Source organism: Quadrisphaera sp. RL12-1S (assembly GCF_014270065.1).
Taxonomy (GTDB): Bacteria; Actinomycetota; Actinomycetes; order Actinomycetales; family Quadrisphaeraceae; genus Quadrisphaera.
In genome coordinates, this window is record NZ_JACNME010000012.1 from 1 (window position 1) to 113,693 (window position 113,693).

Here is a 113,693-nt window from a genome sequence, read left to right on the forward strand (position 1 = left end):
AGGTCCGCCACGTAGTGCAGCGAGAAGCCGAGGTGGGTGGCCAGCGCCGCCGCGCGGCCCTGCGACAGCGGCCCGCCGGTGTGGCCGACCGCGCGCAGCAGCTCCGCGGCGCGCTCCTCCAGGACCGGCTCGTGGTTGTCGCGGGCGCGCATCTGCGCGCGCAGCTCGGCGTTGGCGCGCCGCGCCTCCTCCGGCGTGGCGGAGCGCTCGGCGTGCAGGCGCAGCACCTCCTCCTGCAGCCCCACCAGCAGCTCCAGGACGTCGGTGGGCAGCCCGCGGCCCACCCGCACCTCGGGCAACCCGAGCCCGGCGAAGACGGCGCCGCGCTGGTAGCGCTCCAGGGTGATCTCCAGGGCGTCCCGGTGCGACGGCGGGGCCTCCTGCAGCAGCTCCGCCAGCGGGCAGCCCAGCGCCGCGGCCACCGCCTGCAGCAGCGCCAGCTTGGGCTCGCGCCGGCCGTTCTCCAGCACCGACACCTGGCTGGGCGCGCGCCCCACGGCGGTGGCCAGCTCCTCCAGCGTCATGCCGCGGGCGGTGCGCAGGTGCCGCACCCGGCGCCCCACGGTGAGGGCGTCCAGGCCGGTGGGCGGTGCGGCGGGACGGGCGGTGGGGCGGGCGGCCGGGCTAGAGGTCGGGCTGGAGGTGGCGTCGGCGCTCACCGGCGCAGCGTGACAGACGAGCCCGGGTTCGCGGAAGCAGAAGAAGGGCGGAAGTTCTCGCGAGAAGACCCTGGCGACGACGAGAAGCGGGCCCGCAGAGTCCTCTCACGACGACGAACCGTCGTCCTGCTGGCGGGTGACCAACCTCCCACCAACCTCCCGACCGGCGCTGCGCCCGACCGTGCAGCACCGGACGGGCCCCCCTTTCACCGCCACCGCCGAGGAGACCGCCATGACCACGCTGGCCGAGCGCCCGAGCACCACCACCGACCCCACGAGCCACCGCACGAGCACGCCGCTGCCGGGGGACCAGACCGAGACCGCCGAGCAGATCGCCGCCCGCTGGGCCAGCGACCCCCGCTGGGCCGGCATCACGCGCACCCACACCGCCGAGGACGTCGTGGCGCTGCGCAGCTCGGTCGCGGTGGACCACACCCTCGCCCGCCGCGGCGCCGAGCGCCTCTGGCGCCAGCTGCACACCCGCGAGTGGGTGCCGGCGCTGGGGGCGCTGACCGGCAACCAGGCCGTCCAGCAGGTCCGCGCCGGCCTGGAGGCCATCTACCTGTCGGGCTGGCAGGTCGCCGCGGACGCCAACACCTCCGGGCACACCTACCCCGACCAGTCGCTCTACCCCGTCGACTCCGTCCCCACCGTGGTCCGGCGGATCAACAACGCCCTGCTGCGCGCCGACCAGATCGACAGGCTCGAGAACGGCGGGGTCGCCACCCGCGACTGGCTCGCCCCGGTCGTCGCCGACGCCGAGGCCGGCTTCGGCGGTCCGCTCAACGCCTACGAGCTCATGACCGCGATGATCGAGGCCGGCGCGGCCGGCGTGCACTGGGAGGACCAGCTCTCCAGCGCCAAGAAGTGCGGGCACCTGGGCGGCAAGGTCCTCGTCCCCACCTCCCAGCACCTGCGCACCCTGGCGGCCGCGCGCCTGGCCGCCGACGTCGCCGGCACCGACACGGTGATCATCGCCCGCACCGACTCCCTCGCCGCCGACCTCATCACCAGCGACGTCGACGAGCGCGACCGGCCCTTCCTCACCGGCGAGCGCACCGCCGAGGGCTTCTTCCGCACCCGGCCCGGGGAGGAGACCACCGTCGTGCGCGGGCTCGCCTACGCCGAGGTCGCCGACCTGCTGTGGGTGGAGACGTCCGTGCCCGACCTGGACCTGGCGCGTCGGTTCGCCGAGGCCGTCCACGCCCGCTTCCCCGGCAAGCTGCTGGCGTACAACTGCTCGCCGTCGTTCAACTGGAAGCGCCACCTCGACGACGCCACCATCGCCCGGTTCCAGCGCGAGCTGGCGGCCATGGGCTACGCCTTCCAGTTCATCACCCTGGCCGGCTTCCACGCCCTCAACCACTCCATGTACCAGCTGGCCCGCGGGTACTCCGAGCGCGCGATGAGCGCCTACGTGGAGCTGCAGGAGGCCGAGTTCGCCGCCGAGGCGGACGGCTACACCGCCACCCGCCACCAGCGCGAGGTCGGCACGGGGTACTTCGACAGGGTCTCCACCGCCGTCGACCCCGCCAGCACCACCCTCGCCCTGCACGGCTCCACCGAGTCCGAGCAGTTCGGCGAGCAGCTCGAGGGAGGTGCTCACTGATGAGCGCGCAGACCGCCCAGCAGCCCCTGACCAGCGACTTCGGCGCGCGGACCGGGTTCGCGCCGATGCGCCGCTGGGACTCCCCCCTCGTCGTCGTCCCCGACAGCCGTCAGGACGACGACGCCCGCGGCCAGCGGCGGCCGCTGCTGCCGCGCCACGGCGTCCAGGTGCTCGGCACCATGACCGAGCGCGCCGAGGAGGTGCTCACCGACGAGGCGCTGGCCCTGCTCGGTGAGCTGCACCGCAGGTTCGCGGGGCGCCGGCACGAGCTGCTGCAGGCGCGGGTGGAGCGGCAGAAGCGCATCGACGGCGGGTTCACGCCGGGCTTCCTGCCCCAGACCGAGCAGGTCCGGCGAGACCGGTCCTGGCGGGTCGCCGGTCCCGGTCCGGGCCTGGAGGACCGCCGGGTGGAGATCACCGGGCCGTGCGAGCCGAAGATGGCCGTCAACGCCCTCAACTCCGGGGCGCGGGTGTGGCTGGCCGACCTGGAGGACGCCGCCTCCCCCACCTGGGAGAACGTCATCACCTCCCAGCTGGTGCTGCGCGACGCCGTCCGCGGCCAGCTCCGGCACACCGCTCCCGACGGGCGCCTCTACGAGGTGCTGCCCGTGGCCGAGGGCGGGGTCGCCGGGCCCGGGCACCGCGCTGTCGACACCACCATCGTCATGAGGCCGCGCGGGTGGCACCTGGTGGAGAAGCACCTGCGCATCGCCGACCCGCGCGACCCGTCGGGCCAGGGCTGCCCGGCCTCGGCGTCGCTGGTGGACTGGGCGCTGTTCGCCACCGGGTGCGCGCGCGAGCTGGTCGCTGCCGGCAAGGGCCCGTACGCCTACCTGCCCAAGCTGCAGAGCCACCTGGAGGCGCGGCTGTGGGACGAGGTGTTCACCGCCACCGAGGAGCACCTCGGCCTGGCCCACGGGACCGTGCGCGCCACCGTGCTGGTGGAGACGGTCCACGCCGCCTTCGAGATGGAGGAGATCCTCTACGAGCTGCGCGACCACTGCGCGGGGCTCAACGCCGGCCGGTGGGACTACATCTTCTCGGCCATCAAGACCTTCTCCGAGCGCGGCCCGCGCTGGGTGCTGCCGGACCGCGCCGACATCACCATGACCGTGCCGCCGATGGCCACCTACGCCCAGCTGCTGGTCCAGACGTGCCAGCGGCGCGGGGCGCAGGCGATCGGCGGGATGAGCGCCTTCATCCCGCAGCGGTCGGACCCGGGGGCGACCGCGCGGGCGCTGGAGAAGGTCCGCAGCGACAAGGAGCGCGAGGCGGCGATGGGCTTCGACGGCTCGTGGGTGGCCCACCCCGGCCTGGTCGCGGTGGCGCAGGCCGCCTTCGACGCCGAGCGCTCCCCCGCCGCCGGCGAGCGGCCCGCCGCGCCCGAGCCGCTCCCGTCGGACCCCACCACCGCCGCTCGGCTGCTCGACCTGGCGTCGGTGCCGGGGCGGATCACCTCCGACGGGCTGCGCACCAACGTCTCCGCGGCGGTGCGCTACGTCGCGGCGTGGCTCGGGGGGACCGGCGCCGTCGCCATCGACGGGCTCATGGAGGACGCCGCCACGGCGGAGATCTCCCGGGCCCAGGTGTGGCAGTGGGTCCGGTGGGGCGCGGTGACCGCCGACGACGGCCGGCCGATCACCCGCGAGCGCGTGGAGGCGGTGCTGGAGGACGTCGTGGAGTGGCTGCCGCGGCGTCCGGGAGACCACGTGGACGAGGCCGCGGAGGTGTTCCGCGCGGTGGCCCTCGGGGACCGGCTGCCGCCGTTCCTCACCACCGTCGCCTACGTGGAGCACCTCGTGGAGCCCCGCGGCTGAGCAGCCGGACTCCTCGGCTGGGGCCCGCCCCGCTCAGGGCGCTCCGGCGCCGGAGCGGGGCGGGCCGTCGGCGTCGGGCTCGAGGACGAGGTCGGCCTCGAGGTCGAGGAAGCGCCCGACGAGGACGGTCGGCGCCGCGATCCCCAGCGGTCGCCGGTCGAGGCGGCCGCGCACGCGCACCCGGACCCCGTGCGGGACCGCCGCCGGTGGTGGCTGGAGCGTGGCGGTCAGCTCGACGGGGGCGCTGGCCCCGCGGGCGAGGACGACGGCGTGGGCGTGGACGTGTCCTGTGCTGACGTCGTCCTGCCCGTCGTCCTGCCCGGTGGACGAGGCGATGGCGGCAGTGGTGGTGGTGCGGACCTCCACCACGGGGTGCGCGCCCGTGCTGAGGAACCGGGGCCTGCCCAGCTCCCGGTCCCGGCGCTCGTTGCCGGTGCTGACCGCCGTCGCGTCCACGCGCACGACGGCGCGCACCACCGCGCCGCCGTCGTCGACGGTGACGGTGCCGCCGAGCACCGGCATGGTCCCCTCCACCGCGGTGACGAGCTTGTCGCGCACGCGGAACCCCGCCCGGCTCGCCCCGGGCACCAGCCGCCACCGGCCGGGGCCTGGCAGGTGCGGCAGGTGGGGCACGGGGCCGGGGCCGCGCAGGGGCGAGGGTGCGCTCACCGGGACACCTCGACGAGGGCGTCGGCGAACCGGCCCCTGACCTCGACGCGGTCGTACCGGAGGACGCGGTCGGGCCCCGGCAGCAGGGCCGGGTCCTCCCCGGGCAGCAGCTCGGAGCCGGTGGCCAGCGCGGCCAGGGCGTCCAGCGCCGCCGCGTCGCGCGCGATCACCACGAGGCACTCACCGCCGTCCGGCGCCACGCAGCGCAGACCTCCGAGGAGGCCGTCGCGCAGCTCGGGGTGCGCCTCCACGAGCGGCGTGATGCGCTCGCGGGAGGCGCGCTGGGAGGCCTCGACGTGGCGCTGGCTGCGCGGCCCGTCGAACTGCACGAGCTGGACGACCAGCGGCACGACCGCCGACCCCACCTCGGCCCCGGCCCCGGCCCCGGTCACCGCGAGCCCCGGACGCTCGCGACCGGCGGGACGTCCCAGTCGTCGTCGCGGGTGCGCAGCACGGACCAGGCCGCCACGGCGCAGGCCAGCGTCGTGCCGCCCCAGCCCACGAAGTCGAGGGCCCGGCTGGGCACCACCACCGCCGCCACGAAGTGCAGCGGCTGGCTGAGCACCAGCAGCCACGCCGCCCACCGGGGCACCGCGCGGGCACGCAGCAGCGCGACGCCCAGCAGCACCGTGCCCACGATGTGGCCGACCACCCACAGCAGGCCGGTGGTCATCGACAGCGCCGAGCCGTCCACGGCGGTCCCGAGGGCCAGGAGCGCGTCCCGCGGGACGCCCGCGTCCGCCCCGGCGAGCACCAGCTGCTCGCTGTTGCCCGCGGCGCCCCAGCAGGCGTAGGCGGTGAACGCCAGCGCCGCCCCGGCGGCCGCCAGCCGCGGCGAGCCGCGCCGGGCGAGGCGGTGCAGCGCCAGCACCCCCAGCAGCAGCGCCGGCGAGGCCACCGCTCCCGCCCACTGCATCGCGGACATCCAGGCGCGGTCGCCGAGGATCCCGTCCACGATCTGCGCCGGGGTGTCGGTGGTCCAGTACGGCAGCCCCATCCGGCCCGCCGTGATGACCGCCGGGCCCACCGGCAGCAGCAGGGCGGCGGTCCAGCGGGCCGCGCGGCGCAGGTCGTGCGGTGGAGCGGCCAGCGAGAGAGCCCCGGTCCCGGCCCCGGTCACGACGGGAGGGGAGGCGGACGACGGGCTGGTGAAGGACGGATGGCGGGTGGTGCTCACGGCTCCTCCTCGGGTGCCCCGGCGGCCGGTGCCGCCCGGTGCTCCCACGCTCCGCCCGGCGGGCACCGCGCCGGCAGGGGCGCAGCCCGGGACGCACCCGGGACGGTCTCCCGGGTCCGCGCGGGGACCGTGCCCGCCAGGCCCTGGCGCGGCACGCCGACCGCGTCCACCATCGGCGCGTGGAGGATCCCCGCCCGGTGCGACGGCGCTGGTCCGCGGGCCTGGTGCTCGTGGTGGCCAGCACCGCCGCCGCGCTGCTCGGTCCCCCGGTGGGGCTGGCCGCCGGGGTCACCTGGCCCGAGCTGGTCGAGGGCTTCGCCGTCACCGACAGCGCCGCCGCGCTGAGCCTCACGGCCGCCGCCGCCCCCGTGGTCCTCGCGCGCCCGGGCCACGCCGTCGGCCGGCTCCTGCTCGCCTCGGGGGCCTGCTACGCCGCCGCGGCCCTGGTCATCCCCGCCACCGCGGCGCTCGCGGCGGCCGGCGCCCCGCGCGGGGTGGTGTCCGCGTCGGCCCTGGCCGGGGAGCTGGTGTGGACGCCCGCCGTCGCCGTCCTCATCCCCCTGCTCCTGCTCGTCTTCCCCACCGGGACCCTGGCGCACCGCGCCTGGCGACCGGTGGCGGTGCTCCTCGTGGTGAGCGGGCCGCTGTTCGCGTGGTCGGTGCTGGACCCGGTGGGGTTCACCCTGCGCGGCGAGCAGCTGGGACCGCCCGCCTGGGTGTCCGCGGCACCGGGCTGGGTGCAGCCCGTCAGCGGCCTGCGCGGCACGGGCCTGCTGCTGGCCTCGGTGGCCCTGCTCGCGTGGCGGTGGGTGCGAGGGGACGACGTGGTCCGCCGCCAGCTGCTGTGGGTGCTCGTCGCGACGGCCGTGACGACGGTCGCGGTGCTCCTGCCCACCGACGGGGTCGACCCGCTGCGCATCGCGGCCGTGCTGCCGCTGGTCCCGGGCGCGGTAGCGGTGGCGGTGGTGCGCCACCAGCTGCTCGACATCCGCCTGGTGGTGGCGCGCGCCCTCGCCTACGGCGTGCTGGCGGGGCTGGCCGCCGGGGTGTTCGCGGCGGCCGTGGTGCTGGTGGTGCTCCTGGCCGGGACCGTCAGCGGCAGCACGACGACGGTGGCCGCGGCGGCCGCCGTCACGGCCGCCGTGGTGGCGCCCCTGCACGCGGCGGTGGTCGGCCGGGTGGAGCGGGCCCTGTACGGCCAGCGGCGAGACCCGGTGGCGGTGCTCGAGTCGCTCGCGCCGCACCTGAGCGCCGGGCGGGCGGGGCTGGACGGCGCTGTCGCCTCGCTCGCGGAGGTGCTGCGGCTGCCGCGCGCGGTGCTGGTGGACGGGGCGGATCGCGTGGTCGCCTCCTCGGGGTGGAGCGCCGGGCACGTCGACGGGCACGTCGAGCAGGACGTCGACGGGGACGTCGACGGGGACGTCGACGGGGAGCGCCTCGCGCTGCCGGGCGGGGCGCTGGTGGTGAGCCCGCGGCGGGGGCAGGCGGCGCTGTCCCGCGCCGACCGGCGGGCCGTGGCGGCCATCTCCGCGCCGCTGGCGGTGGCGCTGCGGGCCACCGAGCTGACCGAGCAGCTGCAGCGGGCCCGCCTGGAGGCGCTGGCCGCGCGCGCCGACGAGCGCGAGCGCATCCGCCAGGACCTGCACGACGGCCTGGGGCCGGCGCTGGCCGGCATCGCCTTCTCGGCCGCGGCGGTCCAGCACCTGCTGCCGGCCACCTCCTCGCGCCCGTGCGACGGGGCGGACGACGGGGTGGCCGCGGCAGCGGCCGTGGCCGGGTCCATCGCGCAGGACGTGGCGGCCGCCTCCCGGGAGGTCCGCCGGATCGTGGACGGGCTGCAGCCGGCGGGGCTGGAGGGGCGGACGCTGGTGGAGGCGCTGCGCGCCGAGGCCGAGCGGGTGGGGCGGGTGCCGCGGACGGCGGCGGACGGCGCCCAGCAGCCCCTGCTGGTGGACCTCGACCTCCCGGGCGGCCCCGGCGGTGGCCCCCCGCTGCCGGAGGACGTGGAGGTGGCGCTGTACCGGACCGCGGTGGAGGCGCTGCACAACGCCGCCCGGCACGGGCGCGCCGAGCGGGCCCTGGTGAGGCTGCGGGTGGGCGAGCGCGCGGAGCTGGAGGTGCTCGACAGCACCGCCGGGTGCCACGACCCGGTGCCGTGGGAGGCCGGGACCGGTCTGCGCGGCATCGCGCGCCGCACCGCTGAGCTCGGAGGCACGTGGTGGGCCGGGCCGACCCCGCAGGGCGGGCGCGTCGTCGTCGACGTCCCCCTCCCGCCCCCGGTGGTGACGGGATGACGGGCGGGGTGGCGGGCGGGGTGGCGGGCTGGAGCGCTGGGCGGCTGTCGGTGCTCGTGGTGGACGACCACCCCGTGGTGCGCCGGGGGCTGGTGGCGCTGCTGGGCGCCGTGGACGAGCTGGTCGTGGCGGGCGAGGCCGCCACGGCGCAGGAGGCGGTGGACCTGGCCCGGCGGCTGGCTCCGGAGCTGGTGGTGCTCGACCTCGAGCTGCCCGGGCGCAGCGGCCTGGCGGCCGCCGCGGAGCTGCGGGCGCTGCCGCAGCCCCCGGGTGTGCTGGTGCTGACGATGCACGACGACGTCGACAGCTGCGAGGCGGCGCTGCGGGCCGGGGCCCGCGGGTACCTGCTCAAGGACGGGCCCGTCGAGGAGCTGCTGGCCGCCGTCCGCACGGTGGCCGCGGGAGGTGTGGTGGTCACCGGGTCCCTGCGGGACGTGGACCCGCGCCTGCTGACCGGCTCGCACCCCTGCGCCCCGTTCCCGCAGCTGACGCCGCGCGAGCGCGACGTGCTCCGCTGCGCCGCCCGCGGGATGGGCGGGGCCAGCACCGCGGCCGAGCTGGGGCTGGCGCCCAAGACGGTGGCCAACCACCTGTCGTCGGTGCTGGTCAAGCTGGGCGTGGCCACCCGCGAGGAGGCCGCGGCGCGGGCGCGGCGGGCCGGGCTGGCCGAGGACCCCGTCGGCCGGACCGGTCCCGGCGCCGGCGCGCGGTAGGGCAGGAGGTCCCCGCCGCCCGGGACCCGAGGACCTGCCCCTCCCCCGGTCACCTCACCACGCTGCTGACGTGTCGTCGCACCAGCTCGAGCACCCCCGGGACGACGTGCCGGAGGGGCGTCCGGACGCGCCCGTCCCGCCAGCGGCGGCGGCGCGGGTGCCGCAGCAGGCGGGACCGCCGGACGGCGAGGTGGGGCCGGCGTGGACGCGCGCGCGGGGGGTCGGGGTCGGCTGGGACGGGTCGCCGTCGTCGGCGGAGGCCGTGCGCTGGGCCGCGGCCGAGGCCGCCGCGCGCTCGTGCCCGTTGACCGTGCTGCACGCCGCCGGTGCCTACGCCGTGTGGCTGGACCCCACCGCCCACCCCGACCTCCCGGCGCTGGTGCGCGAGATGAGCTCGAGCGGGGCGCAGGCCGCGCTGGACGCGCTGGAGGAGCTGCGCGCCGTGGCGGCGCCGGGGGCCACCGCCGTGGAGGTCGGCCGCACCACCGGCCTGCTCGGACCGCAGGACCTGCTGCTCGAGTGCTCCGAGGAGCTGGACGCGCTGGTGCTCGGCAACCGCGGGCGCGCTCGGCTGACGGCCGCGCTGCTCGGGTCCGTCTCGTTCTCCGTGGCAGCGCGCTCGGCCTGCCCGGTGGTAGTGGTCCGCGACGGCGACGTCCCGCGCCCCGGCCCGGGCGTCCCCGTGGTGGTCGGCTACGACGCGTCGGGGCCCGCGCTGGCGGCGGCCCGGTTCGCCGCCGCGCAGGCGGCGCGCGCGGGCGCCGAGCTGGAGGTGGTCCCGGTGCTGCAGCCCGGTGACGGGCGCGGCGGGGAGCTGCGGGAGAGCGCCGCCGCGCTGGTCTGGCGGCTGCGCGCCGAGCACCCGGGGCTGAGCGCGTCCGTGCTGGCGCAGCGCGGGGCACCCGACCGGGTGCTGCTGGCCGCGGGCGAGGCGGCCGGGCTGGTGGTGGTCGGGTCCCGGGGACGCACCCGGACGGGCGCCCTGGTGCTGGGGTCCACCAGCACCGCGGTGGTGCACGGGTCGCGGACGCCGGTGGCCGTGGTCCGCGGGACCCGCGAGGGCTGATCGGGCCTGCTCAGCAGCCCCGGGCGAGCTCGGCGCGGCGGGCGCTGGCGAGCTCCAGGACCACCTGGTCGCTGAGGCGGCGGCGGGTGGTGTCCAGCCACGCGGACGCGAAGTCCTCCCCGTCAGCGCCAGCACCCGCGCTGCCACCGAGGGCGCGCAGGGCGGCGGCAGCGGCCTCGGCCACGGCGACCACCAGGGCGGGGGCCAGCGCTCCGGCGTACTCGGCCACCAGCAGCTGCACGCGCTCTCCCAGCGGGAGGGGCAGCGGCAGGGGCAGCGGCACGGGCGGGGCCTGCGACGGGGCCTGCGACGGGGCGTCCGCCACCGGTGCGGGAACGGTCTGGCACAGCTCCACGCGATGCGCCTCCTCACGGCCGCGACGACACTCCGCATCACAGCGGGTGACGACCCGTCACCGAAAGGGACCTTCGGCCCCCTCCTGCAGTCCCCCGGAGGCGCGGGAGCCCACGCAGCGACGAGCCCGGGACGTCAGACCCTGGTAGCAGGGGCTGCGGCCGCGCACGCTCGCGGCACCGGCCTCGCGCAGCACGGAGGTGGTCGAGGTGGCCCGGCGACCGAGCGGCAGCGGACGCGTGGCGCGCACCCGCCGGCTCCTCCTGCCGGGGCGCTCGCCCCTGGCCCGCACCTGCGACAGGCTCGAGGGGGCGCTGGTGCTGGTGCTGGTGGCCCTCGGGGTGTCAGCGCTGCCCGCCGCCGTCCCGGCGCACGCGGTCTGCGCCCACCAGCTCGAGCTGGCGGAGCAGGCGGCGGCGCAGGGCCGGCGGCAGGTCGAGGCGCAGGTGCTCGACGGTCCCCTCCTGCCCGCGGCGGAGCCGGGCGGCAGCGGTCCCGGGGTCTCCGCGGACCAGAGCGTGCGGGTGTCCTGGACCGGGCTGGACGGTCGGCCCCGCACCGGCCTGGTCCCGGTGGACGTCACCTCCCGCCCGGGGGCGCGCGTGCTGGTCTGGGCCGACGACGCGGGCACCGCCCGGCCGGTGACCAGTGCTCGCGAGCGCGCCGTGGCCTCCTGGGGCCAGGTGGCGCTCCTGGTGGCCACCTGGTGGTGCTGCCTCGTCACCGCCCGCCTGGTGGTGGGGGCGGCCGTCGACTGCTGGCGGGCCCGGTGGTGGTCCCGGCAGTGGGCCCTCACCGGTCCCCGGTGGACCTCCCGGGCCTGACCGGGCAGTGGCTCCGGACCCGGTCGGGCCGGGTGGGGCCTGGTCGGACCCGCCGACCAGCCGCCCGCCCCTGCCGTCCACCGCCTCCCGCGGGGTACGGTCACGGCCAGCAAGAGACCCGGAGGTGCCGCGTGACCACCGCAGCGCAGGACTGGCTGTCGGCGCGAGTGAGCAGCACCCGTGACATCGGGCTGCGCGGCGTGCTGCAGGAGCTGGTGGAGCACCTCTCCCTGGCCACCTCGGAGGCGGTGACGCTGCGCCGCCTGTCCGCGGACCGCCAGAGGCTCGTGCCGGTGGCCTGGTTCCACCCCGACCCGAGCGCCCGCGGCGCCATCGGGGAGATCATGAGCCACACCGCCGAGCTGTCCGACGCCGGCCTGTGGCGCCCCGTGGTGGAGGAGCGCCGGCCGGCCCGCTGGCACCTGCCGCCCGGCAGCGCCCCCGCGCTGGCCTCCGAGGAGCAGGCCCGGTGGCTGCAGCGGTACCCGCTGCGCGCCGTCATGGGCGCCCCCGTGGTCGGCGGCGAGGACCTGCTCGGCGGGGTCGCGCTGCTGCGCTTCGGCCGGGACGCGCCCTTCACCGACGACGACGAGGGCATGCTCGTCTACTTCGCCGAGCGCGTCGCGGACGTGCTGGTGCTCCTGGACGTCCCCTGAGCGGATGACGCCGACGGGACCTTCGACCCGTCTGCCGGCGCCCTCGGCGCCACACGATCACCTCGTGGACGACACCGGCGACGGCGCCGCGCCGCGCGTGACGGCGCTGCTGGAGGCCGCCCGCGCCCTCGGGGCCGCTGCGTCCGAGGGGGACGTGCTCGCGGCTGTCGCGCTCGAGGGGGCGCGGGCGATGGGCGCCACCGCCGCCGCGCTGTGCCTGCCCGACCCCGAGCGGCGCGTGGTCCGCACCCTGGTCGCCACCACGCGCGAGGCCGCACGCGGTGCCGCTGGGGACCGCGCCGTGCGCGTGGACGTCACCGACCTGCCCGAGCAGCACCCCCTGCCCGTGGTGAGGGCCGCGCTCACCGGCGAGGCGTGGTTCCTCCCCGACCGCGCCGCGGCCCTGGACGCGCTCCCGCAGGCCCGCGAGCTGTACGAGACCTCGAGCACCGAGGCCTCGGTGGTGCTCCCCCTGCTCGTGGGCGACCGCTGCGCCGGCGCCCTGGGGCTGGCCTTCGACGAGCCCCGCGACTGGCTCCGGGCCGATCGCGAGCTCGTGGAGGCCCTCGCGGCGCTCACCGGTCAGGCGCTGGACCGGCTCGCCGCGCTCGAGGCCGAGCGCGCCGCCGTGGCGGAGCTGCACCGGGTGGCCGACGCCCTGCGGGACAGCCTGGCCCCCTCGCTGTCGACCACCGCCCTGCCGGGCCTGGACGTGGTGGCGGTGAGCCTGCCCGCCGCCCAGGACGTCCGCCTGGGCGGCGACTGGGCCGACGCCCTCACCGACGACGACGCGGTGGTGCTGGCGGTCGGTGACGTGGTCGGCCACGACGGCGTGACCGCGGTGGCCGTCGCCCAGGCGCGGGGCGGCCTGCGCGGGGCGCTGCGCGCCCTCGGCAGCACCTCCCCGGCGGCGCTGCTCGCGGCGCTGGACGAGGTGCTCAGCGAGCCCGACACCGCGGTCATGGCGACGGCGGTGGTGTGCCGGGCGTCCCGCGGGCCCGGCCCCGCCGGGACGTGGCAGCTGAGGTGCGCCAGCGCCGGGCACCTGCCCCCGCTGCTGAGGCACCCCGACGGCCGGGTGGAGGCGGTGGGACCGGTCGGTGACCTGCTGCTCGGGCTGGCCGACGGTTCGGCGGGGATCACGGACGTGCGACGCGCCGAGCACGTGCTCGAGGCGCTGCCCGGGTCGGTGCTCCTGGTCTTCTCCGACGGGGTGGTCGAGCGGCGCGGGGAGGGCCTGGCCGACCGCCACGCGGCCCTGGCCGAGCTGCTCGCCGGCTGCGACACCTCCTCGGCGGGGGCCGTCTGCGACGCCGTGCTGGAGGCGGTGGGCGCGGGCGCCGAGGACGACGTCACGGTGCTCGTGGCCGTGCTCGGCTGACAGCGGACGGCCCGGCGAGAGGCTCGGCGGACGGCTCAGCGGACGACGGCCACCGGGCAGGGCGCGCTCGTGAGGAGCTCCAGCGCCGTCAGCCCGAGGCGGCCGCCGCGGCCGTCCCGGGCGTCGGTGCCGCGCGCCCCGAGCACGAGCAGCCCGGCGCCCCGGGCTGGGTCGAGCAGCACCTCGGCGGCGGCGCCGCGGGCGGCGCGCCGCTCCAGGACGAGCGCCGGCGCCACCTCGCGCACCGCCGCGGTGGCGGCGCGCAGGCGGGCCATCGCCTCCAGCTCCGCCGGCTCGACGCCGTCCCCGCCGGCCACGCCGTCCTCGCCGTCCCCGCCGGCCACGCCGTCCTCGCCGCCCGGGCTCGCGGTGCGGTGCCAGGCCGTGGTGCGCACGGGGCCGCCCGGTGCGCAGCCCCAGGCGGCCACGAGCACCAGGCGCGCGCCGGAGGCCGCGGCCTCGGCGGCCGCGAAGCGCGCCGCGCGCTCGCTGCTGGCCGAGCCGTCGAGCCCCACCACCACCGGGTGGTCCGGACCGGGCACGTGCGCCGCGCCGCGCACCAGGACCACGGGGCTCGTGGCGGCGTCGACCACCGAGAACGCGACGCGTCCCAGCCGGGTGGGCCCGCCGCGCGCCACCACCACCGACTCGGCGCTGGCGGACGCGCCGAGCAGCGCCGCGGCCGCGTCCCCCAGCACGCTCACCGGCGTCGCGTCGGCACCCGCAGCACCGGCGAGCGCCGCGCCCTCGGCGGCCACGCCCTCGGCGGTCCGCCAGGCCTCCTCCACCGCCGCGCCGACCTCGAGGGCCTCCTGCGCCGTGGAGGTGCCGTCCAGCGCGACGTCCACCCCGCCGTCCACCGCGCCGTCCACCCCGCCGTCGTCGTCCTCCTGGTGCACCGCGCGCAGGTCGTCGACGGCGCTCAGCACCACCAGCGGCGTGCCGGAGCGGCGGGCGCGCTGGGCCGCCCACTGCAGCGCCACGCTGGCCGCGGAGGAGCCGTCGTACCCGATGACGCTGCGGCCGTCGGCCCGTCCGGGCGGCACCTCGCGCACGGGGCGGGGCAGCTGTGCGGTCACCGCACCCAGGCTCGTCGCACCCCGCCCGCCACGACAGGGACGGAGGTCCCGCCCCGCGCGTCCCCCGCGGGGTGTGACCTCCGGCCCTGGTCGGCGCGGAGCCGCCCCGGAGAGCCTGGTGCAGCCGTCGGCGGCAGGGGCCGCCGGCCGGGGGGACGGTCGCGGAGGTGGCGGATGAGGGTCAGCGAGGTCGTGGAGCGCGACGCGGTGGCGCTGCGGTCCAGCGACGACGTCAGGACGGCGGCGGCGCTGCTGGTGGCCCACCACCGGTCGGCGGTGCCGGTGGTCGACGGCGACCGCCGCGTGGTGGGGTCGGTCTGCGACGCCGACCTCCTGCGCGCCGCACGGGCCCTCCTCGGCGGCGGCCCCGGCGGCCCCGGGGAACCGGACGGCCCGGGCGCCCCGCGGACCGTGGCCGAGGTCATGGCAGCCCCGGTGCCGGTCCACCTCGACGACGACGTCGAGCTCGCGCTGTCGCTGCTGCGCCTGCGCGACGTCCGGTGCCTGGCCGTGGTCGACCAGAGCGGGCTGGTGGGCGTGGTGACGCGGGAGCGGCTGCTCGCCGTGCTCACCGGTCACGACCCGACCGTCCGGCGCGGGGTGCTGGACGCGCTGGTGGCCCTGGTGGGACCCGCACCGCAGGAGCGCTGGGACGTGCGGGTGGACGCCGGGGTGGTCCACCTGGAGGCGCGGCCGGGGGTGCCGGTGGGCGGCGAGGACCGGGAGCTGGCCGCGGTGCTGGCGCGCACCGTGCCGGGGGTGGTGGACGTGGTCCACGGCCGGGGTGCCGGGCCGGCGGGGCGGCCGGGGAGCGAGGACGGGACCGGCGGCGCCGGCGGTCCCGCGGTCGGGTGCGACCCGTGACCGCCCTGGCCCACCACCGCGGGACCGCGCAGGACGGCCGCCGGCTGGTGCCGCTCGACGAGGCGGAGTGCTGGGACCTGCTGCGCGGGCAGCGCGTGGGCCGGCTCGTCTACACCGAGGCGGTGCTGCCGGCCGTCGTGCCCGTCGCCTTCACCGTGGTGGGGGGTGACGTGGTGGTCGCCGCGACGCCCGGGGACAAGGTCACCGCGGCGGTGCGCGGGGCGGTGGTGGCCTTCGAGGTGGACCAGGCGGACCGGGAGGCCCGCACCGGGTGGTCCGTGACCGCCGTCGGCCCCGCGCGGGTGCTGGCCGACCCGCACCTGGCGGCGCGGCTGCGCGCCGACGGCCTGGTGCCGTGGGCGCCCTCGCCGCTGGCGACGTACCTCGCGGTGGCGGTGCAGGTGGTCAGCGGGCGCGCGCTCGTGCGCGGCTGACCGCCCCCGTCGCCGCCGGCCGGCTCACCGAGCCCGGCGGACGCCCCCGGAGCCGCGCAGCTCGGAGGCGAGCACGGCCGCCTGCGTGCGGCGCTCCAGCCCCAGCTTGGCCAGCAGGTGCGAGACGTAGTTCTTCACCGTCTTCTCGGCGATGTAGAGCCGCTCGCCGATCTGGCGGTTGGTGAGGCCCTCCCCGATGAGCACCAGCACCTCCCGCTCCCGCTCGGACAGCTCCGCCAGCGGCCCGCTGGGCTCGGCACCGCGGCGCATCCGCTCCATCACCACCGACGCCGCGCGCGGGTCCAGCAGCGACCCGCCGGCGGCCACCGTGCGCACCGCCGCCACGAGGTCCTGCCCGAGCACCTGCTTGAGCAGGTACCCGGACGCCCCCGCCATGATCGAGTCCAGCAGGGCCTCGTCGTCGCTGTAGCTGGTGAGCATGAGCACGCGCAGGTCCGGCATCCGCGAGCGCAGCTCGCGGCACACGGCGACGCCGTCCCCGTCGGGCAGGCGCACGTCCAGCACGGCGACGTCGGGGCGCAGCGCGGGCGCCCGGGCGAGGGCCTCGGCGGCGGTGCTGGCCTCGCCCACCACCGCCAGCGCGGGGTCGGTGCTGAGCACGTCGGCCACGCCGCGGCGCACCACCTCGTGGTCGTCGAGGAGGAACACCCGCACCACGGCGGAGGCGGCCGGCGCCCCGGACGGGGAGCTGTCGGCTGCGGGGGGCGCGGGGGTCGCGGCGTCGCTCACTCGGTCGACGCTACGGGGAGGGTCCCGGGGGTGACAGGGACGGAGGTCCCGGCCGGCGTCCTCCGCGCGGAGGACCGCCGCACCGCGGCGGCGGGACCCCCGCCCCTGGCGCGGCACCGGGACGGAGGGCCCTGGACCGGGTGGCGGCGAGCGCGGCAGGGTGGGCGCCGTGGAAGCCCGGCTGCGCCGCCTGCTCGACGCGGTGGTGACCATCAACGACCTCGACCTCGACGCCGTCCTCCACGGCCTGGTGCAGGCCGCGACCGAGCTGGTGGGGGCGCGGTACGGCGCGCTGGGGGTGATCTCCGCGGACGGGCGCGGGCTCGACAGGTTCGTGCACACCGGGATGGACCCCGCCGTCGCCGCGTCGCTGGGCCACCTCCCCGAGGGGCGCGGCGTGCTGGGCCGCCTCATCGCCGACCCCCGGCCGCTGCGCGTCGACGACCTCACCGCGGACCCGCAGGCCGTCGGCTTCCCGCCCGGGCACCCGCCCATGCGCAGCTTCCTCGGCGTGCCCGTGGTGGTGCGGGGCGAGGTCTTCGGCAACCTCTACCTCACCGAGAAGGACCCCGGCCGCGACGACGGCCGGTTCACCCCCGAGGACTCCGAGGTCGCGCAGGCCCTGGCCGCGGTCGCCGGCACCGCCATCGCGAACGCGTCCCTGCACGCCGACGCCCAGCGGCTGGCGGTGCTGGAGGACCGCGACCGCATCGCCCACGACCTGCACGACCACGTCATCCAGCGCCTGTTCGCGGCGGGGCTGTCGCTGCAGGCGCTCACCGCCCGGCTGCAGGACACTGACCAGGCCGAGGTCCGCACCCGGCTGGCGGGGGTGGTGTCCCAGCTCGACGAGGTGGTGCGCGACGTGCGCACCACCATCTTCGGCCTGCACGTGAGCCCCGGTGCCGGCGGGCTGCGCCGCCAGCTGCTCGACCTGGTCGAGGAGATGGCGGGGCGCGCGACCACCACGGTGCGCACCACCGGCGCGGTCGACGCGCTCGTGAGCGGCGTGCTGGCCACCGACGTCGTCGCCGTGGTCCGGGAGGGCCTCAGCAACGCCGTCCGCCACGGGCTCGCCTCCCACCTGGTGGTGACGGTGGACGCCACCGCCACCGACGCGGCCACCGGGGCGGACGCCGTGGCGGTCCAGGTCGACGACGACGGCGCCGGCATCGAGGCCGACTCCGCGCGGTCGGGCCTGGCGGGCCTGCAGCAGCGGGCCACCCGCCGCGGCGGCACCTTCGACGTGCGCCGACGGGCCGAGGGCGGCACCCGGCTGCTGTGGACCGCCCCGCTGCAGGTCAGCCCCGCCTGAAGCGCGCCCGAGGAGCGTGCGGCGGTGACCGTGGCCGCCGCGGCGCCGGCGTCCGTCGTCGTCCTCGTCGTCAGGTCGCCGTTCCCCGACGTCATGCCCAGCTCGATCGGCCCCGCCGGCACGCTCACGCTGCGCAACGCCTCCTCCTCGCACGACACGCTGGTGGTGAGTGATGACGTGGGTGGCCGTGGCGCTCGTGCCGGTGGTGCTCGCCTCCCAGGCGTGGTCGCTGTGGGTGTTCCGCCGCCAGATCTCCGCCGAGCACGTGACGGTGTTCCGGTGCCGGCGCGGCGGCTCGACGGGAGCGCTGCTCCCGGCTGGGCAGGCAGCGGGCAGCCAGCGGGGGCCCGGTCGGGTGCGTGGGGGGCCGCGCACCCGACCAAGCCCCCGTCCGTCCAGCGTCGCCTGTCTCGCGACGACGGCCAGGGGCCCGAGGTCCCCGGGGGTCGGGACCAAGGTCCCCTCCCGCGTGCGGCCCGGGCCGCCGAGACCCCTGACGAGGGCCTGCGCGGGCCCAGCCGCCACAGGACCCCAGGAGACGCCGCCGTGACCCACCGGACCCACCGGACCCACCGCCTCGCCGACCTGCGCATCGCCGCGAAGCTGCACCTGGGCTTCGGGCTGGTCTGCCTGCTGCTCCTCGCCGTCGCCGGCACGGCCGCCTTCCACCTCGGCCAGCTCCAGGGCGGCCTGGAGGAGCTCGCGACCAGCGGCATGCCGTCGGTGCGGACCTCGGCGGCGGCCGAGGCTGCCTTCCTGCGGGTCCGCCTCGACCTGGTGGGCGTGGCCGTGAGCGCCGACGACGCCGGGGCCTCCGCGGCCGCGCAGCAGCTCACAGCGGACGAGACCGCCCTGGACGCGGCCTGGGCCGCCTACCTCGCCACCTCCCCCAGCACCACCGCGGCGCAGCGCGGCGCGGTCACCGACGCGCTGGCCGCCTACCGGGCCACGGTCCCGCCGCTGCTGGCGCTCGCCCAGGCGCACGACACCGCCGGCTTCGACGCGCTGCGCGTGACCAGCGGCGTGCCGGCCGCGGCGGCCCTGACCAAGGCCCTGGAGACCGTCACGGCGGCCGAGGTGTCCGCCGCTGACGCCATGGTGGCCCGGGACCGCGCCTCCTACCGGCAGGCGCTGCTGGTGCTGGCGGCGTCCTCGGTGGCCGCGGCGGTGCTGGCCGGGGTCGTGGCGTGGCTGGTCGCGCGGTCGGTGAGCCGTCCGCTGGCCCGCGTGGTGACCGTGGTGGACGGCCTCGCGCAGGGACGGCTGGACCAGCGGGTGGGCCTGGACCAGCGCGACGAGGTGGGCCGGCTCGCGGCGTCCACCGACGCCTCGATCGGCGCCCTGCGCGAGGTCCTGCTGGCCATCCGGGGCGAGTCCCACGCGCTGGGCGCCTCCGCGAGCACCCTGTCCGGCGTCGCCGCGGCGCTGCAGACCGGCGCGGAGGGCTCCAGCGCGCAGGCGCAGCTGGTCTCGTCGGCGTCGGAGGAGGTCAGCACCTCCATCGCCACCGTCGCCGCCGCCGGGGAGCAGATGACCGCCGCCATCACCCAGATCGCCACGGCCACCACCGACGCCTCCGCCATGGCCACCGCGGCCGTGGCGGCGGCGGGCTCGGCCGGCACCGCCATCGAGCGGCTGGGGGTCTCCTCCCGCGAGATCGGCGACGTCGTCAGGCTCATCACCACCATCGCCGAGCAGACCAACCTGCTGGCCCTCAACGCCACCATCGAGGCCGCCCGCGCCGGAGAGCTCGGCAAGGGCTTCGCCGTCGTCGCCGGGGAGGTCAAGGAGCTCGCCCGCCAGACCGCGCAGGCCACCGACGACATCACCGCCAAGGTGAACGCGACCCAGAGCGACACCGCTGCGGCCGCCGCGGCGGTCACCCAGATCGGCGAGGTCATCGCCCGCATCGACGAGGTGCAGTCGACCATCGCCGCCGCGGTGGAGGAGCAGTCCGCCACCACCAGCGAGATGGTCCGCAACATCACCGAGATCTCCACCGGGTCCGCGCAGATCTCGGAGAACATCGCGGGCATCGCCACGGGCACCGAGGAGAACCGCGCCGGCGCGGGCACCACCGCCACCGCCGCGGCGTCCCTGGACAGCGCGGCGGCGCGGCTGCGGCAGCTGACCGGCCGCTTCACCCTGTGACGGCGGTGGGCGCGGTGCGCCCCTGGGGGGCGGCTGGGACGCGCCTGCTGACCGCCTGGGCGGTGGGCCGTCGTCATCCGCACGTCACCGAGGGCTCCTAGCGTCGGTCCACGGCAGCGCTGCCACCCCGCCGTCACCTCCGCCACCTGTCGAGGAGCCCGCTGTGCACCCCCTGCTCGCCGCCTCAGCACCCGCCGCCACCACGGGTGCACCGCACCTCAGCTGGACCGAGGCCGCGGTGGTCGGGGTGCTGCAGGGCGTCTCGGAGCTGTTCCCCGTCTCCAGCCTCGGCCACGCGGTGCTGGTCCCGGCGCTGGTGGGGGGCAGCTGGGCACGCGACCTGGACGTCTCCGCCCCGGGCTCGCCCTACCTGGCGTTCATCGTGGGCCTCCACGTGGCGACCGCCGCCGCGCTGGTGCTCTTCTACCGGCGCGACTGGGCCCGCATCGTCACCGGCCTGTTCTCCTCCGTGCGCCACCGGCGGATCACGGGTCCCGACGCGCGCCTGGGCTGGCTGCTGGTCGCCGCCACCGTCCCCGTCGGCCTGGTGGGGCTGGTGCTGGAGCACCCGCTGCGCACGGTGCTGGCCCGGCCGGTCCCCACCGCGGTGTTCCTCGTGCTCAACGGGCTCGTGCTGCTCCTCGTGGAGCGCGGCCGCCGGCGCCAGGCGACCCCCGTCACGGTCGCGTCGTCCGGCTCGCCGGCCGCACGCCACCGCGCCCCCACCGCCGTCATCCCGGCCGTCTCGACGACGGCGAGCGCGCCGGCCGGGGCGTCGTCGTCCTCGGAGGTGGCCACGGACCGGCGCCTGGCCTCGCTGCCCCTGCGCACCGCGGTGCTCGTCGGGTCGGCGCAGATCGCGGCGCTGGCCCCGGGCATCAGCCGGTCCGGCACCACCATGGTCGCCGGGCTGCGCGCGGGCCTGACCCACCAGGACGCCGCCCGCTTCTCCTTCCTCCTGGCCACCCCGGTCATCGCCGCGGCCGGGCTGCTGAAGCTGCCGGAGCTGTTCGGCCCGCTGGGGGACGGCATCCGCGGGCAGGTGCTCCTCGGCAGCGTGCTGGCCGGCGTGAGCTCCTACGTGGCGGTGCGCTTCCTGGACCGCTGGTTCGCCCACGGCTCGCTGCGCCCCTACGCGCTGTACTGCGTGCTGGCGGGCCTGGTCAGCCTCGGCCTGCTCGTCTGAGCGCGCAGCCGACGCCCCCCACCGCGCCGCACACGCACCCGCACGTGCCGGTGCCGGTGCGGGTGCGGGTGCGGGTGCCTCGACCTTGGCGTTCCGTGGGTCGCCGGGCCTGTCGAGACCCACGGAACGCCAAGATCGGCACCCCGTCACCTCCGCGGTCACGAAGGCGACGAGGCTGCCGTCCGCGATCGTCGTCGACATCGACCAGCAACGACCCGAGCGCGAGGTCGAGGCGAGGGATCGGCGGACGGGGTCGCGCCGAGGATGGACGCAGGGGGGTGCCGGAGCGTGACCGCTGACCAGCTGGGGCGCCTGCTGCTGGGCGTGGCGGCGCTGCTCGCCGTGGCGCTGGTGGTGCTGCGCGCCGCGGGCGTCACCGTGGGGCCCCGGGGCACCGCACCGCTGACGGCGGTGCTGCGCGGCGGGCTGCAGCTGGCCGCCGTCGGCCTGGTGCTGCGGGGCGTGCTCGACCACGTGCCCGCCCTGGCCGCGGCCGTGCTCGCGGTGATGCTGGCCACCGCGGTGTGGACCGCCTCGCGCCGCCTCGCCCCCCTGCAGGGGCTGCGCGCCGCGCGGCGCGCCGTGGCGGTGGCGTGTGCGGCCGGGGCCGTCGTCGTCCTCGGGGTGGTCTTCTCCCTCGGGGTGCTGCCGTTCTCGGCGCGCTACGTCGTCGCGCTCGGGGGCACCGTGCTGGGCGGCACCATGACCTCGGCCACCCTGGCCGGGCGCCACCTGCTGGCCGGGCTGCTGGCCCGCCGCGAGGAGGTGGAGGGGTGGCTGGCCCTCGGCGCGCCACCGCGGCGGGCGGTGCTCGACGTGGCCCGCGCGGCGGTGCGCGAGTCGCTCGTGCCGGTGCTGGACCAGACCCGCACCACCGGGCTGGTGACGCTGCCGGGCGCGTTCATCGGCGCGCTGCTCGGCGGGGCCAGCCCGGTGCAGGCGGCCAGGTTCCAGCTCATCGTGCTGGCCGGGCTCATCTGCGCCGGCAGCGTGGTGGCCGTGCTGGTCACCACGCTGCTCGGGGCTCCGAAGGTGCTGCCCGCACCTGCCGAGCAGCGCTGAGGGTCAGGACCGGCCGGCTTCCCGGCGGGCCTTCACCAGCTCCACCGCCACGGGGACGAGCGAGACCACCACGACCACCGCGATGATCGGCAGCAGGTAGGCGTCGATGCCGGGGATGCGCGTGCCCAGCACGTACCCGGCCAGCGTCACGCCCAGGCTCCACACGAGCCCACCGACCACCTGCCACAGCGCGAAGCGCCCCGCGGGCACCCCGACCGTGCCGGCGAGCGGGTTCATGAGCGTGCGGACCACGGGGATGAAGCGGGCCAGCACCACCGCGCGGCCGTGGCCGTAGCGGTCCAGCACCGCCTGCGCGCGGCGCACCCCGGCCTGCAGCTTGGGCCGGTCGGGACGGTCCAGCAGCGCCGGGCCCACCCGGCGGCCGATGAGGTACCCGACCTGCGCCCCGAGCAGGGCGCCGGCCGCGCCCGCGACCAGCACCTGGGCCAGCGGCAGGTGCGCGGCGCTCGTGGCCGACGTCGCCGCCAGCAGACCGGCGGTGAACAGCAGCGAGTCGCCGGGCAGGAAGAAGCCGATGAGCAGGCCCGTCTCGGCGAAGAGGATGACGAACAGCCCCACCGCCCCGAACGAGGAGAGCAGGTGCTGCGGGTCGAGCAGGCTCACGCCGCGCCCTCCCCCGCCGTGACGCGCTCACCGCGCTGGACGTCACCGCGCTGGAGGTCGGCGCGCTGGACGTCGGCTCGCGTGACGGCGAGGACCCCCACGAGCACGGCGATCGCCACCAGCGCCGCGAGCGTCACCGGACCGTCCCCCAGCCCCACGCCGCCGCCGACCTGGGCGGGCTTGCCGAGCCAGTCGGCGAACGAGGCCCCGAACGGCCGGGTGAGCACGTACGCGCTCCAGAACGCCGCCACCGGGCTCAGGCCGAGGCGCCACGCGGCCAGCGGCACCAGCATCGCCGCGCCGAACAGCAGCCCGGACGGCAGGAAGCCCCAGCCCAGCGCCAGGCCGGTGAGGTCGCCGGCGGCGGTGCCGAGGGCGAAGGTGGCCAGCACCGTGGCCCAGTAGAAGAGCTCGCGGCGGGTGGAGTCGACGTGGTGGATCGACAGCGTGCCCTCCACCCTCCACCAGGCGGTGAACAGGACGGCGACGACCACGGCCCACACGACCGTGGTCACCGCGTACGGCAGGTCCGTGACCACGTGGGTGATGTCCGCGGTCATGGTGCCGAACACCGCGACGGCGCTCACGGCCGTCCAGTAGCGCACAGCGGAGTACTCCCTCGCGCGCAGCTGCCAGGCCAGCGCCCCGACCAGCGAACCCACGCCCACCAGGGCGCCGAGCACCAGGCTGGTCTCGCCGAGGTAGTCCGAGGCGGCCTCCCCCATGCCCGTGGTGAGCACCTTGACCAGCCAGAACACGGCCGTGATCTCGGGCACCTTGGCGGCGCGGGCGGCGGTCCAGCCAGGGGTCCAGCCGCGCAGGCGGCCCGCCGGACGTCCGCTGCGCGCTGCGCGCGCGGACGTGGCGGTCGGGGGCGTGGTCATGCGAGGTCTCCTGGGGTCGGGTGACGGCGAGCGGTCGGGCGTCCGTCGGTCTGGGCTGCGGGCAGGGCTGTGGGACGGGCGGGGGCCGAGCAGCGGACAGCCAGCAGCGGCCTCACGCTCCGGTGAGCATCGAGCAGACGACGCCCAGGAGCAGCGCCAGGACGACGGCGGCCTGCAGCTGGGCGGTGCGGCGCCGGTAGCGGCGCACGTCCGCCGCCGTCCACGACCTCCCGCCGCAGGGGGACAGAGCGCAGGGGGACAGAGCGCTGCTGGAGCTCTGGGAGCCGTCGGGGCCGCTGGCCGGCGGGGCAGCGGGGCCTCGTGGAGCTGTCGCTGAGGCGGCAGACGCGGAACCAGTGCCGTGGTGGTGGACGCGGGCCGGCGAAGGCGGGTTCCGGGTGCCCCTCCGGTCGCAGGTGCTCCCCGCGGCGACTGAGGCCGCTCGCGGGTGGTCCGGCCGTCCCGTGCGTCCGTCGGGCTCGTCGCTGCGACGGGTGGTCGCGGGGTGTCCCGCTCCCAGGGGCCTGGTGGTCGCCATGGCGACAGCATGTGCTGATCAGCCTTTACACCGCCTGTACGGCGCGCCGGGAGATCGCGGTGCGCGTCAGACCCCTGGCAGCGCCCCGGTCCGACAGCCCTCAGCGACGCCGGCCTCGCGTCCGAGGTCGTCCGTGGGCGGAGCCGACCAGGAGGACGCCGACCACGACGACCACGACGACCACCAGGGAGGAGAACACCGCCGTGCCCACCGCGCCGGCCCAGTCGCCGACCACCTCCCACTGCTCGGGAACGGCGTACCCCAGCCCGACGAGGGCAGCGTTCCAGCTGAGGCTCCCGGCGGCGGTGCAGGCGCTGAAGACCACCGGTGGCATGCGGCGCGCTCCCGCCGAGACGGACGTCAGAGCCCCCGATCCCGGGACGAACCGGCTGAGGAAGACCGCCCAGGCCCCCCATCGCTCGAACCAGCCCGCGGCGCGCTCGGCACCGTCACGACCGACCTTCGGGATCCGCACCAGGAGGTCGAGCGCGCGACGCCGGCCCAGGGCCGCCCCCAGGCCGTAGAAGACCCACGCCCCTGCCACGCACCCCAGGGTGGAGGCCAGGAGGACCCCTGCCAACGACAGCTGGCCCTGCTGCACCAGGGACCCGGACAGCGGCAGCACGGTGTCCCGGGTCAGCGGAGGGGCGACGGTCTCCAGGAGCACCAGCGCTCCGACACCCGGCTCACCCAGAGCGCCGACGAGGTCGCCGGAGCCCCCGATGAGGTCCGTCACCGGCCGACCGACCTGGTGGGAGGCCGCGCTGGCGCTGGCGCCGCGCCGGAGACCCATCGGTGCGGTGGGGCCTGCGCAGCCTCCGGGCCCGCCGTCAGGTCCACGACCGAGGAGCCCGGTGCGGGCGCGGAGGCCCGGCGGAGGGTGGACGCCTGGAGGGTCGCGACGAGAAGGACCAGGCCGAGCAGCACCGCGCTGGTCCGGGCGGTCCCCAGCCCCAGGCCACCGGCACCGGGGGCCCGGCTGAGCCCGTCGGCCACGGCCGCCCCCAGGGGCCGGATGAGCACGAGGGCCACCCAGGCGCACACCACCGCGTCGACGGCAAGCCCGATGCGGGTGGTGGCCACGGCGGCGATGACGACGACGACCAGCAGCGCCGTCGACCACTCCCCCAGTCCGACGCCCTCGTGCAGCAGGTCGCTCCCGGCGGTGCCCAGTGCGGAGGCCAGCAGCACCACCGAGCACCAGAGCAGGCCTCGCGGCACGTCGGGCAATGTCCGGGGCGACCAAGTGCGGACCCCCGCCACCCAGGTCGCGAAGGCCACGACCAGGGCGACGGCGAGCGCCGGGGCGACCGCTGCCAGCGGCAGCCCGGCGCCCTGGGTGAGGTCGTCGGTGAGGAGCGCGCCGGCCGCGCCCAGCGCGACGACGGTCAGCCCGTGCAGCGGCCCCCGGCACCGGTCGGCGCTCCGGTGGGCCACCAGTGCGGTGACGACCGCGGCCCCGGCGAGGGCGGTGCCGCCCCCCAGGCCGAGCCCGACGTCGAGCTGGTCGGCGCAGGTGACCCCCGCCACCGCCGCGAGCCCCTCGACCGTCCAGGACCAGGCGCCCACCGCCGGGGACGCGGGCAGCGCCCAGTGCCTGTGGGCGGTGACGGCGGCCGCAGCACCCGGACCGCTGGCTGGCGGCGGGGAGGTCGGCACGTCGGCCAGGTTGGCAGCCCCCGCCTGTACAGCGCCTGTACGCCTCCCCGTCTCCGTCCCTCGGCTTCCTCCGCCGTACAGGCGACGTACAGACGACCGCCGCCACCCTCGCGGCATGTCGCCATCCAGCCCCTCCGCGCTCCGGTCGGACGCCTCGACCGGGCGAGCCCTGCTGAACAAGGTCCCCGAGGTCACCGTCTGGTTCTGGATCATCAAGATCCTCTGCACGACGGTCGGTGAGTCCTTCGCGGACTGGATCGACATGACCCTCGGCGTGGGGCTGCTCGCCACGGCCGCCCTGTTCACGGTCGTCCTCGCCGGCGTCCTGGCCTGGCAGTTCCGCACCCGCCAGTACCGGCCGACCCCCTACTGGCTCACCGTCGTGCTGGTCAGCGTCACGGGCACCCTCTACACCGACATCCTCACCGACCAGCTGCAGGTGCCGCTGTGGATCAGCAGCGCCGTCTTCGCCGTGCTGCTGGCCGTGGTCTTCCGGGTCTGGTACGTCCGTGAGGGGACGCTGTCCATCCACGCCATCGACTCCCGTCCGCGGGAGGGGTTCTACTGGCTGACGGTCCTGGTCACCTTCGCCCTGGGCACCGCGGTCGGCGACTGGTTCCTGGAGCTGACCGGCTGGTCCCCGGGTGCCTCGGCACTCCTGCCGGTCGCGCTCATCGCCGTCGTGCTCATCGGGTGGAGGGCCGGGGGTGACGCCGTCCTCGCGTTCTGGCTGGCCTACGTCCTCACCCGTCCGCTGGGGGCCAACCTGGGCGACTTCCTCGCCGGCGCTCCCGCCGACGGCGGGCTGGGGCTGGGCACGCTGTGGACCAGCCTGGTCTTCCTGGCCACCATCGCCGCCGTCGTGGCCTACCTGACCGTGAGCAGGGTCGACGTCGCCACCCCTGCCTCCACGGCCACGCCGAGCACCCGCAGGTCGGCCACTCGGCAGCGCGTGGTGCTGGTCGGGTGGTGCCTGGCCGCCGCTGCGACCGCGGGCGTCCTCGTCGTCGCGAACAGCCACAGGCCCGCCGCGGCAGCCGCCTCGGAGGAGTCCGACGGCGGGTCGGCGCCCGCGGTCTCCTCCGGCGGGCAGGTGCAGGGCACCGTGCAGCTCACCGCCGCTGACACCGCGGCCTTCCGGCAGACGGCTCAGGCCATGCAGAGCGCCGTCACCTCGGGGCAGCAGGCCACAGCCCTCTCCCAGGCCCGCCAGCTCGAGAAGGGCTGGGACGACGCCCAGCCCACCCTGCAGGCGAAGGACCCGCAGGGGTGGACCGTGGTCGACGGCCGCATCGACGCCGTCCTCAAGGCCGTGCGCGCCAGCACGCCGGAACCCGCCCGGGAGGGCCAGGCGCTCACCCAGCTGCTGCAGGTGCTGCCCGCCTGACGTCGCAGACCTTGCTGACCGCGCGAGGGTCAGGCCGCCGGCAGCACCAGGTGGAGCACGCCTCCGCCTGCTGCGCCGGCGGCCTCGGGCACGAGGTCTCCCCCCGCCGTGCGCGCCAGCCGGGCGGCGAGCGCCAACCCCAGGCCGGCCCCCCGGTGCTGCTCGGAGGGCTGCGCGCGAAAGCCCGGCTCCAGCACCCGCGCCACGAGGTCGGCGGGGATGCCGGGACCGTCGTCGACCACGGTGACGCGCACCTGCGCCTCGTCGCGCCGAGCGCTCACGCGCACCGCCGAGCGGGCGTAGCGGCAGGCGTTGTCGACCAGCGGGGACAGGGCCCGCTCGAGCACCGCCGCCTCCACCCCCACCGCCACGGCCGGGTCGACCTCCGCGCGCAGCGACACCCCCTCGACACCGGCTGCGCGCCGCGCCGCCAGCACGCGCTCGACGGCCGGCAGCACCTCGCAGCGCCCCGGGGCCGCGGTCGCCGAGCGGGCGGAGGCGAGCAGGCCCTCCACCACGCCCTCGGCCCGGCGCAGGGCCTGGTGGACCTCGTCGAGGGACTCCCGGCGCTGGGCGTCGCTGCGTCCGGGCGCCCGTGCCCAGTCCAGCTCGGCCCGCATCCCCGCCAGGGGTGTGCGCAGCTCGTGGGAGAGCTCCGCGGTGAGCACCTGCTCGTGGCGCAGCGCCGCCGCGATGCGGTCCAGCAGCGCGTCCAGCGTGCCGGCCAGCGAGGACAGCTCGCGGGGGCGGGGTCCCGGTCCGAGGCGATGGGAGGGGTCGGTGGTGCTCCACGCGTCGACCTGCTCGCTCATGTCGGCGACCGGGCTGAGAGCGCGCGCCACCGCGGCCCGCAGCACCAGGTGGACGCCGACGACGAGCAGCACCGCCAGGACGGCGACGGCGGTCACCGCCAGCTCCCGCAGCTGCTGGTAGGGCACGAGGGAGGCGGCCGTGACGACCGCGGCGACGGGGCGGCCGCCGGAGTCGTGCACGGGCAGCCCCAGCAGACGGGTGGGGGCGTCGGCGTCGACGGTGTCCAGCACCTCGCCGTCGGTGCTGAGCACCCTCGCCGCCAGCGAGACCGCCCGCGGCGGTGCCGCGGTCCCGGCGCCCACCCCCTCCACCAGGGCGCCGCCGGGGGCGAGGACCCAGGTGTCGGTGTCCAGCGCCTGGTCGTCGGGCCCCTCCAGCACGGTGAGACCACCGCCCGCGCCCACGCGGACGGTGGCGGTGACCGCCTGCGCGCGGGCCCGCAGGGCGTCGTCGGCCGAGCGGTCGAGGGCCACGCCGACCACGAGGACGGCGACCACGCCCAGCACCACCATCCACGCCGCGACGACGAGCGTGGCCGACCAGGCCACCGAGCTGCGCAGGCTCCGCGCACGCCACCACGCGGCCGCGGCAGCGTGGTGGACGCGCCCGGGGACCCGTCCGCTCATTCGAAGCGGTAGCCGATGCCGTGCACGGTGTGGATGGCGCTGCTCCCGCCGGAGGCCGCCTCGACCTTGCGCCGCAGGCGGGAGATGTACTGGTCGAGCACGTTGTCCGAGACCGCCGCGCCGGCGGACCACCCGGCCACGGCCAGCGCGCGGCGCCGCAGCGCCTCGCCGGGGGCGTTCATCAGGGGCGCCAGCACCCGGTACTCCGTGGGCGTGAGCGACTGGTCCTCACCGCCCGGTGCGGCGAGCAACCGCAGGTTGACCGGGTCGAGCCGGACGCCGGTGACCTCGCGCGGTGGCGCGCTACCGGCGCGGCGCACGAGGGCCCCGGTGCGCACGAGGAGCTCCCGGGTGTCGAAGGGCTTGGGCAGGTAGTCGTCCCCGCCGGCGGTGAAGCCCGACAGGCGGTCATCCACCTGGCCGCGGGCTGTGAGGAAGAGCACGGGGGTGGTGATGCCGCGGGCGCGGACTGCAGCGCACACGTCCCGTCCGTCGGCGTCCGGCAGGCCGATGTCCAGCACGACCGCCGAGAAGTCGCAGTCCGGCCCGTCACCGACGGCCTCGAGCGCTTCCAGGCCCGTTCCGACGGCGGTCACGCGCGCGTGCACCTCCTGCAGGGCGCGGCTGATGGCCCGCCGCAGCAGCGCGTCGTCCTCCACGAGGAGCACCGCGGCCCCCTCGGTGCCGATGCTCACCGGTCCTCGTCGCTCCCCGTCGGTCCTCGTCGGTCCTCGTCGTCCTGCCAGTGTGACGCAGCACTGCTGTCGCCCCACGGCGACGAGGCCGCGTCCCCGATCGTGACGCTCAGCTCGCCCTGACAGGTGCGGCCCCGCCGAGGCCCCGGCCTCTGGCGGCTTGGTGGGCCGGGTAGGCGTGCACGGTGGCGCGGGTGAGCTTGCGCACGGAGTGCGTGAGGTCGTGCTCGGCGCCGTGCGCGACCGCGTGGGCCTCGGCCAGCGTCAGGTCCGGGTCGACGTCGAGGTCGGCCTCCGCGACGAGCTCGTGGCCGACCCACCGCATCCGCACCGATCGCACCGACCGCACCCCGGGGCGCGCGCCGAGCGCGCGCTCGGCGGTCTCCACCAGCGCGGGGTCCACGCCGTCCATGAGCCGGCCCAGCACGTCGCGGGCAGCGCCCCACAGCACCGCCACGATCGCCACGGTGATGACCAGCCCGACCACCGGGTCGGCCAGGGGGAAGCCGAGCGCCACCCCGCCGGCACCGACCAGGACCGCCAGGGAGGTGAAGCCGTCGGTGCGGGCGTGCAGGCCGTCGGCGACCAGCGCGGCCGACCCGATGCGGCGTCCCACGCGGATGCGGTACAGCGCCACCGCCTCGTTGCCGAGGAAGCCGACCAGTCCGGCAGCAGCCACCCAGCCCAGGTGCTCGATGGGCTGCGGGTCCAGCAGGCGCCGCACGGCCTCGTACGCGGCGACCACCGCGGACAGGGCGATCATCGCCAGCACGAACAGGCCGGCGAGGTCCTCGGCGCGGCCGTAGCCGTAGGTGAAGCGCCGGGTGGCCGCGCGCCGCGACAGCGCGAACGCGATCCACAGCGGCACCGCGGTGAGTGCGTCGGAGAGGTTGTGGATGGTGTCGGCGAGCAGGGCCACCGAGCCGGAGGCGGCCACGATGACGGCCTGCAGCAGGGCGGTCAGGCCGAGCACCACCAGGGAGGTCCGCACGGCGCGGATCCCCGCGCTGCTGCCCTCCAGGGCGTCGTCGATGGAGTCGGCGGCGTCGTGGCTGTGCGGCGCGAAGATCCCCTGGAGCACGCCTCGGACCCCGCTGGCGTGCTCGTGGTCGTGGTGCTCGTGGTCGTCGTGGCCGTGGTGGGCGGCCGGCTCCTCATGAATCCGCTTATCTTCGAACACGTGCAGATACTGGCACACCGAGGACGACGACGAGGGGACGCACGTGGCCAGACGAGGTCGGCGCGGCGACGGCGGAGCGGAGCGGCGCGCAGGGGTCCTCGCACCGCAGGACACCCTGGTCGTGGTGTGCCGGGGCGGGGAGTGCGGCAGTCGCAGCAAGCACCCCGGGGTCGACCACGCGGACCAGCTGCGCAGGATCCGCGCCGCCGCCGACACCGCCACAGCCGCGGCCACAGCCACCGGAGGGCGGGCTGACGTGGCTGTCAGCAGCTGCCTCGACGCGTGCGAGCGCTCGAACGTCGTCGTCGTCGTGCCGGGGGCGCGGGACCGGGCTGACGGGGTCACCCCGGTGTGGGTGGGACCCGTGCTGCAGGAGGACGCCACCGAGGACCTGGCCGGGTGGCTCCTCGCCGGCGGCCCGTCGACCCCGGCGCCGCCCCTGGTCGACATCCTCGCGTTCCAGCCCACCAGGACGAGCCGTCGGGAGCTGGAGGAGCCGGGGACCCTGTCGGGCCGGGCGCGCTGAGCCACGCGCGCGGACGTCCCGGCGCGCGGTCGGTGGACGGTCCCGCCATGCTGCGCCAGCCACCCCGCCGCTCCCGGCTCGCACCACGCCCCGCAGCACGACCCCGACACGCAGAGGACCGACGATGCTGACCGCAGCGCTCGCGCTCACCACCATCCCCGTGCTCGCCGCGCTCGTCTCGGGCGTCGTCGCGGTCATCCGGCGGCCGGGGGTGCGGCTGACCAGCGCGCTGCAGCACTTCGCCGCGGGCGTCGTCTTCTCGGCGGCGGCGATCGAGCTGCTGCCCCCGGTGCTCGAGCGCTCACCGCTGGTGGCCGTCAGCGGCTTCGCCGCCGGGGTCGTCGTCATGTTCGGCTTCCGCAAGCTCGGCGACGTCATCTCGGCCCGGCGGGAGGCGCGCGGCGCGGTCGGCCTCCCGGTGGGCCTGGCGGTCGCGACCGGGATCGACTTCCACATCGACGGGGTCATCCTCGGCGCGGGCTTCGCGGCCAGCAGCAGCGTGGGCGTGCTGCTCACGGTCGCGCTCGCGGTCGAGTACCTCTTCGTCGGCCTGTCGCTGTCGGCGACGCTCCCCGCGTCCGTGCCGCGGCGCGTGGTGGCGCTGGCGCCGGCCGCGCTCGCGCTGCTGACCGTGGCCGGCACGGCGGTCGGGGTGCTGCTGCTCGGCGACGCCTCCCCCGTCGTCCTCTCCGGCGTGCTGGCGTTCGGGGCCGTCGCGTTCATGTACCTCGCCACCGAGGAGCTCCTCGTCGAGGCGCACGAGCGGGGTGAGACCAGCCTCGGCAGCGTCGGGTTCTTCGTCGGCTTCCTGGTCTACCTGGTGCTCGGCGAGCTCGTCGGCTGACCGCACCGCGAGCGTCATCCGCACGACAGGCAGCCCGCCTAGCGTCGTCGGTGGACGGTGCCCCCGCCCCCCCTGGGGGCACCGTCCACCGACACCCGCTCGCGACCGCTCGCCCCACCCGGAGGAGGCGCCGACCGTGCTCGACCCCCTGCTCGGCCAGCTCACCTCCCTGGCGCCGCTGTGGGTGTACCTCGTCGCCGCCGGCCTCGTCTTCGTCGAGGACGCCGTCTTCGTCGGCTTCCTCGTGCCCGGTGAGACCGCCGCCGTGCTCGTCGGCGTCGACGCCTCCCGCGGGCACGTCGAGCTGGTCCTCGCGGTCGCCGCCGTGGTGCTGGCGGCGGTGCTCGGCGACAGCGCCGGCTACGAGGTGGGCCGTCGCTGGGGAGGCAGGCTGCTGCGCACCCGCCTGCTGCAGCGCCGCAGGCCCCAGCTCGACGCCGCCGCCGCGCGCCTGGCGGACCGGGGTGGCTCGGCGGTGCTGGCGGGCCGGTTCTTCGCCTTCGGGCGCGCCGCGATGCCCGCGCTGGCCGGCGCCTCCCGCATGCCCTACCGCCGCTTCCTGGCCTGGAACGGCCTGGGCGGGCTGGTCTGGGGCACGGCGGCCGTGCTGGTCGGCTACCTCGCCGGCGACTCCTACCGCGCCGTCACCGACAGGGTCGGCCCGGTCGCTGCCGGGTTGCTCGCCGTCGTCGTCCTCGCCCTCGTGGTGCGGCACCGCCTGCGCCAGCGGCGGCACCGCGCGCCCGGGACCTCCGGCCCTGCGCTCTGATACCCCCACGGGGTATCTTTGACGGGTGAGGACGTGGGGGTGCGCCGTGCGGCGCCTGCGCTCGGCGCGGTCCGCACTCCCCCTCGTGCTGCTCGTCGCGGCCCTCACGGCCCTCATGCACGCGAGCCCCGCGCACGCGTGCGAGAGCGCGGCGCCCACTGCGGAGATGGCCCACCCGGCGGCGCACCACGCGATGGACCCGGCGCAGCCCACCAGCGGCGCGCAGGCCTCCGCCGCACCGGCACCGGGATCGCCGGTGGACGACGACGACGCGGGCCAGCACTGCACGTCCGCGTCCCCGCCCCAGGCACCCGTGCTGAGCGCCGGAGCCCTGGTCACCACCGTCCCGGTGGCCGCGCCGGACGCAGCCCGCCCGGTGGTGCGCGCACCCTCCACCGCAGACCGCGGCCCACCCACCGCCCCGCGCCCGCTCCTCTGCGTCTGGCGGGTCTAGGCCGGACGCCCAGCGCCACCCCGTGCACCCGCACCGGGGTCGCGCCGACGCGTCCCCCGACCCGCCACGCCCCAGGAGTCCCCCATGACCAGCACCACCGCGCGCACCACCGCCCGCACGTCCGCCCGTGTCGCCGCAACCCTCGGGGCCGCAGCGCTCGCCGTCTCCCTGGCCGCCTGCGGCTCGTCCTCCGACGGCCGGTCCGCCGGCTCGATGGGCGGGATGGGCGGGATGGGTCACGGCGCGTCGCCGTCGGCGTCCCCGTCAGCGTCGTCGCCCTCGTCCTCAGCGGCGGGGCAGCACGACAGCGCCGACGTCACCTTCGCCCAGCAGATGGTCGTCCACCACCAGGGCGCGATCGCCATGGCGGACCTCGCCGCGGACCGCGCCGGTGACCAGCGCGTCAAGGACCTCGCCGCCCGCATCCGCGCCGCCCAGGCGCCCGAGATCGACCAGATGACCGGCTGGCTCCAGGCCTGGGGCGAGCCGACCGCGGCGGCCGCCGCGAGCGGCAAGGGCGGGATGAGCGGGATGAGCGGCATGCACCACGGAGACGGCGGCTCGGCCATGGGCAGTGACACGGGCATGATGACCGACGAGCAGAGGGGCCAGCTGTCGGCGGCCTCGGGCGCGGCCTTCGACCGCCTGTTCCTGCAGATGATGGTGGTCCACCACCAGGGCGCCGTGGCGATGTCGCAGCAGGAGCAGGCCTCCGGCTCCTCCTCCGAGGCGAAGGCGCTGGCCGCCTCGATCGTCACGTCCCAGACCGCGGAGATCGCCGAGATGCAGCAGCTGCTGGCCGACCTCGGCTGAGCGCGGGAGAGGCCCTGCCGGACGCCCGGCAGGGTCTCTCCTCAGCACGTGGCCAGATACCTCGGGCGATGTGCCCCTTCAGCGTGACCAGGTGACTACGCGCAAGGGGCCGATCCTCCGAGGCTGCACTACCCGCTCTCGAGCACCGGCATCCAACCTGCTGAGGAGACCCCCCACACGCCCTCAGTCGCCGTCGCCCTGAGCACCCGCCGCGGGGGCCGAGGTGGTCATCTGGTCCTTCCAGACCGCCTTCGCCCCGGAGTCACCGACGCGGTAGACCTGCACGCCGCTGGCCAGCGCCGCTACCACGGCCAGACCGGCCACCACGGTCAGCGCCCGGGAGGGCCGGCGCGGGCCAGACCCGGAGGCCCGCAGCTGCTGGCGCTGCAGCCACCACAGCGCCACGGCCAGCAGCGCCAGGGGGGCGGCGAACCACAGCAGCTGGTCGCCCAGCTCGGCGTGCGCGCCGGGGTCGCCCACGCGGTGCTCGAGCGCCTCGCCGCTGCTGGTGGCCACGGGGCACAGCACGGTGCCGACGACGGCGACGAGCGCGTTCAGGCCGGAGTAGCGGGCGCGCCAGCGCGGGACGGCCGCCACGGCGATGGTGCCCAGCACGGCCAGGGGCAGCAGGACGACGACGGCGTGCACGACCAGCGGGTGCACGGGAAGGCCGTTGAAGGTGTCGAACACGGGCTCTCCTCGGGGGAACGGGGCCAGCGGGCCGGACGGCGCTCCGGAGCGTCGACGGCACTGGTGCCCGCGAGGGGAGACCGCGCCGCATCGTCTGCATCGGCAGACCTGGGCCGCAGCCTGACCGCCGTGCATGACGTGCGCATGACGACCGCGCGACGGGCCGCACGACGGATCGCCCGGCGGGCCGGAGGGAGCTCCCCCGGCCCGCCGGGACGGTCACCCGCGGGTGGTCAGCGGGCGGCCGCCGCGGGCACGCGGGGGGTCGGCGCGGTGGACGGGTCGACGTCGTAGCGGTCGGCCATCATGACCTTGTCCCACACGGCCACGAAGTCCCGCACGAAGCGCTCGGCGCCGTCCCGGGAGGCGTAGACCTCGGCGACGGCGCGCAGCTGCGCGTTGGCACCGAAGACGAGGTCGTTGCGGGTGGCGGTGTGCACCTGGACGCCGGTCTCGCGGTCGTCGAGGGTGAACCGGGTGGACCGTCCGCCCTCGCCGTCGGCGGTGCCCCACTGGAAGTCCATGCTCGTGAGCGTGGTGAAGAAGTCGGTGGTCAGGGCGCCCACGCGCTCGGTGAACACGCCGTGGGCGGAGCCGTCGTGGTTGCAGCCGAGCACGCGCAGGCCGCCGGTGAGCACCACCCACTCCGGCGCGGTGAGCCCCAGCAGGGCGGCCTGGTCGAGGAAGAACCGCTCGGGGGCCACGTCCGTGACGCTGGCGAGGTCGTCCTGCTCGTAGTTGCGGAACCCGTCGACCACCGGCGCGAGCCACTGGAACTGCGCGACGTCCGTCTGGTCCTGGGTGGCGTCGACGCGGCCGGGCGTGAACGGCACCCGGGTGGTGACGCCCGCCGCCGCGGCGGCGTCCTCCACCGCGACGCACCCGGCCAGCACCACGGCGTCCGCCAGGCTGACGCGCGCACCACCGTCGGCGGCGGAGGCGTTGAACTCCGCGACGACGTCGCGCAGGGCGGCGACCACCGGCACCGTGCGGCGGTTGACCGCCCAGTCCTTCTGCGGCGCCAGCGCGATGCGGGCGCCGTTGGCGCCACCGCGCTTGTCGGACTCGCGGTGGGTCACCGCCGAGGAGAACGCCGTGAAGGCCAGGTCGGAGGCCGACAGGCCGGTGGCCCGCACGGCCTGCTTGAGGCGCTCCACGTCCGCCTCGGAGACCACCGGGTGCTCCCGGGCCGGCAGCGGGTCCTGCCAGATGAAGTCCTCCGCGGCCACGTCCGGGCCGAGGTAGCGCGACTTCGGGCCCATGTCGCGGTGGGTGAGCTTGTGCCAGGCCTTGGCGAACTCGTCGGTGAAGTAGTCGAAGTCGGCCAGGAACCGCTCGCAGACCTCCCGGTAGACCGGGTCCACCTTGAGGGCGATGTCGCTGGTCATCATCATCAGCGCGTGGTCGACGCCCGGGCGGTGGGCGTCGGGGGTGCGCGGCGCCGAGGCGTCCTTCGGCGTCCACTGCAGCGCGCCGGCGGGGCTGCGGGTCTGCTCCCACTCGTACGCGAAGAGGTTCTTCAGGTAGTCGTTGTCCCACTGCGTGGGGTTCGGCGTCCAGGAGCCCTCGATGCCGTTGGTCATGGTGTGCTCGGCGTTGCCGGACCCCACGGGGTTGTGCCACCCCAGGCCCATCGCCTCCAGCGGGGCGATCTCCGGGGGCGCGCCGATCTGGTCGGCCGGCACCGCGCCGTGGCTCTTGCCGAAGGCGTGACCACCGGCGATGAGCGCGACCGTCTCGACGTCGTTCATGGCCATCCGGCCGAAGGTGATGCGGATGTCCACCGCGGACGCCGCCGGGTCGCCGTTGGCGTTGGGCCCCTCGGGGTTGACGTAGATGAGCGCCTGGTGGGAGGCGGCCAGCGGCTGCTGCAGCTCGTAGCCGGGCTCGCCCGGCTCCGTGCTCCACCGCCCGCTGCGGTCCACCATGTCGTCGTAGGAGCCGGGGTCGGTCATGTCGAGGTGCTCCGGGCCCCAGTAGGTGGCGTCGTCCGCCTCCCAGGCGTCCCGGCGACCCCCGCCAAAACCGATGGTCGGGAAGCCCATGACCTCCAGCGCGCAGTTGCCGGTGAGGATCATGAGGTCGGCCCAGGACAGCGCCGCGCCGTACTTCTGCTTGATGGGCCACAGCAGGCGGCGCGACTTGTCGGTGTTGCCGTTGTCCCACCAGCTGCTGATCGGCGCGAAGCGCTGCAGCGCCTGGCCGGCGCCGCCCCGCCCGTCGGCGATGCGGTAGGTGCCGGCGGCGTGCCAGGCCATGCGGATCATCTGCGGCGCGTAGTTGCCGTAGTCCGAGGGCCACCACGAGACCGACGTGGTGAGCAGGGCGGTGATGTCGGCCTTGAGCTCGTCCAGGTCGATGGTGGCGAAGGCGGCCGGGTAGTCGAGGTCGGCCAGGGGGTCGGCCGCCGCGCCGTCGCGGTGCAGCTGCTCGACGCGCAGCCGGTCGGGATACCAGTCCGAGAGCGTGGGCGGCGTGGTCTGCGCGCCGCCGATCGTGCTGCCCCCGAAGGGGCACTTGCCCTCGAGGACGTCGTCGTAGGTGGTGTAGCCCGTGGCCTGCGCCGCGGTGCCGGCCGTGCCGGCGGTGCCGGCGGACCCGGCGGCGTGCTGGGGAGGGTTGGTGGTCATGGCTCGCGACCTCTCGACAGAGCGGGGCGGCAGGGCCTCTGCTCACGGGCGCCGCAGCACTGCGCGCGGGTGCAGCGAGACGGAGGCACGACCGCGTCCCCGGACCAGCTGCTGTCCCGCGGAGCACCTCCTCCGCCCCCTCGGCGGAGGTGGTCGAGGCCCCCGACCTACCACCGCTTCGATCGTAAGTCGGCCCCGACCGATCCGCCGCCCGGAGGGATCTGCGCAGGTCACGGGCCTGCGCAGATCCCTGATGACGCTCAGACGGCGGTCAGACGGCGGTGCCCACCAGCGAGCCGATGAAGTACGTGACGGCCATGGCCACCGCGCCGCCGGCCACCGTGCGCAGCACCGCCCGCTGGGCGTTGGCGCCGCCCAGGCGCGCGCTCACGGCTCCGGTGATGGCCAGGGCCACCAGCACCGCCACCACGGTGGCCGCCACCTGCGCGGGCGCGGGGATCAGCAGCGCCGCCAGCAGCGGCAGCAGCGCCCCCACCGTGAAGGACAGCATGGAGGCCCACGCCGCCTGCCAGGGCTTGACCACCTCGTCCGGGTCCATGTTGAGCTCGGCCTCGGCGTGCGCGCGCAGCGCGTCCTTCTCCGTCAGCGCCACCGCCACCTGGTGGGCGAGGTCGGCCGGGATGCCCTTGGCCTGGTAGATCGCGGCGAGCTCCTCCAGCTCCTGCTCGGGCATCTCGGCCAGCTCGCGCCGCTCCAGCGCGAGGAGCGCGGTCTGGGTGTCCTTCTGGGTGCTCACCGAGACGTACTCGCCCACGGCCATCGACAGCGCGCCCGCCACCAGGCCGGCGCTGCCGGCGGTGAAGAGCACGCCGCGGTCCGTGGTCGCGCCGATGACGCCCAGCACGATGCCGGCCACCGACACGATGCCGTCGTTGGCGCCCAGCACGCCGGCGCGCAGCCAGTTGAGGCGGTCGCCGACGCCGCGGTGCAGCGCCGGTTCCGGCGTGGAGAGGGCGTCGTCCGGGGGTGCGTCGTGGGTCATGGGATCCAGTGTGCTCGTGCCCCCCACCAGGGCATCTCGTGAGGCGGACCTTCCGAAGGGCCGCCTCGCCTCACCCGCGGGGCCCGCGGTCGGTGGTCAGCAGCCAGTGCTCAGTGGTGCACCGGTGGCCCCTGGACCACCACGCCCAGCACCACCGGCGGCCCGGACCCCCGGAGCGCGCGGCGCCGCGCCGCCGCCCGGCGCGCCCGCGTGCGCGCCACGACGATGGCCAGCACCAGCAGCACGCAGACCTCCACCAGCGCGCCGGTGGCGAGCAGGAGGACCTGGTCGAGGGTGAGGCCCAGGGGCACGGCGGAGGCTCCTCGCTCAGACGGGACGGCAGGGGCGGTGTAGGGCGGTGTGGGGTGGTGCCGCGTGGAGCGGTCGCCGCGATCGTCGGCCCCCGGGGGGCGTCTCCCCACCGGGCTGCACCCGGACGGGTGCCGCCGGTGTGCGATGGTCACGCGACGTCACCGTGACGGAGCAGCGTGACGGGCTTGTCGACCGGGGGGCGGGTGCGCGGTGCGGGTGCTGGTGGTGGAGGACGAGCAGCGCCTGGCTGCCCTGCTGGTGCAGGTGCTCACCGAGGAGGGCTGGACCGCGACGGCGGTGCACGACGGCGCCGCCGGTCTGGCGGCGGCACGCGCCGGCGGGGTGGACCTGGTGGTGCTCGACTGGATGCTGCCCGACCTCGACGGGCCCGCGGTGCTCCAGGCGCTGCGCGCGGAGGGCCACGCCGTGCCGGTGCTCGTGCTCACGGCCCGCACGGCCCTGGAGGACCGCGTCACCGCGCTGGACGTCGGCGCTGACGACCACCTCGCCAAGCCCTTCGAGGTGGCCGAGCTGCTGGCCCGCCTGCGGGCGCTGCACCGCCGCGCCACCCCCTCGGTGGTGGCGGCGCAGCGCGCGGGGGACCTCGTGGTGGACCCCGAGACGCGGCGGGTCTTCCGCGGTCCCACCGAGGTCGCGCTGACCACCCGCGAGTTCGACATCCTCGCCCTGCTGCTGCGCGAGGCCGGCCGGACGGTGAGCCGGTACCGGATCCTCGACGAGGTGTGGGACGGCGACACCGACATCTCCAGCAACGTCATCGACGTCCACGTGGGGCGGCTGCGCGGCAAGATCGACGGCCCGTTCGGGCGCAGCGCCGTCCAGACGCTGCGCGGGGTCGGCTACCGCCTCGACCCCGCCGGTGGCTGAGCCGGTGGCTCGCCGACTCCCCCGCCTGGTGGGGACCCGCCTGCAGCGGCTGCCGCTGCGCACCCGGCTGGTGGCGGGCTTCGCCGTCGTCATGGCCGTGGTGCTGAGCACCGGCGGGGCGTTCATCTTCTGGCGGGTGGACGTGGCGCTGGACCGCCGCGTCAACGGCGACCTGCGCGCGGAGTCGGCTGAGCTCGCGCCGCTGGTGCAGCCCGACGGGTCTGTCGACACCGGCGACCGCGACGACGGCGAGGCGCTGTCCGAGCACCAGGTGCTGGACGCCTCCGGCCGGGTGCTCTCCGCGGGCGGCGCCGTCGGCGCCACCCCGCTGCTCCCCGGCGACGCGGTGCGGTCAGCGCTGGCCGGTCCGCTGTTCTACGACGTCGGCTCCCCGCTGCCGCTGGACGACCGTCCGCTGCGCCTGTACGCCGTGCCGCTGGCCGAGCAGCGCAGCTCGGGTGCGGCGGCCGTGCTCGTCGTCGCCACGAGCCGGGCCGCCAGCGACGAGGCGCTGCGGGAGCTGCTCGCGCAGCTGGCCGTGGTGGGCCTCACCACGCTGGTGCTCACCACGCTGGTGGGCGACCGGCTGGCGCTGCTCGCGCTGCGCCCGGTGGAGGAGTACCGCGCGCAGGCCCTGGCGGTGGCCGCCGGCGAGCCCGGCGTGCGCCTGGACGTGCCACCGGACCGCGACGACGAGGTCACGCGCCTGGGACACACCCTCAACGACATGCTCACCGCCCTGGACGCCGCGATGGCGCGCGAGCGCCGCTTCGTGCAGGACGCCAGCCACGAGCTGCGCACGCCGCTGACGCTGCTGCGCACCCGCGTGGAGCTGGCCCGCCGCCGCCCGCGCACCCGCGAGGAGCTCGAGGCGGTGCTGGCCGAGCTCGACGTCGACCTCACCGACCTGCAGGCCCTCGCCCAGCAGCTGCTCGACCTCAGCGTGGCCGCCCCCGCTCCCGACTCCCCCGTGGACCTGGCCGCGGTGGTCGACGACGTCGCGGGCCTGTCGGGCACGGGCGCCGACGGCCTGCCCGAGCGCTGGGAGGCGGTCGTCGACGACGACGCGCGGCCGGCGCCCGTGCTCGTGAGCGAGCGCACCGTGCGGCAGGTCGTCTTCAACCTCCTGGGCAACGCCGCGCGCCACGGCGGGCCGCACGCGTCCGTGCGGCTGGCCGCGGCCGGGCCGGGGGTGGTGGCCCTGACGGTCACCGACGACGGCCCGGGGATGCCCGCGGACTTCCTGCCCACGGCGCTGCTGCGCTTCTCCCGCTCCGCGGACGCCCGCGAGCGCCCCGGGTCGGGCCTGGGCCTGTCGGTGGTGGAGGAGCTGGTGGCCGCTGCCGGCGGCGAGCTGCGGCTGTGCTCGCGGGGCGCCCACCACCGCACGGGAGACCGCTTCGACGCGCCGTGCTCCCACCCGGTGGCGGGGACCACCGCCGCGGTGCTGCTCCCCCTGACCCCGGCTGCGCCGCCTCCCGTCACGCCGGCGAGCTGACCAGCACCGGGACGGGCTCGACCACCGTCGTCGTCCCGTCCTCCCACACCACCAGGCCAGAGCGGCCGGGGCGGCGCGCCAGCCACGCGGCCGCGCCGGGGCCCTGGGCGTAGGCGGCGGTCGCGTCGACGTCCGCGGTGGTCAGGGAACCGGCCACCACCGTCACCGAGGCGACGCCGCTCGGCGCGAGCCCGGTGCGGGCGTCCACGAGGTGCTGCCCGCGGTGGGCGGTGCCGGAGGTGGCCACCGCGCCGGTGAAGACGGGGACGACGGCGAGGACGCCGGTCGGGTCGCGCGGGTCCTCCACGCCGACGCGCCACGGCTGGCCGTCCGGGTCCGCGGTCAGGCAGGTCATGTCCCCGCCCGCGGACAGGCAGTGGTCGGTCTCCGGGAGCGCGCGCAGCGCGGCCGCGGCCCGCTCCACGGCCCACCCCTTGACCACGCCGCTGGGGTCCAGCCGGCGGCGCCCGTCCGGGCCGGGCAGGTGGGCGCTGAAGGCGCCGCCGGAGTCGCGCTCGGCCCGCTCGGCCAGGTCGAGGACCTCGGCGATCTCGGGCGGGCAGTCGGCCAGCGACACCTCGCCGCGGTCGAGGCGGCTCACCCACGAGTCGTCGCGGTAGGTGCTGAAGACGGCGTCGGCCCACCGCAGCTCGCTCATGACAGCGCGCCAGGCGTCGTGCGCGGCGGCGTCGGCGGTGTGGCGACCGCGCAGCGCCAGGCTGACCGGCATCCCCATGACGTGCTCGACGTACCGCACGAGCTCCCGGGCCGGCTCGCGGGCCGGCTGGTGGGCCGGCCGCGCGGTCACGCGATCCCCGCCTGGTCGAGGGCGCTCTGCAGGGACCTGGTGTAGCCGTCGCTGGTGTAGGTGGCGCCGCTGACCATGTCGATCTGCGCGCTCTGCGCGGACAGGGTCTCGCTGACGAGGATCGGCAGCGCGCGGGCGTTGATCTCCTGGTCCCTGCCGTTGCTGTCGGGGCGCTGCAGCACGTCGACGGCGGTGACCTTCCCGCCGGTCACCGTCAGCTGCACCTGCACCGGTCCGTAGCGGGTCGGCACCGCCTGGCCGGTGACCGTGGTGGCCGCTGTGCTGCTGGAGGCGCTGGTGGACGTGCTGGTGGAGGTGCTGCTGGTCGCGCTGCTGCTCGCGCCCGTCGTCCCCGTCGTCGTCCGGGTGGCCGACCCCGAGGTGGTCCCCGTGGCGGGGGCGGCTGCGGCGGAGGCCTGCTCGGTGGAGGTGTGGTAGCCGAACAGCAGCACCAGGACGCTCAGGCTGCTCATGCCCCAGACCACGTTGCGGCGGGCCGCGCGGGTGTCGTGGCGGTCGTGCGAGGAGGTCATCTGTCCATCACCATCCGAAGCTCTCGACGTGGGTGTTCTCGGGGGGCAGTCCCGCGGCGCGGGCGCTGGCGACCACGTCGCGGGCCCACTCCTCGGGGCCGCAGACGAACAGGTCGCGCTCGGCGATGTCGGGCACCCACTGCAGGAGCGCCGCGGTGTCGCTCACCGGAGCGATGCCGTCACCGAGCCACGAGCCGGGCGCGCGGCGCCGTCCGGGCATCCACACCACCTCCAGGCCGCGCCGGTCGGCGAGGGCCTGCAGCTCGCGCTCGAACAGCGCCTGCCCCTTGTAGCGGTGCACGAGCACCACCTCACCGGGGGCGTAGTCGAGGCCCTCGGCGAGCGCGCGCAGCGGGGTCACCCCCACGCCGGCGCCGATGAGCGCCACCTTCCGGCGGGTGCGGGCGCGGGCGCTGAGCCGCCCGTAGGGGCCCTCCACCAGCACGCGGGTGCCGGGTCGCAGGCGGCGCAGGCCGCGGCTGCCGTCGCCCACCTCCTTGACGGAGATGCGCAGAGAGCGGCCGTCCGGCGCGGCCGAGAGCGAGTACGGGTGCCCGCGGGTCCAGCCGGCGCCGGACAGGAAGCGGAAGGTGAAGAACTGCCCGGCCTCGGCGGCCAGGCCTGCGGCGCGGCGGGCGGTCATGTGCACCGAGACCACGCCGTCGCCCTCGTCCACCACGGACGAGACGCGCAGGCGGTAGCGGGCGCTGCGCCACAGCGGGAGGGCGAGGCGCCACACGACCACGCTGCCGGCGCAGGCGGTCCACAGGCCCCACCAGAACACCGTGCGGGCGGTAGACGCGAGGAAGTCCTGGCCGGTCCACAGCTGGTGCGGCAGGGCCAGGCCGACCCCGGCGTAGGCGTACAGGTGCAGCAGGTGCCAGGACTCGTACCGCAGCCGCTTGCGGGCGGCCTTGACGCTGGTCACCACCACCATGACCAGGCACGCGGTGCCGGCGGCGGCCAGCAGCATCCCCGGGTAGCTGACGGTGAGGTCCCACAGCGTGCCCGGCACAGCGCCCAGCTCCCCGGCCGCGTAGCCCCACGTGATGAGCCCGACGTGGGCGAGCATCGCCGTGAACGACGTGAAGCCGACCAGGCGGTGGGTGCGGGCGAGCCGCTCCTGCCCGAAGGCCTTCTCCACCACGGGCACGCGGGCCATGAGCAGCACCTGCAGGAGCAGCAGGTCCGAGGCCAGCAGACCGGTCAGGCGTCCCAGCGAGGTGAGGCCGTCGGCCCACCCGGCCAGGCCCTGCACGCCGCCACCGGTGACCCACCAGTACGTGACCAGCAGCAGGCTGCCCCACACGCCCGCGAGCACGCCGAGGCGCACGCGGGCGTCCCACTGCGCGCGCCGGCCGATGTCCACGCGGGTGCGCTGGGCGCCGGGCGCCAGCCACGTCTGCAGCGCGCTCATGCGAGCACCCCGCTCGCGGAGCCGGTGGCCGGGAGGCACGGGCTGGTCGAGCTCGTCGGTCTGGTCACGGACCCTCCACTCTCATCGTCGAGGACGAGCGTGGAGGGCCCCCGTCAGCGGGGGCTGGGGGCTGGCGCTCAAGAACCTCTCAGACTGGGCCGTTCGTGAGAGGAGTCCGAGCGCACCGGTCCGGTCGGCGGTCCTGCCGGCGGTCCTGCCGGCGGGTCCTCCGACAGCGGCAGCGTCAGCCGGAAGGTGGTCCCGCGCGCGGACGGCACCAGCGCGAGGTCCCCGCCGTGGGCGCGAGCGATCCCCCGGGCGATGGCCAGCCCCAGCCCGCTGCCGCCGCCGCTGCGGGCGTCGTCGGCGCGCGTGAACCTGTCGAAGACGCGCGCCCGCAGCTCGGCGGGCACACCCGGCCCGTCGTCGGCGACGTCCAGCTGGGCCCAGCGCCCGCCGTCGGCCTCCACCTCGCGGGCGGTGACGAGCACCGCGGTGCCGGGCGGGGTGTGGCGGCGGGCGTTGGACAGCAGGCCCGCCACCACCTGGTGCAGGCGCTGGCGGTCCCCGGGCACGTCGATCGGCTCCTCGGGCAGGTCCGCGCTCCACGCGTGGTCCGGGCCGGCGGCGCGCGCGTCCACGAGGTCCTCCAGCACCAGCAGGCTCAGCGGCACCTGCTCGCGCCCGAGCGGGCGGCCGGCGTCGAGGTGGGCGAGCAGCAGCAGGTCGTCCACGAGGTGGGCCATCCGCTCGCTGGCCACGCCGATCCGCTGCAGCGACGCCCGAGCCACGCCACCGCTCCCGTCCCCTTCTCCGTTCCCCTTGCCGTTGCCGTTGCCGTCCGAACGCAGGGCCTGCTCGACGTGGGCCTGCACCACCGCCAGCGGCGTGCGCAGCTCGTGGCTGGCGTCGGCCATGAACCGGCGACGGCGCTCCTCCTCGCGGTCGCGCACCAGCAGGGCGGCGCGCACGTGCTCCACCATGGCGTCCACGGCGCTGCTGACGCGGTGCACCTCGCGGGTGGACCCCGGCGCCGTCACCGGACCGGGCAGCCCCGCGGCCGAGCCCGCCAGCGGCAGCTCGGTGATGGACTGGGCGGTGGCCGAGACCGCCGCCAGCGGGCGCAACCCCCGGCGCACCACCACGGCGGTCACCGCACCGCCCACGGCCGCGGCGAGCAGACCCAGCAGCAGCTCGGCCACCACCACCTTGCGCAGCACCGCCCCGACGGACGTCAGCGGCAGCCCCGTCACCTGCACCAGGCCGTCGTCGGTGATGACGCGCACCCGGTAGTCGCCCAGGCCCTCCAGGTCCACGGTGCGCGCGCCGTCCCCGGGCCGCAGCGCGGTGAGCGCGGCGGTGGACCGGCTGTCGAGCTCGGCGGGGACCACCTCGCCGTCCTGGGCGACCACGGCCGCCTGGACCACCGCCCCGTCCCGCAGGACCACCCCCAGCGTGCCGACGCCCTGCCCCTGCCCGACGCCCGTGACCGGTCCGCCCTGCGAGCGGGAGTCCTGGCCGCTGCTGCGCCCGCCGCCGTCGTCCCCGTCACCGTCGGGGCGGCCGTCGATCTCCCGGGAGTACCGACCACCCGCTCCCGCCAGCTGCGCGTCCAGCTGCGACAGCAGCGCGGAGCGCACCACCACCACCGTGCCCACCCCCGTCACCGCGGCCACCGCGAGCACGAGCACCACGAGCGCGGCGGTGAGGCGCCCGGACAGCGTCGGGCGCTCGCGCTGGCGACGGCTCACTGCGGCGTCCGCAAGACGTACCCGACCCCGCGCACGGTGTGGATGAGCGGGGTGCGGCCGGCGTCCACCTTGCGGCGCAGGTAGCTGATGTAGAGCTCCACGACGTGCGCGTCCCGGCCCAGGTCCTGCTGCCAGACCTCCGCGAGGATCACCTGCTTGGACAGCACCTTGCGCGGCGTGCGCGCCAGCAGGCGCAGCAGCTCGAACTCCGTGGCCGTCAGCTCGATGCGGACCGGCGGGTCCTCGCCGCGGAACACCTCGTGGGTGTCCTCGTCCAGGCGCAGGTCCTCGAACACCAGCTGCCGCCCCGCCGCGCCGCCCTCCCCGCTCCCGGCGCCCGCACCCGTGACGGCGACGGTGCGCCGCAGCAGGCCGTGCAGGCGCACCACCACCTCCTCGAGGTGGAACGGCTTGGTGAGGTAGTCGTCCCCGCCCAGCCGGATGCCCGTGACCCGGTCCTCCAGCGCCGACCGTGCGGTGAGGAAGAGGACGGCGACGCCCGGGTCCGCGCGGCGCAGGTGCTCCAGCACGGAGAACCCGTCGAGGTCGGGCAGCATGACGTCGAGGACCACCGCGTCGGGGCGGAACGACCCCGCCACCCGCACCGCCGCGCTGCCGGTGTGCGCGACCGCCACCTCGTAGCCCTCCCCGCGCAGCACCGTGGACAGGACGTCGGCCAGGTCCGGCTCGTCGTCGACCACCAGCACGCGTCCCGGTGTCCCGTCAGCCCGCAGCGGCGCACCGCCGCGCGGGATGGGCGCCACGCCGCTGCTCGCCGGCGGGGGTGTCGTGGGAACCATGCGCACAGCATCACCGCTCAGGCGCCGAGGAGGAACAGCGCTCCGGCGGCCACCAGCGCCACCTCGACCACCACCACGAACGCGCGCTCCGAGAGCGGCCCCACCACTCGCCGTCCCACCCACGCGCCCGCCAGCGACGCCGGGGACAGCACCAGCCCCAGCAGCAGCACGCGGCTCGTCAGCAGGTCCCCCGCGCCGTAGGCCCCCAGCTTGGCCACGTGCACCACCACCGCACTGGCCGCCTCCGTGCCGATGTACGCCGCCCGCGTCAGGCCCACGGCCAGGAAGAACGGCGCCGTCAGGGGGCCCACCGACCCCAGCAGCGCCGACCCCAGCCCCGAGGCCGCGCCCACGGCCACGAAGGCCCGCTCCCCCGGCGCCCGCGGCGGGCGCTCGCGGTGGGCGCGCCACCGGCGCCACGCCACCACGGCCAGCAGGAACACCCCGAGCACCCGCTGCAGCGGCGCGAGCGGCGCCTGCGCGAGCAGCAGCCCGCCCACCACCGCCAGCGGCACCGCCCCGAGGGCGAACCAGCCCACCAGCGGCCACCGCACCTCGTCGCGGTTGAACGCCACCCGGGAGCCGTTGCTCACCAGCTGCACGAGCGTCAGGGCGGGCACCGCCACCCGCAGCCCGAACAGGCCGGTGAACACCGGCAGGAGCAGCACGCCGCCGCCGAAGCCCGACACCGCCGACAGCAGCGCCAGGGCGAACGCCGCGGCCGACGCCGTGACGAGGGCGAGCGGGCTCACACGGCGGTCAGGTGCTGGCCGGGTGCTGGTCAGGCTGTCGCGGGCGGTTCCCCCGCGTCGGAGCGGGCCGGCTCGGCGTGGTGGTGGCGCGGGGTGCCGCCCAGGGCGTGCTCGGCCTGGAAGATCGCGTCGCTCACCAGCTGCGGCACGTGCTCGTTGGCCAGCCGGTAGAACACGCGCACGCCATCACCACGGGTGGTGACGATGCGCGCCAGGCGCAGCTTGGCCAGGTGCTGCGAGACCGACGCCGGAGACCTGTCCACCACCTCGGCGAGGTGGTTGACGGACAGCTCACCGGCGTCCTTGAGGGCCAGCAGGATCCGCACGCGCGTGGCGTCGGCCAGCATCGAGAAGACCTCGACGGCCAGCTCGACGTAGTCGCTGTCAGGAAGACGTCCGCACGTCTGCTGGCCCTCGCGCACCCCCGGATGGTGGCACGGGGTCAGCGCCGCCAGAGCAGGTGGTGGACCACGCCGCTGGGGCTGGGCACCACCTCGTGGTGGAACCTGTCGTCCAGCTCCTCGGGCGAGTCCCACAGCCGGCTGCCCCCACCCAGCTCGACCGGGACGACGACGACGTGCAGCTCGTCCACCAGGTCGGCCTCGAGGAACGAGCGGATGCTCTGCGCTCCCCCGCCGAGCCGCACGTCGAGCCCGCCCGCGGCGGCCTTCGCCAGTGCGGCGACCTCGGCGGGAGCAGCGTCGGTGAAGTGGAACGTGGTGTCCGAGAGCGTGAAGGACGGGCGCAGGTGGTGCGTCATCACGAAGACCGGGGTGTGGAACGGCGGCTCCTCCCCCCACCAGCCCCGCCACTCCTGGGCGCTGGCCTCGGTCCAGGGCCCGCGGTGGGGGCTGAACTTGTTCGCGCCCATGACCTCCGCGCCGATGCCGTGGTGGAAGCCGCGGACCAGGTGGTCGTCCAGACCGCGCGTGCCACCGGGGCGCGCGGGGCCGGGAGCGCTGGCGGTGGCGAACATCCAGCCCGCCATCTGGCGCGGGTCGGCGTGCCCGAAGGGCCGCTCGAGGCTCTGCCCCTCCCCTGCTCCGAACCCGTCGGAGGAGACGGAGAAGTTCTGGACCTTGAGCAGCTGCTGCGACACGTGGTTCCTCCGAGCGGTGCGGGTCGTGCGGGTCGTGCGGGTCGCGCGAGTGGCCGTGGTGGCCTCAGCCACCACGACCGGTCGGCGACCTGGGACTCATCGCAGCGACCTCGCCCGCCAGCGAGCGGGTCACCTCCAGCTTCGACGCCCAGCGGGCCGGCCATCCCCGCGCCACCCACGTCGCGTGCGGCTCGTGGCCTGCGGCCCCGAGGTGGACCACCTCGTCGACCGCCCGCTGCTGCCGCGCGAGCACCGCGTCGACCACGTCGAGCGGTCCCTCCCAGGCGTACCCGTCCAGGAAGGCGTCGATGCGCGCCCGCCGGGACGGCTCGGGCGGCAGGCCCCTGCGGCGGAGCTCGGAAGGATCGGTCTCGAAGGGCGCGAGCCACTCCAGCGCGTAGGCCACGTCGCTGAGCGGCTCCGCCGGGCGGGCGCCGTCCCAGTCGAACAGGCCGACGGCGACGCCGTCCCGCCAGGCGGTGTTGGCGGGCTGGACGTCGCCGTGGCAGACCACCGGCCCGCCCTCCACGGGCACGGACCAGACCGCGTCCGCCGGCGGCACCCACGACCGCGTGGCGTCGTGGACGCGGCGCAGCAGCCGGCCGGCGGACCTCACGCCGTCGAGGTGGACCTGGTGGGGCCAGGCGTCCTGTCCCGCGTCGCCCAGGACCAGGCCGACGCGCTCCACGCCGTCGACCACGCCCAGGGGCTCCGGCACCGGCAGCCCCCGGTCGCGCAGGTGCCTCAGGAGGTGGTGGACGGTGCCGGTCCACGGCTTCGCCGGCCGCAGCACCACGTCGCCGACCACCCGGACCTCCCGCTGAGCGGTCATGGTCGGAGGCTACGGCGGCCAGCTCGCCTCCTAGGGTCGCGGTCGTGGGGCGGGTGGTCTTCTTCGATGTCGACGGCACGCTGAGGGCCGCGGGCACGCCGTCGACCGGAGCCTTCCTGGCCGGTCGCAAGGGAGACTTCGAGCGCGTGGCCGCTGCGGAGTCGGCGTACGCGCGCGGCGAGATGACCAACCAGCAGGTGAGCGACGTCGACGCCACCGGCTTCGCGGGCCTGCCCACCGCACGGGTGGACGTCTGGCTCGACGAGCTGCCCCTCATCGGCGGCATCGACGTCGTCGTCGGGCACTGCCGTCAGCGGGACTGGCTTCCGGTGCTGGCGAGCCTCGCGTGGACGGCGGTCACCGAGCACCTGGCGCGCCGCTTCGGGTTCGCGCTCAGCGGCGGGCCTGAGCTGGAGGCGGTCGAGGGCCGGTACACGGGCCGGGTGCTGACCCCCTGGGACGAGCACGACAAGCGCGACGCCGCCCTCGCCGTCGCGGCGGAGCACGGGATCTCCCCCTCGGCCTGCCTGGCCGTCGGGGACAGCCGCTCGCACCTGCCGCTGTTCGCCGTCGTCGGCGGCTCGGTGGCCCTCAACGCGTCGGCCGCGTGCGCTGCGGTGGCGTCGAGGTCCCTGGTGACGCAGGACCTGGCCGACGTCATCCCGCTGCTCGAGGCCCTGGCCGCCAGGTCGGCCCCGTGATGGGGCTCCGCGGTCTGGGTGTGTTCTGCAGCCGCACCGGCGGTGGTCCGGCAACCGATGCTGTGCGGATTGCTCGCTGCCGTTATCAGGCTGGTGAAGCTGGACGTCAGCCACCGACCGACCGACCGAGAGACAGCGGCTGGATGCTGTTATCAGTCCAGGACGTCGGTGAGGTCGGGCAGCAGTGGGGTGGCGCTGCGGTGGTAGACCCGTCCGGTCGGTGAGGTCCAGGTGAAGGTGCCGGGGCTGGGTTGGGTCAGGTCCCAGCCGCCGTGGGTCTTGGCGGTGTGCCAGCGCTGGCAGATGCAGCCGAGGTTGCCGGCTTGGGTGAGTCCTCCGCGCAGGCGGGTGGGGGTGGCCGGGCCCCAGGCGGTGGTGTGGTCCAGCTGGGTGGCTCCGGCGCGGGTGGGGTGGTGGCAGACCGGGGAGATGCAGACCGCGTCGCGGGTGCGGACGTGGGCGGCCAGCAGTACTGAGGGTCGGTAGGTGACTTCGATGCGGGTGGCGGGGTCGTTCGGGTCGGGGGTGGCGGTCTGGTCGATCAGCACCTGCAGGTGTTCGGCCGTGCTGCGGGTCGGGCGGGTGGTGCGGGTGGTGCGGGTGGGGAGGGTGTTGGGGGCGGGCAGGGTCCAGCGGGAGCGGTGGGTCAGCACCCCGGTGGTGGGGTCAGCGACCAGGCGTCGCCAGCGGGCTGCGCGCACAGCGGTGCGGGTGATGTGGGGGGCGAGGCGTCCGATGCCGGGGACGTGGCCGAAGGGGCCGTACCCGGCCAGGGCGCGGCGGGCGGAGCGGGCAGCGCGAGCAGCCCACAGCCGCTCCTGCCCGCTGCCGGTAGGCGTGCCGGCGGGGTTGCTGTCGGTGCTGGTGGAGGTGGGGGCAGGTCGCAGCGCCCCGGTGGCCTCGTGGTGTCGCGGGGTGGGCACCGGTGGGCGACCACGGGACGTCTCGGCAGCCTGACCGGCGGCCTGGTCGGTGGGGTGGGGAGGGGGCTGTGCAGTTGTGGGGCGGGGTCGTTCTCGTCCTGGCCCCGCCGCCTTCGGCGGTGCGGGCGGTGAGGGCGGTGAGGGCGGTGAGGGCGGTGAGGGGGCGCTCGGACGATCCGAGGCAGATGAGGTGCCCAGCTCACGGCCGCCGGAAGCGGCGGCGGCGTTGGTAGGCGGGCGGCTGGGCGTGGGTGGTGGCTCCTCGCCCTCGGGGCCGTCCTCAGGGCCGTCGTCCTCAGGGTCCTCGGGGTCTTCGTCCTCGGGGTCCTCGGGGTCTTCGGGGTCTTCGGGGTCTTCGGGGTCTTCGGGGTCTTCGGGGTCTTCGGGGTCGTCTAGGTCGGCGAGGTCGTCGGCCAGGACCACGATGTGCACCTCCGAGAGCCGGGCCCGCTGCTCAGGGGTGGGGATGGCCACCGGCTTGCGGGTGTCCGGGACCAGACCGCTCACCGGCGCCGGCGGCTGGACTCCACTGCCGAGGCCGTCGGAGCCGTCGAAGCCATCGCCGTCCTCGTCGTCCTCGTCGTCGTCAGCGGCGTCAGCGGCGTCGTTGTTGTTGTTGTCGATGGGGTGGGAGGTGAACAGGTCATCCACGCCGGTGGGCCCGCCGGTCCTCGCGCTGGGCGGGGCGGGCTCACCCACGACCTCGGCCAGGACCTGCGGGGTCAGGCTGAAGTCACCGACGACCAAGCTCACCAGCACGTCCGCGCGCAGCTGCCCCAGCGACCGCTGCTCCTTCTCCTGGCCCTGCTGGCCCTGCTGGCCCTGGTCGCCGGCAGCACCAGCACCAGCACCAGCACCAGCGCTGGGGTCGGCGTGGGTGTAGGTGTCACCGTCCCTGGCGTTGGCGGCCACCTGCTGCAGCACCTGCCACACCCGCGCCGCATCAGAAGCCTCCAGCGTGGCCACCACCTGCCGGCACCCCGGCACCGCAGAACGACGCAGCACCACATCGCGCTCGTCGATCCCAGCGGCCATCGCCCGGGCCGCGTACCCGGGGTCAGCAGCCAACGCTGCTTCCTCCAGCACCCCCGCCATCCGGGCCCGGCTCAAGGATGCCGCTGCGGCCACCGCCGCAGCCTCCACCTGCGCCCGCGCTGCCTGCCCGCCCGGGCCCTCAGGTAGGCGGCGGCAGACCTCGGCCAGCACGTCCAGCTGGGCGGGGGTCATCACTCCCCGGGTCAGTGCTTCCTCGGCTGCGGGCAGCTGGGTGAGCTGGCGGGCCAGGCCCACCAGTGCGGTGGCGGTGCGTCCGGCGATGCGCAGCACCGGGGCCAGCTCATCAGAGGCTGGGCGGCGGGTGTCCTTGGCTGCAGCGCGGGTGGGGTTCTCGGCGAGCTTGGCTGCGTCCAGGCCGTTGATGAGGTTCAGGTGCAGGGCGTGCAGGTAGGAGGTGCAGCGGGCGGAGGCGGCGACCACCTCGGTCCACTCCCGACTGGACAGTCCCAGCCCCGTCACCGGCGCCTGCTCACCACGCCCACCACCGGTCCCGCCGCCGGTCTCGCCGTCGCTGCTGTCACTGCCGTCGTCGTCGTCGGGGCACCCTTCCCCGGCGGTGACGGCGGCCAGCAGCGCGTCCAAGGCCGCCATCTGGGCACCGTCAGGGTCAGCGGCGATGACCGCGGCGACGGCGGGGCGGATGCGGCGCCGCTCGGCGATGGACCCGGTCAAGGGATCGCTCAGCAGCTGCTGGGTCCACCAGGGACGGCTGAAGCGGACCGGCCCCCCGCCGTCGCCCTCGGGGTCGGCGTCCAGGTCGGCGTCGGTGTCGGCGTCCAGATCGAAGGCCTGCGCGTCCCCGGTGCCGGGCTGGTCGGCGTCATCGCCGACCGCCCAGTCCGGGGGTGCGCTGGTGGTCATGGCGGAGACGTTAGGGGTCACCACCGACAGTCCGGTGGTCCTCGTTCCCGCAGCTCAGGACCGTGATCACAGTCTCACGGAACGTGACAACAGACCCCCGGAGGGCGCCTCAGAACCGGGACAGGACGCACCCCCCGACCGTCAGCGCTCCCCGTCGGACGCACCCCGGAACCGCCTCGCCGGCTCGTCCTCGCCGTCCCCGTAGGAGGTGGTCACGGGCCGGAACGCGCCGTCGTCCGGCGCGTACCGCAGCGTGACCTCACCGGCGGCCGACGCGCGGGCCGCGTCGACGGCGACCTCGCGCATGTCCCCGGGCGCCAGCACCACGGTCGACGACGCCGGCATGCGGGTGTCGAAGGTGAAGACGCTGTCGAGCCCGTCCTGCGTGCACCCCGACCGGACGTGCGCGCGGTCGCCGTCCACGAGCAGCGGCGAGGTGCCGTGCTCGTCGGCCTCCACCCGGGGGCAGGACGCCTCGACCACCACGTGGACGACGACGGGCAGCCCGTCCACCGGTCCGCGTCCGGCGTCGACGAGCTCCGGGTCGTCCTGACCGCTGCCCGAGCACCCGGTGACGAGCAGGCCGACGAGCGCGAGGACCCCGCCGACGGCGAGGAGCCTCGACCCGAGCAGACCCGACACCGCCGCAGCCCCCACCGCCGAGCGGGTCAGGTCTGGGGCGCGGTCCACTGCTCCCAGCTCAACACCCAGTCCCCCAACCCGTTCGTCAGCTCCATCGCACGATCCGTCCCCGTCACCTCCACCACATCCCCCCGCCGAGACAGGTCGAAGAACCACTTCGCATTCGCATCCGAGACGTTCAGACACCCGTGCGAGACGTTGCGGTGCCCCTGCGCAGCCACCGACCACGGCGCCCCGTGCACGAACTCCCCCGAGTTCGCGATCCGCGTGGCCCACTTCACCTGCGTCGCGTAGTCCTGCCCCACCGTGCGCCCGTCCATCAAGAAGTCCGCGTGCTTCTCCAGCACCAGGTGCACCCCAGAACGCGTCACGAACGCCGGATCCGCATCCTCCCGACCCGCCGAGATCGGGATCACCCGCGCCACCGCCCCGTTGACCCGCACCGTCATCTGGTGGGAATCCGTATCAGCGGTCGAGACGTGCGCATCCCCCACCGAGAAGTCCGCCGCCCGGTCCGAGGACCCCCACCGACCCCCCACCCGCACCTGCGTCATCGGCGCCTTCACCGACACCGCCGTCCCCGCCGGCCAGTACACCCGCGGACGCCAGTGCACCTCCGAGTCCGTCACCCACCGCCACGCACCCTCCACCGCCGACCCGTCAGGGGCCTTCGTGCTCACGGACACCGCGCCGGTCACCCCCGCACGGTCAGCCACCGGCACCGGCACCGCGAAGATCAGCGCCACCGGCATCCCGACACCCACCACCTCACCGTCCAGCGGCATCATCTTCACCCCCGCCACCTGGTCGGCCCCGGCCACCGTGAACGACAACCGCGCCGACACCGGCTGGCCGCCGGCCCCCTCGCCGGCACCCGCCGCCGTGGCGACCGCCGTGTAGGAGGCGCCCCTGTCCAGCGCCTCCGCCGGAGACCACGCGCCGTCAGCGGCCGAGGCACCCGCGACCTGCGTGCCGTCGGCGGCGGTGACCACCACCGACTGCAGCGCACCGCCGCTCACCGTGGGGCGCACCACCGGCCGCGTCGAGGTCACGTCGCCGGCTGCGGCGGCGTCGACCCCGTCCACGGCGAGGGACACCCGCACCGGCGGGGCTGAGGACGACGACGGCGCCGGCGCCGAAGCTCCCGCTGCCGCGGAACCCGCAGCAGGCGACGGACCGCACCCGGCCAGGAGCCCCCCTGCGCCCGCGACCCCACCGGCGAGCGCGAGCAGGAACACCCGGCGGGTGGCACCGCTGGCACCCCCGACGTCACCGGACCGCGCTCTGCGCTGCTCAGCGGCCACGTCCACCCCTGCCCTTGCGGCGCAGCGGCGCCGCCGTCGCGAAGAGGGTGGTCACGCCGACGGCCGAGGCCACCCACACGACGGCGGCCACGTCGAGCAGGGCGCTCACAGGGCCCACCGCCCCGACACGGCAGCCGCCCCGACGACCCCGCCGGTCGCCTCGTGAGCGGTCCACGCGGTGCCGCACCGCTGCGCCAGGCGGCGCAGGTGCTCCAGCACCAGCAGCTGCCCGGGGGTCCACGCGGCGCAGGCGGTCTCGTCGACCTGCAGCTCGAGCGCGCCGAGCTGCAGGGCGCGACGCACCTGCACGGCGAACGGGCCGAGGTCGTCGCCCCTGCTCAGAGGGGGCGCGGTGAGCGCCACCACCGGGCAGGGCGCCTGCGCGCTGCGGTGGCGGGGTCGGGGAAGGTCGAGGACGTGCACGGACGTGGGACGCGGTCGCAGGCTCTGGCGTTGCACTCTCGGAGTTCGGAGCCGTCAGCCCTGGGGGAAGGCCAGAGCCAGCACGAGAACGGCGGTCGCAGCCGTCACGACCACCAGCTGCAGGTAGGCGGTGCGTCGCTTGTAGCGGCGGACCTCGCTCGTCGAGCGCATCAGACGTTCCTCCACCACTGTCGAGCTCCAGGCCGCGCTCCGCGGGACGCGGGGCCGACCCCGTCAGGCTGCCGCGCCGGCGGTGGCGGGCGGATCAGCCTGGGAACGGGTCCGTGGGCACCCCCGTCATCCTGCGGACGTACACCGTGCGGGGACGACGCGCGTCGTCGTCGTCCTCGTCGACAGCGGACGGCGAGCGGTCAGGCGGAGCGGCCGGGCGCGTAGGCCTGCGCCACGGAGGCGCGGGAGAAGACGTGCCAGGTGCTGGCGCTCACTGCGAGCGCCAGCCCGAAGCCCACCCAGTACGGCGCGGTGAGGCCGGCGGCGGACGCCAGCGCCCCGCCCAGCAGGGCGCCGAGGAAGTTGCCGCCGGCGGAGACGAAGAGGGTGGCGCTGCCCACCCGGCCGAGCATCTCCGGCGGGGTGAGGCGCTGTCGCAGCGACGTGGCGACGATGCCCCAGAGCGACCCGTGCACGCCGAAGACCACGAGCACCACCCCCACCAGCACGGCGCTGGTCGACGCGGCGAGCACGAGGTGCAGGCACGCCTCGACGAGCAGGCCGATGCGGATGGTCCAGGTGGGGGTGGCCCAGGCGATGATCCGGTCACCGGCGGCGGCGCCGGCGAGGCCGCCGACGGCCATGCAGCCCAGCAGCACCCCGTAGCCGACCGGTCCCAGGCCGAGGCGCTGCTGCGCCACGAGCACCAGCAGCGCGAGCGCCGCGTAGTAGGTGAGGTTGAGCAGGCCGATGAGCAGGGCCATGGTGCGCAGCATCCGCTGCCGCGCCAGCCACCCGAACGCCTCGCCGACCTCCCCGAGCGCCACCTGCAGCCGCCCCGGGCCCCCTTCCGGCCGGGGACGGGCCGGGGCCGGGTAGCGACCCGGGAGGACCGCCAGCAGCGCCGCGCCGGCCACCATGGCCACGGCCGCGACGAGGAACGGCGCCCCGGCGGCCACGGCGAACAGTGCACCGGCCAGCGGTCCGGCCAGCACGCCGTTCATGAGCGTCGCCGAGCCGTACAGCCAGCCGTTGGCGCGCTCGAGGGACATCTCGCCCACCACGTCGGGCACCAGCGTGGAGCCGGCGATGCGGCTGACCACCTCGCAGGCGTTCACGGTGAAGAGCACCCCGTACAGCAGCGCCACTCCCCCGGCCCCGGCGACGACGACGGCGCCCAGGGCCACCAGCGCCGCGGCGCGCACGGCGTCGAGCACCACCAGCAGGCGCCGGCGGTCCACCCGGTCCACCAGCACGCCGCCGGGCAGCGCGAACAGCAGCCACGGGAGCCACGCGACGGCGAACGCCGACGAGACCACCAGCGGGTCGCTCGAGTACGTGGCCACCAGCAGCGGGGCGGCGATGAGCACCAGCCCGGTGCCCAGCGCGGAGGCCGAGGAGGAGGCCCACAGCCGCGCGAACCGCCCGTCGACGCCGCCCACCGCCGCGCCGCGTCCCCCCACGGCAGCAGTCTGCCGGTGCTGCTGCCGGTGCTGCTGGGCGGCCGGTGTGACGCCCGACAGGCAGAAGTCCCCAGGGGCGCCCCGACCGGGTCTCCTGCCAGGGTTCTGCCTGTCCGGCGTCACGGGCGGGAGGAGCACGGGTGGGCGAGTGGGAGCCGGTGACCGCCGGGAAGTCGGGCGCGCGGGTGTGGCGCGGCCGCGGCGTGCACCGCAAGCAGGACGCCCCCGAGCGGCTGGCGGCCGAGTCCGCCCGCCTGACCTGGCTGGGCGCGCAGGGGTTGCCGTGCCCGCAGGTCGTCTCCCTGGGCGAGTCCGGCCTGGTCACCACCACCGTTCCCGGCCGCCCCGCCACCCACCTCGACCCCGCCGCGCGGCCGCGCGCCACCGCCTCCCTCGCCGAGGTGCTGCGGGCCCTCCACGCGCTCCCCGTGACCAGCTGCCCCTTCGACGCCCGCCTGAGGACGACGACGACGGCCGCGCGGCGGCGAGCAGCCGACGGCCTGGTGGACCTGGCTGACCTCGACCCCGAGCACCGGGGCTGGTCGGCGGCGCAGCTGCTCACCGCGCTCGACGCGAGCCTGCCGTCGCAGGAGGAGCTGGCAGTCTGCCACGGAGACCCCGGCCTGCCGAACATCCTGTTCGACGACACCGGGGAGGTGACGGGCCTGCTCGACGTCGAGCGGCTCGGCGTGGCCGACCGGTGCCGCGACCTGGCGATCGCGCACCGGAGCACCCGCGACCGGCTCGGCGGGGCCGCCGCCGAGGAGCTGCTGGCGCACTGCGGTGCGAGCGCGCGCGATCGCGGCCTCCTGCCCTTCTACCGCCTGCTGGACGAGTTCTTCTGACGCCGGTGGGCGCGCCGAGGCAGGCCGCCGGAGCCGCTGCGCACCACGTGGACGGCCTCGCCCAGCACGCGCCGCAGGACCGTCAGCTGGTGCGCCGTCCACGTGGGCCGGTAGGAGTCGAGGTCGAAGAGGTAGGGGACGTTCGCCGCGACGAGCTTGTCGTAGCAGTGGTCCACCGACCGCCCGCGCGGGTTCCAGCACCCGCCGGTGCTGTGGCTGACGTCTCCGGCCCAGTTCCACAGACTGAGACCCGCCTCGACGTCCAGCCACGTCCTGCGGCGGGCGAGCCAGTCCTGCGCCGGCGTGAGGTCAGAGACCAGCGTGCTGCGGTCGCCCTGCTGGTCGGGGTCGTGCTCCCAACCACGTCTGAGGGCGTCCGCGAGGCACTCCTCCTCGGTCTCCCACGAGAGCACTCGGTCCCCCTGGGCGGCCACCGGGTCGGCCCACCCGTGCCCGACCGGGCCCCACCAGTACCAGCGCAGCTTCCCGTCGAAGCGGACGGCGCACGGCGCTCCGCGGCTCGGCACGACGAGAGGCGCTTCGTCTGGGCCGCCCAGGACGCCTCTGGTCACGGGCGGACGCTAGGCGGCCAGGCCTGCGCGAGGCGACGCGTTTTCGCTCGTCGGGTCGTCGTGCCCCAGGCTGGGTCGGGTACCACCGCGATCGACGAGGAGCGCCATGACCACCGCCGTCATCATCGGAGCAGGTCCGGGCCTGGGCGCCGCAGCAGCCCGCAGGTTCGGCGCTGAGGGCTTCGCCGTCGCCCTGGTCTCCCGCACCCAGGCGAACGTCGACGCGCTGGCCGACCAGCTGCGCGCCCGCGGCGTCGACGCCCGCGGCTACGCCGCGAGCGTGCGCGACCTCGGGTCGCTGCGCGAGGCGCTGCGCCGCGCCGCCGAGGACCTCGGGCCCGCGGAGGTGGTGCAGTACAGCCCCATCCCGCAGCCGGAGTTCCTGCGGCCGGTGCTCGAGACGGGCGCGGACGACCTGCGCGCCGCCGTCGAGTTCTCCATCCTCGGTCCGCAGGCGGTGGTGAGCGAGGTGCTGCCGGGCATGCGGCGGGCGGGCCGCGGGACGCTGCTGTTCGTCAACGGCGGCAGCGGCGCCCGCCCCAACCCCGCGGTGGCGGGCACGTCGGTGGCGTTCGCCGGGGAGAGCGCGTACGCGCGGATGCTGCACACGGCCCTCGCCGACGACGGTGTGCACGTCGGGCAGCTGATCATCCCCGGGGGCATCGAGGTGGGGCACCCCACGCACGACCCGGACGTCCTCGCCGGGCACCTGTGGCGGATGCACGCCGAGCGTGACGGGTTCCGCGTCTTCGCCGAGCCAATGCCTGACCTCCCCTGACCCCCGCCCCGTCCGTGATCATGGGCGGACGGCCACCGCACCCGGGGACCACGGCCCTGGCAGCCGCAAACGGCTTGCGCAGCGGATCACGATGGGGACGTGACGCGCCTGAGGGTGAGGAGCCGCTCTCCGGCTCAGCGGGTCCAGGGGTCCTCGGGGCGGCTGCCGCGGCTGAAGCCGAAGTGCTCGACCAGCGCCACCGCCTCGGGGAAGTGGGAGGCCAGCAGCTCGGGCACGTGCGCGTCGCTGCCGAACGTCACAGCCCGACCGCCCTCCTGCGCCCACCACTGCGGCAGCCACGACCACAGGCGCCGCGTGTTCATCTCCAGCGCGCGTCCGCTGTCGGCGATGGCGCGCAGCGCCACGCGGAACGGCTCCTCGAACCGGCGCGGGTCGAACGGCCCGGCGTCCTCGACCGGCCAGGTGCGCACGGCGTAGTCGAGGTGGGTGACCACGGTGAAGGGCGCGTCTCCGGCCACCAGGCGGGGCACCTCCTCGAGGTAGGCGGTCATCACCTCCTCGGGAGCCAGGAACCGGTAGAGGGTGTTCGGCTCAGCGCGGTCCTCGCCCCAGGGCAGGGTGTGCAGCGACCCGATGACGCGGTCGAGGGCGTCCAGGTCCAGCAGCTGCCGGGCCTCCCGCTCGCGCAGGTGCGGCTGGCCGAACTCGACGCCCGTGTGGATGCGCAGCTCGGGGAACTGCGCCCGGCACCGCTCGACGCTCTCGAGGTAGCCCGCCACGTCGAACCGCGGGAGGGCGACGTGCCCGGTGTCGTCCACGAGGTGCCGCTGCACGGGCGTGAGGTCCTCGCGGTCTGCCCGCCAGGCGTCCTCCAGGTCCAGGTGCTCGGTGAAGAAGAGCGCCGGGAGCCCGATCCGCACCGCCCGCCTGCAGGTGGCCTCCATGGTCCCGGCGGCCTGCGAGCGCGGGCCGCCGGTGTCCCACGACCACTCGCTGTGCACGTGGGAGTCGGCGGGGAGCTCAGTCATGCAGGGGCGACCCCACCACGTCGAACCGGAACCCGCCGAACTCCCCCGACAGCATCGGACGCGCGGCGGCGATGGCCTCCTGCACCTCGGGCAGCTGCAGCGACGCGCGGTGCGCCTCGGCGCTGTCCCACACCTCGGCGACGAAGACCGTGTCCGGCTGGTCGTCGCTCACACCGACCTCGTACAGCTGGCAGCCCACCTGGCGCAGCGCGTCGTTGCGGCGCGTGAGGTGCGCGACCAGCTCGTCCCTCCTGCCGGCCACCGCACCGAGGGTCCCCGCGTTCACGAACGTCATGGCGCGCATCCTGGCGGAGGGGGCCGACAGCCCACCCGTCAGAGGTCCAGGACCAGGCGCAGGGCAGCGTCGACGCGCTGGAGCTCGTCGAGGCTGAGGTAGCCGACGGCGTCCCCGAGCCGGCTGGGGTCGACCGCTGCGGTCTGCTCCGCCAGGACCCGCGTGGGCTGCCCGCCGACCTCCACCAGCGGGCGGAAGGTCGCCTCGCGCGCAGACGTCGAGGTGGGAGCCACCAGCCACGTCGACAGGGGCAGGAGGTCGGACTGCACCACGACGGCGTACCGCGGTCCGCCCTGTTCGTGCCCGCGTGCGGCATGCGGGCCTCGGGGTGCGCGCAGGCGGTGGACCTCACCACGCACGCAGCGCCTCCATGTCTCGCAGCACCTGCGCCGACTCCGCTCGGTCCAGAGGGTCGGCTGCCAGCGCAGAGGCTTCTGCGCGGAGCTGTTCCTGGACCACCGCGCGCGCTGCCTCGATGAGAGCGGCTCGGACGGCAGTCGACACCGACGAGCCGTCCGCGGTGAGCACTGCGAGCGCCCGACGCGCGTCCTCGTCGGGGCGGAAGGTGATGGTCTCAGGCACCTGCCCAGTGTCTCACAATGCGTAAGACACAGCTAGGTCCACGTCCCGTCACTGCTGAGCCAGCCGCGCCGATCGCGGCGACGGCGGCGAGGGCAGCCGCGCGAGGACCCTGCCCTGGGGCACCTCGGCGTCGGGCTCGCGCAGCGTCGTCTCCAGCAGCTCGAAGCCGGCGTCCCGCAGCCAGCCGCACGTCAGCGCCACCGTGCGGCGGTGCACGTCCACCGCCATCGGCAGGCCGCCGTAGCCCTGCGTCTTCCGCCTCACCACGTCACCGACGTGCCAGGCGGTCAGCAGCAGCCCGCCGGGGCGCAGCGCCCTGGCGAAGCCGTCGAGGACGCCGACGACGACGTCGTCGGGCGCGTGGATGAGCGAGTACCAGGCGAGCACCCCCGCCAACGACCCGTCGGCCGCGGGCGGGTCCGTCATCGACGCGGTCTCGAACTGCACGCCGGGGTGGTCGAGCCTGGCGCGCCGCACCATCGCCGGCGAGAGGTCCACGCCCGTGGCGTCGAGGCCGAGCCCGGCCAGGTGAGCGGTCAGGTGGCCCGGGCCGCAGCCCACGTCGAGGACGCGGCCCCCGCCGTCCTGCTCGACCAGGTCGGCGAACAGCTGCAGCTGCGCGCGGTCGTGCGGGTCGCCTCGAGGTAGCCGCTGAGCAGGTCGGCGTAGCTCTCGGCGACCGCGTCGTAGGAGTCTCGCGTCCTGGTCAGCCAGTCCCGTCCGTCCACGGCGACGACCCTAGGAAGACCCCGCGACAGCGGCCGGGGTGAAGGCGGCCCGGTAGGCGGTGGGGGTGGTCCCGTAGGCGGCGCGGAAGTGCTGGCGCAGGTTGACCGCCGTCCCGAGCCCCGACCGCTGGGCGACCCTGTCGATGGTGACGTCGGGGTCCTCCAGCAGCCGGCACGCGACCCGCAGCCGCTGCGCGGTCAGCCACCGGTGCGGGCTCGTCCCCGTCGCCCGCGCGAACGCCCGGCAGAAGGACCGCGGCGACATGAGCGCCCGGCGCGCGAGGTCCTCGACGGAGATCGGCTCCTCGAGGTGGTCCAGGGCCCACGCCACCACCCCCGCCAGGGAGCCGGCCGGCGGTGCGCCGTCCTGCGAACCTGCGACCGCGACCGACGGCGGCACGAACTGCGCCTGCCCTCCCGCCCGGTGGAGCGGGGCGACCACGTGCCGCGCTCGCTCCACCGCCGCCGCACGTCCGTGGTCGACCTCGACCAGGTGCAGGCACAGGTCGATGCCGGCGGCGACGCCGGCGCTGGTCGCCACCGCGCCCTCGTCCACGTAGAGGACGCCGGGCCGCACGTCGACCCGCGGGTGCAGCCGCGCCAGGTCAGCCGCCTGCGCCCAGTGCGTGGTGGCGGCGCGGCCGTCGAGCAGCCCGGCCTCGGCCAGCGCGAAGGCGCCCGAGCAGATGGACGCCATCCGGGCCCCGCGGGCCGCGGCGTCTCGCAGCGCCGCCAGCACCCCGTCGGGCACCGGGCGCCGGTCGTAGCCGGGCACCAGCACCGTGTCCGCCGACGCCAGGGCGGACAGGTCGCCGTCCACCGTGATCGAGAAGCCGCTGGTGGTCCGGACCGGGCGCCCGTCGACGCTCACCAGGTGCACGCGGTAGCCCACGTCCCCGTGGCCGAAGACGTGGGTGGCGATGGTCAGGTCGAGGGCGACGACGTCGGCGAGCGCGAGCACCACCAGCACGTGGCGCCCGTCGTCGTCCTCGTGTGCGCTTCTGACGAGATCGTTGCCCACAGTGGCGAACGTGCCACTCCCACCCACCTCGGGGGAAGCGGCAGCCTGGCCGCATGCGCATCGAGATCGTGGTGTTCGACGGGTTCGACGAGCTGGACGTCTTCGGGCCCCTGGAGCCGCTGGCGAACGTCGCCGGCCAGGGGGCGGACCTCTCCGTGCAGCTCGTCGGGGCGCACGGCCCCGGCACCGTGCTGGCGCAGCACGGCACGCGGATCGTGGTCGAGCACGGGCTGGGGGCCGGCGCGGAGGTGCCCGACGCCGTCGTCGTCCCCGGCGGTGGGTGGCTGAACCGCGCCCCGCAGGGCGCGTGGGCGCAGGCGCAGGACGGCGCTCTGCCCGCGCGGCTGGCGGAGCTCGCGCCGGGCCTGCGGTGGGTGGCCTCGGTCTGCACCGGTGCGTTCCTGCTGTCCGCTGCGGGGCTGCTCACCGGGCGTCCGGCGACGACGAACAGGTCGGCGAAGGCCGAGCTGGCGGCCGCCGGCGCGCGCGTCCTCGACCACCGGGTGGTCGACGACGGAGACGTCGTCACCGCGGGAGGCCTGAGCGCCGGCATCGACCTGGGCCTCCACCTCGTGGAGCGCGAGGCGGGGGCCGCGCTGGCGGACCGGGTCACCGCGGCGCTGGAGCACCAGCGGTCCACCGACACGTGGCGGCGCGACGCCGGACGGCCGGTCTCGATGCTCGGCGACCCGCGGTGACCGCGCCTCGCCGTCAGTACCTGCTGGCGGCGCCGGCGCCGGCGTCGGGGCGCTGGGCGGGGCGGAAGCGCTGGCAGGCGCACGCGTCGCAGACGGTGCGGACGTAGGGGTGCTCGTGCAGGTGCCACATGTGGCCGCAGGTGCACAGGGTCATGGCCACGGAGGCGCGGCGGTCGAGCTCGAGCAGCTCGGGCGGCCACTCCTCCTCGACCGGTCCGACCAGCCGCGCGAGCAGCCGGCGCAGCGCCTCCTTGAGCACGTCACAGGGTGGAACGCGGGGGCCACCAGCACAAGTGCCAGCGGTCCCCCCCGCAGGCCCGACCGGCTGAGAGCTGGACCACGCGCCAGGTCCGGTGTCGGTGATCGCCACTACGGTGCGGGCCGTGCGAGGAGGACACGGCGCCCCACCGCCGCGAGCCGCGCTGCGGGACCTGTTCCGCGGCGCCCGCGGGCGCCTGCTCGGCGCGTTCCTGCTGACGGAGTTCGCCGCCGGCGTCGGCGGCCTCAGCTACTCGGCGGTGCTGCCGGTGGCGGCCCGCGAGCTCGGGGGCACCGCGCTGTACGGCCCGGCGGTCACCGCCTCCGGCGTGGTGAGCATCGCGTTCATGGCGTTCGGGGCGTACCTGCACGGGCGGCTCGGCCCGCAGGTGCAGCTGTGGGCGTCCACGCTCGTGTTCCTGCTCGGCGTCGCCGTCACGGTCACCGCGCCGAGCATGGTGTGGGTCGTCGCCGGGCTCGCGCTGCGCGGCGTGGCCGCTGGCCTCATGGCCGGGCTGGGGCTGGGGGTGCTCGCGCAGCTCTACCCCGACGCCCGTGAGCGCGAGCGCGCGTTCGGCCTCTTCGCGCTCATGTGGGTGGTGCCGTCCCTCGTGGCACCGCTGGTGAACAGCGCACTGCTGCTGAGCCTGGGCTGGAGGACGGCGATGGCGTGGCCGGCGCTGCTGCTCCTGGCGGGCCGTCTGGGGATCTCCCGGGCCATGCGCGTGGTGGTGCGGGAGCCGCCCGCTGAGCCGACGAGGGTCCGCGGCCCCGGGGCGTTCCTCGCTGTGGCCGGCGGGCTCGCGGTGGTGCAGGTGGCCGTCGGCGCACAGGCGCGTCTCGGACCTGCGCTGGGCGTCGTCGCCGCCCTCGTCCTCTGCGTCCTGGTGCTGGTGCTGCCGTTCCGGCGGGCGCTGCGACTGACCGTGCCCGGGCAGCGGCGCGTGCAGGCCGGTGGCTGGGTGCTGGCGCTGGTGTGCGGGTGCTACTTCTCCCTCGACGCGCTTTTGCCGCTGCTGGCGGTCACCTACCTGGACCGCACGGGAGTGCTGGCCGCGGTGCTCGTGGCGGTGAGCGCCCTGACGTGGGCGCTGGTCAGCGGCGGAGGGCATGGCGCTCGGCTCTCGGCGAGGGCGGCCCACCGCGTGGCCGGGGTGGCCTTCCCGGTGTGCGGGCTGCTGCTCGTGGTGTTCGCCGGGGCGCTGACCGCGGACGTCGTCGCCGGGAGCGTCGTGCTGTGCCTGGTGGCGGCCGTCAGCGGTCTGGCCGTCGGCGCTTCCTACCCCAGGGTCATGGCACAGGCGCTGGACGGGTTCGACGTGCGCGACGGGACGACCACCACCCACGGCGGCGTGGCGCTGGAGCTGGGAGAGGACGTCGGGACGGCGGTCGGGGTCAGCCTGCTCGCCGGGGTCGGTGCGCTGGCCGTCGGCGCCGGGCCCGCGTGCGTAGTAGCGCTGGCGGCGGCGTTCACGGCCGTCGCCGCCGCTGGGTGGGCGCTGTCGGGGCGCAGCGGGGTCTGGGGACCGGCCGCGTCCCCCGAGGGGGCCGTCAGCGGGCGCGGCTAGCGTCGTCGTCGTGATCGGTGACGAGGTGCAGGTGGCGTTCACCAAGTACGACGGCTCCCCGCACTGGCACATCGGCACCCGGCTGCTGGGCGAGGACGAGCACGGCACGTGGCTGCACTCCCCCGCGGGCACGTTCACGTGGCGGCCGGGGCTGGCGTTCACCTACGACCGCGCCAACGTGCTGTGCGTCCCCCGCGGCCAGCACTGGGCGGCGACCCTCTACGACGGCGGCGGCGCCTCCGCTGTGACCACGTACGTCGACATCACCACCCCGGCGGTCTGGTCGGCGGGGCGCGTGACGATGTCCGACCTCGACCTCGACGTGGTCCAGCGGGTGGGCGAGGAGCCGTTCGTCGACGACGAGGACGAGTTCGAGCTGCACCGCGTCCGCTACGCCTACCCCCCGGAGCTGCAGGCGCAGGCGCGCGCCGCCAGCGCCGCGGTGCTCGCGGCGGTGACGGCGCGCCAGGCCCCGTTCGACGGCGCGACGGCGGCGAGGTGGCTGGCCCTGGCCGAGCCGGCGTGGACGCCGGTCGCCCCGCCGGCGCGACCGGCGGGTTGACCGACGTCGCCGCCCCTCAGCGTCGGGGCGGGCTGACGGCCACGTCGAGACCGCCGAGGTCAGGCAGGACCAGCACGCCGTCGTCGTCACGCGAGACCCCGAGCGCCTCGACCACGGCGTCCACGGGGACCGGGCCGTAGACGTGCGGGTAGGAGGGCTGGCCCGCCGACGCCTGCTCCCACCGCACCGGAGAGCCTGCGGCCTCGCACGCGGCGACGTCCACGACGAGCAGCACGTGGTCTGCCAGGTCCTCGCCGTCGTAGAGGGCCGCCACCACCGCCGGGAGCTGGCTCGCGGTCGAGGCGTGGACGAACCCCACGTCGTCGAGGTCCGCGCCGAGGGTGGACCCCCGGTACTCACCGAGCTGGCGGGCCCGCTCCCACGCGGCCGCCTGCGCCAGGTGGAGGACCCTCACGAGACCGGCCTCACGGGTGCGGTCGAGGTCACGGGGACAGGCTCGGTGCCGGCCGCCGGCCCGTCAACCGGGCCACCGCGGTGCAGTCCAGGGTCAGGGACGGGCTTCTCCTGCCCCTGGACTGCACCAGCGCGGGCGACCTTGGCGCCGCCGCCGTAACGTGCCGAAGACCGGGGTCCGTCGGCACCGGCAGCCGACCAGAGGGGACCCCGTGACGCGCACCTGGACCGACCTGCTGGCCCCCGAGCGGCTCACCGCCGTGGTGGACATCGGCGCCAACCCCATCGACGGCGACCCGCCCTACGTCGACATGCTGCGCGCCGGCCTGTGCACGGTCACCGGGTTCGAGCCGCAGCCGGAGGCGCTACAGCTCCTCCTCGACGCCGCCGGCCCGCACGAGCGGTACCTGCCGCACGCCGTCGGCGACGGCGGCGAGCACGAGCTCAAGGTCACGTGGATGAACGGCATGACCAGCCTGCTGGAGCCCGACGTCGCGCGGCTGTCCACCCTCAACGAGTTCGCCCGCTACGGCGAGGTGCTGAGCCGCACCACCCTGCAGACCACGCGCCTGGACGACATCACCGACCTCGGCCCGATGGACCTGCTCAAGATCGACGTGCAGGGCTCGGAGCTGCCCATCTTCCAGAACGGCCGCGCCACCCTGGCGGGTGCGGTGGCCGTGCACACCGAGATGTCGTTCGCGCCGCTGTACGAGGGGCAGCCGCTGTTCGGCGAGGTCGACGCCGAGCTGCGCGCCCAGGGCTTCGTGCTGCACACCTTCGCCACGCTCAAGAAGTGGCCGATCGCCCCCGCGGTCATCGACGGCTACATCTTCACCAACCACCAGCAGGTCATCGAGGCCGACGTCGCCTACGTCAAGGACTTCGGCCGCCTGGACGAGCTCTCCGCGGAGCAGCTCACGCACCTCGCGCTGCTGGCCCACCACGTGTACGCCTCGCCGGACCTCGCGGTCCGCTGCCTGGTGCAGCTGGTGGCCGACGGCGCCGTGGACGACGCCGTGGTGCCCGCCTACGCCGAGGCGCTCGGCCGTTCCGTGGCGACGAACGGCGTGCGCTCGGACCGGTGAGCAGGCCGCTGGAAGCGGGGCTCGTGCTGGTGGTCGGCCCGGCCCCAGGCCCGCTGCAGGTCGACCTCCTGCGGCACGTCGGCTGACACGCCGGCCACGTCGAGCGCCAGCACGTCCGCACCGTCAGCGCGGTGGTCGTCACGGGTGCGCCGCACCAGCAGGTGCTCCCCCACGGCCACCGGCGCCACCTCCGCCAGCTCGGCCAGCGTCGCACCGGCCAGCACCACGGGCCGGTCGAGGTCCACCCGGTAGCGGCAGCGCCCCAGCACCGCTCGCGGCGGCTCGCCGACGTGCACGCGCGGGTCGTCCAGGAGCTCGGCCACCCGCCCCTCGCGCAGCCACACGCCCGCGTCGCTGCCCGCGAGCAGGGACGCCACACAGGCGACCACGTCCGCAGGGTCAGCAGTCGCGTCGTCGAGGACGACGACGACGTCGGGGTGGTCCCACACCAGCGCTCCACCCGGCTGCCCGCGCGTGGCCGGGCCGGCCACGAACCGCGCCAGCGCGAGCCCCTCCACGTTGCGGGAGCGGCGCGCGTCGTCGTCGTCGGTGCGGCCGGCGAAGTCCTCGCCGTCGTGCCAGGCCACCGCGGACGGCTCGTGGCGGAAGGTGGCGCCGGCCAGCCAGCAGCGGTGCGCGAGCTCCCAGTCCTCCCCGCCGTACGCGGTGAACGACTCCTCGAAGCCACCCACCCGCTCGAACAGGGCGCGCGTGGTGCTGAGCACGGCGGAGATGACGAAGCGGTAGGCGTCGTCGCCCGCGCTGCGCAGGTGGTCGGTGCGCTCGTAGGCCTCGAGCAGCCACGCCGGCTCCTCGAACTCCCGCGGCGCGGCGCCGGCGTCACCGGAACCGAGCCAGCGGCGCAGCTGGTCCGGCGACGTGGCGGCGAGGTCGCCGTGGCGGCGCCGGCCCACCACGAGGTCGGCGCCCGCCTCGACCGCGCGGACCACCGCGGAGACGTAGCCGGGCTCGGGCACGGTGTCGGCGTCGAGGAAGCAGATGACCTCCCCGGTGCTCGCGGCGGCGCCGAGGTTGCGCGCGGCGGCGGCGCGGAAGCCCTCGTCGGCCTGCGCGACCACGCGCACCCGGTAGGGCCGCTCGCCGGGGTCGGGCGCCTGCGCCGAGCCGTCGTCGGCCACCACCACGTCGAGCAGGTGCAGCGGGTGGTCCTGCAGCTCCAGCGCCGTGAGCACCAGCGCCAGGTCGTGCGGCAGCTCGTAGTGCGGCACCACCACCGAGACGGTGGTGGTGCTCGGGCCGCTCACGCGAGCCCGTCCAGCACCGCGCGCACCTGCGCCGCGGTCTCCTCCACGGTCGGTCCGGTCGGCGCACCGGGAGCCGCCCACGTGCTGGCCGGGTCGGCCCACGCGCGCGCCAGGGCGCCTGGCAGGTCGTCGTAGACCAGCACGCAGCCCGGGGTGCGCTCCAGCAGCTCGTCCGCGTAGTCGCTGCGCGGCACCAGCGGGCGCCGGCCCGCCGCGACCCACGCGTTGATGGAGCCCGACGCCGACAGGTGCGCGTGCGGCGCCACCGGCACCACGGGTGAGCGCAGCAGGCCCGGCAGGTCCTCCACCGGCACCCAGCCGGTCACCTCGGCGGTCCGGCCGAGCGCACCGGCCTGCTCCCGCAGGGCCTCGACCAGGTCCTCGTGCCCGGGTGACGGCCTGCCCCACGCCAGCAGCCCGACGCCCGGGGGCAGCACGTCGAGCGCATCGACCACGGCGTCGTGCCCCTTGCCCGGGTACAGGTAGCCGAGCACCGCCACCGCCTGCAGCGGGGCGTCCGGGTCAGCGGGTGCCCCGGCCGCCTGCGCGAGACCGCCCGCGAGCACCGGCACCGGCAGGGGGACGACGACGACGTCGAGCCCGTCCGGCCCGTCCCCGGGCCAGCACGCGCGCAGCAGCCTCTCCTCGTGGCGGCTCGCCACCACCACGGCGGCCGCGGCCTGCGCCACGCGCCGGTACGCGGCGGCGCGCCGCGGGTGGTTCACCGCGCCGTCGCTGGCCTGCGGCAGGTCGTGCAGCGCCACCACCAGGCGCCGCTCCCCGGCCAGCGCGACGAGCGCGTCGGCGGCCTCCTCGGGCCCCCGGCCGAAGAGCTTGTCGGTGACGTGCACGAGCACCGGACCGGGCGGTGCCGCCCGCACGGCCTCGAGCAGGGCCTCGCTCCCGGGGCGCTCGGCGAGACGCACCAGGTGCACCGGCGCCGCGTCGGACGCGCTCCGGGCCAGCGCGCGGTGCTGGTCGAGGGCGACCTCCACCACGCCGTGCTCCTCGGGGCCGACCACCAGGCAGACGACGCTCACGCGGCCCGGCCCGGTCCGGCAGCGCCGCCACCCGCGAGCCCCGCGTGGGCCGCGGCGGCAGCGGCGTGGCGCGCCAGGCCGGCCTCGGCGACGCCGGGGTGCTCGGCGTACCAGCGCAGGTGGGCCTCGCGCACCTCGTCGTCGTCGACCTCTCGCCCGGCCACGGTCCACGAGGCGCGAGCGGCGCCCGGGTCCGCGGCCAGGCCCAGGGCGTCGAGCACCTCGGGCAGCACGGGCGCGTGGACGCTGTCCAGCAGGGTCCGGCCGGGGTCGGTGACGCGGTCGGGCAGGCCGACGGCGGCCAGCACGCGGCCGGCGAGCCCGAGGAGCACCGCGTTGCCGGGGTGGTTGACGGTGTGGGTGGCCCGCGCTCCGGCCTCGGTGAAGAGGTCGACCACGGGCAGCGAGCCGTGGCGGGTCTGGCGCGTGCGCAGCTCGGCCGCGGACAGGTCGCGCACAGCGCGCACGGCCTGCGCGGAGGGGACCTCCGGCAGCGGCGCGGCTCCCGCGGCCAGGGCCAGGGTGCGCAGGTCGTGGTAGGGCACCAGCGGTGGCTCGCCCGCCCCGGGCGACCTCACGACCACCTGGAACGGGTGCAGCGCGGCCCAGCGCAGCACGGGCACCACCACGAGCTGCGGGCGGCGCAGCGCGCGGGACGCGACCTCGGCGGTGCCGAGCGGGAGACCGCGGTAGCCGTCCGCCACGGGCTGGGAGACCAGCACGTCGACCTGGGCGAGCAGCGCGTCCAGGTGGGGCAGGTCCTCGGCGGTGAGCTCGTGCACGGGCGGCACGCGCACCGTCCGCACCGGCGAGGGGGGCTGCGTCTGCGAGGGAGGCTGCGTCTGCGAGGGACCGCCGGCCAGCAGCACGCGCAGCGACTCCGCCTGGCAGTTGCCGTGCACGAGCACCAGCGGGCGCTCGTCCTGCGGCACCGGTTCCAGGCCGTAGAAGATCCCGTAGTGCCGGTGCCGGCCCGTCACCTCACCCGTCAGCACCTCCAGAACAGTAGGGGCGTGCGACCGTCCGGCCAGTCGGCCGACCACGGCGGGCGCAGGGGGGCCGAGGTGGTTGCATCGAGGCGTGACGCCCCGCTCGCCGAGCCGCCCCACCGCCCTCGGCGCAGCGATCTCCCCCGTGGTCTCCCCCGTCGCCTCGGGCCGGCGGCTGACGGTCGCCGTCCTCGGTCCGAGCCGCTACCCCATCGCGGAGCCGTACTCGGGCGGCCTGGAGTCGTTCGTCGGCGGGCTGGTGACGGGGCTGCGCGCGCGGGGGCACCGGGTGCTGCTGTTCGCCGCGGCCGGGTCCAGCGCGGCGCAGCCGGAGCTGCTGGCCGGTGGCGGGTGGCGCCCGGACGAGCTGTCCCGGCAGGACACCTCGATGCCCGCCGAGGCCTTCCTGCGCGAGCACCACGCGCACCTGAACGTGCTGACGGCGCTGCGCACCACGTACGCGCACGAGGTGGACGTGGTGCACAACAACTCCCTGCACCACCTGCCGCTGTCGATGGCCGACACACTGCCGTTCCCCACCCTCACCACGCTGCACACCCCGCCCACGCCGTGGCTGACCTCGGCGCTGGACGCCGGGGGCTCCTCGCACGCGTTCTCCAGCGTCAGCCGGTACACCGCGCGGCAGTGGGCGCCCTGGGTGGGCTCCGCCGACGTCGTGCACAACGGGGTGGACCCGCGCCGCTGGCCGCTCGGCCCGGGCGGCGGCGGGCTGCTGTGGTTCGGGCGGATCGTGCCGGAGAAGGCCCCGCACCTGGCGCTGGCCGCGGCCGCGGCCGCGGGGCACCACCTGCACCTGGTGGGCCCGGTGCTGGACCGGCACTACTTCTCCGCCTACGTGGCCCCCCACCTGGGCGCCGCCGCCACCTGGCACGGCCACCTCGGCGGCGACGACCTCGTGCGCGCGGTCGGTGCGGCCAGCGCCGTGCTCGTGACGCCCGCGTGGGACGAGCCGTTCGGCCTGGTGGCCGCCGAGGCCGCCATGTGCGGCACCCCCGTGGTGGCCTTCGACCGCGGCGGCCTGTCCGAGGTGCTGCGCCTGGGCGCGGGCCAGCAGGTGGGCGCGGTGGTCCCGCCCGACGACATCCTCGCGATGGCCGCGGCCATCGACCCCGTGCTCTCCCTCGACCGCCGCGCCGTGCGCGCGGCGGCGCTGGCCCACCTGTCGTCCGACGCGATGGTCGACGGCTACGAGCAGCTGCTCCTGGACGTCGCGGCGTCCGGCCCGGTGTCCGGCGCTCTGTCCAGCACTCTGTCCGGCGGCAGGGGCCTGGGGCCCGCGAGCGACCAGGTGTCGGTCGCGGCGTCGTAGTCCACCAGGCCGTCGGCGCGGAAGGCCTCCAGCCAACCGGTCATCGGCCACCAGCCCCAGCGGCGGCGGAACACCGCCCCGTTGCGCACGACGGCCGCCAGGTGCTGCACCGGCGGGCTCGACACCGGGTGGTGCTGGTGGTGGGCGTGGGCGCCGCCCACCCAGAACAGGGACCCGCCGAGGTCGCGCACGGTGGCGGCGACGTCGGTGTCCTCCCCGCCGTAGCCGGTGTACTCCTCGCAGAAGCCGCCGAAGCGCTGCCAGTCGCGCGCGGTCACCGCGAACGACAGGGACCAGAACAGCCACCACTGGTCCTCACCGGCCAGCAGCACCTGCCCGTCGGGCGGAGAGGGACGCGCGGCGTGCGGCGCCGCGGCCCCGGGCAGCGCCGCCAGGTCCGCCGGCCCGGTGACCCGCACGTGCGGCGGCAGGTACGCGACCGGCCCGCACAGCAGCGACGGCCCCGCGGCCGCGCGGACCTCCCGCGACGCCGAGGCCCGCTGGTAGGTGGCCACGAGCTCGGGCGAGGGGACGCAGTCGACGTCGAGGAGCACCAGCAGCTCAGCGCCGTGCGCGACGGCCGCCGCGGCGGCCGCGTTGCGGGCGCGGGCCAGCGGCAGCTCCCCCGCTCCCTCCCCGCGGTCGGGGCCGTCAGCGTCGACGTCGACGTCGACGACGACGCGCCGCGTGCCGGCCGCCGCAGGCACCTCGTCCAGCACCGAGCGGACCACCGGGTCGCCCATGGTGGCGACCACGTGCAGCTCCGGCGGTGAGGTCTGCGCCGCCAGGCCGTGCAGCTGGCCGCGCAGGTGGTCGTGGCGCCCCGCCACGATCGTCTGGACCGCCGTCCTCGCCGTCCCCGTCGTCCCCGTCGTCACGCCAGCCGCCCGCCGGTGGCGGCCATCGCGTCGAGGTGGGCCGCGGCGCGCTGGGCGCCGTCACCCGGGGCCCAGCGCCGCCAGGGTCCGGCGCCCACCTCCCGGGCCCGCTCCAGCAGCGCCGGCCACTCGTGGGCCTGCGGCCAGGCGTCCAGCGCCACCAGTCCCTCGCCGCGCAGCAGCTGCGCGCGGCGCACCTGCTCTCCGAACGGCCGCTGCTGGGCGACGACGACGGCGGCGCGGCGAGCGGCGGCGACCTCCGCCACGGCGTTGTGCCCGCCGTGGACGACCACCACCTCCGCGCGCAGCAGCGAGTCCCAGACACCGTCACCAGAGGCTGACGGGGCTGGCAGGGCTGACGGCGCTGACGGCGCTGACAAGGCCGAGCCCGGCACCCGGTGCTCCCAGCGCCACCCCGGGGTGGCCTCGACGGCGGCGCGCAGGTCGGCGTCGGTGACGTCCCGCCCGCCGCTGCCCCACAGCACGAGCACGCGGCCCGGCTCGGACGCGTCCGCCGGAGCGTCGCGGCCGTCGAAGCGGGAGAACGCCCCGACGTGCAGCACGGGCGTCTCGTCGTCGTCGTCCTGGGTCCCACCGCGGGGGGCGGGCCACGGCGCCAGCAGCGCCTGGGCGAGGGAGCGGCCCAGCCGGTGCGCGGGGTCGTGGCGGTCCCCGAGCATCGCCGCCACCACCACCGGCACCCCGAGCAGGCGCACCAGCGCGGTCATCTCCACCGAGACGTCGGTGACCACCAGCTGCGGCCGCTCCCGCGCCACCCACTCGGCCACCGCGGCGCCGCGCGAGCGCAGGCCGTCGTGGTGCAGCGGCACCCAGTGCAGCGCGCCGCCGGCCGTGGCCGTGGAGCGGTCGACCGGCTCGTCGTCGTCGCGGTCCAGCTGCACCCACTGCCCCGCGAAGCCCGCGGGCCGCGGCGCGGAGCTCAGCGCGGTGACGGGCGTGCGCAGGTGCCGGGTGATGGCCACCAGCCGCTGCAGGTGCCCCACCCCGTGGTGGTGCACGTACCAGCCGATCACGCGCGGGCCGCCGAGCTGGTGAGGCGCCGGTAGAGGTCGCGGTGGGCGCCGGCCACCTCGCGGCGCTGCTCGCGGCGCTGCGCCGCGGTGGCGGCCGCGCCCGGCACGCCGTCGAGCGCGCGCCGCAGGCCGCGGGCGACGTCGTCGGGGTCGAGCAGGTCCACCTCCACCAGCGGCTGCTGCTCGTGCAGGTAGCCGGTCCGGCCCGCGAGCACGGGGGTGCCGAGGTCGTGGCAGAGCTCCAGCCAGCCCGAGTGGGTGCCGTGGCCGTAGGCGAGCACGGAGACGTCGAGGGAGCGCAGGTAGTCGCTCAGCTGCGCGTCGTCGAAGCGGTCGTGGACGTGCAGGTCGATGTCGCCGCGGTCGTGGGCCTCGCTCAGCCAGCGGGCCAGCTCCGGGTCGTGGCGGCCGAAGCCGGGGTCGAGCGCCTCGGCGTGCACGTCCACGCGCAGCCGCACCCCCGCGAGGCCCTGCACCGCGGCGGCGAGGCTCCGCAGCACCGGCACCGCCACGAGGTTGGCGCGCAGGCTCTTGAGGTGCACCCCCACGAGGCGGTCGCCCTCGGGACGGGGACCGCGGGGCCGGCCGATCTCCTCCAGCGGGGCGATGTGCGGGTGCGGCACCACGAGCGCCTCGACGCCCCAGCGCCGGGCGACCTCCGCCGCGGCACCGGGGGTCAGCGTCACGACGGCGTCCGCCCCGGGCACCAGCACGTCGAGCAGCGCGGTGTAGGGGCGCTGGTCGGTGAGGTGGGGGTTCTCCAGGTCGTGCACCGTCAGCACCAGGGCCCTGCCGGCGCGGTGGACGGCGGTGAGGAGGTCGTGCAGCTGCTGCGGCGTGCGCCCCTCGAAGCCGAAGTGCAGGTGCAGCACGTCGAAGCGGTGGGCGTTCTCCGTCACCCACGCGGCGTCCAGCGCCGGGGAGGGCGCCCACCCGCTGCCCGGCGCCCGGGGGGACTCGAGGACGACGACGCCGGGCACGCGCGGGTCACCGGTGTGCTCGACGTAGTCGTGGTCACCGGGCACGTGCAGCACGGTGACGGCGCCGGTGGTCCCTGGCGTCGGCGTCGCCGTCGTCGGGGTGGGGTCGCCGAGCACGTCGGGCAGTCTGCATCACGTGTTCGAACCCGGCACCCGGTCGGGCTGTCGAGGTGCGGGGGCCCCGGTCGACCGCCGCGCCGGTCAGCGCCCGAACACCGGCGGCAGCGTGATCCTCGGAACCGAGGTGGGTGCGGAGGAGGGCTGCGAGGTCGGCTGCGAGGTCGGCTGCGACGGTGCGACGCTCACCCGCGGCACGGTCACGGACGGCACCGAGACGGACGGCACCGAGACGGACGGCACCGACACCGGGGGCACGGTCACGGACGGCACCGAGACCGGCGGCACCGAGACGGACGGCACCGACACCGGAGGCACGGTCCCCCCCGGCACCGACACCCGAGGCACGGTCACGCCGGGCACCGAGACGGACGGCACGGACACCGACGGCCCCGACACGCCCGGCACGGACACCCCCGGCACCGACACCGACGGTCCCGCCAGCGGCACCCCGGACGACGACGCGCCGGTCCGCACCTCCGCCGCTGAGGTGCCCGCCCCAGCGGCCGACGGCGCTGCGGGCGTGCCGCCGGCGAGTGCGGCGCTGCCCGACGGGGTCCCCACAGCGCCGGACTGGCCCGCGGCGGGTGCCCCTGCGGCATCCGGTGCCGCCGCTGCGGCCGCACCGCCGGTGACGGCCGGCGTCGCGGACCGGCCGAGCGCCGGATCCGCTCCCGACCCGCTCCCGGGGGCCGCGGCGGTGCTCGGGGACGCAGCGCCGCCGTCGTCGTCCCCGAGCACCGCTGCCACGAGCTGGGTGCGCGCGGCAGCCGTGGCCGCGGGGAGGTCGAAGGCGCCGGCCGCGGTCACCGCTCCCCCGACGCCCGCCGCGGCCACGGCCACCGCCGTCAGCGCGTGGGCGCCGGCGGTGGAGGCGGCGGAGGTCACCGCGGTGGCGGCCTGCGCGGGGGCGGCCAGGCCGAAGGGCAGGGCGGCGAGCAGCGTCGCCGGGCCGGCCACCCGGCGCAGAGAGCCGATGCCCACGCCCAGCAGGGCCCGGACGACCGCGGGGTCGAACTGCTCCCCCGCGCAGCGCGTGATCTCAGCGCGGGCCTGCTCGGCGGTCATGGGCTTCTTGTAGGAGCGGGCGGAGGTGATGACGTCGTAGGTGTCGGCCACCGCGATGATGCGGGCTGCCAGCGAGATGTCCTCCCCCGCCAGCGCGCGGGGGTAGCCGCGGCCGTCCCAGCGCTCGTGGTGCTGCTCGACGCCGTCCAGCCAGTCGCCCAGCCAGTCGCGCAGCGGCGCCACCAGCTCACCGCCGTGGTGCGGGTGGCCCTGGAGCTGGGCCCACTCCTCCTCGCTGGGGCGCCCGGTCTTGTTGATGACCTCCACCGGCACGTGCACCTTGCCGACGTCGTGCAGCAGCGCCACCCAGCTGAGGCGGTCGACGTCCGGCTCTGACAGGCCCAGCTCCCGGCCGATGAGCGCGGCGTAGGCCTGCACCCGCTCGCCGTGGGCGCGTGTGCGGTCGTCGTGGGCGGCGAGGGTGGCCACCAGCGCCAGCACCCGCTGGCCGGAGGCCTCTCCCCCGCGGTGGGACCCCTCCAGGGCCCCCGGTGACCAGCGGCGCCGCGCGAGGGTGAAGCGGTGCGGCACACCGTCGGGCAGCACCAGGGTGAGGCGCAGCAGCGCCGACAGCGGAGCCAGCCGTCGCAACCAGCGCGAGCACACGAACAGCGCACCGGAGGTGAGGAGCACCACCCCGCCCAGCCACAGCCACACGGGCAGCCCGAGCCGGTCCGGCGGGAGGGCGACGGCCGCCACCAGCCCCACCACCAGCGCCAGCACGAACGGGCCGACGACGACGGCGACCCGCACGGCCATCGCGAGCAGCGGGCGGGCGCGCCGGGCGGTGAGCGTCGGGTCGGCGTAGTTCTGGGTGGGACCAGTGATCACGCCCCGGCTGTCGGCGCGAGGAGCGTCCGGGTTGAGCGGTCTCGGGCCGGTCCACCCGTCCGGCCCAGCGGCGCGGCGCAGCGCGCGCCGAGGGGTCCTCCGGAGCGTCTGGTGCGGGTGCTACTGTCGTCCACGCACTCGTCCGGGTGGCGGAATAGGCAGACGCGCTAGCTTGAGGTGCTAGTGCCCGTATAGGGCGTGGGGGTTCAAGTCCCCCCTCGGACACCACGAAGAGCCCCTGACCAGCACCGCTGGCAGGGGCTTCGTCGTGCCCGGGCCGCGACGGGCCGGTGCCGGCGGGAGCCTCACACCCTGTCGAGACGGGCGCTGAGCTGCTGGCGGCCGGTGATGCCGAGCTTGGCGTAGACCTTCTGCAGGTGGTGCGCCACGGTGCGCGAGCTGATGCCCAGGCTCAGCGCCACCTCGGCGTTGCTGGCCCCCTGCGCTGCCAGGTGCGCCACCTCGCGCTCCTGGCTGGTGAGCTCGCGCGACCCCACGCGCCGCAGCGGCCGCTGCGGCGCGGTGGCCGCCAGCTCTCGCTGCGCCTGCCGGGCGAAGCCGGGCATGCCTGCACCCTCGAAGACCTCGGCGGCGCGCTGGAGCGGGTCCCGGGCGGCCACCGCGCGGCGCGCCCGGCGCAGGAGCATCCCCAGCGCGAGCTGGGCGGTGCCCGTCACCAGGGCGGGACCTCCCTGCGCCGCGGCGGTCGTGAGCAGTGCCTCCTGCTCGGCCAGGTCGTCGCTGGTCAGCGCTTCGCACAGGAGCCTGCTCACGCGCGCCAGCGGCGCGCCGCTGCCCTGCGCCCACGCGGCCACCTGGTCGAGGACGGCGCGCAGCTCGGCGGGGTCGGCACCGGACGCCTTGAGGGACATCACGTAGGGGATGGAGCTCACGAGCGCGCCGGTGCTGGGCGCCCGCCCGGCGACCCACAGGGGGCGCAGCGCCTGCGCCGCCAGCTGTACCTCTCCGCGCAGGCGGTGGCTCTGGGCGTGCGCCCAGCGGGCGCCGTCCGTCTCGGTGGTGAGGGGCTCCACCGGCGGCAGCGGTCCCTCCAGCTCGCTCGCGCTGTAGCAGCGCACCACGTCCACCACCGCCTGGGCCTGCGCCACCGCCGGGGCCAGCTCCGGGGCGTGCCGCAGCTGGCCGCGCGCGGCCTCGATGTGCCGCTCCGCCCGGGCGATCGAGCTGTCCAAGCTGGCCGCGTACCGCGCGAGGTGCAGGTCCACCGCCGCGGGACCGGTGAGGTGCGGCGCCCGAGATCCCGCCACGGCCAGCACGAGGTCACCGCGTCCCAGCGCCCGGGCGACGTCCGCGGCCCACCGGAGCACGGGCACCGGACCGCGGTCGAGCACGTCGAGCGCCTCGAGCAGCGCCTCCAGCTGCTCCTCCGGCACCGCGTCCCGCCACGGCACCAGCAGGCTCGCCAGGCGCCGGACCCTCGCGGCGAGGGAGTCCGGCAGCCGCTCGCCCGCACCGCGCAACGCCCGCCCGGCGCTGCTGTCGGTGGTGCTGTCGGCGCTGCGCCGAGCCACCACCGCCAGCACCGCCGCCGTGAGCAGCGCCTCGTCCTGCGCCAGGGCCGCTGCTCCCCCGGGTCCTCGGTCGCCGTCGTGCTCCTGCCCCGCGCCGTCCGTGCCGGACGGCTCGAGGGACTGGCCGACGGCGTCCGCGCAGCGCTGCAGGGCCCGGACCAGCTGGCCCGCGGCCGCCTCGTGCTCTCCCCGCGCCAGGGCCCGCACCGCGTCCGTGCGCGCCGCGACGGCCTCGTCCAGCGGGGTGCGCGGGGCGCCGGCCCGCTCGGTGAGCACGCCGGCGAGCAGCGTGCGTCCCAGGGCGGAGGCGACCTCCGCGGCGCGGAGCAGGTCGGTGCGGCGCGCGTCGTCGTCCTCCAGCTGCGCGGCGAGGGTGAGCAGGTCGCCGGCGCGACGCGGGTCGTGGCGCACCAGCTCCCGCGCCGCGGCGCGCAGCCGGGGCGCCGCCGCGCCCCGCCGTGCGGTCTCGTCGTGCTCGGGCGGCGCGGAGGGCGCAGCCAGCACGAGGGCCAGCCCTTCCTGCCGCCGCGCTTCCGCGGCCAACCGCACGGCGAGCTCCGCACGGCCCTGGTCCCGCGCCGTGGCCGCGGCGGGCTCGAGCACCGCCACCCAGGCCCGGTGCGCCCGGGACCGCTCCTCGGGCTCCACCCCCTCCGCGGCCACCTCCGCCAGGAGCGGGTCGGGCACGGCCTCGGCCAGCGGCTCGGTCAGCCCCTCGACGTAGCGGGCGTCCGCGGGGGCGTCGGGGCGGGCGCCACCGGCGAGGAGGTGCTCGGCGCGCCGGACGAGCGGCGCCCCGGCCGGGTCGTCCAGCAGCCCGGCCAGCAGCAGCCTGCGGCGCTCGGGCTCCGGACGCGTCCGGAGCTCCTGCACCGCTCGCTGCACCCACGGCAGCGCGGCGCTGTGCAGGGCGACCGTGGTGGCGGTGGGGGCGGAGGCCTGCGCGAGCCGGCCCAGGTCCACCAGCCGGCGGGGGCGGCCCGCCGCGAGCCGCACCACGCGCTCGCGCGCGTGCGGACCGGAGTCCGGGGCGACCCGCGCCAGCAGCGCCTCGGCCGCCGCGGGCTCCAGCGGGGCCAGCTCCAGCACGCGGTCCGCGTCCGGCCAGTCCAGGGCCGGCTCCGCTCCCGGGGCCGCCAGGAGCAGGCAGGCCGAGACCCCGGACAGGCGACGGGTGAGGAACCGCAGCACCTCCAGCGAGGCGGGGTCCGCCCACGGGACGTCGTCGACCGCCAGCAGCACCGGCCGGCTGCGCGCCACGACCTCCAGGCCCCAGAGCACCGCCATGGACAGCGGCACCTGTCCGGGGGCAGGCACCGCCCAGCCGCTCGCGGTGTCCAGGGCCGCGCGCGGGGCGGGCGCGAGCTCCTCCCCGGCGGCCGCGAGCCGGTCCAGCTCCTCCACGAGGGGGCTCACCAGCTGCTGCAGCAGGGCGCGTTCGATGCCGGCCTCCTCCTGGACCGCGCGAGCGCGCACCAGGAGCCAGCGGGGCGTGGCCCGCGCGGTGTGCGCGGCGGCCTCCAGCACGGCGCTGAACCCCGCACCGGGTGGTCCGGTGAGCACCACGGTCGTGCCGCGCCGGGCCGCGGCGCCCTCGAGCGCTGCGGTGATGGCGCCCAGCTGCGCCGTCCTGTCGAGGAGCACCTCCACACAGGTACCAGAGGACACCGTTGATCACAGCCGGTGACTGGACGTCGCCTGTAAGGCTGCTGCGCTCATGGGTCCGTCCGCGTCCGGGAGTCCGGCAGCACCGGCAGAGGGGCTACCGGCAGGGATACGGAGTCACCAACAGTGAGACCCCGGGTCATGGGCAGAGCCCCGGCGGACCTCCTGCGGGGGCTGCCCGTCAGCCTCTTCCCCCCGGCGGGCGCCGGTCGTAGCGTGCGGGGCTCCCGACCGGGCGAGGGCGCCCGGTCTGAGCAGGCAGGGAGGGCCCGCGTGTCCACCTCGGAGCAGCACCGCGACGTCCGCCGCCGACCCGCACCGCCGCCGCCCGGCAGGCGCCACGTGGTGACCGGGTACGACGGCTCCGAGGGCGCCGAGCGAGCCCTCGCCTGGGCGGCCCGGGAGGCCGAGCGGCTGGACGCCCCGCTGCGGGTGGTGGTGTGCGTCGACTGGCACCCCGTGGCCAGCCCGGAGGCCGCCGGCGCCCTGCTGGCACCGCCGGACCTGCGCCGACTCGGCGAGGAGCTCGCCGAGCGGGCCGCCACCCGGGTCCACGAGGAGCACCCGGGGCTGGCCCTGACCACCGCCGTGCACGACTGGGCCTCCGCCGTCCCGGTGCTGCTGGAGGAGAGCGGCGCGGCGCGGCTGGTGGTGCTGGGCTCGCGCGGCCACGGCGCCTTCGCCGACCTCATGCTCGGCTCCACCAGCGCGCAGGTGGCCGTGCACGCGCGCTGCCCCGTCGTCGTCGTCAGACCCCCCGAGGGGCGACCAGCGGGGACGACGACGGCGATGACGATGGTGGAGCGCGGCGTCGTCGTGGGCGCCGACAGCTCACCGACCGCCCGGTGCGCCCTGCGCTTCGCCCTGCGGGCGGCCGCGGTGCGCGGCACCGAGGTGACGGCCGTGCGCGCGTGGCAGCCGCCGTCCCTGTGGGGTGCCAGCCAGCACGGGCCCGCGCACCAGCAGCTGCTGGCGCTGGAGCGCGCCCAGGCCGACCTGCTCGAGGAGGTGGTCCGCGAGGCGCAGGCGGCGGACGGGACGGGCGTGGTGGTGCACCGGCGGGTGGTGCGCGAGCACCCCGCAGCGGCGCTGCTGCACGCCGCCGCCGGGGCGGAGCTGCTGGTGGTGGGCTCACGCGGGTCCGGCGGGTTCCGCGGCCTGCTGCTGGGGTCGGTGAGCCGCGCGGTCATCCACCACGCGCGCACCGCCGTGGCCGTGGTGCACGGGGACCGGGACGACTGACCCACCGCACCGGCGGGGCGCGGTAGGTTCTCCGGCTCGTGGCTCGCTCCGACGCAAGCACCTCCCCCCTCCCCCCTGATCCCGTGCTCGCCGCCGAGGGCGCCTTCCTCGAGCACGTCGGCGACTGCCTGGCGCACATGCGCAGCACCGCCGAGGCGCTCGTGGACGTCGGCGGTGACGCCTACGCCTCCGAGCGGCTCGGGGCCCAGCGCGCCGAGCGGCTGCGCGCCCTGGCCGACCTGCCCGACGTCCCGGCGTTCTTCGGGCGCATCGACGACCCGGGGCGCGCGCTGCACATCGGGCGCCGCCACGTGGTGGACCCGGCGGGCGACCCGCAGGTCATCGACTGGCGCGCGCCCGTCAGCCGCACCTACTACCAGGCCAGCGCCGCCGACCCCCAGGGCCTGCTGCTGCGCCGGCGCTTCGGCTTCTCCCGCGGCGAGCTGACCAGCTACGAGGACGAGGACCTCGCCGGAGCGGGCGGCCCGCCACCGGAGGACGACGGCGGGCCCGCGCTCGGGGCTCTGGTGGTCGCGGAGATCGAGCGCCCGCGCAGCGGGCCCATGCGCGACATCGTCGCCACCATCCAGCCCGACCAGGACGACATCGTCCGCGCCCCGATCGAGGAGTCCGTCTGCATCCAGGGTGCCCCGGGCACCGGCAAGACCGCCGTCGGGCTGCACCGCGCGGCGTTCCTGCTCTACAGCCACGCGGAGCGGCTGCGCCGCAGCGGCGTGCTGGTGGTGGGCCCGAACCGGGCGTTCCTGCACTACATCGACCAGGTGCTGCCCGCCCTGGGCGAGGTGGACGTCACCCAGCGCACGGTCGCCGACCTCGGCCCCGCGGTGGCGGTCCGCGCCGTCGACGCCCCTGAGGTCGAGGCCGTCAAGGCCGACCCGCGCCTGGCTCAGGTGCTCCTGCGGGCGCTGCTGGACGGCGTGCGCGAGCCCGTCGGGGACGTCGAGGACGTCGTCCTGGAGCTGGCGGACCGGCGCTACCGGGTGCGGGCGCACCGGGTGGCGGCCGTGGTGCGCACCCTGGCGGAGAAGGTCGCCGCCCCGGCGGAGCGCCGCGAGGTCTACTACGCCGCGGCGCGCACCCGGCTGGCGAGGGCCGTCGCCGAGGACGCCCGCCGCCAGGGCGAGGCCGCCGGCTTCGCCCCCACCGACGGCGAGACCGCGCGGGCCGCGCGCAGCAAGCCGGTCAAGGCCGCGGTCGACGCCCTCTGGCCGGCGCGCCGCGCCGTCGACCTGCTCGCGGACCTCTACAGCGACCCGGCGCTGCTGGCCCGGGCCGCCGAGGGGCTCCTGGACGCCGACGAGCAGGCCGCCCTGCGCTGGGAGACGCGCCCCCGCTCGCTGGCCCGCGCCCCCTGGACGGCGGCCGACGTCGTCCTGCTCGACGAGGTCGAGGGGCTGCTGGAGCGCCCGGAGACCTTCGAGCACATCGTCGTCGACGAGGCCCAGGACCTCACCGCCATGCAGTGCCGCGCGATCGGGCGGCGGCTGGCCACCGGGTCGCTCACGGTCCTCGGCGACCTCGCGCAGGCCACCCACCACGCCTCCCTGGGGCGCTGGTCCGCGGTGATGAGCCACCTGGGCCGACCGCAGGCGACCGTGCGGCCCCTCACGGTCGGCTACCGCGTGCCGGGTGAGGTGCTCGACTTCGCCGCCCGGCTGCTGCCCTCGATCGCCCCCGACCTGCCCGGTCCGCGGGCGGCCCGGCGCGCCCCCGGCTCGCTGCGGCTGCGTGAGGCCGCCGACCTGGTGGAGGTGACCGCCGAACGCGCCGCCCAGGAGGGGTCGACGGCCGTCATCTGCACCGACGCCGCCGTCGAGGCCACCGCCGACGCGCTGCGGGCGGCGGGTCTCGACGTCGCCGTGCTCGGGGACAGCGGCACCGGAGACCAGCTCTCCGGTCACGTGGTGGTGGTCCCGGCCGGCCTCGCGAAGGGCCTCGAGCACGACCACGTCGTCGTGCTCGACCCCGCCGCCGTCGTCGCGGCCGAGCCCCGCGGCCTGCAGCGCCTCTACGTGGTGCTCACCCGAGCCGTCACGAGCCTCACGGTGGTCGGCGCCGAGGGCCTCCCCGCCCCCCTCACCCCACCGTGATCATGGGCGTTGTGCGCACACCCCACCGTGATCATGGGGTGGGCTGGCGGGTGGTGCGCAGCGCGCGGCGGCGCAGCGTGAACGGCAGCACGCCCCACAGCCCGGCGAAGACGACGACGGCGACACCACCGGCCACGAGGCCCGGGCCGCCGCCCAGGAGCACCGCCACCACCAGCAGGACGACGGCGACCAGCGCCCCCGCCAGGCACGCCAGCCCCGCCACGGCGCAGCGGTGCCCGACGGCCACCAGCTCCGCGCGAGCGCGGCGCCGGAACAGGGCCCGGTGCACGCTGACCGGCGCGGCGAACAGGGCCGTGGCCAGCACCGCCAGCCCCACCGCCACGAGGTAGACCACCACCTGCCAGGTGGGCGCCTGCTCGAAGCGGGACTGGAACGGCAGCGTCAGCAGGAAGCCGGTGAGCACCTGCACGCCGGTCTGGACCACGCGCAGCTCCTGGAGCAGCTCGACCCAGTGGCGGTCCAGCTGCGCCAGCGCGGTCTCACCGCGCTCGTCGCGCCACCCGGCGCTGGTCGTCGGCTGTCCGGGCTGCTCCACGCCGGCCATGGTCGCTGGTCCCCGTCGAGGCCGCCCGGGAGGATGCACCGGTGGATGATCCGCTGCTCGCCGTGGCCCCCGCGGAGGTGGGCCTGCTGCTGCAGCGCAGGTCGCACCCGCGGCTGGTGGGGGCGGCGCTGCTCGGCCTCGCCGGTCGCGGACTCCTGCGCGTGGAGTGCACCTCGCCGAACCGGTTCCAGGTGGAGCCGTCGTGGCACCTGGAGGTCGTCGACGACGGCGGCGGCAGTCCGAGCCTGCGGTCGCACGAGGAACAGCTGCTGGAGGTGGTGCAGCGCCTGGTGTCCAGGCGCACCGGCGCGCGTCGCGAGGTGCGGGACCTCGACGACGTCGACGAGCTGCGGGGCTCCGCCGGGTCCACGCGCGTCGAGCGGGCTCTGCGACGTGACGCGGCGGAGCGCGGCTGGCTCACCGCTCCCCCGCGCCGCAGGCCCACGGCGTCAGCGCGGGCACTGCGGCCGCTGGCCCTCGAGACCCGTGAGCGCCTGCTGGCCGGTGGCGCGCCGTGGACGTCGCCGCTGCTCGCCCTGGCTACGGCGCTGGACGCGCTGCCCCCCGAGCGCGCCGGCGCCCCGCGGTCGGGCACCCCGGCAGCGGACGAGGACGGGCCGGCCTGGTTCGTCCCCGGGCGCCGCCCGCAGGACCGGGGGTGGCCGGGAGCGCTGCAGCTGGCGCGAGCCGTGGCGGCGCCGCACGCCTCCGGAGGCCTCGACTGGGGCTCGGTGCCGGAACTGGTGGGGTCGCTGCTCGACCTGTGGCGCTGATCGCCCACGTGATCATGCAGAAGACCCGCACCTGAGCGCGTCAGGTGCGGGTCTTCTGCATGATCGGCGACCGCGCGACCAGGAGATCAGGTGACCGCGAGGTCGGAGGGCGGGTCCCGTCAGCTGGCGGCGGACAGGAACGCGGCGACCGCGTCGGGGTTGGACAGCGCGATGGACAGGTCGAGCAGGTCGTCCATGGTGAGGACGGGTCCGGCGTGGTCCTCCAGCGCTTCCAGGGGCAGGCTCGCCACGCGGACGCCGCGGGCGGACAGGCCGGTGACCACGCGCTCGGAGGCCTGCTTGGTGACCAGGCCGGAGCACTTGGGGCAGGTGAACTGGTAGAAGCTGCGCGCCGCGTCGGAGGCGCACACCACCAGGTCGAAGCTGTCGGCCGGCAGGGTCATGGCCCCGCAGACCGGGCACGAGCACGTGATCCGCGCCGGCTCGCCGGCACGGGGGGCGGGAGTGGTCGGGTCGGGCACGGTGGCCTCCTCGGGTCCTGCGGTCCGTGGTCAGACGCTAGGCCTCCGACCCCCCTCTTCGCGGGAGGCTCGCCGAACTCGTGGTGGCAGATCGGTCACAGCGCGCACCCACGCCTCCTCAGGTCGACAGATGCATAAGCGAGTGATACAAATGACGGGTGCCTGCAGCAACCGACGCCTCCGCCGAGTTCTCGGCGGCGCTCGAGGACCTGCTCAGCTGGGCCCGGCGCCTGGCACCCCCCGGTGACCTGAGCCTGGCCTCCACCACACTGCTCGCCCGCCTCGCGCGGGACGGCGGCTCGGGCGTCTCGGCCCTGGCCGCCGCCGAGGGCGTCAGCCAGCCGGCGATGAGCCAGATGGTCGCCCGCCTCGAGCGCGACGGCCTCGTCGCCCGCACGGCGCACCCGCAGGACGGGCGGGCCCTCGTCGTCGTCCTGACCGACGCGGGCCGCGAGCTGGTGGGCGCGCGCCGCGCAGCCCGCGCCGCGGCGCTGGCCGACCTGCTCGAGACCGCCCCCGACGGCGACGCCGAGGTGCTCCTGGCCGCAACGCCCGCCCTCACGCGCCTGGCGCGCGCGGCGACCGACCGGCGCGGCGCCCTCGCACTCGCCTGACCCACCCCAGAACACCCCCAGAACCCCCGGAAGGACTCGCTCCCGTGAGCTCCCACGCCCCCACGTCGATGCGCGACATGCTCAAGCAGCCGCGCGCCGTCTGGGCCGTCGCCTTCGCCTGCGTCATCTCGTTCATGGGCATCGGCCTGGTCGACCCGATCCTGCCGGTCATCAAGGACGAGCTCGGCGCCACGCCCGGGCAGGTCTCCCTGCTCTTCACCAGCTACCTCGTGGTCACCGCCGTCGCGATGCTCTTCGTCGGCGCGGTCTCCAGCCGCATCGGCGCCAAGAAGACCCTCATCGCCGGCCTCGCGGTGATCGTGGTGTTCGCCGGGCTCGCCGGCATGAGCGGCGGCGTCGACGGCATCGTCGGCTTCCGCGCCGGCTGGGGCCTGGGCAACGCCCTGTTCATCGCCACCTCGCTGGCCGTCATCGTGGCCAGCGCCACCGGCGGCTTCGCCGGCGCGATCATCCTCTACGAGGCCGCCCTCGGCCTCGGCATCGCCGTGGGTCCGCTGGTCGGCGGCCTGTTGGGTGGCATCTCCTGGCGCGGCCCGTTCTTCGGCGTCTCGGGTCTCATGCTCATCGCCCTCGTGGCGACGGCGCTGCTCGTGCCGTCCACGCCCAAGCCAGCGCACCCGACGCCGGTCTTCGCCTCCCTGAAGGCGCTGCGCCACCGCTCGCTGCTGACGATGGCGCTGGCCGCCCTCGCCTACAACTGGGGCTTCTTCACCCTCCTCGGCTACGCGCCGTACCCGATGGAGCTGGGCGTGCACCAGCTCGGCTGGGTCTTCTTCGGCTGGGGCCTGCTGGTCGCCGCCTTCAGCGTCTGGGTGGCCCCGCGCCTGCAGGCGCGCTTCGGCACCGCGCCCACCATGTACGCCGTCTTCGCCGGCCTGGCCGTGCTCATGGGCGTCATCGCCGCAGGGGTGGCGCACCCGGCCGTCGTCATCGTGGCCACCATCGCCACCGGCGCCTTCATCGGCATCAACAACACGCTCATGACGCAGGCCGTCATGCTCGTCTCGCCCGTCGAGCGCCCGGTCGCCTCCTCCGCCTACGGCTTCCTGCGCTTCATCGGCGGCGGCCTGGCCCCGTTCGTGGCCGGCAAGCTCGCCGCCGCCAGCGGCTTCGGCCTGCCGTTCTGGGTGGGCGCCGCCTCCTTCCTCGTGGCCATCGCGATCCTCGCGACCGGGCACCGGATGCTCGCCCGCGCCGAGGCGGCGGCCCCCGCCGCCCACGGCGACACCCCCGAGGAGGAGCTGGCCGTGCCCGAGCCCGCCGGCGAGGGCCTCGACCTCGAGCGCCTGGCTGACGAGGCCCCCGCCGCCCGTCGCTGATCACCGCCTGAGGGCCAGCACGTCCGCCGCGAGCTCCTCGGGGACGACGAGCTCCCCGATCCCGCACCGCCGCACGAGGCCCGCGATCTGCTCGCGGGCCTCGTGCGCGTCCGCGGGCAGCGCACCGGCGGCCCCAGCGGCCCGCAGCCCGGCACCGGTGGCGCCGGACCGCGCGACGAAGGCGCTGGTCCGGTCCCCCACGGCGACCAGCTGCCACGCCAGCCGCGGTGACCGCTGGCCGCCGCTGGGGCCACCCGCACCGGTGGCGGTTGCGGCGAGCGCCGTGACGTCGTCGCCGGTCGCGTGCGGCGGTGTGGCCAGGGCGACGACGTCGGCCACCCGGCCCGCCACCGCGAGCGCCTTCGGCCCGGCCGCGGCGACGACGACGGGCGCGTCCGGCACGCCCTCGCGCACCGCGGAGACGACGGCCTCCAGCTGGGCGAGCCGCTCGGAGGCCCGCGCGGGCCACGGCACGCCCAGCGCGGCGGCGTCGGCGGCCGCGTCCGGGCGACCGGTGCCGATCCCCAGCTCCGCGCGTCCGTCGGACAGGTGCTGCAGCGCCGCGACCTCGCGGACCACCACCTGCGGGCTGCGCAGCGGTGCCGCGAGCACCCACGGGCGCAGCCGGATGCGCGTGGTGACGGCCGCGGCCGCTGCGAGCGCCGGCACCACCGACGGCAGCCCGGCGGCGTCGGGCACGAGGAGGGTGTCGACGCCGGCGGCGTCCCAGGCCACGACCTGCTCGAGCCAGGACCGGGCAGGGCGGCGCGGGTGCGGCGCGGAGACCACCGAGACCGGCAGCCCGAACAGCCCCGTCATCGCCGGGTGCTCCTCAGCACGGCGAGGCGGGCGCGGTAGCCCTCCTCGTCGACCTCGCCGCGGGCGAACGCCTCGCGCAGCACGTGCTCGGCGCTGCGGGAGCGGTGGCGCCGGACGGTGACGACGACGGCGCCGATGACGAGCACCCAGAAGAGCAGCGGCACGAGCAGCCAGGGGCCGGGGCCGCCGCCGTGCCAGGGGCCGTAGCCCCAGCGCGGGTCGGTCGCGGTGCTCGTGAGGGTGCTGGCGACGGTGGTGGAGATCGGGCTGGTCAGGAGTGCGTCCATGCCGTCCACGGTGCTCCGCCGACCCCGTCCGCCGCGTCGGCCTGGGTGCGTCACTGCGGCTGCGCCTGGCGGCGTACGGCTCAGCCCTGCCAGCCGGGGCGCACCAGCCCGGTCTCGTAGGCCAGCACCACCAGCTGCGTCCGGTCGCGGGCCCCGAGCTTGGCCAGCACCCGGCCCACGTGGGTGCGGGCGGTGGCGGGGCTCAGCACGAGCCGCGCGGCGACCTCCTCGTTCGACAGCCCCTCGGCCACCAGCGCCATGACCTCCCGCTCCCGGGCGGTGAGCACGTCCAGCGCTGCGGCGCGCGGGCCGGCGCCGGTGGGCGGCGCGGCGGAGCGGGCGGCGAACTCCGCCACCAGCCGCCGCGTCGCGCCGGGGCTCAGCAGCGCCTCCCCCGCCGCGGCCACCCGCACGGCCCGCACCAGCTCCGCCGGCTCGGTGTGCTTGACCAGGAAGCCCGTGGCGCCCGCGCGCAGCGCGTCGAAGACGTACTCGTCCAGCTCGAAGGTCGTCAGGACGACGACGCGGACGCCGCCCAGCGCCGGGTCCGCGGTGATGCGCCGCGTCGCCTCGATGCCGTCCAGGCGCGGCATGCGGACGTCCATGAGCACGACGTCGGGCCGCAGCTCGCGGGCCAGGGCGAGCGCCTGCTCGCCGTCGTCGGCCTGGCCCACCACCACGATGCCGTCCTGCGCGTCGAGCAGGGCGGCGAAGCCGGCGCGGACCAGCTGCTGGTCGTCGGCGACGAGCACACGGACCGTCTCGCTCACAGCGGCAGCACCCCCTCCACGCGCCACCCTCCCCCGGGGCGCGGGCCGGCGTCGAGGCTGCCACCCAGCGCGCGGGCGCGCTCGCGCATCCCGGGCAGGCCGCTGCCCCGGTGCGCGCGGGCGCGGCAGCGCCCGGTCCGTCGTCGTCGACGACGACGACGAGCCGGTCGTGCGTGCGGCGCAGCAGCACGCGCGCCGCCGACCCGCCGGCGTGGCGGGCCACGTTGGTCAGCGCCTCCTGCACGATCCTCGCGGCGGCCAGGTCGACGGCCACCGGCAGGCCCGCGAGCTCCCCCTCGGCCGTGGCGCTGACCTGCAGGCCCGCGGCGCGCGGGCGGGCGAGGAGGCTGTCGAGGTCGGCGACCGACGGCGCGGGGGCCCGAGGCGGGCGCTCGTCGTCGGGGGCGTCGCCGCGCAGGGAGGCCAACACGCCGTGCACCTCTACCAGGGCGTCGCGGCTGGCGGCGCGGATCGCGGTGAGCGCCTCGCGGGCCACCTCGGGGCGGCCGTCCATGAGCTCCAGGGCCACCCCGGACTGCACGGTGATCATGGAGAGGCTGTGGCCGATGACGTCGTGCAGCTCCCGGGCGACGGCGAGGCGCTCGTCGCTGGCGCGGCGGCGCCGCTCCTGCTCGCGGGCCAGCGCCTCCTGCTCGGCCTGCCGGCGGCGGTCGGCGGCGGCTGCGCGACGGGCCCGCACCCCCTCGCCGACGGCGACGACGAGCAGCCAGGCCAGCGACCCGGCCACCGACGACCACGCCGCGGGTGCGAAGTACCAGCTCAGCAGCCAGGTGGCGGCGAGGAGGCCGTAGGCCGTGCCTCGCTGGCCCAGCCCCTCGCGCCCGAGCGGCGAGCCCGCGACGGCGCTCACGGTCGCCACCGCCACCGACAGCCAGACCGGCCCGGTGACCCCGGTCAGCGCGGCCCACACCAGCAGCGCCAGACCGGCGACCAGCTGCGCGACGTGGGGCCACCGGCGGCGCAGGAGCAGCGATGCCGGTCCGGCGAGCAGCAGCGGCAGGTGGGCCGGGAAGGGGCTGAGGTCCAGCTGGAGCGCGAAGGACATCGCGCGCGTGCCGGCCACCTGCACCACCGCCGTCGCGAGCGCCGGCGCCGCGAGCCGCAGGCGGGCGCGGCGCTGCGCGGCGCGGTCGGCCGCCCGGTCGGGCGGCGGCGCAGGGGTCACCGCTCGACGCTAGCCAGCGCGGGCGGTCGCCGTCGTCGTCCTGGGAGCGCAGCCGCCCGTACGCCGCGCTGCGTACCCATCCCCCTCGTGGCGTCTCAGCACTGGCGGCGCGGCGGCCACGACCCGGCGACCGTCCGTGACTAGCGTGTGACGCCGGGTGGCCTGTGGTCACCCGGCGGAGCGATCGGGGAGGCGAGACGGGTGCTGGGTCACTCGCACGCGATGTCAGGGCTGGCCGCCGGTGCGGCGATGCTGCCGTTCGCCGGGCAGGTCGGGGTCAGCGGACCCGTCGAGCAGGTCGCCTGGGTGGCGGCCTGGGGCGGCTTCGCGATGCTGCCCGACCTCGACCAGGGCGGCATCCACTGGCGCGGGGTCATGCCCAGCTCCACCGGCTCCACGGTGGCCCGCATGTGGGGGCCGATCACCACCACCCTCGCGAAGGTGGTCGGCAAGATCGCGGGGGGCCACCGCCAGGGCACCCACGACATCCTGCTCGCACCCGCGATCTTCGGGCTGCTCACGGTGCTGGCCGCGCAGAACCCCTGGGCGTCGATGGCGGTGATCGCGCTCGGCATCGGGCTGGCGCTGCAGGCGCTGCACGTGGTCATCCCCGGCAAGGTCGAGCAGACGGTCATCGGCAACCTCGTCATCTCCGCGGCGGGCGCCTACTGGGTCACCCACACCGCCGACCACGCGCTGCCGTGGCTGCCGTACGCGGTGGCCGGCGGCGTGGTCGTCCACATCCTCGGCGACTGGCTCACCGTGGGCGGCGTGCCCGTGCCCCTGACCTGGGTGGGCGGGCACTCCGCGCGCCTGAGCGCCAGCCTGTTCAAGACCGGCGCCAAGCCGGAGCACGTGCTGGCCACGATGTTCGGCATCGCCGCGATCGTGCTGGTCATCGTGTTCTCGCCGCTGCAGGGCTACGTCGCGCCCGTGATCCAGCCCGTGCTCACCAGCGCGCAGACCTCCCCGTAGGACGACGACGACGAGGGCCCCGCCCCGGTCGCACCGACCGGAGCGGGGCCCTCGTTCGTGGGCGGGCGGGCGGTCAGTAGCGCTCGGGGCGCACGCGCACCTTGCGGCCGCGGATGAGCCCGCTCTGCAGCCCGGTCACCACGTCGTCGACGGCCCCGGAGGGCACCTCGACGAGGCTGTAGCGCTCGTGCACCTCGATGGCGCCGACCTCGCCGCCGTCCAGCCGGGTCTCGCCGGTGACGGCGCCGACCAGGTCCTGCGGGCGCACCCCGGCCTGGCGGCCCAGGCCCACCCACACGCGGGAGACCTCCCCGCCGATGCGCGGCTTGCGCGGACCGCCCGCGCCGCCCGCCGGCCGGCCGGAGGGCGCGCGCCGCCCCTCGCCGCGGGCTCCGCCCACCGGGCGGGCCCCCCGCTCGGCGCCGGCGCGCGGGCCGGAGCGCAGCGGGCGGCCGGAGGAGGCGTCGGGGACGTCGGGCTCGTCGGCCCGCTCGCCGCGGGCCTGCGCCAGCAGCACCAGGGCGGCGGCCAGCACCTCGCCGGGGTCGCGCTCGGCGGTGAGCTTGGCGGCCAGCTCGCGGGCGGCGCCGTCGACGTCGGCGGCCTCCAGCGCCGCGGCCGTCCGCTCGGCGCGCCGCCCCCGCAGCACCTCCGCCGTCGGCACCGGCAGCACGGCGATGGACCCGCGCGAGGCGCGCTCCAGCCCGGAGATGTACCGCGCCTCGCGGGGCTCGGCGATGGTGATGGCCACCCCGGAGCGGCCGCCGCGGCCCACGCGGCCGATGCGGTGCACGTACGCCTCGGAGGAGGCCGGCACGTCGTAGTTGATGACGTGGGTGAGCTGCTCGACGTCCAGGCCGCGGGCCGCGACGTCGGTGGCCACCAGCAGCTGCGCCACGCCGGCGCGCAGCCGGCCCATGACGCGGTCGCGCTGGTCCTGGCTCATGCCGCCGTGCAGGGCCTCGGCGCGCATGCCGCGGCCGTTGAGGGACTCGGTGAGCTCGTCGACCTCGCCGCGGCTGCGGCAGAAGATGATCGCGGCGGTGGGCGCCTCCACGTCGAGCACGCGGCGCAGCGCCGGCAGCTTCCACGCGCGCTGCACCACGTGAGCGCGCTGCTCCACCAGGGGCGCGCCGCCCTCGGGCACCTCGCGCTGCAGCACCACGCGCACCGGGTCGGTCTGGTGGGTGCGGGCGATCCGCTCGATGCGCCCGGCCATCGTGGCGCTGAAGAGCACCGTCTGCCGCTCGCGCGGAGCACGCTCGAGGATGCCCTCGATGTCCTCCTGGAAGCCGGCGTCGAGCATCTCGTCGGCCTCGTCGAGCACCACGGTCTGCACGCCGGACAGGTCCAGGCTGCCGCGGGAGAGGTGGTCGAGCACGCGGCCGGGGGTGCCCACCACCACGTCCACGCCGCGCTGCAGCTCGCGCAGCTGCCCGCCGATGGGGGCGCCGCCGTACACGGCGAGCACCCGCACGCCCAGCCCGGTGCCGTAGGACTCGGTGGCCGAGGCGACCTGCAGCGCCAGCTCGCGCGTGGGGGCCAGCACCAGCGCCGACGGCCCCTTCCCGGCGGGGGCGCCGGAGCGGCTGGCGTCGGCGAGGCGCTGCAGCAGCGGCAGGGCGAACGCCGCCGTCTTGCCGGTGCCCGTGGCGGCCTGGCCCAGCAGGTCCCGGCCGGCCAGCAGGTGCGGCACGGCCTCGGCCTGCACCGGGGTCGGCTCCTCGTAGCCGAGGTCGTTCAGCGCCGCCAGCAGCTCCGGACCGAGCCCGAGGTCGGCGAACCTCGTCGAGGTGGAGGAGGACGACGACGACGACGAGGACGACGGCTCAGAGGGGGCGGACTGGTCAGGCGCGGAGCTCACGTGCCCCATGGTCTCGCAGATCAGCGCCCCCGCGTGACGCCCGGTCCCCGGGGACGCAGGGGGCGTGCTCGAGGGGTGGTGGGGTGGTGGTCAGACACCTCGGAGGATGCGCCCCTTCAGCGTGAGCAGACGACTACCCGCAAGGGGCCGATCCTCCGAGGCACCGACAGGACCGCCACGGACCGCCCCTGACCGCCGCAGAGCTCCGGCGTCCAGCCTGCTGAGGAGGTCCTCATCAACTCTCACGGCGTGGGCAGCGTCCCGCGCTCCATGGCCCGCTCCACCACGGCGAGCATCTCCGCGGCGGTCAGGGGGCCTCCGGCGTCGGCGTCGTCGGGCTCGTCGGCGCCGGGGTGGACGAGCGCGCCCACCACCGCGCGCAGCGGGTACAGCCCGTCGGCGGTGGCCGCCGGCTCGCGCAGGGCGTCGCGCACCGAGGCGACCACCCGGGTCACCGCGTCCTCCCCCGAGGGCAGCGGCAGGTCGGGCAGCAGCGCCACGAAGCGCCCCGCCCCGCAGTGCGCCAGGACGTCGCTGCGGCGCAGGTGGCCGCGCACCCGCGAGGCCACCACGCCCAGCACGGCGCCGCCGAGGTCGCCCTCGCCGACCGTGCAGAACAGCAGGGCGGTGGTGGTGCCGGGGCGCTGGTGCTCCAGCGCCCGCTCGAGGGATCCCAGCAGCTCGGCGCGGTGCGGCAGGGACGCGGTCGGCTCCGGCCGCTCCACCGCGGGCCCGGCGGCCGTCGTCGTCGTGGGCTCCTCACCCGAGGGCGGGACTGACGGTGCTGACGGCGCGGACGGTGAGGGGAAGGACGGGGCCGCGGCCTCGCCGAGGGGTGCGGCGGGCAGGCCGGCGGCGGCGGCGCGCAGCAGCGCCGCGACGTCCCCGCGGACCACGGAGGCGTGCGGTGCCACGCGGGCCACGTCCACGGCCAGCGGGGCGGCCAGGAGCCGCAGCGCGGCGTGGGCGCGGGCGTCCGGGGTGTGCAGCTCCAGGCGCGGGGCGTGGTCGACGAGCTCAGGGGTGCAGGCGCAGTGGCGGGCGCCGTCGTGGTGGCAGGTCACTCCCGCCCATCGGCAGCACCGCGCGGGTCCTCCAGCGCCGGACATGCAGCCGGGCCGCGGTTCACCTCACCGGGTGCCTGCCGCCTCAGCGGGTGCTGGCGCGCTCCTGCGCCGCGAGCGCGGCGGCGCGCTCCGCGCGGCGCTGGGCGCGGTGCTTGCGCACCCGTCGCACCGCGAGCAGCGCGACCGCCAGGACGACGGCCCCGATGACCACCTTGTCGAGCACGTCGGCGTAGCCGGAGACGCGGTCCCACTGGGAGCCGAGGGCGTACCCGCCGCCGATGAGCAGCGCGTTCCACAGCGCCGTCCCGGCGGTGGTGAACAGCAGGAACTGCCCCAGGGGCATCCCCGCGGCACCGGCGGGCAGGGAGATGAGGCTGCGCACGCCCGGGATGAGCCTGCCGAAGAACACCGCCGAGCGGCCGTGCCGGCGGAACCAGCGGTTGGCGGCGTCGGCGTCGTCGGCGTCGACCAGGGGCATCCTGGCCAGCAGGGCGATGGCGCGGCGCTGGCCGATCCGCCGCGCCAGCTCGTACAGCAGCAGGGCCCCGAGCACGCCGCCCGCGGTCGCGGCGAGGAAGACGGCCACGAGGTCCATCCGCCCGTCGTAGGCGAGGAAGCCGCCCAGCGGGAGCACCACCTCGCTGGGGATGGGCGGGAACACCGTCTCCAGCAGGGTCAGCAGGAAGACGCCGGGCCAGCCGAGGGCGTCCATGACGTCGGCCACCCACCCCGACAGTCCCGTCAGTCCGCTGGCAGCGGCGGTGCTGTCGGCCGAGGCGCTGGCGAGCACGGGGATCACCGTCCCCACGGTAGGTGAGGACGCCCCCACCGACCCGCTGGAGTGCGCCCCGGGCCCCCGCTTGGCACAGTGGCGACGTGACCAGCGACCCGGACCAGCGCGCCGCCGAGGACCCCCTCGGCGTGGCCACCCAGCTCGACGCCGCCGAGGAGGACCCCGCGGCGGACGCCACCGCGGGGCTGCCCGGCCACGGCGCCGACGAGGTGGTGGACGCCTCCGCCGACGGCCGCCACGGTCCGGTGCAGGACGCCCGCGTCGGCTCGCCCGCGCAGGACCACCCGCGCTGACCACAGCTTCCCGCCCGCACCCCCCGAAGAAGCCCGGAGGAGACCCACCCGTGGACCTCGACCGCCCCCTCGCCCCGGAGCCCTACGGCCAGCTGCCGCAGGTGCCGTCCTTCACGCTCACCAGCACCGACGTCGCCGAGGGCGAGCCCATGGCCGACCGCCACTCCGCCGAGGGCGGCAGCACCTCGCCGCAGCTGGCGTGGAGCGGCTTCCCCGAGGGGACGAAGTCGTTCCTGGTGAGCTGCTTCGACCCGGACGCCCCGACCCCGGCCGGCTTCTGGCACTGGACCGTGTTCGACGTGCCCGCCTCCACCACGGAGCTGCCCACGGGCGCCGGCGACGAGGGCAGCACGGCGCTGGCCGGCGGCACCACCGTCCGCAACGACATGGGTGGCGCCTCGTTCACCGGTGCCGCCCCGCCGCCCGGTGACCGCCCGCACCGGTACGTCTTCGCGGTGCACGCGCTGGACACGGACGACCTGGGCCTGGATGCCTCGGCCTCCCCCACGGTGGTGCACTTCACGGCGCTGTTCCACACCATCGCGCGCGCCACGCTCTCGCCGACCTACCAGGTGCAGGGCTGAGCGCCCTCGACGGCGGACGGCCGGTGACGGGGCCGGGCGGGCTCGCGTGGGAGCCCGCCCCGCCCCGCGCCGACCTGCTCGCCCCGCCCGTGGCGGCGGCGCTGGAGGCGTGGGGAGCGGCGGCGCAGCAGGTGCTGGTCGCCGAGATCGACCCGGACCTCGCCGACACCGCCGCCCTCGTCGAGGCCACTGGCGCGCCCGCGTCGGTCATGGCCAACTGCGTGGTGGTCAACGGCCGCCGCGGTGACGTCGAGCGGATCGCCGGGTGCGTGGTCCTCGCCACCACCCGCGCCGACGTCAACGGCCTCGTGCGCAAGCGCCTCGACGCGCGCAAGGCGTCCTTCCTCGACCACGACCGCGCGGTCTCCGGCTCCGGCATGGAGTTCGGCGGCATCACGCCGGTCGGGCTGCCGCCCGAGTGGCAGGTGCTGGTCGACGCCGCGGTGCTGGAGGTGGACGTCGTCGTCATCGGCTCCGGTGTCCGGCGCTCCAAGCTCGCGCTGCCCGGCGCCCTCCTGGGGCAGCTCCCCGGCGCCGAGGTGGTCGAGGGCCTCGGGGTGCCGCTGCCGCCCTCGTGACGGCGCTGTGAGGCGAGAGCTCGCGGTCACCGGTACCGCTCCCCCGCCGCTGGCGTGGGAGCGGTACGCGGACCCGTCACTGTGGGCGACGTGGTCCCCGCAGATCGCGTCCGTGACCGCGAGCACCGCCCGCCTCGAGACGGGGACGACGGGCGTCGTGCGCGGCCACGGCGGACTGCGGCTCGACTTCACCGCCGAGGACGTCGACGACGACGCCCGCCGCTGGACGTGGCGCGTAGAGCCGACGCACGCGCTGGGCGTGCCGCTGCCGGCCGTCCTGCGGTGCTGCGGCCGGCTCCGCCTCGAGCACGGCGTCGTCCCGAGCGCCCTCGCGGACGGCGGCTCCACCACCACGCTGTCGCTGGAGGGCTGGGCGCCCGTGGTGCTGGCCTACGCCCCGCTGGCCGCCCTCGCCCTGCGCCGCCTCGTCGCCCTCCCCTGATCCGCGCCCCCTGCGCCGCGGGCGAGGTGCGGTCGCGCCGGAGTGGGGAACCCCGGCACCGGCGGGGAGCCTCGGCCCCGCTTCCAGCGCCGGAACCGGGGTCCAGCCTGCCCACCGGGCCTGAGCCTGCCCAGCAGGTCGACCCCGCGCGGAGTAGCGCGGCCTGCGGCGGTCCGTCAGCGGGCCTGAAGGTCCACCCGAGCCGCAGCTGCCCGGCCAGACCGTGGACGCTGTGCTCCGGTACGAGCTCGCACAGCGGAGCACAGCGACCACGGTCGGAGGGGGTCCCGGTGGACGTCGTCGTCGAGATCGGTGGCTGGGAGCACAGCTGCTGCGGGAGCGCGGTCGAGCGCGGCCAGCTCGTCGACCTCGGATGCCTGCGGGTCGACGGCCGAGACGGCTCGCCCGCGCTGTCCGAGACCCACCACGACCTCGAGGCTGAGGTGAGGGTGCGAGGGCGGGTCGTGGAGGTCGCCGTCGTGAGGGACGACGGGAGCTCACAGCCCATCGACCGGATCCCGAGCGGTCGCGAACTGAGACAGCTGGACGACGACCCGGTGCTCCTCGAGGCGGCGTGGACCGGCGAGCTGCTGCCCGGCGGGACCGAGTTCCTCGTGGTGGTGCGGACGGCCTGAAGCGCGCCGGACCACTACTAGGCAAGACCTATTACCAGCAGCTACTGTGCGAGGCATGGCACCAGAGCTCGACCGCAGGACCCAGCTGCTGCGCGGCGCTCTGGACACCTGCCTGCTCGCTCTGCTGGCCCGCAACCCCACCCACGCCTACGACCTCGTCGTCCAGCTGGAGAGGCACGGGCTGCCTGACATCAGCTACGGCACCGTCTACCCGCTCATGACCCGCCTGCGCAGCCAGGGGCTGGTGCGCGACGAGACGCGTCCTAGCGACAGCGGGCCCCCGCGCAAGGTCTTCCACCTCACCGATGACGGCCATCGCACCCTGCGCGCCTGGAGCGAGCAGTGGACGCAGACCACCACCACCATCACCGCGCTCCTGCGCACCGCAGGTGCCGTGCCCGCTCTCGAGCCCGAGGAGCCTGCTCGTGTCCACGCCTGAGCGCCCCAGCCGCCGCCACGCCGGCACCGATGCCGACCCCTGCAGCGACGCCGACACCGTCGCGCACACAGCCGATCGACGCCTGCGCCGGATGGGGGTCGGCCGCGCAGACCGCTCCGCCATCGTCGAGACCCTGCACACCGACCTCCGCGCGGCCCAGGCGGACGGCCGCCGTCCCGCTGACCTGCTGGGCCCCGACCTCGACGACTTCCTGCGCAGGACCCTTGCCGAGGGCGGCCACACGCCCGACCGTCCCGGTGCGGCCCGGCTGGCCCTGGTCGGGACCGCGGTCGCCGTGCCCGCCGTCGTCGTCGCCAGCAGCGTCGTGTGGTCCGGGCTGGTGCCGCTGTTCACCGCGACGGTCAGCCCCCTGCTCCACCTGCCGCACACCGGGGTCGCCGGTGGATGGGTCGGTGTGGGCCTGGTGTCCTTCGTGGCCGCGCTGGCCGCGCTCTGGCTGCTGGTCCGCGGCCGCACCGGTGCCCGGCCCACGGTCGCAGCGGGGGCCGTCACGCTCCTCGTCGCTGCCGCCGCAGGCATCGGCTGCAACCTCGTGGTCCTCCAGCAGGGCTGGCGGATCACCCCTGCCAGCATCTCCCTGCAGGTCGCCAGTGCCCTCGTCCCCCTCGCCCTGGCTCTGCTCGCCGCCCGCTGGTGGGGTCTGCGCCGCGCCGCGGGGGCAGGCTCCGACGCGTGAGCCGCATCGCCGCTGCGCGGCCAGACCGTGACCGCTGAGCAGGACGACGAGGCCGCGACCGTCGTCAGCCACCTCCACGCGCTGACGGGGCTCCGCGCCAGCAACTGGCGGGACCTCGGCGGGGGGTTCACCACCAACCTCGCGCTGCAGGTGCCCGGGCAGACGCTCGTGGCACGGGTCCACCCCGCCACGACCTGCCGGGAGCGCGTGCGAGCGCTGCAGGCCGCTCGGCAGGCCGCTGCCGCCGCAGGCGTGCCTGCGGTGGAACCCCTCGCGCTGCTGGCCCTGCCCGACGGCCGTCAGGTGGAGCTGGAGCCGTTCGTCGAGGCCCCCGACCCGATGAGGACACCTCGCCGCCTGGTCGCAGGAGCACCGGTGCTCGCCCGCCTGCACGACGCGCTGCGCACCGCCGACCTGCCGCCCGCGGCCCACGTCGTCGCCTTCTCCAACCACGTCCCGGCACCGGAGGCGGTCTCGGTGACCGCGGCGGCGGTGGAGCGCCTGCGCGCGGAACCAGCAGCCGCGCCCGAGGACTTCGCGGAGGAGCTGCTCGAGCACGTCGGGCAGGTCGCCGAGGGGGAAGCAGCGCTCCTCGCCGAGCAGGTGGAGCACCTCACCTACGGCGACTTCTGGGACGGGAACGTCCTCCTCTCCCGCGGTGAGGTGGCCGCCGTCCTGGACTTCGGGTTCCTGGCCGACCGGGCGCGCGTGGACGACGTGGCCCTCCCGTTCTGGTTCTGGCTGCTGGAGCCGGGCCACGGCCTCCCGTCGTCGGACGACGTCGACCTGCTGGTCCGGATCGCCGACGCCTACGACGCCGGCGCCCAGCAGCCGCTGAGCGATGCTGAGCGCGCCTCGCTGCCGCTCGCGCTGGCGCGGCAGCCGGCGTGGGCGGGCCGCCAGTGGCTCGCCGACCCGAGGCCGGGCGCCGTGTCGGCGCACGCCCGCAAGGCCGCCGCAGAGCTGCCCGTCGCCCAGCACGTGCTGGCCCACCTGGGGACCTGGCAGAACGCGCTCACCAGGGCCCGGCGCGGGCCATGATCAGGTGGTGACCCGCCGCAGGAGCAGTTCGCGACCCCTCGCAGCTCGGCTGGTCCGGGTGGTGCTGCAGCACCCCCTGGTCGCTCGTCGCCTGCGCCGCGTCGCGGTCGAGCTGCCCCCTTCGGACGTGGTCGACACCCCGGCTGCGTGGACCCTCCTGTCCGCCAGGCGCATCACGGCAGCGGGCGGTGCGCAGCTCGTCGTCGTCCACCTGGCCTCGCGGGTGGGGATCCAGTGGGGTCTGTGGCGGCTGGACACCGGTGAGCTGCTGACCGGACTCCACGCCACCGGTCAGCTCACCGAGGCGCGGCTGCTGGAGCTGGGGGTCGAGCAGCTCACAGACGCCCCCGTCGCGCAGACCGAGCTCGAGGAGCTTCGGTCCGTGCTGCGGCTCGAGGAGGCCCGCTGGTCGCCCCGCGGCCCCGAGAGCTGGGCCTTCTCGGCGCGCGGCCGCTTCTGGGGGGCCTGACGCAAACCCGTGGACGGGACCGCGCCGGCCGGACAGGATGACCGGCCGTGATCACCGACAGCCCCGTCGACCAGGACGAGGACGACGACGAGGGCTCCGACCTGTACTGCGAGGGCTACGACCTCGCCGAGGCCGGTGAGCACGAGCGCGCCGTCGAGGTCTTCACCCGCTCCGCCGAGCTCGGGTACGCGGACGCGCTGCACGCGCTCGGCAACTCCCTGCAGGAGCTCGGACGCACTGAGGACGCCGTCCGCGCCTTCGCCGCCGCCGAGGCGGCCGGGGTCACCGAGTCGGTCCTCAACCTCGGTCACGCCCTCCGGCAGCTGCACGACGCCGACGCCGCAGCCGCGGCGTACCAGCGCGCCCGCGAGGCTGGCGACCCGCGAGCGAGCATGTGCCTGGCGGACGTCTGGCGCCGCCAGGGAGACGCCGCCGGTGCGCGAGCCCTGCTCGAAGGTTCGGCAGCGGCTGGAAACGCCTGGTCTGCTGGTGAGCTGGCGCTGTGGATGCTCGACGACGTCGACCACGACCTCACCGCGGTGGAGCCCGGAGGTGAGGTGGAGACCCTCCTGCGGCAGGCCGCGGACGTCGACGGTGACGCCCGCGCGGACCTGGCGTGGGTGCTGCGACACCGCGGTGCGCTCGACGAGGCGGAGTCGCTGCTGCGCTCCGGCCACGCCGGCGGCCACAGCGACTGCTCGATCAAGCTGGCCCTGCTCCTCGACGAGGACCGCGGCGAGGTCGCCGAGGCCGAGCAGGTGCTGCGGGCGGCAGCTGACGCCGGTGAGCTGTTCGCCTGGAACAACCTCGCTCGCCTGCTGCGCGACCAGGGCCGGCTGCTGGAGGCGGAAGCGGCGTTCCGGCGCGGTGCTCGTGGCGGTGACGCGCTGGCCGCGAGGAACCTGCGAGCGCTCCGGCGGGACCACCGCCGGCAGCTCGGCCGCGCCCACCGCCGCAAACGCCGGCAGGCCGTGGGCAGCGGGGAACGGGTGGCCGGCCCCTCAGCTGCGCACACCGCCGCTGGACCGGCTCGACCCGTCGCGGTCCCCGACCGAGGATGACCGGCGTGATCGTCCCGGTGCACGTCGAGGACTGGCAGCTGGAGTGCTGTGGGGAGCACGTCCAGATCGGCTCGAGCGTGGCGTGGCACCTCGAGGACGCCGACGAGGTGCACGTCGTCACCACCGTCCGGCAGCTCGTGCCGGCGTGGTCCGTCGTCCTCCCGGTCCTGGAGGTCGTGAAGCAGCTCCCCGACGGGTCAGAGACCGTCGTGGCTGGTGGGTCAGGACCCTTCGTGGAGGGGTGGCGCGGCGGGTCCGTGTTGCGGGTGGGCACCGGCCTCGCCAGACTCACCGCGCCCGCCGATCACCGTGGAGGCCGGGTCCCCCGCTCACCGAGGAGCCCGCGTGCCGTTCGTCCTCACCGCGCAGACCTCGACGCACGCTGACCACACGCAGCTGGTGGTCGCCGCGGTCCTCGGGATCGCAGCGATCGTCACGCTCATCACCTGGCTGAAGCTCCACCCCTTCCTCGCCCTGGTGCTGGGGACGGCGGTGCTCGCGCTGGTGGCCGGCGTCCCCCTGGCCGAGACTTTCGACAGCTTCACCGACGGGCTGGGCAGCACCATCGGCAGCGTCGGCGTGCTCATCGCCCTCGGGTCGATCATCGGCAAGCTGCTGGTGGACAGCGGCGGCGCTGACGCGATCGTCGACGCGGTCCTGGCCCGGACGTCCGAGAAGCGCTTGCCGTGGGCGATGGCGCTCATCGCCTTCCTCGTGGGCATCCCGCTGTTCTTCGAGGTCGGCGTGGTGCTGCTCGTCCCGGTGGTGCTGCTCGTCGCGCACCGCACCCGGCGGCCGGTGCTGCTGCTGGGCATCCCCGCGCTGGCGGGCCTGTCGGTGCTGCACGGGTTCGTCCCACCCCACCCGGGTCCGCTGATCGCCGTCGAGGCGCTCCACGCCGACGTCGGCCTGACCCTGGGCCTGGGGCTGCTCGTCGCCGTCCCCACCGTCCTCGTGTCCGGCCCTCTGCTGGCACGGCCCCTGGCCCGCTGGGTGCCGCTGGCGGCTCCCGAGCCGGCATCCGGCGCCAGCACGGCCGCGGAGCCGGCGAGCGACGCCCCCGCACGCCGGCCGACCGTGGCCGTGGCGGTCGGGATCGTGCTGCTGCCGGTGGTGCTGATGCTGCTGAGGGCGGTGGTCGAGCTGGTGCCCAGCACTTCGGGCACGCCCCTGCGCAGCGCGACGGACCTCGTGGGGACCCCGCTGGTCGCCCTCCTCATCAGCGCCCTGGTGGGCCTGCTGGTGCTCGGTCGCGGGAGCGGGCGCAGCCGGGCAGGCCTGTCGAGCCTCGTCGACGCCTCCTTCGTCTCGGTGGCGAGCATCCTGCTCATCGTCGGTGCCGGCGGAGGCTTCAAGCAGACCCTGGTCGACACCGGCGTCGGACAGGTCGTCGGTGACGCGATGGCCGGTGCCCCGCTGTCCCCCCTGGTCGCGGCGTGGCTGATCGCCGTGGTCATCCGCGTGGCCACCGGTTCCGCGACCGTGGCCACGGTGACCGCCTCCGGGCTCGCCGTGCCCCTGGTCAGCGGGCTCGGCGGACCGGAGGTGGCGCTGGTGGTGCTCGCCATCGGCGCGGGGTCGCTGTTCCTCAGCCACGTCAACGACGCGGGCTTCTGGCTGGTCAAGGAGTACTTCGGCATGACCGTCGGCCAGACCTTCAAGACCTGGTCGCTCATGGAGTGCGTCGTCTCCGTGGTGGGGCTGCTCTGCGTGCTCCTGCTCTCGCTGGTGGTCTGAGAGGAGCCGGGGCGGGACTGCCCTTCCAGCACAGGCACGACGGGGCGTCGGCCCTGGCCACGGCGTCGGCCACCACGCGGTGCTCCTCTGCCGCCACCCCCGTGGGCGCGGTGCTGTTCCTCGCCGGTGGGGCGCGTCCTCAGGCCCCGGGCATCCCCGCGTCCTGACCGACGGGTCGACCGGCGGGCCCCGTGCCCGCGGTCCACCCGGGACGCGGGCCGTGGGTGAGCCGACGCAGCAGCACCTCGGCCGGACCCGCCCGCCCGGCGCGCTCGAGGCCCACGGCCACCGCCGCGGTGAGCAGGTAGGTGACGACGGCGACGGCGGACACCACCGCGGTGCCCGTCCCGTCGCCCAGCCCGAGCCCCCACGGCGCGAGCACCGGCGCCATGACCACGCTCTGCAGCAGGTAGCAGGTCAACGACCGCCTGCCGACGGCCACCAGCGCCCCGACCACCGCTCCTGGCACCGCACCGGCAGGGCGCCGCACGGCCGCGAACCACGAGACCCCGGCGAGGAACGCCATCGCCCCCGCCAGCCCGGTGAGGCCGTGCAGCGCACCCGCGAGCACGTCGCCCCACCCCGGCCAGGCGACCAGCTGCAGCGACGCGGCCACCAGCGGCAGCGCGCCCAGCACGCTGACCGCGAGGCCCGCCACCGTCACGCGTCGCAGCAGCGGCAGGTGCTCCTCAGGGCGGGTCAGCACGCCGCGGCGCTCCGCAAGCAGCCCCAAGGCCGCTGCCGGCAGCAGGCAGACGACGAGCAGCGGCCCGCTCACCAGCAGTCCGACGGCGGACAGGGCCCTCAGGCCGAGCCCGCCCAGGTAGGTCGCCGGCGTGAGCCCGAAGACGCCTCCGGCGGCGTCGGGCGCGGAGGTGCCGTCCAGGGCGGAGAGGGCGGCGTACGCCAGCAGCGCGGCGCCGCCCCACCACAGCAGCGCGCGGTCCGACGCCCGCAGCCAGAGGGCCACCACCGCCAGCCCGAGCATCCCGTAGGTCAGCAGGATGTCGCCCTCGAAGAGCAGCAGCGCGTGCGCCAGCCCGAACACCCCCAGCCACCCGCACCGGCGCAGCAGCACCCCGCGGGTCTGCGGCCACGGCGCGCCGCGCGTCTGCGCCCGCCGCGCGATCACGGTCAGCCCGAAGGCGAACAGCGCCGTGAACACCGGGAACGCCCGGTTGTCCACGAACGTCCCGACCACGGCGTCCACCGCGCGGTCGGCCAGCCCCGCCTCGACCGGACGGCCGCTCGGCCCGAGCGCCAGCCCGGTCAGGTGGATCGGGGCGTTGGCCAGCGCGATGCCCAGCAGCGCCAGCCCGCGGGCGAGGTCGGGCGCGAGGGAGCGCTCGGCGGTCGGGAGGGGGCCGCTCACGCCGTCCACCCTCTCCCGGCGGGAGGGACGGAGGAAAACCCGCTGGCGCAGGGCCCACGCACCGCCCACCCTGGTGCGCGTGAGCACCGACGCCGCCGTCGTCTTCATGCTCGGCTACCCCGGCACGGGCAAGCGGACCGTCGGCGGTCACGTCGCCGCGCAGCTCGGCGGGGTGCTCGTCGACAACGCCCTCATCAACAGGCCCGTGCTCGAGGTGCTGCAGTGGGACGGCGTCGCCCCTCTGCCACCAGGGATCTGGGACCGCGTGGTCCCCGTCCGCGACGCGGTGCTCGGAACGATCGAGGACCTGGCACCACCGACCACGAGCTTCGTGGTCACCAACGTCCTCGAGGACGAGCCCGCTGCCGCCGGGGCCTACGAGCGCATCCGCTCCCTCGCCCGGCGCCGCGGCTCGCTGTTCCTCGCCGTGATGACCGAGTGCGACGTCGACGTGCAGGTCAGCCGCATCGACACCCCCGACCGGGTCGCGCTGCGCAAGGGCTCCGACCCCGAGGGCTACCGCCGCCACCGGCTTGCCACCCGGCTCTTCCAGCCTCCGGCGGAGGAGGTGCTCACCATCGACACCACGACGACGACGCCCGCCGCCAGCGCCGCCCGCGTCGTCGACGAGCTGCGCTCCCGAGGCCTGCACGGCGGCTGAAGGTCTGAGCCGTCAGCCCCTCCCGGAGGCGTTCAGCGCTGCGACGAGACGCGCGAACACCTCCTGGTCGAAGGGGTCCTCGTCGTCGGCGGTGACCACGGTGATAGTGCTCAGCCCGACCGGAACCACGACCGCCGTGTACGAAAGCTCGTCCTCGTGTCGACCGCACGAGCAGTCGGTCCGGCGCGTCTCGTCGATGGTCACGCGGAGGTCGTCCGCGGCCGAGAGCGGCGAGTAGATGACGTACACGGGCCCTTCACCGTGCTCGTCGAGCGCGTAAGCGTTGTCGTCGGTGAACGCGTTCATCTCTTCGTCCCGCAGCAGGTAGACCGAGCCGTGCGTCTCGGGGAGGAGGTGGCGGGTCGTCGGCCACGCTCGGACGCCGCCCTCGACGTCGTCGAGCGGCATGCCCTCGTGGTCACCGATGATGACGAGCATGCGCGGCCAGCGCAGAGAGAGCTCGTCCACGAAGCGCTTGATGCCGGGCCCCGCCGGACCCGCCGTGATGAACACCGAGTCGACACCGGTGAACACCGTCGGCTCGTAGTCGAGGGACGCGTCGTCCACCGACTCGTCGCTGCTCTGCTCGTCGTCCACAGCTCGGACCTCTGCACCCCGCGCGCGGGAGCCCGCTGCTCACCGCGGTGATCGCCGCGCGAGCATGCCACGCCCGGGCATCATCAGCGGCGCCTCCAGCGCCTCACCACGACGACACCGACGACGAGCGCCGCCGCGCCGCCCGCGACCAGCACCCAGCGCGACCGGGACCACCTGGCCTGGGAGCGGGCCCCACCAGGAGCGACGCGCTCGTCGTCGTCCCCGCCCTCCCCGTCGTCCCCGTCGTCCCCGCCGTCGGAGTCCAGCGGGGTGACGGTGCCGGCGTCGCCGTCCACGGTGACCAGCGTCCCGTCGGTCAGCCGCTGCGTGGCCACGCCCGTGCCGAGCACGGCGGGGATGCCGTACTCGCGGGCCACGATCGAGCTGTGCGACAGCGGCCCGCCCACGTCGGTGACGACGGCGGAGGCCATCGCGAACAGCGACGTCCACGCCGGCGTCGTCATCCGCGCCACGAGCACGTCACCGGGCTGCAGGCGGGCGGAGTCCTCGGGGCCGTGCAGGACGCGCGCGACCGCGGTGACGCGCCCGCCGCTCGCGCCGACGCCGCGCACCACCGGGCCGGTCTGGGCCTCGTCGCCGCCGGGCATCGCCCACACCAGCGACCGTCGCACCAGGGCCGGCGGCTGCGGCAGCAGCTGCGGCGGGCTCGCCAGGCGCTGGCCGCGCCAGACCTCCCGGCGCTGCGCCACCCGATCGGCCAGCGGCGTGCGGTCGCCCGCACCGGCCACCTCCAGCTCGGTGCGGCGCAGCCAGAAGACGTCGTCCGCGTCGTCCACCACCCCGGAGGCCGCCAGGCGGCGGCCGGACTCGCGCAGAAACCGCCGGATGGTCGGCCACGCCAGGCCGATGTCGGCGAGGGCGTCCTCCCGGGCTGCCCCGGCGTCCTGCGCGGCGCGCAGCAGCCGCACGAGCAGGGCGCGCCGCACCGGGTCGAGCCGCCCCAGCACGGTCGCGGTCGCCGCCTCCCGGCGCTCGGCGGCCCGCTGCTGGCGCTCGTGCGGGTCGTCGCCGTGGCCCTCCACGTACTGGCGCAGCGTGGCGAGCAGCGGCTCGGGGTGGTCGGCCGGCGTGCTGACCGCGACGTCCAGGGTGTAGAGCGCGTGCCCGTACCGGCGCAGGTGGTCGTGGAGCAGCTGGTGCCACGTGGGGTCGTCGGGGACGCGCCCCGCCCGCAGCGCCACGGCCGTCGCCGGGTGGCGGTGCGCCCACTCCGCGAGGTCCCACAGCGACTGCTCCGCCCGGATCGGGGCGCTGTCGAGCCCGAGCAGCAGGTCGAGCGAGGGCGGGTCGCCGTCGCGGCGGGCCAGGCGGTCGTAGGCGGCGCGGAACGCCGCCTCCGACAGCACCGCCGCGGGCACCACCGACTGCACGGCCGTGTAGTAGGTGCACCCGGCCTCCAGCAGCTCCGCGGCGGCGCCCAGCAGCTCCGCGTGGCTCATCGCGCGTTCGTCTCGCCCCGGCCAGACCGCGACCCGCGCCGCGTACTCGGGGTGGGCGTGCTCGCGCCAGCCGCGCACCCCGGTGCGGTCCCTCTCCCGGACGAGCCAGGCGGTGGCGCGGGGCGTCGCGGCGAGCATCCGCGCGAAGGCACCGTTGCTGAAGAAGTAGTAGGCGTAGCCGTTGACCGTGGGGAAGCGGATGTCGTCGTCGTCGACGGCGCTGCCGAGGGCGCGGGCGACCAGCGCCCGCAGCGACCGCGGCACGGCGACGGCGGCGAGGTCGGCGAACAGCGGCGTCAGCGGGTCGGGCAGCTGCTCCACGATGCTCGCGCGCCAGTACGTGCCGCCGCGCAGCGGCACGGTCCAGTCGGTGGGCACCGGACCCGTCGGCTCCGGCAGCGCCGTGATGGGCCGCGCCTGCAGCAGCGCCAGCGCGCCGGTGGTCTCGCGCGCCCACTCGACGTCCACCGGGCAGCCGAGGTGCTCCTGCACGCGCTGCCCCAGGTCGGCCAGGGCCAGCGCCTCGGCGTCGGTGAGCACGGCGCGGCGGCGCAGGTGCTCGGGCACGGGCTCCTCGCGCGTACCGCCGTCCGCCGTGGCGCCGGCGCGGGTGCGGACCTGCTTGTCCGCCGTCGTCCTGCTCACCACCACGCCCCGGGCGGTGTCGACGACGACGTCGTCCGTGGTCACCGCCCCGGACACCACGGCCTCCCCCAGGCCCCACGCGGCGCTGATGACAGCCCGCTGCCGCTGCCCGGTGGTCGGGTCGGCGGTGAAGAGGACCCCGGCGGCGTCCGCGTCCGCCATCTGCTGGACGACGACGGCGAGCGCGAGCGCGTCCCCGTCGCCGCGGTCCTGGCCGTGGCGGGCGCGGTAGTCGATGGCGCGGGCGGTCCACAGCGACGCCCAGCACGCCCGGACGGCGTCCAGCAGGGCGGCCTCGGTGCGGACGTCGAGGAACGTGTCCTGCTGGCCGGCGGAGCTGGCGGCCGCGAGGTCCTCCGACGTCGCGGAGGAGCGCACGGCCACCGGCGGCGCGCCGAGGTCGCGCCACGCGCGGACCACCGCCGCGGCCAGCGCCGGCGGCACCGCGGCGGAGGTGAAGAGCCTGCGGACATCGTCGGAGGCGGCGGGACCGCGGGCCGCCACCAGGCGCGCGACCTGCGGCGCGATGCCCGCGCCGTCCACGAACTCCTCGTACGCCGAGGTGAGCACCACGAAGCCGGGCGGCACGGGGAACCCGGCCGCCAGCAGCTCACCCAGGGCGGCGGCCTTGCCGCCGGCGACGGTGACGTCGGTGCGGCGCAGCGCGGACAGCGCCACCACCGGTGCCGAGGAGGACGCGTCCACGAGGACCGGTCTACTCCTGCGCCGCGGCCCTGACGAGCCCTCCCGGGTGGACCGCGTGCTCCGGCAGGCGACGCCCCACCAGCGGCACCACCGCGGCCCCGACCAGCGCGGCCGCGCCGAGCAGCAGCCACGGCAGCCACAGCGCCACGGCCATCGCCGAGACCAGCAGCGGTGCGGCCAGGCCCGCGGCGGTGAACGCATACTGGAACGCGGCCAGGTGCCGCCCGCGAGTGGCGGGGGGCGCGGCGGCCTCGGCGAGGGCGTTGACGCGGGAGCCGATCAGCAGGCTGCCCCCGGCGAGCAGCACCACCGACGCGAGCACCCACGGTCCCACCCAGCTGGTGGGCAGCCAGATCGCCACCGCGCACACCGCGGCCCACGCCACGAGGCAGCAGCCGCCCAGCGCCATGGAGGTGGTGCGCCGCCAGTGCCCCGTGAGCCGGACCACGGTCACCGTGAGCAGCGAGGTCGCGGTCAGGGCCGTGATGCCGGCCCCCGCCGCCCACGCGGCCCCGGGGGCCAGCTCGCGCAGGTACACGGCCATGCCCACCAGCAGGAAGTCGCTGGGGAGCGCCAGCAGGGCGGTGACCGCGACGAGCGCCAGGTAGGGGCGGTTGGTGAGCACGGATTCGGGGGTGCGCGAGGGAGGGATGCGCGAGGCCGGAGCCCTGTCGGACACGGCTCCGGCCTCCGGACCCCCTCCCGGTCGGGGGTCAGCGCCAGCAGTGGAGGCGGTCGCGGAGGTGTGGTGGCGGGCCGGGTGCACCAGAGCCAGCAGCAGTCCCGCGCAGACCACGAACGACCCCGCGTCCACGGCCAGCACCACCCTCAGCACCGCGGGGTCCACCAGCGAGACGAGCAGCGCCGCGATCAGCGCACCCGCGCCGAACGCCGTCGACCTCACCACCTCCACCGCCGCGAAGGCGCGGTCCTTCGGCCCGGCCGGCGCGACGTCGGCGATGAGGGCGAAGACGGAGGAGTAGAAGGTCTGCGTCCCCGCCGCGACCAGCGCGGCGGCCACCAGCACCCCCGTGGTGGCCGTCAGCCAGCGGTCGGCCAGCAGGTACACCAGCACGCCCGCCGCCTGCAGCGCCTGGCTCACGACGACGACGGCCTTCGGCCCCACCCGGTCCACCAGGCCTCCGGCCAGCGGCGGCGCCAGCAGGCCCACGAGCGTGCCGAGCGTGAGGAGCAGGCCGGCCCTGCCGAGCGGCACCCCGACGACACCCGTCACGTAGACGAGCACGAGCGGCAGCACCAGCCCGGACCCGAGGTTGTCGACGCCGAGCGCCACCAGCAGCGCGTTCCGGCTCCGCGAGGCCCTGGCGTCGTCGCTCACCCGGCCGACGCTACGGACACCCCCGCCCCGGCGGCCGAGTTCCCGCAGACCTCCACAACTCCCGCACGACCACGCACCTGCGCGCCACCTCCCGCCCGAGGGCCGGGCTCAGGCGGCGGGCGCAGGGCGGGCGGCCAGCGCGGCGAAGAACCCGTCCGTCCGGGAGCTGAGCAGCGCGAGCTGGAGCGTGGCCCCCGTCGTCGTCGCCACGGGGATGATCCGCGATCCCGGCCTCACCCCGGCCATGTCCTTCAGCCCCGCCTCGACCTCAGCGGTGAGGTCCACCCCCTGCACAGCGACGCTCACCCGCGTGCCCGGCACGATCTTGAGGCCCATGAGGTACGGGCGGAGGGTCAGCACGCCGGGCTCCGCCACCACGCGACCGTGGCGCCACCTGCGCGACACACCCGGCGCGTCACCACCGACCAGTCGCAGGCCTCCGTCGACGACCCAGCGCTCCACGCCGTCCGCACCGCGACGCACCCGCGGATGGGCGCTGCGGTGGCGGTGGACCAGCGCGGCCACCCAGAGAGCCGCCAGACCGAGGAAGACGAGCACCACCAGCACCAGGAACACCGAGTCGCTCACAGGGACCTCCACGCACGTCAGCGGCGTGGAAGATCCACACCCGATGGCTGCACCGTCGCGGTCGCGGCGGCGGCTGGGCAAGGGCGTGCCGCCGGGCTGACCCGCCTCTGCGGCCGCGGGTGGCCCGGCCGGGTGAACCGACCCCGCAGGAGTCACCACCCGTGCTCCCGGCAGCCGGCGCAGCGGGGTGCGGCAGGATGCGCTGCTGCCCCCCCGCACCGACTCCCCCGCGCGAGGCCAGCCCGATGAGCAGCTCCCCCGTCCCGCCCGAGCTCGCCGAGCTGCGCCGCAGCATCGACAACCTCGACGCGGCGCTCGTGCACACCCTCGCCGAGCGGTTCCGGTGCACCCGGGCCGTCGGCGAGCTCAAGGCGCGGCTCGAGCTGCCCGCCGCGGACCCGGCGCGCGAGGAGCGGCAGATCGCGCGGCTGCGCGCCCTCGCCACCGAGTCGGGGCTGGACGCGGACTTCGCGGAGAAGTTCCTCACCCTGGTCATCGAGGAGGTCATCCGCCACCACCTGCACCTCAGCGGGTCGGCCGACGGACCCGGCGAGGCGCCGTCGGTCAGCCGCTGATGTCGCCGAGCTGCATCCCGTCCCCGAGCTGCAGGGTGCCCCCGTCCAGCACCTCGGCGTAGACGCCCAGGTAGGTGTGGCCGCAGTGCTCGGCCAGCAGGCGCGGCACGGGCAGGTCCCGCTCACCGGTGCCCGGGGAGACCTCGGTGGCGGCGCACCGCTCGGTGATGGCCGTCCCCCGCAGCCGCACCCCGCCGAGGGTGAACTCCCGGCCGAGGAGCTTCAGCTCCCGCCACGGCGGGATGCCGGCGAGGTGCACGTTGCCGCGGAAGCGCAGCGGGTCCACCTCGACGCCCGCGCGGCGGCCGAGGTCGGCCACCGAGGCGAGGTTGATGATCGAGACGAACTCCATGGCGCGGTCGGAGTCCGGGGCCATGTCGGTGAAGCGCCGGCCCTCCTCCCGCGCCACCACGGGGACGACGCCGTCGGGCAGCTCCAGGACGCGGGCGAGCAGCGCCGCGGCGTCGGCCCGGCCGGCCTCGGTGGTGAGGTCCGCTGTGAGCCTCTCGCCCCCGGCGTCCGCGGTGAGCACGCCGGTGTCGCCGTCGACGTGGGTGCGCACCCCCGCGAGCGCGGCCTCCTGGGCCAGCACGTAGTAGTGGCGCTTGGCGATGCCGCGCTGCAGTCCCGGGGCGTAGGCGCCGTCCGGCCTGGCGAGGGCGAAGACCCTGTCGCCGGGGAACGCGCGCCCGGGCTCCAGCCGCACGGAGGTCAGCGGCTGCGGGCTGAGCCCTTTGACCGGGTAGACGAACAGCCCGTCGACGCGTCCGCTCACCCGCGCCATCCTCCGCCTCGCCGCTGGTCGTGGGCGTCCTGGGGTGGGTCCGCCCAGCCGGGGTCCGCGTCGGCTCCGGGGCCGGGCGCGGGGCCCGCGGCAGCCGTCCCGCGACCGCCCGCGTCGTCGTCGTCCCCGGTCACCGCGGAGGACGACGACGCGAGCGCGCGCGGGCGTGAGGTGCGCACCGCGCCCCGGTCTCAGACGTGGACGGCGGGGACGCCAGCGTCCGAGGCGCCGGAGACGCGCGTGCCTCGCGGCACGGCCACGGCGGCTGCGACCGCCGCGAGCACGAGCAGGGCGGCGCCGCCCCAGAAGACCACGGCGTAGCCGTCCACGAGGCGCTCCGGGGCGCCGGTGGTCCCGGCCACCGCCACGTACGCCGTGGTGAGCACGGCCAGGCCCACCGAGCCGCCGAGCTGGTTGGCCGCGGTGACGGCCGCCGAGGCTGCGCCGGAGTCGCGGGCGTCCACGCCGAGCAGGGCCACGTTCTGCAGCGGCACCAGCGTCAGGCCCATGCCCACGCCGAAGACGAGCAGGCCGGGCAGCACCTGCGTCCAGTAGCTGCCGCCCACGCTGACCTGGGTGAGCAGCCCGACGCCGAGCGCGCCCACCAGCGGTCCCACCACGAGCTGGCGGCGCGGACCGAGCCGGTCGAGCATGCGGGCCGCCTGCGGGACGGTCGCGGAGATGGCGAGGGTGATGGGCAGGGTGCCCAGGCCCGACAGCAGCGGGCTGAGCTGCAGCACCACCTGCAGGTGGAAGGTGAGGTAGAGCATCGCGCCCACCATCACCGCGCCCACGAGGGCCTGGACGGCCAGGGCGCCGGCGCGCACGCGGTCGGTGACCACGCGCAGCGGCAGCAGGGGGTGGGCGCTGCGGTGCTCGACCAGCACGAACAGCGCCAGCAGCAGCGCCCCGGCGGCCACCAGGACCACGGCGAGGGCGGTGCGCGAGGCGTCCTCGAACGCCGTCAGCCCGTAGACGAGCAGCCCGAACCCGGCGGTCACCGCGACGGCGCCGGGCACGTCGTACCGGCGTTCACCGGCGGCGCGGCTCTCCTGGAGCAGCAGCGCCCCGGCGACCACCCCGGCGAGGACGAACGGCACGTTCACCAGCAGGCACCACCGCCAGGACAGCAGGTCGGTGAGCACGCCGCCGCCGAGCAGGCCCACCGCGGCGCCCGCCCCCGAGACGGCGCCGAAGACGGCGAACGCGCGGGTGCGCTCGGGGCCGCCGGGGAACGTGGTGGTGAGGATGGCCAGGGCAGCGGGCGCCATGAGAGCGGCGAACACGCCCTGCCCGGCGCGGGCGAGCACCAGCTCGGCGCCGGTGCCGGCGAGGCCTCCCCACACGGAGGCGGCGCCGAACCCGACGAGCCCCGCGAGGAAGGTGCGCTTGCGCCCGGCGAAGTCGGCGACGCGCCCGCCGAGCAGCAGCAGCGCGCCGAACGCGAGGGCGTACGCCGTCACCACCCACTGGCGCGCGGAGTCCGACAGGCCCAGGTCGGCCTGGGCGTGCGGCAGCGCCACCCCGACGATCGTGCCGTCGAGGACCACGAGCAGCTGGGTGACGGAGGTGATGACCAGCACCCACGTCGCGCGGCGGCCGGAGCCGTCCGGGCGGGGGGCTGCGGGGACAGGCCCCGAGGGCGGTGCGACCCGGGGGTCGGTGGAGGTGGGCACAGCGGCGCTCCTTCGAAGATCGAGGGTGCCGTCGGCGGGGTTTCCAGCCCGGACCGCCCCGGAGGGCGACCACTCCGGCACGACGCGGCCGGACGATCAACGGAAGGGGTGCGGGCCGCCAGCTCTCGCCGGACCGAGTCCGCACGCCGGTGCTCAGGGTACCGGTCGCCGTCCGCCCGGCGCGGTAGCCGCTCGCGAGGCGCCGACGGGAGCGCGGTGGTTGGCTCGCCGGATGCGCATCTTCTTCACCGGCGGCAGCGGCAAGGCCGGACACCACGTGGCGCCCTTCCTCGCCTCGCAGGGACACCACGTCACCAACGCCGACCTCACCGCGCTGCGCCACGCGGACGTCACGGACCTGCGGGTGGACCTCACCGACGCCGGCCAGGTGTACTCGGCGATGGCGGGCACCCCCTCCGGCGCCGACCTGGACGGCCCGGCCCGGTCGACGGGCACCGCCTCGGCCTACGACGCCGTCGTCCACTACGCCGCCATCCCCAGCGAGTTCATCGCGCCGGACGCCACCACGTTCGCCACCAACACCACCGCCCACTACAACGTGCTCGAGGCGGCCACCCGGCTCGGCATCCGCAAGGTGGTGTTCGCCTCCTCGGAGACCACGTACGGCATCTGCTTCGCCCAGGGCGAGCGCAAGCCGCTGTACGTGCCGGTGGACGAGGAGCACCCGGTGGTCCCGGAGGACTCCTACGCGATGTCCAAGGTGGCCGGGGAGGTGGTGTCGCGCTCCTTCCAGGCCCGCTCCGGCGCCGACGTGTACGGCCTGCGGATCAACAACGTCATCGAGCCGCACGAGTACGCCGAGAAGTTCCCGGCCTTCCTGGCCGACCCCTCGCTGCGGCGCCGCAACGTC

General features: G+C 76.5%; 115 protein-coding genes, 1 tRNA gene and 3 pseudogenes (1 of these 119 running past the window's edge). 53 read left to right on the forward strand and 66 right to left on the reverse strand.

The genetic code is table 11. The features are described from left to right. Positions 1–659, reverse strand: a 659-nt coding sequence (locus tag H7K62_RS17350) for a helix-turn-helix domain-containing protein (protein WP_222437798.1), incomplete at its 3' end; no start/stop codon positions are given. Between the two features lie 232 nt (positions 660–891). Between H7K62_RS17350 and aceA the strand changes: the two genes are divergently transcribed. Beyond that, entirely contained in the window at positions 892–2,268 is a 1,377-nt protein-coding gene (gene aceA / locus H7K62_RS17355) for an isocitrate lyase (RefSeq protein WP_186720809.1), read from the forward strand. Further along, positions 2,268–4,085, forward strand: a complete 1,818-nt coding sequence (gene aceB, locus H7K62_RS17360) for a malate synthase A (protein WP_255480665.1) — start codon at positions 2,268–2,270, stop codon at positions 4,083–4,085. Before aceA ends, aceB begins: the two co-directional genes overlap by 1 nt. A gap of 33 nt (positions 4,086–4,118) precedes the next feature. On the opposite strand, the gene H7K62_RS17365 is transcribed toward aceB, so the two are convergent. The 3 genes from H7K62_RS17365 to H7K62_RS17375 are packed head-to-tail and all read right to left on the reverse strand — an operon-like array spanning position 4,119 to position 5,931. Beyond that, positions 4,119–4,754: a YceI family protein gene (locus tag H7K62_RS17365; RefSeq protein WP_186720811.1), complete on the reverse strand. Its 636-nt coding sequence runs from the start codon at positions 4,752–4,754 to the stop codon at positions 4,119–4,121. After that, positions 4,751–5,146 carry a hypothetical protein gene (locus tag H7K62_RS17370; protein ID WP_186720813.1) on the reverse strand — a complete coding sequence of 132 codons (396 nt, stop codon included), beginning with the start codon at positions 5,144–5,146 and terminating at the stop codon, positions 4,751–4,753. Before H7K62_RS17370 ends, H7K62_RS17365 begins: the two co-directional genes overlap by 4 nt. Further along, on the reverse strand, positions 5,143–5,931 hold the full coding sequence (locus tag H7K62_RS17375; RefSeq protein ID WP_186720814.1) for a DUF4386 family protein: 789 nt from the start codon (positions 5,929–5,931) through the stop codon (positions 5,143–5,145). Before H7K62_RS17375 ends, H7K62_RS17370 begins: the two co-directional genes overlap by 4 nt. A gap of 179 nt (positions 5,932–6,110) precedes the next feature. Between H7K62_RS17375 and H7K62_RS24200 the strand changes: the two genes are divergently transcribed. From H7K62_RS24200 to H7K62_RS17390, 3 genes are all read left to right on the forward strand, one after another. Then, entirely contained in the window at positions 6,111–8,225 is a 2,115-nt protein-coding gene (locus tag H7K62_RS24200; RefSeq protein WP_186720816.1) for a sensor histidine kinase, read from the forward strand. Further along, a complete protein-coding gene (locus H7K62_RS17385; RefSeq protein WP_186720818.1) occupies positions 8,222–8,938 on the forward strand; it encodes a response regulator in 717 nt (238 codons plus the stop codon). Before H7K62_RS24200 ends, H7K62_RS17385 begins: the two co-directional genes overlap by 4 nt. A 70-nt stretch (positions 8,939–9,008) precedes the next feature. Beyond that, entirely contained in the window at positions 9,009–10,004 is a 996-nt protein-coding gene (locus H7K62_RS17390) for a universal stress protein (protein WP_186720820.1), read from the forward strand. 10 nt (positions 10,005–10,014) lie between these two features. Here the strand turns inward: H7K62_RS17390 and H7K62_RS17395 are convergent, their stop codons facing one another. Continuing rightward, the gene (locus H7K62_RS17395) at positions 10,015–10,359 is read right to left on the reverse strand and encodes a hypothetical protein (protein WP_186720822.1); all 345 of its coding nucleotides are present in this window, start codon (positions 10,357–10,359) and stop codon (positions 10,015–10,017) included. A gap of 208 nt (positions 10,360–10,567) precedes the next feature. On the opposite strand from H7K62_RS17395, the gene H7K62_RS24205 reads away from it, so the two are divergent. From H7K62_RS24205 to H7K62_RS17410, 3 genes are all read left to right on the forward strand, one after another. Then, the gene (locus tag H7K62_RS24205; protein WP_186720824.1) at positions 10,568–11,182 is read left to right on the forward strand and encodes an Rv1733c family protein; all 615 of its coding nucleotides are present in this window, start codon (positions 10,568–10,570) and stop codon (positions 11,180–11,182) included. Positions 11,183–11,313: 131 nt separating this feature from the next. Next, positions 11,314–11,838, forward strand: coding sequence for a GAF domain-containing protein (locus tag H7K62_RS24210; protein ID WP_186720826.1), 525 nt, complete (start codon positions 11,314–11,316; stop codon positions 11,836–11,838). A 64-nt stretch (positions 11,839–11,902) separates the two neighbouring features. Continuing rightward, positions 11,903–13,219 carry a PP2C family protein-serine/threonine phosphatase gene (locus H7K62_RS17410; RefSeq protein ID WP_186720828.1) on the forward strand — a complete coding sequence of 439 codons (1,317 nt, stop codon included), beginning with the start codon at positions 11,903–11,905 and terminating at the stop codon, positions 13,217–13,219. 35 nt (positions 13,220–13,254) lie between these two features. Here the strand turns inward: H7K62_RS17410 and H7K62_RS17415 are convergent, their stop codons facing one another. Further along, the gene (locus tag H7K62_RS17415) at positions 13,255–14,298 is read right to left on the reverse strand and encodes a universal stress protein (protein ID WP_186720830.1); all 1,044 of its coding nucleotides are present in this window, start codon (positions 14,296–14,298) and stop codon (positions 13,255–13,257) included. A gap of 174 nt (positions 14,299–14,472) precedes the next feature. On the opposite strand from H7K62_RS17415, the gene H7K62_RS17420 reads away from it, so the two are divergent. Next, complete coding sequence (locus tag H7K62_RS17420; RefSeq protein ID WP_186720837.1) at positions 14,473–15,162, forward strand: CBS domain-containing protein; 690 nt, start codon at positions 14,473–14,475, stop codon at positions 15,160–15,162. Beyond that, positions 15,159–15,596 carry a pyridoxamine 5'-phosphate oxidase family protein gene (locus H7K62_RS17425; RefSeq protein WP_186720840.1) on the forward strand — a complete coding sequence of 146 codons (438 nt, stop codon included), beginning with the start codon at positions 15,159–15,161 and terminating at the stop codon, positions 15,594–15,596. The genes H7K62_RS17420 and H7K62_RS17425 overlap by 4 nt, the downstream gene beginning before the upstream one ends. 24 nt (positions 15,597–15,620) lie before the next feature. On the opposite strand, the gene H7K62_RS17430 is transcribed toward H7K62_RS17425, so the two are convergent. Beyond that, the gene (locus H7K62_RS17430; RefSeq protein WP_186721096.1) at positions 15,621–16,274 is read right to left on the reverse strand and encodes a response regulator transcription factor; all 654 of its coding nucleotides are present in this window, start codon (positions 16,272–16,274) and stop codon (positions 15,621–15,623) included. Positions 16,275–16,515: 241 nt separating this feature from the next. Between H7K62_RS17430 and H7K62_RS17435 the strand changes: the two genes are divergently transcribed. The 4 genes from H7K62_RS17435 (at position 16,516) to H7K62_RS17450 (ending at position 22,060) form a co-directional block, all read left to right on the forward strand. Then, positions 16,516–17,661, forward strand: a complete 1,146-nt coding sequence (locus H7K62_RS17435) for a GAF domain-containing sensor histidine kinase (RefSeq protein WP_222437800.1) — start codon at positions 16,516–16,518, stop codon at positions 17,659–17,661. A 546-nt stretch (positions 17,662–18,207) separates the two neighbouring features. After that, positions 18,208–19,812, forward strand: coding sequence for a methyl-accepting chemotaxis protein (locus H7K62_RS17440; protein WP_186720844.1), 1,605 nt, complete (start codon positions 18,208–18,210; stop codon positions 19,810–19,812). A 172-nt stretch (positions 19,813–19,984) separates the two neighbouring features. Continuing rightward, positions 19,985–20,998 (forward strand): undecaprenyl-diphosphate phosphatase, encoded by a 1,014-nt coding sequence (locus H7K62_RS17445; protein ID WP_186721098.1) that lies wholly within the window; start codon positions 19,985–19,987, stop codon positions 20,996–20,998. 288 nt (positions 20,999–21,286) lie between these two features. Beyond that, the gene (locus tag H7K62_RS17450; protein WP_222437802.1) at positions 21,287–22,060 is read left to right on the forward strand and encodes an ABC transporter permease; all 774 of its coding nucleotides are present in this window, start codon (positions 21,287–21,289) and stop codon (positions 22,058–22,060) included. A 3-nt stretch (positions 22,061–22,063) separates the two neighbouring features. Here the strand turns inward: H7K62_RS17450 and H7K62_RS17455 are convergent, their stop codons facing one another. The 4 genes from H7K62_RS17455 to H7K62_RS17470 form a co-directional block, all read right to left on the reverse strand. Beyond that, positions 22,064–22,684, reverse strand: a complete 621-nt coding sequence (locus H7K62_RS17455; protein ID WP_370591834.1) for a DedA family protein — start codon at positions 22,682–22,684, stop codon at positions 22,064–22,066. Further along, entirely contained in the window at positions 22,681–23,568 is an 888-nt protein-coding gene (locus tag H7K62_RS17460) for a COG4705 family protein (protein WP_186720849.1), read from the reverse strand. Before H7K62_RS17460 ends, H7K62_RS17455 begins: the two co-directional genes overlap by 4 nt. 638 nt (positions 23,569–24,206) lie before the next feature. After that, the gene (locus H7K62_RS17465; RefSeq protein WP_186720851.1) at positions 24,207–24,842 is read right to left on the reverse strand and encodes a DedA family protein; all 636 of its coding nucleotides are present in this window, start codon (positions 24,840–24,842) and stop codon (positions 24,207–24,209) included. Further along, positions 24,839–25,765: a hypothetical protein gene (locus tag H7K62_RS17470; protein ID WP_186720858.1), complete on the reverse strand. Its 927-nt coding sequence runs from the start codon at positions 25,763–25,765 to the stop codon at positions 24,839–24,841. The genes H7K62_RS17465 and H7K62_RS17470 overlap by 4 nt, the downstream gene beginning before the upstream one ends. Before the next feature lie 115 nt (positions 25,766–25,880). Here H7K62_RS17470 and H7K62_RS17475 point away from each other — a divergent pair, with 115 nt between their 5' ends. After that, positions 25,881–27,152 (forward strand): COG4705 family protein, encoded by a 1,272-nt coding sequence (locus H7K62_RS17475; protein ID WP_186720861.1) that lies wholly within the window; start codon positions 25,881–25,883, stop codon positions 27,150–27,152. A 29-nt stretch (positions 27,153–27,181) separates the two neighbouring features. Here H7K62_RS17475 and H7K62_RS24215 read toward each other — a convergent pair whose 3' ends face one another. The 3 genes from H7K62_RS24215 to H7K62_RS17490 all read right to left on the reverse strand — a co-directional run bounded on the left by H7K62_RS24215 (position 27,182) and on the right by H7K62_RS17490 (position 30,448). Then, positions 27,182–28,513, reverse strand: coding sequence for a sensor histidine kinase (locus H7K62_RS24215; protein WP_186720863.1), 1,332 nt, complete (start codon positions 28,511–28,513; stop codon positions 27,182–27,184). A gap of 74 nt (positions 28,514–28,587) precedes the next feature. Then, positions 28,588–29,286, reverse strand: a complete 699-nt coding sequence (locus H7K62_RS17485; protein ID WP_222437803.1) for a response regulator transcription factor — start codon at positions 29,284–29,286, stop codon at positions 28,588–28,590. A 109-nt stretch (positions 29,287–29,395) separates the two neighbouring features. Further along, positions 29,396–30,448 carry a cation diffusion facilitator family transporter gene (locus H7K62_RS17490; protein WP_186721103.1) on the reverse strand — a complete coding sequence of 351 codons (1,053 nt, stop codon included), beginning with the start codon at positions 30,446–30,448 and terminating at the stop codon, positions 29,396–29,398. Between the two features lie 61 nt (positions 30,449–30,509). On the opposite strand from H7K62_RS17490, the gene H7K62_RS17495 reads away from it, so the two are divergent. The 5 genes from H7K62_RS17495 to H7K62_RS17515 all read left to right on the forward strand — a co-directional run bounded on the left by H7K62_RS17495 (position 30,510) and on the right by H7K62_RS17515 (position 33,872). After that, positions 30,510–30,992 carry a hypothetical protein gene (locus H7K62_RS17495; RefSeq protein ID WP_222437805.1) on the forward strand — a complete coding sequence of 161 codons (483 nt, stop codon included), beginning with the start codon at positions 30,510–30,512 and terminating at the stop codon, positions 30,990–30,992. Positions 30,993–31,116: 124 nt separating this feature from the next. Then, complete coding sequence (locus H7K62_RS17500) at positions 31,117–31,836, forward strand: ZIP family metal transporter (RefSeq protein ID WP_186720865.1); 720 nt, start codon at positions 31,117–31,119, stop codon at positions 31,834–31,836. Between the two features lie 136 nt (positions 31,837–31,972). Beyond that, a complete protein-coding gene (locus H7K62_RS17505; RefSeq protein ID WP_186720873.1) occupies positions 31,973–32,605 on the forward strand; it encodes a DedA family protein in 633 nt (210 codons plus the stop codon). Positions 32,606–32,630: 25 nt separating this feature from the next. Beyond that, the gene (locus H7K62_RS17510; RefSeq protein WP_186720875.1) at positions 32,631–33,059 is read left to right on the forward strand and encodes a hypothetical protein; all 429 of its coding nucleotides are present in this window, start codon (positions 32,631–32,633) and stop codon (positions 33,057–33,059) included. Positions 33,060–33,143: 84 nt separating this feature from the next. Continuing rightward, positions 33,144–33,872 (forward strand): DUF305 domain-containing protein, encoded by a 729-nt coding sequence (locus H7K62_RS17515; RefSeq protein ID WP_186720877.1) that lies wholly within the window; start codon positions 33,144–33,146, stop codon positions 33,870–33,872. Between the two features lie 183 nt (positions 33,873–34,055). Here the strand turns inward: H7K62_RS17515 and H7K62_RS17520 are convergent, their stop codons facing one another. The 4 genes from H7K62_RS17520 to H7K62_RS17535 all read right to left on the reverse strand — a co-directional run bounded on the left by H7K62_RS17520 (position 34,056) and on the right by H7K62_RS17535 (position 38,506). Further along, positions 34,056–34,562 carry a DUF2231 domain-containing protein gene (locus tag H7K62_RS17520; RefSeq protein ID WP_186720885.1) on the reverse strand — a complete coding sequence of 169 codons (507 nt, stop codon included), beginning with the start codon at positions 34,560–34,562 and terminating at the stop codon, positions 34,056–34,058. Positions 34,563–34,795: 233 nt separating this feature from the next. Then, entirely contained in the window at positions 34,796–37,192 is a 2,397-nt protein-coding gene (katG, locus tag H7K62_RS17525; RefSeq protein ID WP_186720894.1) for a catalase/peroxidase HPI, read from the reverse strand. A 271-nt stretch (positions 37,193–37,463) separates the two neighbouring features. Then, positions 37,464–38,195, reverse strand: a complete 732-nt coding sequence (locus H7K62_RS17530) for a VIT1/CCC1 transporter family protein (protein ID WP_186720896.1) — start codon at positions 38,193–38,195, stop codon at positions 37,464–37,466. Between the two features lie 110 nt (positions 38,196–38,305). Next, a complete protein-coding gene (locus H7K62_RS17535) occupies positions 38,306–38,506 on the reverse strand; it encodes a hypothetical protein (RefSeq protein WP_186720898.1) in 201 nt (66 codons plus the stop codon). A gap of 211 nt (positions 38,507–38,717) precedes the next feature. On the opposite strand from H7K62_RS17535, the gene H7K62_RS17540 reads away from it, so the two are divergent. Both H7K62_RS17540 and H7K62_RS17545 read left to right on the forward strand, forming a co-directional pair. Continuing rightward, positions 38,718–39,395, forward strand: a complete 678-nt coding sequence (locus H7K62_RS17540; RefSeq protein WP_186720901.1) for a response regulator transcription factor — start codon at positions 38,718–38,720, stop codon at positions 39,393–39,395. Positions 39,396–39,399: 4 nt separating this feature from the next. Continuing rightward, positions 39,400–40,893: a sensor histidine kinase gene (locus H7K62_RS17545; protein WP_186720903.1), complete on the forward strand. Its 1,494-nt coding sequence runs from the start codon at positions 39,400–39,402 to the stop codon at positions 40,891–40,893. On the opposite strand, the gene H7K62_RS17550 is transcribed toward H7K62_RS17545, so the two are convergent. The 9 genes from H7K62_RS17550 to H7K62_RS17590 form a co-directional block, all read right to left on the reverse strand. Continuing rightward, positions 40,877–41,701: an FAD:protein FMN transferase gene (locus H7K62_RS17550; protein WP_222437806.1), complete on the reverse strand. Its 825-nt coding sequence runs from the start codon at positions 41,699–41,701 to the stop codon at positions 40,877–40,879. The genes H7K62_RS17545 and H7K62_RS17550 overlap by 17 nt on opposite strands. Continuing rightward, positions 41,698–42,234, reverse strand: coding sequence for an FMN-binding protein (locus H7K62_RS17555; RefSeq protein WP_186720905.1), 537 nt, complete (start codon positions 42,232–42,234; stop codon positions 41,698–41,700). The genes H7K62_RS17550 and H7K62_RS17555 overlap by 4 nt, the downstream gene beginning before the upstream one ends. Before the next feature lie 7 nt (positions 42,235–42,241). Next, positions 42,242–43,651 (reverse strand): ferredoxin reductase family protein, encoded by a 1,410-nt coding sequence (locus tag H7K62_RS17560; protein WP_186720912.1) that lies wholly within the window; start codon positions 43,649–43,651, stop codon positions 42,242–42,244. Between the two features lie 137 nt (positions 43,652–43,788). After that, positions 43,789–45,402, reverse strand: coding sequence for a sensor histidine kinase (locus tag H7K62_RS24220; protein ID WP_186720914.1), 1,614 nt, complete (start codon positions 45,400–45,402; stop codon positions 43,789–43,791). Further along, on the reverse strand, positions 45,399–46,202 hold the full coding sequence (locus H7K62_RS17570) for a response regulator transcription factor (RefSeq protein ID WP_186720916.1): 804 nt from the start codon (positions 46,200–46,202) through the stop codon (positions 45,399–45,401). The genes H7K62_RS24220 and H7K62_RS17570 overlap by 4 nt, the downstream gene beginning before the upstream one ends. Before the next feature lie 17 nt (positions 46,203–46,219). Continuing rightward, positions 46,220–46,954 (reverse strand): sulfite exporter TauE/SafE family protein, encoded by a 735-nt coding sequence (locus tag H7K62_RS17575; RefSeq protein ID WP_186720918.1) that lies wholly within the window; start codon positions 46,952–46,954, stop codon positions 46,220–46,222. A gap of 29 nt (positions 46,955–46,983) precedes the next feature. Continuing rightward, positions 46,984–47,376 carry an ArsR/SmtB family transcription factor gene (locus H7K62_RS17580; RefSeq protein ID WP_370591835.1) on the reverse strand — a complete coding sequence of 131 codons (393 nt, stop codon included), beginning with the start codon at positions 47,374–47,376 and terminating at the stop codon, positions 46,984–46,986. A gap of 20 nt (positions 47,377–47,396) precedes the next feature. After that, positions 47,397–48,053 carry a dihydrofolate reductase family protein gene (locus H7K62_RS17585; protein WP_186720919.1) on the reverse strand — a complete coding sequence of 219 codons (657 nt, stop codon included), beginning with the start codon at positions 48,051–48,053 and terminating at the stop codon, positions 47,397–47,399. A gap of 64 nt (positions 48,054–48,117) precedes the next feature. Beyond that, entirely contained in the window at positions 48,118–48,885 is a 768-nt protein-coding gene (locus H7K62_RS17590) for a phosphotransferase enzyme family protein (protein WP_186720921.1), read from the reverse strand. A 44-nt stretch (positions 48,886–48,929) separates the two neighbouring features. On the opposite strand from H7K62_RS17590, the gene H7K62_RS17595 reads away from it, so the two are divergent. Then, positions 48,930–49,586, forward strand: coding sequence for an HAD family hydrolase (locus H7K62_RS17595; protein ID WP_186720923.1), 657 nt, complete (start codon positions 48,930–48,932; stop codon positions 49,584–49,586). Between the two features lie 152 nt (positions 49,587–49,738). On the opposite strand, the gene H7K62_RS17600 is transcribed toward H7K62_RS17595, so the two are convergent. The 5 genes from H7K62_RS17600 to H7K62_RS17620 all read right to left on the reverse strand — a co-directional run bounded on the left by H7K62_RS17600 (position 49,739) and on the right by H7K62_RS17620 (position 56,429). Further along, complete coding sequence (locus tag H7K62_RS17600; RefSeq protein ID WP_186720925.1) at positions 49,739–52,426, reverse strand: hypothetical protein; 2,688 nt, start codon at positions 52,424–52,426, stop codon at positions 49,739–49,741. A 141-nt stretch (positions 52,427–52,567) separates the two neighbouring features. Further along, positions 52,568–53,116, reverse strand: a complete 549-nt coding sequence (locus H7K62_RS17605) for a hypothetical protein (protein WP_186720926.1) — start codon at positions 53,114–53,116, stop codon at positions 52,568–52,570. Continuing rightward, positions 53,095–54,378 (reverse strand): L,D-transpeptidase, encoded by a 1,284-nt coding sequence (locus tag H7K62_RS17610; RefSeq protein ID WP_370591836.1) that lies wholly within the window; start codon positions 54,376–54,378, stop codon positions 53,095–53,097. Before H7K62_RS17610 ends, H7K62_RS17605 begins: the two co-directional genes overlap by 22 nt. Positions 54,379–54,477: 99 nt before the next feature. Next, the gene (locus tag H7K62_RS17615) at positions 54,478–54,831 is read right to left on the reverse strand and encodes a hypothetical protein (protein WP_186720930.1); all 354 of its coding nucleotides are present in this window, start codon (positions 54,829–54,831) and stop codon (positions 54,478–54,480) included. Positions 54,832–55,166: 335 nt separating this feature from the next. After that, complete coding sequence (locus H7K62_RS17620) at positions 55,167–56,429, reverse strand: MFS transporter (protein ID WP_222437807.1); 1,263 nt, start codon at positions 56,427–56,429, stop codon at positions 55,167–55,169. Between the two features lie 140 nt (positions 56,430–56,569). On the opposite strand from H7K62_RS17620, the gene H7K62_RS17625 reads away from it, so the two are divergent. Then, the gene (locus H7K62_RS17625; protein ID WP_186720932.1) at positions 56,570–57,274 is read left to right on the forward strand and encodes an APH(3') family aminoglycoside O-phosphotransferase; all 705 of its coding nucleotides are present in this window, start codon (positions 56,570–56,572) and stop codon (positions 57,272–57,274) included. On the opposite strand, the gene H7K62_RS17630 is transcribed toward H7K62_RS17625, so the two are convergent. Then, positions 57,247–57,846 carry a hypothetical protein gene (locus tag H7K62_RS17630; protein ID WP_186720934.1) on the reverse strand — a complete coding sequence of 200 codons (600 nt, stop codon included), beginning with the start codon at positions 57,844–57,846 and terminating at the stop codon, positions 57,247–57,249. The genes H7K62_RS17625 and H7K62_RS17630 overlap by 28 nt on opposite strands. 106 nt (positions 57,847–57,952) lie before the next feature. On the opposite strand from H7K62_RS17630, the gene H7K62_RS17635 reads away from it, so the two are divergent. Then, positions 57,953–58,624 (forward strand): SDR family NAD(P)-dependent oxidoreductase, encoded by a 672-nt coding sequence (locus H7K62_RS17635; RefSeq protein WP_186720941.1) that lies wholly within the window; start codon positions 57,953–57,955, stop codon positions 58,622–58,624. A gap of 134 nt (positions 58,625–58,758) precedes the next feature. Here the strand turns inward: H7K62_RS17635 and H7K62_RS17640 are convergent, their stop codons facing one another. Genes H7K62_RS17640 through H7K62_RS17665 form a run of 7 tightly spaced genes read right to left on the reverse strand, consistent with a single transcriptional unit; the run spans position 58,759 to position 62,239 of the window. Next, complete coding sequence (locus H7K62_RS17640; RefSeq protein ID WP_186720943.1) at positions 58,759–59,613, reverse strand: PHP domain-containing protein; 855 nt, start codon at positions 59,611–59,613, stop codon at positions 58,759–58,761. Next, positions 59,606–59,908 (reverse strand): putative quinol monooxygenase, encoded by a 303-nt coding sequence (locus H7K62_RS17645; protein WP_186720951.1) that lies wholly within the window; start codon positions 59,906–59,908, stop codon positions 59,606–59,608. The genes H7K62_RS17640 and H7K62_RS17645 overlap by 8 nt, the downstream gene beginning before the upstream one ends. A gap of 38 nt (positions 59,909–59,946) precedes the next feature. Further along, positions 59,947–60,267, reverse strand: a complete 321-nt coding sequence (locus H7K62_RS17650; protein ID WP_186720953.1) for a type II toxin-antitoxin system PemK/MazF family toxin — start codon at positions 60,265–60,267, stop codon at positions 59,947–59,949. After that, positions 60,257–60,490 (reverse strand): hypothetical protein, encoded by a 234-nt coding sequence (locus tag H7K62_RS17655; RefSeq protein ID WP_186720956.1) that lies wholly within the window; start codon positions 60,488–60,490, stop codon positions 60,257–60,259. The genes H7K62_RS17650 and H7K62_RS17655 overlap by 11 nt, the downstream gene beginning before the upstream one ends. 48 nt (positions 60,491–60,538) lie before the next feature. Then, positions 60,539–61,051, reverse strand: a complete 513-nt coding sequence (locus H7K62_RS17660) for a class I SAM-dependent methyltransferase (RefSeq protein ID WP_370591837.1) — start codon at positions 61,049–61,051, stop codon at positions 60,539–60,541. Continuing rightward, positions 61,027–61,218 carry a hypothetical protein gene (locus H7K62_RS22935; RefSeq protein ID WP_255480671.1) on the reverse strand — a complete coding sequence of 64 codons (192 nt, stop codon included), beginning with the start codon at positions 61,216–61,218 and terminating at the stop codon, positions 61,027–61,029. Before H7K62_RS22935 ends, H7K62_RS17660 begins: the two co-directional genes overlap by 25 nt. A 10-nt stretch (positions 61,219–61,228) precedes the next feature. Next, entirely contained in the window at positions 61,229–62,239 is a 1,011-nt protein-coding gene (locus H7K62_RS17665; RefSeq protein ID WP_222437809.1) for a GlxA family transcriptional regulator, read from the reverse strand. A 53-nt stretch (positions 62,240–62,292) separates the two neighbouring features. On the opposite strand from H7K62_RS17665, the gene H7K62_RS17670 reads away from it, so the two are divergent. Next, the gene (locus H7K62_RS17670) at positions 62,293–62,937 is read left to right on the forward strand and encodes a DJ-1/PfpI family protein (protein ID WP_186720958.1); all 645 of its coding nucleotides are present in this window, start codon (positions 62,293–62,295) and stop codon (positions 62,935–62,937) included. Positions 62,938–62,950: 13 nt separating this feature from the next. On the opposite strand, the gene H7K62_RS17675 is transcribed toward H7K62_RS17670, so the two are convergent. Beyond that, positions 62,951–63,196, reverse strand: a complete 246-nt coding sequence (locus H7K62_RS17675; protein WP_186720960.1) for a hypothetical protein — start codon at positions 63,194–63,196, stop codon at positions 62,951–62,953. 124 nt (positions 63,197–63,320) lie between these two features. Here H7K62_RS17675 and H7K62_RS17680 point away from each other — a divergent pair, with 124 nt between their 5' ends. Continuing rightward, on the forward strand, positions 63,321–64,763 hold the full coding sequence (locus tag H7K62_RS17680; RefSeq protein WP_186720962.1) for an MFS transporter: 1,443 nt from the start codon (positions 63,321–63,323) through the stop codon (positions 64,761–64,763). A 10-nt stretch (positions 64,764–64,773) separates the two neighbouring features. After that, a complete protein-coding gene (locus tag H7K62_RS17685; RefSeq protein ID WP_186720964.1) occupies positions 64,774–65,325 on the forward strand; it encodes a DUF402 domain-containing protein in 552 nt (183 codons plus the stop codon). A 16-nt stretch (positions 65,326–65,341) separates the two neighbouring features. Here H7K62_RS17685 and H7K62_RS17690 read toward each other — a convergent pair whose 3' ends face one another. Then, positions 65,342–65,740 carry a DUF952 domain-containing protein gene (locus H7K62_RS17690; RefSeq protein ID WP_186720966.1) on the reverse strand — a complete coding sequence of 133 codons (399 nt, stop codon included), beginning with the start codon at positions 65,738–65,740 and terminating at the stop codon, positions 65,342–65,344. A 211-nt stretch (positions 65,741–65,951) separates the two neighbouring features. On the opposite strand from H7K62_RS17690, the gene H7K62_RS17695 reads away from it, so the two are divergent. Further along, positions 65,952–66,827: an FkbM family methyltransferase gene (locus H7K62_RS17695; protein ID WP_186720968.1), complete on the forward strand. Its 876-nt coding sequence runs from the start codon at positions 65,952–65,954 to the stop codon at positions 66,825–66,827. On the opposite strand, the gene H7K62_RS17700 is transcribed toward H7K62_RS17695, so the two are convergent. Genes H7K62_RS17700 through H7K62_RS17710 form a run of 3 tightly spaced genes read right to left on the reverse strand, consistent with a single transcriptional unit; the run spans position 66,770 to position 70,127 of the window. After that, positions 66,770–68,092 carry a glycosyltransferase gene (locus H7K62_RS17700; protein ID WP_186720970.1) on the reverse strand — a complete coding sequence of 441 codons (1,323 nt, stop codon included), beginning with the start codon at positions 68,090–68,092 and terminating at the stop codon, positions 66,770–66,772. The genes H7K62_RS17695 and H7K62_RS17700 overlap by 58 nt on opposite strands. Beyond that, entirely contained in the window at positions 68,089–69,132 is a 1,044-nt protein-coding gene (locus tag H7K62_RS24225) for a glycosyltransferase (RefSeq protein ID WP_186720972.1), read from the reverse strand. The genes H7K62_RS17700 and H7K62_RS24225 overlap by 4 nt, the downstream gene beginning before the upstream one ends. Further along, positions 69,129–70,127, reverse strand: a complete 999-nt coding sequence (locus H7K62_RS17710; RefSeq protein WP_222437810.1) for a WcbI family polysaccharide biosynthesis putative acetyltransferase — start codon at positions 70,125–70,127, stop codon at positions 69,129–69,131. Before H7K62_RS17710 ends, H7K62_RS24225 begins: the two co-directional genes overlap by 4 nt. Positions 70,128–70,266: 139 nt before the next feature. Between H7K62_RS17710 and H7K62_RS17715 the strand changes: the two are divergent. Continuing rightward, a pseudogene (locus H7K62_RS17715) lies at positions 70,267–71,283 on the forward strand (glycosyltransferase); the annotation flags it as partial. A 44-nt stretch (positions 71,284–71,327) separates the two neighbouring features. Here H7K62_RS17715 and H7K62_RS24230 read toward each other — a convergent pair. From H7K62_RS24230 to H7K62_RS17730, 4 genes are all read right to left on the reverse strand, one after another. After that, positions 71,328–72,329, reverse strand: coding sequence for a glycosyltransferase family 2 protein (locus H7K62_RS24230; RefSeq protein ID WP_370591838.1), 1,002 nt, complete (start codon positions 72,327–72,329; stop codon positions 71,328–71,330). Next, positions 72,326–73,363, reverse strand: a complete 1,038-nt coding sequence (locus H7K62_RS17720; RefSeq protein WP_186720974.1) for a hypothetical protein — start codon at positions 73,361–73,363, stop codon at positions 72,326–72,328. The genes H7K62_RS24230 and H7K62_RS17720 overlap by 4 nt, the downstream gene beginning before the upstream one ends. Further along, complete coding sequence (locus H7K62_RS17725) at positions 73,360–74,460, reverse strand: glycosyltransferase (protein WP_186720976.1); 1,101 nt, start codon at positions 74,458–74,460, stop codon at positions 73,360–73,362. The genes H7K62_RS17720 and H7K62_RS17725 overlap by 4 nt, the downstream gene beginning before the upstream one ends. Positions 74,461–74,544: 84 nt before the next feature. Continuing rightward, positions 74,545–76,359 (reverse strand): HD domain-containing phosphohydrolase, encoded by a 1,815-nt coding sequence (locus H7K62_RS17730; RefSeq protein ID WP_186720978.1) that lies wholly within the window; start codon positions 76,357–76,359, stop codon positions 74,545–74,547. A 140-nt stretch (positions 76,360–76,499) separates the two neighbouring features. On the opposite strand from H7K62_RS17730, the gene H7K62_RS17735 reads away from it, so the two are divergent. Next, positions 76,500–76,587 (forward strand) — tRNA-Leu (locus H7K62_RS17735). Positions 76,588–76,664: 77 nt separating this feature from the next. Here the strand turns inward: H7K62_RS17735 and H7K62_RS17740 are convergent. Beyond that, positions 76,665–79,541: a helix-turn-helix transcriptional regulator gene (locus tag H7K62_RS17740; RefSeq protein WP_186720980.1), complete on the reverse strand. Its 2,877-nt coding sequence runs from the start codon at positions 79,539–79,541 to the stop codon at positions 76,665–76,667. Positions 79,542–79,829: 288 nt separating this feature from the next. On the opposite strand from H7K62_RS17740, the gene H7K62_RS17745 reads away from it, so the two are divergent. Together H7K62_RS17745 and H7K62_RS17750 are read left to right on the forward strand one after the other, a co-directional pair. Continuing rightward, on the forward strand, positions 79,830–80,798 hold the full coding sequence (locus H7K62_RS17745; protein WP_186720982.1) for a universal stress protein: 969 nt from the start codon (positions 79,830–79,832) through the stop codon (positions 80,796–80,798). Positions 80,799–80,881: 83 nt separating this feature from the next. Then, entirely contained in the window at positions 80,882–82,909 is a 2,028-nt protein-coding gene (locus H7K62_RS17750) for a HelD family protein (protein WP_222437812.1), read from the forward strand. Between the two features lie 31 nt (positions 82,910–82,940). On the opposite strand, the gene H7K62_RS17755 is transcribed toward H7K62_RS17750, so the two are convergent. After that, on the reverse strand, positions 82,941–83,474 hold the full coding sequence (locus H7K62_RS17755) for a DUF6328 family protein (RefSeq protein ID WP_186720984.1): 534 nt from the start codon (positions 83,472–83,474) through the stop codon (positions 82,941–82,943). Positions 83,475–83,515: 41 nt separating this feature from the next. Between H7K62_RS17755 and H7K62_RS17760 the strand changes: the two genes are divergently transcribed. Continuing rightward, entirely contained in the window at positions 83,516–84,247 is a 732-nt protein-coding gene (locus H7K62_RS17760; RefSeq protein WP_186720986.1) for a hypothetical protein, read from the forward strand. Positions 84,248–84,366: 119 nt separating this feature from the next. Here H7K62_RS17760 and H7K62_RS17765 read toward each other — a convergent pair whose 3' ends face one another. Further along, positions 84,367–84,729, reverse strand: a complete 363-nt coding sequence (locus H7K62_RS17765; protein ID WP_186720987.1) for a hypothetical protein — start codon at positions 84,727–84,729, stop codon at positions 84,367–84,369. Positions 84,730–84,887: 158 nt separating this feature from the next. Between H7K62_RS17765 and H7K62_RS17770 the strand changes: the two genes are divergently transcribed. Next, positions 84,888–85,343 (forward strand): MarR family transcriptional regulator, encoded by a 456-nt coding sequence (locus H7K62_RS17770; RefSeq protein ID WP_222437814.1) that lies wholly within the window; start codon positions 84,888–84,890, stop codon positions 85,341–85,343. Positions 85,344–85,411: 68 nt separating this feature from the next. Then, positions 85,412–86,617 (forward strand): annotated as a pseudogene (locus tag H7K62_RS17775) (MFS transporter); the annotation flags it as partial. A 66-nt stretch (positions 86,618–86,683) separates the two neighbouring features. Here the strand turns inward: H7K62_RS17775 and H7K62_RS17780 are convergent. From H7K62_RS17780 to H7K62_RS24235, 4 genes and pseudogenes are all read right to left on the reverse strand, one after another. Then, a complete protein-coding gene (locus H7K62_RS17780; protein ID WP_186720989.1) occupies positions 86,684–87,502 on the reverse strand; it encodes an LLM class flavin-dependent oxidoreductase in 819 nt (272 codons plus the stop codon). Beyond that, on the reverse strand, positions 87,499–87,789 hold the full coding sequence (locus H7K62_RS17785; protein ID WP_186721153.1) for an SHOCT domain-containing protein: 291 nt from the start codon (positions 87,787–87,789) through the stop codon (positions 87,499–87,501). The genes H7K62_RS17780 and H7K62_RS17785 overlap by 4 nt, the downstream gene beginning before the upstream one ends. 80 nt (positions 87,790–87,869) lie before the next feature. Then, entirely contained in the window at positions 87,870–88,559 is a 690-nt protein-coding gene (locus H7K62_RS17790) for a response regulator (protein WP_186720991.1), read from the reverse strand. Between the two features lie 469 nt (positions 88,560–89,028). After that, positions 89,029–89,109, reverse strand: a pseudogene (locus H7K62_RS24235) (hypothetical protein); the annotation flags it as partial. On the opposite strand from H7K62_RS24235, the gene H7K62_RS21665 reads away from it, so the two are divergent. Together H7K62_RS21665 and H7K62_RS17800 are read left to right on the forward strand one after the other, a co-directional pair. Next, complete coding sequence (locus H7K62_RS21665; RefSeq protein ID WP_222437837.1) at positions 89,072–89,371, forward strand: hypothetical protein; 300 nt, start codon at positions 89,072–89,074, stop codon at positions 89,369–89,371. The pseudogene H7K62_RS24235 and the gene H7K62_RS21665 overlap by 38 nt on opposite strands. Before the next feature lie 575 nt (positions 89,372–89,946). Then, entirely contained in the window at positions 89,947–90,720 is a 774-nt protein-coding gene (locus tag H7K62_RS17800) for a metal-dependent hydrolase (RefSeq protein ID WP_186720993.1), read from the forward strand. A gap of 73 nt (positions 90,721–90,793) precedes the next feature. Here H7K62_RS17800 and H7K62_RS17805 read toward each other — a convergent pair whose 3' ends face one another. From H7K62_RS17805 to H7K62_RS17815, 3 genes are all read right to left on the reverse strand, one after another. Then, entirely contained in the window at positions 90,794–92,593 is a 1,800-nt protein-coding gene (locus tag H7K62_RS17805) for a DEAD/DEAH box helicase (protein ID WP_186720995.1), read from the reverse strand. 233 nt (positions 92,594–92,826) lie between these two features. Further along, entirely contained in the window at positions 92,827–93,648 is an 822-nt protein-coding gene (locus tag H7K62_RS17810) for a nucleotidyl cyclase domain-containing protein (RefSeq protein ID WP_186720997.1), read from the reverse strand. A gap of 85 nt (positions 93,649–93,733) precedes the next feature. Then, positions 93,734–94,450: a DedA family protein gene (locus H7K62_RS17815; RefSeq protein ID WP_370591839.1), complete on the reverse strand. Its 717-nt coding sequence runs from the start codon at positions 94,448–94,450 to the stop codon at positions 93,734–93,736. Positions 94,451–94,527: 77 nt separating this feature from the next. On the opposite strand from H7K62_RS17815, the gene H7K62_RS22945 reads away from it, so the two are divergent. The 12 genes from H7K62_RS22945 to H7K62_RS17870 all read left to right on the forward strand — a co-directional run bounded on the left by H7K62_RS22945 (position 94,528) and on the right by H7K62_RS17870 (position 102,420). Then, positions 94,528–94,737: a hypothetical protein gene (locus H7K62_RS22945; protein ID WP_186720999.1), complete on the forward strand. Its 210-nt coding sequence runs from the start codon at positions 94,528–94,530 to the stop codon at positions 94,735–94,737. Positions 94,738–94,787: 50 nt separating this feature from the next. Then, on the forward strand, positions 94,788–95,321 hold the full coding sequence (locus H7K62_RS22950) for a YbhB/YbcL family Raf kinase inhibitor-like protein (protein ID WP_186721001.1): 534 nt from the start codon (positions 94,788–94,790) through the stop codon (positions 95,319–95,321). Between the two features lie 23 nt (positions 95,322–95,344). Next, positions 95,345–95,899 carry a YbaK/EbsC family protein gene (locus H7K62_RS17830; protein WP_186721008.1) on the forward strand — a complete coding sequence of 185 codons (555 nt, stop codon included), beginning with the start codon at positions 95,345–95,347 and terminating at the stop codon, positions 95,897–95,899. A 7-nt stretch (positions 95,900–95,906) separates the two neighbouring features. Continuing rightward, positions 95,907–96,341 (forward strand): SRPBCC family protein, encoded by a 435-nt coding sequence (locus H7K62_RS17835; protein WP_186721010.1) that lies wholly within the window; start codon positions 95,907–95,909, stop codon positions 96,339–96,341. Between the two features lie 290 nt (positions 96,342–96,631). Then, positions 96,632–96,976, forward strand: a complete 345-nt coding sequence (locus tag H7K62_RS17840) for a hypothetical protein (RefSeq protein ID WP_186721012.1) — start codon at positions 96,632–96,634, stop codon at positions 96,974–96,976. Positions 96,977–97,031: 55 nt separating this feature from the next. Beyond that, positions 97,032–97,415: a PadR family transcriptional regulator gene (locus H7K62_RS17845; protein ID WP_186721014.1), complete on the forward strand. Its 384-nt coding sequence runs from the start codon at positions 97,032–97,034 to the stop codon at positions 97,413–97,415. Next, positions 97,402–98,112, forward strand: coding sequence for a hypothetical protein (locus H7K62_RS17850; RefSeq protein ID WP_186721016.1), 711 nt, complete (start codon positions 97,402–97,404; stop codon positions 98,110–98,112). Before H7K62_RS17845 ends, H7K62_RS17850 begins: the two co-directional genes overlap by 14 nt. 27 nt (positions 98,113–98,139) lie before the next feature. Further along, positions 98,140–99,153 (forward strand): protein kinase family protein, encoded by a 1,014-nt coding sequence (locus H7K62_RS17855; RefSeq protein WP_186721023.1) that lies wholly within the window; start codon positions 98,140–98,142, stop codon positions 99,151–99,153. Between the two features lie 58 nt (positions 99,154–99,211). Continuing rightward, on the forward strand, positions 99,212–99,622 hold the full coding sequence (locus H7K62_RS17860) for a hypothetical protein (RefSeq protein WP_186721025.1): 411 nt from the start codon (positions 99,212–99,214) through the stop codon (positions 99,620–99,622). A 47-nt stretch (positions 99,623–99,669) separates the two neighbouring features. Next, positions 99,670–100,683 carry a tetratricopeptide repeat protein gene (locus H7K62_RS17865; RefSeq protein ID WP_186721027.1) on the forward strand — a complete coding sequence of 338 codons (1,014 nt, stop codon included), beginning with the start codon at positions 99,670–99,672 and terminating at the stop codon, positions 100,681–100,683. Beyond that, the gene (locus tag H7K62_RS24240) at positions 100,680–101,069 is read left to right on the forward strand and encodes a DUF6578 domain-containing protein (protein WP_370591840.1); all 390 of its coding nucleotides are present in this window, start codon (positions 100,680–100,682) and stop codon (positions 101,067–101,069) included. Before H7K62_RS17865 ends, H7K62_RS24240 begins: the two co-directional genes overlap by 4 nt. Continuing rightward, positions 101,029–102,420 (forward strand): GntP family permease, encoded by a 1,392-nt coding sequence (locus H7K62_RS17870; RefSeq protein ID WP_186721028.1) that lies wholly within the window; start codon positions 101,029–101,031, stop codon positions 102,418–102,420. Before H7K62_RS24240 ends, H7K62_RS17870 begins: the two co-directional genes overlap by 41 nt. A 139-nt stretch (positions 102,421–102,559) precedes the next feature. On the opposite strand, the gene H7K62_RS17875 is transcribed toward H7K62_RS17870, so the two are convergent. Beyond that, entirely contained in the window at positions 102,560–103,792 is a 1,233-nt protein-coding gene (locus H7K62_RS17875; protein ID WP_222437818.1) for a DUF418 domain-containing protein, read from the reverse strand. A 79-nt stretch (positions 103,793–103,871) separates the two neighbouring features. Here H7K62_RS17875 and H7K62_RS17880 point away from each other — a divergent pair, with 79 nt between their 5' ends. Continuing rightward, entirely contained in the window at positions 103,872–104,453 is a 582-nt protein-coding gene (locus H7K62_RS17880; protein WP_186721033.1) for a hypothetical protein, read from the forward strand. 12 nt (positions 104,454–104,465) lie between these two features. Here H7K62_RS17880 and H7K62_RS17885 read toward each other — a convergent pair whose 3' ends face one another. From H7K62_RS17885 to H7K62_RS17895, 4 genes are all read right to left on the reverse strand, one after another. After that, positions 104,466–105,050 (reverse strand): hypothetical protein, encoded by a 585-nt coding sequence (locus tag H7K62_RS17885; protein WP_186721035.1) that lies wholly within the window; start codon positions 105,048–105,050, stop codon positions 104,466–104,468. Between the two features lie 83 nt (positions 105,051–105,133). Then, complete coding sequence (locus H7K62_RS17890; RefSeq protein ID WP_222437819.1) at positions 105,134–107,860, reverse strand: PEP/pyruvate-binding domain-containing protein; 2,727 nt, start codon at positions 107,858–107,860, stop codon at positions 105,134–105,136. Between the two features lie 10 nt (positions 107,861–107,870). Next, entirely contained in the window at positions 107,871–109,199 is a 1,329-nt protein-coding gene (locus H7K62_RS21675) for an MFS transporter (protein WP_222437820.1), read from the reverse strand. A 108-nt stretch (positions 109,200–109,307) separates the two neighbouring features. Further along, positions 109,308–109,787: a hypothetical protein gene (locus H7K62_RS17895; RefSeq protein WP_186721039.1), complete on the reverse strand. Its 480-nt coding sequence runs from the start codon at positions 109,785–109,787 to the stop codon at positions 109,308–109,310. 245 nt (positions 109,788–110,032) lie between these two features. Here H7K62_RS17895 and H7K62_RS17900 point away from each other — a divergent pair, with 245 nt between their 5' ends. After that, positions 110,033–110,362, forward strand: a complete 330-nt coding sequence (locus H7K62_RS17900; protein WP_186721041.1) for a chorismate mutase — start codon at positions 110,033–110,035, stop codon at positions 110,360–110,362. Here H7K62_RS17900 and H7K62_RS17905 read toward each other — a convergent pair. Both H7K62_RS17905 and H7K62_RS17910 read right to left on the reverse strand, forming a co-directional pair. Beyond that, a complete protein-coding gene (locus H7K62_RS17905) occupies positions 110,352–111,137 on the reverse strand; it encodes an MOSC domain-containing protein (RefSeq protein WP_186721043.1) in 786 nt (261 codons plus the stop codon). The two genes, H7K62_RS17900 and H7K62_RS17905, sit on opposite strands and share 11 nt — an antisense overlap. 200 nt (positions 111,138–111,337) lie before the next feature. Further along, positions 111,338–112,822 carry an MFS transporter gene (locus tag H7K62_RS17910; RefSeq protein WP_222437821.1) on the reverse strand — a complete coding sequence of 495 codons (1,485 nt, stop codon included), beginning with the start codon at positions 112,820–112,822 and terminating at the stop codon, positions 111,338–111,340. A 232-nt stretch (positions 112,823–113,054) separates the two neighbouring features. Here H7K62_RS17910 and H7K62_RS17915 point away from each other — a divergent pair, with 232 nt between their 5' ends. Next, a protein-coding gene (locus H7K62_RS17915; RefSeq protein ID WP_186721045.1) for an NAD-dependent epimerase/dehydratase family protein crosses the window boundary here: on the forward strand, positions 113,055–113,693 show its 5' portion. Its footprint extends 279 nt past the window's final position; the window shows 639 of its 918 coding nt (coding positions 1–639); it begins with the start codon at positions 113,055–113,057; its stop codon lies beyond the right edge, outside the window.

Coding starts and splice junctions, on each gene's coding strand:
- H7K62_RS17460 (WP_186720849.1), bottom strand. CDS start 23,568: ATGACCACGCCCCCGACCGCCACGTCCGCGCGCGCAGCGCGCAGCGGA.
- H7K62_RS17600 (WP_186720925.1), bottom strand. CDS start 52,426: ATGACCACCAGCGCACCCCCGGACTGGGCGGTCGGCGATGACGCCGAC.
- H7K62_RS17560 (WP_186720912.1), bottom strand. CDS start 43,651: ATGAGCGCGCTGCAGACGTGGCTGGCGCCCGGCGCCCAGCGCACCCGC.
- H7K62_RS17530 (WP_186720896.1), bottom strand. CDS start 38,195: ATGACCCACGACGCACCCCCGGACGACGCCCTCTCCACGCCGGAACCG.
- H7K62_RS21665 (WP_222437837.1), top strand. CDS start 89,072: ATGAGCTCCAGGGCCACCCCGGACTGCACGGTGATCATGGAGAGGCTG.
- H7K62_RS17780 (WP_186720989.1), bottom strand. CDS start 87,502: ATGACGGGGCTGTTCGGGCTGCCGGTCTCGGTGGTCTCCGCGCCGCAC.
- H7K62_RS17845 (WP_186721014.1), top strand. CDS start 97,032: ATGGCACCAGAGCTCGACCGCAGGACCCAGCTGCTGCGCGGCGCTCTG.
- H7K62_RS17755 (WP_186720984.1), bottom strand. CDS start 83,474: ATGGCCGGCGTGGAGCAGCCCGGACAGCCGACGACCAGCGCCGGGTGG.
- aceB (WP_255480665.1), top strand. CDS start 2,268: ATGAGCGCGCAGACCGCCCAGCAGCCCCTGACCAGCGACTTCGGCGCG.
- H7K62_RS17805 (WP_186720995.1), bottom strand. CDS start 92,593: ATGGGGCACGTGAGCTCCGCGCCTGACCAGTCCGCCCCCTCTGAGCCG.
- H7K62_RS17785 (WP_186721153.1), bottom strand. CDS start 87,789: ATGGACGCACTCCTGACCAGCCCGATCTCCACCACCGTCGCCAGCACC.
- H7K62_RS17670 (WP_186720958.1), top strand. CDS start 62,293: ATGCGCATCGAGATCGTGGTGTTCGACGGGTTCGACGAGCTGGACGTC.
- H7K62_RS17900 (WP_186721041.1), top strand. CDS start 110,033: ATGAGCAGCTCCCCCGTCCCGCCCGAGCTCGCCGAGCTGCGCCGCAGC.
- H7K62_RS17420 (WP_186720837.1), top strand. CDS start 14,473: ATGAGGGTCAGCGAGGTCGTGGAGCGCGACGCGGTGGCGCTGCGGTCC.
- H7K62_RS17555 (WP_186720905.1), bottom strand. CDS start 42,234: ATGACCTCCTCGCACGACCGCCACGACACCCGCGCGGCCCGCCGCAAC.
- aceA (WP_186720809.1), top strand. CDS start 892: ATGACCACGCTGGCCGAGCGCCCGAGCACCACCACCGACCCCACGAGC.
- H7K62_RS17645 (WP_186720951.1), bottom strand. CDS start 59,908: ATGACGTTCGTGAACGCGGGGACCCTCGGTGCGGTGGCCGGCAGGAGG.
- H7K62_RS17385 (WP_186720818.1), top strand. CDS start 8,222: ATGACGGGCGGGGTGGCGGGCGGGGTGGCGGGCTGGAGCGCTGGGCGG.
- H7K62_RS17635 (WP_186720941.1), top strand. CDS start 57,953: ATGACCACCGCCGTCATCATCGGAGCAGGTCCGGGCCTGGGCGCCGCA.
- katG (WP_186720894.1), bottom strand. CDS start 37,192: ATGACCACCAACCCTCCCCAGCACGCCGCCGGGTCCGCCGGCACCGCC.
- H7K62_RS17515 (WP_186720877.1), top strand. CDS start 33,144: ATGACCAGCACCACCGCGCGCACCACCGCCCGCACGTCCGCCCGTGTC.
- H7K62_RS17640 (WP_186720943.1), bottom strand. CDS start 59,613: ATGACTGAGCTCCCCGCCGACTCCCACGTGCACAGCGAGTGGTCGTGG.
- H7K62_RS17500 (WP_186720865.1), top strand. CDS start 31,117: ATGCTGACCGCAGCGCTCGCGCTCACCACCATCCCCGTGCTCGCCGCG.
- H7K62_RS17475 (WP_186720861.1), top strand. CDS start 25,881: ATGTCGCCATCCAGCCCCTCCGCGCTCCGGTCGGACGCCTCGACCGGG.
- H7K62_RS17570 (WP_186720916.1), bottom strand. CDS start 46,202: ATGGTTCCCACGACACCCCCGCCGGCGAGCAGCGGCGTGGCGCCCATC.
- H7K62_RS17590 (WP_186720921.1), bottom strand. CDS start 48,885: ATGACCGCTCAGCGGGAGGTCCGGGTGGTCGGCGACGTGGTGCTGCGG.
- H7K62_RS24240 (WP_370591840.1), top strand. CDS start 100,680: ATGACCGGCGTGATCGTCCCGGTGCACGTCGAGGACTGGCAGCTGGAG.